This window comes from Pseudomonas antarctica (genome assembly GCF_001647715.1).
GTDB lineage: Bacteria > Pseudomonadota > Gammaproteobacteria > Pseudomonadales > Pseudomonadaceae > Aquipseudomonas > Aquipseudomonas antarctica_A.
This window is the reverse complement of sequence record NZ_CP015600.1, coordinates 3,362,667-3,476,010: the sequence shown is the minus strand read 5'-3', so window position 1 is coordinate 3,476,010 and position 113,344 is coordinate 3,362,667. Positions and strand designations below refer to the sequence as shown.

General features: G+C 60.3%; 105 protein-coding genes, 2 tRNA genes and 3 pseudogenes (2 of these 110 only partly in view). 34 read left to right on the top strand and 76 right to left on the bottom strand.

The features are described 5' to 3' along the window. On the top strand, positions 1 to 707 hold the 3' portion of the coding sequence (locus tag A7J50_RS15705; protein WP_064452641.1) for an AraC family transcriptional regulator. It extends 211 nt beyond the left edge of the window; only the last 707 of its 918 coding nucleotides appear in the window; its start codon lies beyond the left edge, outside the window; it ends in the stop codon at positions 705 to 707. Here A7J50_RS15705 and A7J50_RS15700 read toward each other — a convergent pair. Then, a complete protein-coding gene (locus A7J50_RS15700) occupies positions 682 to 1,188 on the bottom strand; it encodes a GAF domain-containing protein (RefSeq protein WP_064452640.1) in 507 nt (168 codons plus the stop codon). The two genes, A7J50_RS15705 and A7J50_RS15700, sit on opposite strands and share 26 nt — an antisense overlap. A gap of 51 nt (positions 1,189 to 1,239) precedes the next feature. Next, positions 1,240 to 2,742, bottom strand: a complete 1,503-nt coding sequence (proP, locus tag A7J50_RS15695; RefSeq protein WP_064452639.1) for a glycine betaine/L-proline transporter ProP — start codon at positions 2,740 to 2,742, stop codon at positions 1,240 to 1,242. Between the two features lie 153 nt (positions 2,743 to 2,895). Between proP and A7J50_RS15690 the strand changes: the two genes are divergently transcribed. Both A7J50_RS15690 and A7J50_RS15685 read left to right on the top strand, forming a co-directional pair. Continuing rightward, entirely contained in the window at positions 2,896 to 3,426 is a 531-nt protein-coding gene (locus A7J50_RS15690) for a GNAT family N-acetyltransferase (RefSeq protein WP_064452638.1), read from the top strand. A gap of 142 nt (positions 3,427 to 3,568) precedes the next feature. After that, positions 3,569 to 4,972: an MFS transporter gene (locus tag A7J50_RS15685; RefSeq protein WP_064452637.1), complete on the top strand. Its 1,404-nt coding sequence runs from the start codon at positions 3,569 to 3,571 to the stop codon at positions 4,970 to 4,972. Between the two features lie 142 nt (positions 4,973 to 5,114). Here A7J50_RS15685 and A7J50_RS15680 read toward each other — a convergent pair whose 3' ends face one another. The 3 genes from A7J50_RS15680 to A7J50_RS15670 form a co-directional block, all read right to left on the bottom strand. Beyond that, the gene (locus tag A7J50_RS15680; protein ID WP_064452636.1) at positions 5,115 to 6,032 is read right to left on the bottom strand and encodes a bifunctional helix-turn-helix transcriptional regulator/GNAT family N-acetyltransferase; all 918 of its coding nucleotides are present in this window, start codon (positions 6,030 to 6,032) and stop codon (positions 5,115 to 5,117) included. Between the two features lie 68 nt (positions 6,033 to 6,100). Continuing rightward, positions 6,101 to 7,393, bottom strand: a complete 1,293-nt coding sequence (locus tag A7J50_RS15675; protein WP_064452635.1) for a PQQ-dependent sugar dehydrogenase — start codon at positions 7,391 to 7,393, stop codon at positions 6,101 to 6,103. Next, positions 7,390 to 7,812, bottom strand: coding sequence for a DUF2231 domain-containing protein (locus tag A7J50_RS15670; RefSeq protein ID WP_156526325.1), 423 nt, complete (start codon positions 7,810 to 7,812; stop codon positions 7,390 to 7,392). Before A7J50_RS15670 ends, A7J50_RS15675 begins: the two co-directional genes overlap by 4 nt. Positions 7,813 to 8,064: 252 nt before the next feature. On the opposite strand from A7J50_RS15670, the gene A7J50_RS15665 reads away from it, so the two are divergent. Continuing rightward, a complete protein-coding gene (locus A7J50_RS15665) occupies positions 8,065 to 8,544 on the top strand; it encodes an AAA family ATPase (protein WP_064452633.1) in 480 nt (159 codons plus the stop codon). After that, entirely contained in the window at positions 8,541 to 9,311 is a 771-nt protein-coding gene (locus A7J50_RS15660) for a nucleotidyltransferase domain-containing protein (protein WP_064452632.1), read from the top strand. The genes A7J50_RS15665 and A7J50_RS15660 overlap by 4 nt, the downstream gene beginning before the upstream one ends. A 79-nt stretch (positions 9,312 to 9,390) precedes the next feature. Here the strand turns inward: A7J50_RS15660 and A7J50_RS32285 are convergent, their stop codons facing one another. Together A7J50_RS32285 and A7J50_RS32280 are read right to left on the bottom strand one after the other, a co-directional pair. Next, positions 9,391 to 10,158: a methyl-accepting chemotaxis protein gene (locus tag A7J50_RS32285; RefSeq protein WP_420492097.1), complete on the bottom strand. Its 768-nt coding sequence runs from the start codon at positions 10,156 to 10,158 to the stop codon at positions 9,391 to 9,393. Positions 10,159 to 10,245: 87 nt separating this feature from the next. Beyond that, positions 10,246 to 11,331 (bottom strand): annotated as a pseudogene (locus A7J50_RS32280) (cache domain-containing protein); the annotation flags it as partial. Between the two features lie 303 nt (positions 11,332 to 11,634). On the opposite strand from A7J50_RS32280, the pseudogene A7J50_RS15650 reads away from it, so the two are divergent. The 3 genes and pseudogenes from A7J50_RS15650 (at position 11,635) to A7J50_RS15640 (ending at position 12,981) form a co-directional block, all read left to right on the top strand. Further along, positions 11,635 to 12,063: pseudogene (locus A7J50_RS15650) on the top strand (HIT family protein). Positions 12,064 to 12,083: 20 nt separating this feature from the next. Further along, positions 12,084 to 12,539 carry a bleomycin resistance protein gene (locus A7J50_RS15645; protein WP_064452631.1) on the top strand — a complete coding sequence of 152 codons (456 nt, stop codon included), beginning with the start codon at positions 12,084 to 12,086 and terminating at the stop codon, positions 12,537 to 12,539. Then, positions 12,532 to 12,981: an NUDIX hydrolase gene (locus tag A7J50_RS15640; protein ID WP_064452630.1), complete on the top strand. Its 450-nt coding sequence runs from the start codon at positions 12,532 to 12,534 to the stop codon at positions 12,979 to 12,981. The genes A7J50_RS15645 and A7J50_RS15640 overlap by 8 nt, the downstream gene beginning before the upstream one ends. Positions 12,982 to 13,024: 43 nt before the next feature. On the opposite strand, the gene A7J50_RS15635 is transcribed toward A7J50_RS15640, so the two are convergent. The 5 genes from A7J50_RS15635 to A7J50_RS15620 all read right to left on the bottom strand — a co-directional run bounded on the left by A7J50_RS15635 (position 13,025) and on the right by A7J50_RS15620 (position 16,761). Further along, on the bottom strand, positions 13,025 to 13,603 hold the full coding sequence (locus A7J50_RS15635) for a cysteine hydrolase family protein (RefSeq protein ID WP_064452629.1): 579 nt from the start codon (positions 13,601 to 13,603) through the stop codon (positions 13,025 to 13,027). A gap of 69 nt (positions 13,604 to 13,672) precedes the next feature. After that, on the bottom strand, positions 13,673 to 14,986 hold the full coding sequence (locus A7J50_RS15630; RefSeq protein WP_064452628.1) for an NAD(P)/FAD-dependent oxidoreductase: 1,314 nt from the start codon (positions 14,984 to 14,986) through the stop codon (positions 13,673 to 13,675). A 50-nt stretch (positions 14,987 to 15,036) separates the two neighbouring features. Then, positions 15,037 to 15,192, bottom strand: a complete 156-nt coding sequence (locus A7J50_RS31655) for a hypothetical protein (RefSeq protein ID WP_167353703.1) — start codon at positions 15,190 to 15,192, stop codon at positions 15,037 to 15,039. Between the two features lie 101 nt (positions 15,193 to 15,293). Beyond that, entirely contained in the window at positions 15,294 to 16,100 is an 807-nt protein-coding gene (locus tag A7J50_RS15625; RefSeq protein ID WP_064452627.1) for a suppressor of fused domain protein, read from the bottom strand. A 28-nt stretch (positions 16,101 to 16,128) separates the two neighbouring features. Further along, positions 16,129 to 16,761, bottom strand: coding sequence for a TetR family transcriptional regulator (locus tag A7J50_RS15620; RefSeq protein WP_064452626.1), 633 nt, complete (start codon positions 16,759 to 16,761; stop codon positions 16,129 to 16,131). A gap of 111 nt (positions 16,762 to 16,872) precedes the next feature. Between A7J50_RS15620 and A7J50_RS15615 the strand changes: the two genes are divergently transcribed. Further along, the gene (locus A7J50_RS15615) at positions 16,873 to 17,529 is read left to right on the top strand and encodes an O-methyltransferase (protein WP_064452625.1); all 657 of its coding nucleotides are present in this window, start codon (positions 16,873 to 16,875) and stop codon (positions 17,527 to 17,529) included. Positions 17,530 to 17,542: 13 nt separating this feature from the next. On the opposite strand, the gene A7J50_RS15610 is transcribed toward A7J50_RS15615, so the two are convergent. Next, the gene (locus A7J50_RS15610; RefSeq protein WP_064452624.1) at positions 17,543 to 18,163 is read right to left on the bottom strand and encodes a LysE family translocator; all 621 of its coding nucleotides are present in this window, start codon (positions 18,161 to 18,163) and stop codon (positions 17,543 to 17,545) included. Positions 18,164 to 18,299: 136 nt separating this feature from the next. Between A7J50_RS15610 and A7J50_RS15605 the strand changes: the two genes are divergently transcribed. Beyond that, a complete protein-coding gene (locus A7J50_RS15605) occupies positions 18,300 to 20,498 on the top strand; it encodes an OsmC domain/YcaO domain-containing protein (protein WP_064452623.1) in 2,199 nt (732 codons plus the stop codon). Between the two features lie 458 nt (positions 20,499 to 20,956). On the opposite strand, the gene A7J50_RS15600 is transcribed toward A7J50_RS15605, so the two are convergent. The 26 genes and pseudogenes from A7J50_RS15600 to A7J50_RS15480 form a co-directional block, all read right to left on the bottom strand. Then, on the bottom strand, positions 20,957 to 22,123 hold the full coding sequence (locus A7J50_RS15600) for a cystathionine gamma-synthase (RefSeq protein WP_064452622.1): 1,167 nt from the start codon (positions 22,121 to 22,123) through the stop codon (positions 20,957 to 20,959). Beyond that, the gene (locus A7J50_RS15595; RefSeq protein WP_064452621.1) at positions 22,120 to 23,496 is read right to left on the bottom strand and encodes a pyridoxal-phosphate dependent enzyme; all 1,377 of its coding nucleotides are present in this window, start codon (positions 23,494 to 23,496) and stop codon (positions 22,120 to 22,122) included. Before A7J50_RS15595 ends, A7J50_RS15600 begins: the two co-directional genes overlap by 4 nt. Before the next feature lie 144 nt (positions 23,497 to 23,640). Next, positions 23,641 to 24,492 (bottom strand): 4-hydroxy-tetrahydrodipicolinate synthase, encoded by an 852-nt coding sequence (gene dapA / locus A7J50_RS15590; protein ID WP_064452620.1) that lies wholly within the window; start codon positions 24,490 to 24,492, stop codon positions 23,641 to 23,643. Between the two features lie 285 nt (positions 24,493 to 24,777). After that, on the bottom strand, positions 24,778 to 25,755 hold the full coding sequence (locus tag A7J50_RS15585; RefSeq protein ID WP_064452619.1) for an alpha/beta hydrolase: 978 nt from the start codon (positions 25,753 to 25,755) through the stop codon (positions 24,778 to 24,780). Between the two features lie 104 nt (positions 25,756 to 25,859). Next, positions 25,860 to 25,958: pseudogene (locus tag A7J50_RS31945) on the bottom strand (VOC family protein); the annotation flags it as partial. Positions 25,959 to 25,970: 12 nt separating this feature from the next. After that, positions 25,971 to 26,363 carry an ester cyclase gene (locus tag A7J50_RS15580; protein ID WP_064452618.1) on the bottom strand — a complete coding sequence of 131 codons (393 nt, stop codon included), beginning with the start codon at positions 26,361 to 26,363 and terminating at the stop codon, positions 25,971 to 25,973. Positions 26,364 to 26,393: 30 nt separating this feature from the next. After that, positions 26,394 to 27,014, bottom strand: a complete 621-nt coding sequence (locus tag A7J50_RS15575; protein ID WP_064452617.1) for a LysE family translocator — start codon at positions 27,012 to 27,014, stop codon at positions 26,394 to 26,396. A 222-nt stretch (positions 27,015 to 27,236) separates the two neighbouring features. Continuing rightward, the gene (locus A7J50_RS15570; RefSeq protein ID WP_064452616.1) at positions 27,237 to 28,256 is read right to left on the bottom strand and encodes an alpha/beta fold hydrolase; all 1,020 of its coding nucleotides are present in this window, start codon (positions 28,254 to 28,256) and stop codon (positions 27,237 to 27,239) included. A 139-nt stretch (positions 28,257 to 28,395) separates the two neighbouring features. After that, entirely contained in the window at positions 28,396 to 29,157 is a 762-nt protein-coding gene (locus tag A7J50_RS15565; protein ID WP_064452615.1) for a PIG-L deacetylase family protein, read from the bottom strand. A 190-nt stretch (positions 29,158 to 29,347) separates the two neighbouring features. Further along, complete coding sequence (locus A7J50_RS15560) at positions 29,348 to 30,007, bottom strand: glycosyltransferase (protein ID WP_064452614.1); 660 nt, start codon at positions 30,005 to 30,007, stop codon at positions 29,348 to 29,350. Next, complete coding sequence (locus A7J50_RS15555; protein ID WP_064452613.1) at positions 30,004 to 30,603, bottom strand: SAM-dependent methyltransferase; 600 nt, start codon at positions 30,601 to 30,603, stop codon at positions 30,004 to 30,006. The genes A7J50_RS15560 and A7J50_RS15555 overlap by 4 nt, the downstream gene beginning before the upstream one ends. Beyond that, positions 30,600 to 31,358, bottom strand: a complete 759-nt coding sequence (locus A7J50_RS15550) for a PIG-L deacetylase family protein (protein ID WP_064452612.1) — start codon at positions 31,356 to 31,358, stop codon at positions 30,600 to 30,602. Before A7J50_RS15550 ends, A7J50_RS15555 begins: the two co-directional genes overlap by 4 nt. Beyond that, complete coding sequence (locus tag A7J50_RS15545; RefSeq protein ID WP_064452611.1) at positions 31,355 to 32,353, bottom strand: acyl-CoA dehydrogenase family protein; 999 nt, start codon at positions 32,351 to 32,353, stop codon at positions 31,355 to 31,357. The genes A7J50_RS15550 and A7J50_RS15545 overlap by 4 nt, the downstream gene beginning before the upstream one ends. A 1-nt stretch (position 32,354) precedes the next feature. Then, positions 32,355 to 34,511, bottom strand: coding sequence for a glycogen debranching protein GlgX (gene glgX, locus A7J50_RS15540; protein WP_064452610.1), 2,157 nt, complete (start codon positions 34,509 to 34,511; stop codon positions 32,355 to 32,357). 131 nt (positions 34,512 to 34,642) lie between these two features. Next, positions 34,643 to 34,912 (bottom strand): DUF2934 domain-containing protein, encoded by a 270-nt coding sequence (locus tag A7J50_RS15535; RefSeq protein ID WP_064452609.1) that lies wholly within the window; start codon positions 34,910 to 34,912, stop codon positions 34,643 to 34,645. A 24-nt stretch (positions 34,913 to 34,936) separates the two neighbouring features. Next, entirely contained in the window at positions 34,937 to 37,705 is a 2,769-nt protein-coding gene (locus A7J50_RS15530) for a malto-oligosyltrehalose synthase (RefSeq protein WP_064452608.1), read from the bottom strand. After that, positions 37,702 to 39,786, bottom strand: coding sequence for a 4-alpha-glucanotransferase (gene malQ, locus A7J50_RS15525; protein ID WP_064452607.1), 2,085 nt, complete (start codon positions 39,784 to 39,786; stop codon positions 37,702 to 37,704). Before malQ ends, A7J50_RS15530 begins: the two co-directional genes overlap by 4 nt. Then, positions 39,783 to 41,528 (bottom strand): malto-oligosyltrehalose trehalohydrolase, encoded by a 1,746-nt coding sequence (treZ, locus tag A7J50_RS15520; RefSeq protein WP_064452606.1) that lies wholly within the window; start codon positions 41,526 to 41,528, stop codon positions 39,783 to 39,785. Before treZ ends, malQ begins: the two co-directional genes overlap by 4 nt. A 19-nt stretch (positions 41,529 to 41,547) precedes the next feature. Next, a complete protein-coding gene (glgA, locus tag A7J50_RS15515; protein WP_082895900.1) occupies positions 41,548 to 43,104 on the bottom strand; it encodes a glycogen synthase GlgA in 1,557 nt (518 codons plus the stop codon). Positions 43,105 to 43,538: 434 nt separating this feature from the next. Continuing rightward, complete coding sequence (locus A7J50_RS15510) at positions 43,539 to 44,492, bottom strand: D-2-hydroxyacid dehydrogenase family protein (RefSeq protein WP_064452604.1); 954 nt, start codon at positions 44,490 to 44,492, stop codon at positions 43,539 to 43,541. A gap of 26 nt (positions 44,493 to 44,518) precedes the next feature. Then, complete coding sequence (locus tag A7J50_RS15505; protein WP_064452603.1) at positions 44,519 to 45,532, bottom strand: alpha/beta fold hydrolase; 1,014 nt, start codon at positions 45,530 to 45,532, stop codon at positions 44,519 to 44,521. Between the two features lie 124 nt (positions 45,533 to 45,656). Next, complete coding sequence (locus A7J50_RS15500) at positions 45,657 to 46,097, bottom strand: YqaA family protein (RefSeq protein ID WP_064452602.1); 441 nt, start codon at positions 46,095 to 46,097, stop codon at positions 45,657 to 45,659. A gap of 3 nt (positions 46,098 to 46,100) precedes the next feature. Then, positions 46,101 to 46,547, bottom strand: coding sequence for a DUF411 domain-containing protein (locus tag A7J50_RS15495; RefSeq protein WP_064452601.1), 447 nt, complete (start codon positions 46,545 to 46,547; stop codon positions 46,101 to 46,103). Between the two features lie 80 nt (positions 46,548 to 46,627). Continuing rightward, positions 46,628 to 47,086, bottom strand: coding sequence for an SRPBCC family protein (locus tag A7J50_RS15490; RefSeq protein WP_064452600.1), 459 nt, complete (start codon positions 47,084 to 47,086; stop codon positions 46,628 to 46,630). A gap of 94 nt (positions 47,087 to 47,180) precedes the next feature. After that, positions 47,181 to 49,175, bottom strand: a complete 1,995-nt coding sequence (locus tag A7J50_RS15485; RefSeq protein WP_064452599.1) for a methyl-accepting chemotaxis protein — start codon at positions 49,173 to 49,175, stop codon at positions 47,181 to 47,183. 144 nt (positions 49,176 to 49,319) lie between these two features. Then, positions 49,320 to 50,315, bottom strand: coding sequence for an aldo/keto reductase (locus tag A7J50_RS15480; protein ID WP_064452598.1), 996 nt, complete (start codon positions 50,313 to 50,315; stop codon positions 49,320 to 49,322). A 117-nt stretch (positions 50,316 to 50,432) separates the two neighbouring features. Here A7J50_RS15480 and A7J50_RS15475 point away from each other — a divergent pair, with 117 nt between their 5' ends. Next, on the top strand, positions 50,433 to 51,341 hold the full coding sequence (locus A7J50_RS15475; protein WP_064452597.1) for a LysR family transcriptional regulator: 909 nt from the start codon (positions 50,433 to 50,435) through the stop codon (positions 51,339 to 51,341). On the opposite strand, the gene A7J50_RS15470 is transcribed toward A7J50_RS15475, so the two are convergent. After that, complete coding sequence (locus tag A7J50_RS15470) at positions 51,338 to 52,243, bottom strand: AraC family transcriptional regulator (RefSeq protein WP_064452596.1); 906 nt, start codon at positions 52,241 to 52,243, stop codon at positions 51,338 to 51,340. The two genes, A7J50_RS15475 and A7J50_RS15470, sit on opposite strands and share 4 nt — an antisense overlap. 102 nt (positions 52,244 to 52,345) lie before the next feature. Here A7J50_RS15470 and A7J50_RS15465 point away from each other — a divergent pair, with 102 nt between their 5' ends. The 5 genes from A7J50_RS15465 to A7J50_RS15445 are packed head-to-tail and all read left to right on the top strand — an operon-like array spanning position 52,346 to position 56,761. Beyond that, complete coding sequence (locus tag A7J50_RS15465) at positions 52,346 to 52,906, top strand: carboxymuconolactone decarboxylase family protein (RefSeq protein WP_053255879.1); 561 nt, start codon at positions 52,346 to 52,348, stop codon at positions 52,904 to 52,906. A 40-nt stretch (positions 52,907 to 52,946) separates the two neighbouring features. Continuing rightward, entirely contained in the window at positions 52,947 to 54,008 is a 1,062-nt protein-coding gene (locus A7J50_RS15460) for an acyl-CoA dehydrogenase family protein (RefSeq protein WP_064452595.1), read from the top strand. Next, positions 54,005 to 54,808, top strand: a complete 804-nt coding sequence (locus A7J50_RS15455; RefSeq protein ID WP_064452594.1) for an ABC transporter ATP-binding protein — start codon at positions 54,005 to 54,007, stop codon at positions 54,806 to 54,808. Before A7J50_RS15460 ends, A7J50_RS15455 begins: the two co-directional genes overlap by 4 nt. Beyond that, positions 54,795 to 55,994, top strand: coding sequence for an ABC transporter substrate-binding protein (locus A7J50_RS15450; protein ID WP_064452593.1), 1,200 nt, complete (start codon positions 54,795 to 54,797; stop codon positions 55,992 to 55,994). The genes A7J50_RS15455 and A7J50_RS15450 overlap by 14 nt, the downstream gene beginning before the upstream one ends. 17 nt (positions 55,995 to 56,011) lie before the next feature. Next, positions 56,012 to 56,761, top strand: coding sequence for an ABC transporter permease (locus A7J50_RS15445; protein ID WP_167353731.1), 750 nt, complete (start codon positions 56,012 to 56,014; stop codon positions 56,759 to 56,761). Positions 56,762 to 56,809: 48 nt separating this feature from the next. Here A7J50_RS15445 and A7J50_RS31650 read toward each other — a convergent pair whose 3' ends face one another. Then, positions 56,810 to 56,947 carry a hypothetical protein gene (locus tag A7J50_RS31650; RefSeq protein WP_167353702.1) on the bottom strand — a complete coding sequence of 46 codons (138 nt, stop codon included), beginning with the start codon at positions 56,945 to 56,947 and terminating at the stop codon, positions 56,810 to 56,812. A 172-nt stretch (positions 56,948 to 57,119) separates the two neighbouring features. Here A7J50_RS31650 and A7J50_RS15440 point away from each other — a divergent pair, with 172 nt between their 5' ends. Further along, positions 57,120 to 57,314 (top strand): hypothetical protein, encoded by a 195-nt coding sequence (locus A7J50_RS15440; protein ID WP_053255884.1) that lies wholly within the window; start codon positions 57,120 to 57,122, stop codon positions 57,312 to 57,314. Between the two features lie 27 nt (positions 57,315 to 57,341). Here A7J50_RS15440 and A7J50_RS15435 read toward each other — a convergent pair whose 3' ends face one another. Next, positions 57,342 to 57,734, bottom strand: coding sequence for a hypothetical protein (locus A7J50_RS15435; RefSeq protein ID WP_064452591.1), 393 nt, complete (start codon positions 57,732 to 57,734; stop codon positions 57,342 to 57,344). 241 nt (positions 57,735 to 57,975) lie between these two features. Between A7J50_RS15435 and A7J50_RS15430 the strand changes: the two genes are divergently transcribed. The 5 genes from A7J50_RS15430 (at position 57,976) to arr (ending at position 61,965) form a co-directional block, all read left to right on the top strand. Beyond that, the gene (locus A7J50_RS15430; protein ID WP_064452590.1) at positions 57,976 to 60,255 is read left to right on the top strand and encodes an acylase; all 2,280 of its coding nucleotides are present in this window, start codon (positions 57,976 to 57,978) and stop codon (positions 60,253 to 60,255) included. 212 nt (positions 60,256 to 60,467) lie between these two features. Further along, positions 60,468 to 60,541 (top strand) — tRNA-Cys (locus A7J50_RS15425). Between the two features lie 134 nt (positions 60,542 to 60,675). Continuing rightward, entirely contained in the window at positions 60,676 to 60,969 is a 294-nt protein-coding gene (locus A7J50_RS15420) for a hypothetical protein (RefSeq protein ID WP_156526285.1), read from the top strand. Between the two features lie 147 nt (positions 60,970 to 61,116). Beyond that, entirely contained in the window at positions 61,117 to 61,458 is a 342-nt protein-coding gene (locus A7J50_RS15415; protein WP_237140849.1) for a hypothetical protein, read from the top strand. 90 nt (positions 61,459 to 61,548) lie between these two features. After that, positions 61,549 to 61,965, top strand: coding sequence for an NAD(+)--rifampin ADP-ribosyltransferase (gene arr, locus A7J50_RS15410; protein WP_064452587.1), 417 nt, complete (start codon positions 61,549 to 61,551; stop codon positions 61,963 to 61,965). Positions 61,966 to 62,336: 371 nt separating this feature from the next. Here arr and A7J50_RS15405 read toward each other — a convergent pair whose 3' ends face one another. From A7J50_RS15405 to A7J50_RS15385, 5 genes are read right to left on the bottom strand one after another with little or no spacing between them, the layout of a single operon-like run. Continuing rightward, the gene (locus A7J50_RS15405) at positions 62,337 to 62,591 is read right to left on the bottom strand and encodes a hypothetical protein (RefSeq protein WP_064452586.1); all 255 of its coding nucleotides are present in this window, start codon (positions 62,589 to 62,591) and stop codon (positions 62,337 to 62,339) included. A gap of 12 nt (positions 62,592 to 62,603) precedes the next feature. Further along, positions 62,604 to 63,125: a GNAT family N-acetyltransferase gene (locus tag A7J50_RS15400; protein ID WP_064452585.1), complete on the bottom strand. Its 522-nt coding sequence runs from the start codon at positions 63,123 to 63,125 to the stop codon at positions 62,604 to 62,606. Then, positions 63,109 to 64,578 (bottom strand): efflux transporter outer membrane subunit, encoded by a 1,470-nt coding sequence (locus A7J50_RS15395; RefSeq protein ID WP_064452584.1) that lies wholly within the window; start codon positions 64,576 to 64,578, stop codon positions 63,109 to 63,111. Before A7J50_RS15395 ends, A7J50_RS15400 begins: the two co-directional genes overlap by 17 nt. Further along, entirely contained in the window at positions 64,575 to 66,143 is a 1,569-nt protein-coding gene (locus A7J50_RS15390; protein ID WP_082895898.1) for a DHA2 family efflux MFS transporter permease subunit, read from the bottom strand. The genes A7J50_RS15395 and A7J50_RS15390 overlap by 4 nt, the downstream gene beginning before the upstream one ends. Further along, complete coding sequence (locus tag A7J50_RS15385; RefSeq protein ID WP_064452583.1) at positions 66,136 to 67,245, bottom strand: HlyD family secretion protein; 1,110 nt, start codon at positions 67,243 to 67,245, stop codon at positions 66,136 to 66,138. The genes A7J50_RS15390 and A7J50_RS15385 overlap by 8 nt, the downstream gene beginning before the upstream one ends. A 98-nt stretch (positions 67,246 to 67,343) precedes the next feature. On the opposite strand from A7J50_RS15385, the gene A7J50_RS15380 reads away from it, so the two are divergent. The 4 genes from A7J50_RS15380 (at position 67,344) to A7J50_RS15365 (ending at position 71,033) form a co-directional block, all read left to right on the top strand. Continuing rightward, positions 67,344 to 68,063, top strand: coding sequence for a CerR family C-terminal domain-containing protein (locus A7J50_RS15380; protein ID WP_064452582.1), 720 nt, complete (start codon positions 67,344 to 67,346; stop codon positions 68,061 to 68,063). 280 nt (positions 68,064 to 68,343) lie between these two features. Then, positions 68,344 to 68,808, top strand: a complete 465-nt coding sequence (locus A7J50_RS15375; protein WP_064452581.1) for a hypothetical protein — start codon at positions 68,344 to 68,346, stop codon at positions 68,806 to 68,808. Between the two features lie 216 nt (positions 68,809 to 69,024). Continuing rightward, complete coding sequence (locus A7J50_RS15370; protein ID WP_064452580.1) at positions 69,025 to 69,633, top strand: LysE family translocator; 609 nt, start codon at positions 69,025 to 69,027, stop codon at positions 69,631 to 69,633. A 416-nt stretch (positions 69,634 to 70,049) separates the two neighbouring features. After that, on the top strand, positions 70,050 to 71,033 hold the full coding sequence (locus A7J50_RS15365) for a GlxA family transcriptional regulator (RefSeq protein WP_064454949.1): 984 nt from the start codon (positions 70,050 to 70,052) through the stop codon (positions 71,031 to 71,033). On the opposite strand, the gene A7J50_RS15360 is transcribed toward A7J50_RS15365, so the two are convergent. From A7J50_RS15360 to A7J50_RS15330, 7 genes are all read right to left on the bottom strand, one after another. Then, on the bottom strand, positions 71,008 to 72,960 hold the full coding sequence (locus tag A7J50_RS15360; protein ID WP_064452579.1) for an avidin/streptavidin family protein: 1,953 nt from the start codon (positions 72,958 to 72,960) through the stop codon (positions 71,008 to 71,010). The two genes, A7J50_RS15365 and A7J50_RS15360, sit on opposite strands and share 26 nt — an antisense overlap. A 145-nt stretch (positions 72,961 to 73,105) precedes the next feature. Continuing rightward, complete coding sequence (locus tag A7J50_RS15355) at positions 73,106 to 74,452, bottom strand: MFS transporter (protein WP_064452578.1); 1,347 nt, start codon at positions 74,450 to 74,452, stop codon at positions 73,106 to 73,108. Positions 74,453 to 74,472: 20 nt separating this feature from the next. Next, entirely contained in the window at positions 74,473 to 75,294 is an 822-nt protein-coding gene (locus tag A7J50_RS15350; RefSeq protein ID WP_064452577.1) for an aspartate/glutamate racemase family protein, read from the bottom strand. A gap of 31 nt (positions 75,295 to 75,325) precedes the next feature. Next, a complete protein-coding gene (locus A7J50_RS15345; RefSeq protein WP_237140848.1) occupies positions 75,326 to 76,072 on the bottom strand; it encodes a hypothetical protein in 747 nt (248 codons plus the stop codon). Between the two features lie 212 nt (positions 76,073 to 76,284). Continuing rightward, the gene (locus A7J50_RS15340; RefSeq protein WP_064452575.1) at positions 76,285 to 77,943 is read right to left on the bottom strand and encodes a hydantoinase B/oxoprolinase family protein; all 1,659 of its coding nucleotides are present in this window, start codon (positions 77,941 to 77,943) and stop codon (positions 76,285 to 76,287) included. Positions 77,944 to 77,956: 13 nt separating this feature from the next. Further along, positions 77,957 to 80,035, bottom strand: a complete 2,079-nt coding sequence (locus A7J50_RS15335; RefSeq protein ID WP_064452574.1) for a hydantoinase/oxoprolinase family protein — start codon at positions 80,033 to 80,035, stop codon at positions 77,957 to 77,959. Between the two features lie 168 nt (positions 80,036 to 80,203). Then, the gene (locus tag A7J50_RS15330; RefSeq protein ID WP_237140847.1) at positions 80,204 to 82,648 is read right to left on the bottom strand and encodes a LuxR C-terminal-related transcriptional regulator; all 2,445 of its coding nucleotides are present in this window, start codon (positions 82,646 to 82,648) and stop codon (positions 80,204 to 80,206) included. Between the two features lie 500 nt (positions 82,649 to 83,148). Between A7J50_RS15330 and A7J50_RS15325 the strand changes: the two genes are divergently transcribed. After that, positions 83,149 to 84,063, top strand: coding sequence for an ADP-ribosylglycohydrolase family protein (locus A7J50_RS15325; protein WP_064452572.1), 915 nt, complete (start codon positions 83,149 to 83,151; stop codon positions 84,061 to 84,063). Here the strand turns inward: A7J50_RS15325 and A7J50_RS15320 are convergent. From A7J50_RS15320 to A7J50_RS15300, 5 genes are read right to left on the bottom strand one after another with little or no spacing between them, the layout of a single operon-like run. Further along, entirely contained in the window at positions 84,060 to 85,346 is a 1,287-nt protein-coding gene (locus tag A7J50_RS15320) for an NAD(P)/FAD-dependent oxidoreductase (RefSeq protein WP_064452571.1), read from the bottom strand. The genes A7J50_RS15325 and A7J50_RS15320 overlap by 4 nt on opposite strands. A gap of 3 nt (positions 85,347 to 85,349) precedes the next feature. After that, entirely contained in the window at positions 85,350 to 86,921 is a 1,572-nt protein-coding gene (locus A7J50_RS15315; protein ID WP_064452570.1) for an aldehyde dehydrogenase (NADP(+)), read from the bottom strand. Between the two features lie 58 nt (positions 86,922 to 86,979). After that, positions 86,980 to 87,927 carry a dihydrodipicolinate synthase family protein gene (locus tag A7J50_RS15310; RefSeq protein ID WP_064452569.1) on the bottom strand — a complete coding sequence of 316 codons (948 nt, stop codon included), beginning with the start codon at positions 87,925 to 87,927 and terminating at the stop codon, positions 86,980 to 86,982. Positions 87,928 to 87,959: 32 nt separating this feature from the next. After that, the gene (locus A7J50_RS15305) at positions 87,960 to 88,886 is read right to left on the bottom strand and encodes a 4-hydroxyproline epimerase (RefSeq protein ID WP_064452568.1); all 927 of its coding nucleotides are present in this window, start codon (positions 88,884 to 88,886) and stop codon (positions 87,960 to 87,962) included. 12 nt (positions 88,887 to 88,898) lie between these two features. Continuing rightward, positions 88,899 to 90,524, bottom strand: coding sequence for an APC family permease (locus A7J50_RS15300; protein ID WP_064452567.1), 1,626 nt, complete (start codon positions 90,522 to 90,524; stop codon positions 88,899 to 88,901). Positions 90,525 to 90,710: 186 nt separating this feature from the next. Between A7J50_RS15300 and A7J50_RS15295 the strand changes: the two genes are divergently transcribed. Both A7J50_RS15295 and treS read left to right on the top strand, forming a co-directional pair. Beyond that, positions 90,711 to 91,469 carry an AraC family transcriptional regulator gene (locus A7J50_RS15295; RefSeq protein WP_064452566.1) on the top strand — a complete coding sequence of 253 codons (759 nt, stop codon included), beginning with the start codon at positions 90,711 to 90,713 and terminating at the stop codon, positions 91,467 to 91,469. An 86-nt stretch (positions 91,470 to 91,555) separates the two neighbouring features. Continuing rightward, positions 91,556 to 93,622, top strand: a complete 2,067-nt coding sequence (treS, locus tag A7J50_RS15290; RefSeq protein ID WP_064452565.1) for a maltose alpha-D-glucosyltransferase — start codon at positions 91,556 to 91,558, stop codon at positions 93,620 to 93,622. A 90-nt stretch (positions 93,623 to 93,712) separates the two neighbouring features. Here the strand turns inward: treS and A7J50_RS15285 are convergent, their stop codons facing one another. After that, a complete protein-coding gene (locus A7J50_RS15285; RefSeq protein WP_064452564.1) occupies positions 93,713 to 94,324 on the bottom strand; it encodes a cysteine hydrolase family protein in 612 nt (203 codons plus the stop codon). Positions 94,325 to 94,495: 171 nt separating this feature from the next. Here A7J50_RS15285 and A7J50_RS15280 point away from each other — a divergent pair, with 171 nt between their 5' ends. Next, a complete protein-coding gene (locus tag A7J50_RS15280; RefSeq protein ID WP_064452563.1) occupies positions 94,496 to 95,353 on the top strand; it encodes an alpha/beta hydrolase family protein in 858 nt (285 codons plus the stop codon). A gap of 1,024 nt (positions 95,354 to 96,377) precedes the next feature. Here the strand turns inward: A7J50_RS15280 and A7J50_RS15275 are convergent. Beyond that, positions 96,378 to 97,310, bottom strand: coding sequence for a cation diffusion facilitator family transporter (locus tag A7J50_RS15275; RefSeq protein ID WP_064452562.1), 933 nt, complete (start codon positions 97,308 to 97,310; stop codon positions 96,378 to 96,380). 678 nt (positions 97,311 to 97,988) lie between these two features. On the opposite strand from A7J50_RS15275, the gene A7J50_RS15270 reads away from it, so the two are divergent. Further along, the gene (locus A7J50_RS15270; RefSeq protein ID WP_064452561.1) at positions 97,989 to 98,330 is read left to right on the top strand and encodes a hypothetical protein; all 342 of its coding nucleotides are present in this window, start codon (positions 97,989 to 97,991) and stop codon (positions 98,328 to 98,330) included. A gap of 94 nt (positions 98,331 to 98,424) precedes the next feature. Here the strand turns inward: A7J50_RS15270 and A7J50_RS15265 are convergent, their stop codons facing one another. Continuing rightward, positions 98,425 to 98,721: a hypothetical protein gene (locus A7J50_RS15265; RefSeq protein ID WP_064452560.1), complete on the bottom strand. Its 297-nt coding sequence runs from the start codon at positions 98,719 to 98,721 to the stop codon at positions 98,425 to 98,427. A gap of 214 nt (positions 98,722 to 98,935) precedes the next feature. On the opposite strand from A7J50_RS15265, the gene A7J50_RS15260 reads away from it, so the two are divergent. Continuing rightward, positions 98,936 to 100,129: an acyltransferase family protein gene (locus A7J50_RS15260; RefSeq protein WP_064452559.1), complete on the top strand. Its 1,194-nt coding sequence runs from the start codon at positions 98,936 to 98,938 to the stop codon at positions 100,127 to 100,129. A 33-nt stretch (positions 100,130 to 100,162) separates the two neighbouring features. On the opposite strand, the gene A7J50_RS15255 is transcribed toward A7J50_RS15260, so the two are convergent. From A7J50_RS15255 to A7J50_RS15235, 4 genes are all read right to left on the bottom strand, one after another. Then, positions 100,163 to 100,849, bottom strand: coding sequence for an SOS response-associated peptidase family protein (locus A7J50_RS15255; protein ID WP_064452558.1), 687 nt, complete (start codon positions 100,847 to 100,849; stop codon positions 100,163 to 100,165). Positions 100,850 to 100,969: 120 nt separating this feature from the next. Next, positions 100,970 to 101,446, bottom strand: coding sequence for a YkgB family protein (locus A7J50_RS15250; RefSeq protein ID WP_064452557.1), 477 nt, complete (start codon positions 101,444 to 101,446; stop codon positions 100,970 to 100,972). Positions 101,447 to 101,788: 342 nt separating this feature from the next. Next, a tRNA-Leu gene (locus A7J50_RS15245) sits at positions 101,789 to 101,875 on the bottom strand. A 402-nt stretch (positions 101,876 to 102,277) separates the two neighbouring features. Next, the gene (locus A7J50_RS15235) at positions 102,278 to 102,559 is read right to left on the bottom strand and encodes a hypothetical protein (protein ID WP_064452556.1); all 282 of its coding nucleotides are present in this window, start codon (positions 102,557 to 102,559) and stop codon (positions 102,278 to 102,280) included. A 183-nt stretch (positions 102,560 to 102,742) separates the two neighbouring features. Here A7J50_RS15235 and A7J50_RS15230 point away from each other — a divergent pair, with 183 nt between their 5' ends. Then, positions 102,743 to 103,201 (top strand): GFA family protein, encoded by a 459-nt coding sequence (locus tag A7J50_RS15230; protein WP_064452555.1) that lies wholly within the window; start codon positions 102,743 to 102,745, stop codon positions 103,199 to 103,201. 2 nt (positions 103,202 to 103,203) lie between these two features. Here the strand turns inward: A7J50_RS15230 and A7J50_RS15225 are convergent, their stop codons facing one another. Beyond that, the gene (locus tag A7J50_RS15225; RefSeq protein WP_064452554.1) at positions 103,204 to 103,731 is read right to left on the bottom strand and encodes a DinB family protein; all 528 of its coding nucleotides are present in this window, start codon (positions 103,729 to 103,731) and stop codon (positions 103,204 to 103,206) included. Positions 103,732 to 103,853: 122 nt separating this feature from the next. Between A7J50_RS15225 and A7J50_RS15220 the strand changes: the two genes are divergently transcribed. After that, the gene (locus tag A7J50_RS15220; protein ID WP_064452553.1) at positions 103,854 to 104,546 is read left to right on the top strand and encodes a DUF533 domain-containing protein; all 693 of its coding nucleotides are present in this window, start codon (positions 103,854 to 103,856) and stop codon (positions 104,544 to 104,546) included. On the opposite strand, the gene A7J50_RS15215 is transcribed toward A7J50_RS15220, so the two are convergent. From A7J50_RS15215 to A7J50_RS15180, 9 genes are all read right to left on the bottom strand, one after another. Next, entirely contained in the window at positions 104,543 to 105,364 is an 822-nt protein-coding gene (locus A7J50_RS15215) for a hypothetical protein (RefSeq protein WP_064452552.1), read from the bottom strand. The two genes, A7J50_RS15220 and A7J50_RS15215, sit on opposite strands and share 4 nt — an antisense overlap. An 18-nt stretch (positions 105,365 to 105,382) precedes the next feature. Then, a complete protein-coding gene (locus tag A7J50_RS15210) occupies positions 105,383 to 105,730 on the bottom strand; it encodes a DUF2493 domain-containing protein (RefSeq protein WP_064452551.1) in 348 nt (115 codons plus the stop codon). 65 nt (positions 105,731 to 105,795) lie between these two features. Continuing rightward, positions 105,796 to 108,510 (bottom strand): magnesium-translocating P-type ATPase, encoded by a 2,715-nt coding sequence (mgtA, locus tag A7J50_RS15205; RefSeq protein ID WP_064452550.1) that lies wholly within the window; start codon positions 108,508 to 108,510, stop codon positions 105,796 to 105,798. Between the two features lie 235 nt (positions 108,511 to 108,745). Further along, positions 108,746 to 109,054, bottom strand: a complete 309-nt coding sequence (locus A7J50_RS31940; RefSeq protein ID WP_082895896.1) for a hypothetical protein — start codon at positions 109,052 to 109,054, stop codon at positions 108,746 to 108,748. A 317-nt stretch (positions 109,055 to 109,371) separates the two neighbouring features. Beyond that, a complete protein-coding gene (locus A7J50_RS15200) occupies positions 109,372 to 109,983 on the bottom strand; it encodes a LysE family transporter (protein ID WP_064452549.1) in 612 nt (203 codons plus the stop codon). Positions 109,984 to 110,056: 73 nt separating this feature from the next. Continuing rightward, positions 110,057 to 110,848 (bottom strand): AraC family transcriptional regulator, encoded by a 792-nt coding sequence (locus A7J50_RS15195; RefSeq protein ID WP_064452548.1) that lies wholly within the window; start codon positions 110,846 to 110,848, stop codon positions 110,057 to 110,059. A gap of 48 nt (positions 110,849 to 110,896) precedes the next feature. Then, on the bottom strand, positions 110,897 to 111,586 hold the full coding sequence (arsH, locus tag A7J50_RS15190; protein ID WP_420492096.1) for an arsenical resistance protein ArsH: 690 nt from the start codon (positions 111,584 to 111,586) through the stop codon (positions 110,897 to 110,899). A 9-nt stretch (positions 111,587 to 111,595) separates the two neighbouring features. Next, on the bottom strand, positions 111,596 to 112,066 hold the full coding sequence (locus A7J50_RS15185) for an arsenate reductase ArsC (RefSeq protein WP_064452546.1): 471 nt from the start codon (positions 112,064 to 112,066) through the stop codon (positions 111,596 to 111,598). Between the two features lie 13 nt (positions 112,067 to 112,079). After that, a protein-coding gene (locus tag A7J50_RS15180) for an arsenic transporter (RefSeq protein ID WP_064452545.1) crosses the window boundary here: on the bottom strand, positions 112,080 to 113,344 show its 3' portion. The gene runs 19 nt beyond the window's last position; the window shows 1,265 of its 1,284 coding nt (coding positions 20-1,284); the start codon falls outside the window, past its right edge — the gene reads right to left on this strand; its stop codon occupies positions 112,080 to 112,082.

The following is a 113,344-nucleotide window of genomic DNA, read 5'->3' as shown; positions in this document are numbered from 1 at the left end:
ATGACACGTCGCGCTTTCTGCTGACCTCGCTGGACATTCCGGCCAACTCAGAGGTGCTGGCCGCCAGCCCGGCGAAACCTTGTCTGGGGCTGACCTTCAAGCTGGATGTGCGCATCCTGGCCGAATTGATCGCCCAGAGTGATATGCCGCCAACCCGTCAACGGGCGGTGATGAAGGGGGTCGGCATCGGCACTGTCACCGAAGGCATGCTGACGGCGTTTGCACGCCTGGTTGCGTTGCTGGATGAGCCTGAGGCGATACCGGTGCTCGCCCCCTTGATTCAGCGCGAGATCCACTATCGGCTGTTGAAGAGCGATCAAGCCGGTCGACTGCGCCAGATCTGCGCCGTGGACGGGCAGGGCTATCGGATTGCCAAGGCGATCGATTGGCTGAAACTCAATTACGACGCGCCGTTGCGCGTGGATGAATTGGCTGCGCGCGTGCAAATGAGCGCCGCCACCTTTCACCATCACTTTCGGCAGCTGACGGCGATGAGCCCGTTGCAGTATCAGAAGTGGTTACGCCTGAACGAGGCGCGGCGCTTGATGTTGAATGAGCATCAGGATGTCTCCAGCGCCGCGTTCAAGGTCGGTTATGAAAGCCCGTCACAGTTCAGCCGTGAGTACAGCCGACTGTTTGGTATGCCGCCCAAGCGCGATATGGCCGCGCTGCGCGGCAAAGTCACTGATCAGCCGCCGTCAAGTTAGCGAAGAAAATACAGCCAATCAGCCGCGCAAACAGGCTGAGGGTTTCCGGCAGATTGGGGTCGTCAAACAGCATCGCCCGCGAATCCAGTGCGCACAGTGCGCCGAACAGGCGGCCGTCGGGCAGGAAGATTGGCGCGCCGGCATAACTCTCGATGGCGTATTGCTTGACCACCGGGCGCGCCGCAAAGCGGCCGTTCCGGCTGACTTGCGGGATGAACAATGTTTGCGGGTTGATGCAGAACTCACTGCACAGGGTGGTTTCCAGGTCGAGTACGTCATCGACATGAATCCCCATTTGCAGCGGGTCATAGGCTGAACACACCACCCATTCCAGATCGGTGAATTTGGCGATACCGGCGAAGCGCATGCCGGTCAGACGGGTGACCAGCTGCAGAATGCTGGTGGTCGCTTCTATTTCGGCGATGGCCGCGCGTTCAGCGGCGCTGAGTAACGAATGTGCTGCGGTGACGCTTGGAATCATGCTGAGCACTCCAATGGCGTGGTGGCGCGAACCACCACGCACGGTCAGGTGTTAGTTAATCCGAGGATGCTGCTGCACCAGGTTCTGGCGCTTGGCTTCGAGTGCGGCAATTTCGGCGTCGATGTCTTCGATCTTCTGCTCGATATTGTCGTGGTGCTCTTGCAGTATCTCCTTGGCTTCTGCCATGTCCGAGGCGGCTGGTGCCGCGCCGCGCAGGGGCTTGTTGGCGGTTTCCTTCATGGTCAGGCCGGTGATCAGGCCGACCACGGCAAACACCATCAGGTAGTAAGCAGGCATGAACAGGTCGTTGGTGCTTTCCACCAGCCAGGCCACCGCCGTCGGGGTCAGGCCGGCGATCAATACCGAGACATTGAACGCACTGGCCAACGCACTGTAGCGCAAGTGAGTGGGGAACATCGCGGGCAGGGTCGAGGCCATGACGCCGATGTAGAAGTTCAGGATCACGGCCAGGATCAGCAAGCCGGCGAAGATCAGGCCGATCTTGCCGCTGGTGATCAGCATGAACGCCGGGATGGCCAAGAACAGCAGGCCGATACTGCCGGCGATGATGAAAGGCTTGCGGCCGATTTTGTCGCTGACAAAACCAATGAACGGTTGCACGAAGAGCATGCCGACCATGATCGCGATGATGATCAGCACGCCGCTGTTTTCTTTGTAATGCAGGTTATGCGAGAGGTAGCTCGGCATATACGTGAGCAGCATGTAATAAGTCACGTTGGTGGCCGCGACGATACCGATGCAGGTCAGCAGGCTGCGCCAGTGCTGGGTGGCCACTTCCTTGAACGATACTTTGGGGCCGTGTGTCAGGCCTTCGCGGTCGCCTTGTTCAAGTTTGTCCATGTGCTGCTGGAAGGCGGGGGTTTCTTCCAGCGCATGGCGCAAATAAAGGCCGATCATGCCCAGGGGCAGGGCGAGGAAGAACGGCAGGCGCCAGCCCCAGGCCTCGAAATCGGCTTCACCCAGTATCGTGGAGATCAGCACGACCACACCGGCGCCGAGCACGAAGCCTGCGATGGAGCCGAAGTCCAGCCAGCTGCCGAGGAACCCGCGTTTACGGTCCGGCGCGTATTCGGCGACAAAGATCGAGGCGCCGGTGTATTCACCGCCCACCGAGAAACCCTGGGCCATTTTGCACAGCAACAACAGGATCGGCGCCCAGATGCCAATCGATGCGTACCCTGGAATCAGGCCGATGGCGAAAGTGCTCAGGGACATGATCACGATGGTCGCGGCGAGGACTTTCTGCCGTCCGTATTTATCGCCCAGGGCGCCGAAGAACAGGCCGCCCAGGGGGCGAATCAGGAAGGGCACGGAGAAGGTGCCCAAGGCCGCGATCATTTGTACGCTGGGCGATGCGTCCGGGAAGAACACCTTGCCGAGCACATAGGCGACAAAACCGTAGACGCCGAAGTCGAACCACTCCATGGCGTTGCCCAGTGCGGCGGCGGTGATCGCCTTGCGCACCTTGGCATCGTCGACAATCGTGATGTCTTTTAATCCAATGGGTTTGACGCTTTTCTTACGTAATTTCATGCGGGCCACTCTAAAACTGAACAGGGGAGGTGCCATCGTTGCGATGGCACCGCTCTGTCAGTTCAGATACAAGCCGACACGAAATAATTCACCACTAATTGCGTTTTTTTGCAGATGCATTGAACTTCACGGTTTAACCAGGGAGTTATCAGAATGCCCGACACTGCCCCGCGGCTGGTCTACCGCAAACCATCGCCCAGCGACGTGCAGCGATTGTTCGCGATCTTCGGCGATCCACAGACGAACCTGTTCAATCCTGCCGGTCCCATGACCCGCCTTGACGATGCCCATCGCTTGCTCGACCGCTGGCTTGAACAGTGGGCCACTCAGGGTTACGGCTGGTGGGCGATTGCGCGCATCGAAGCACCGCACCACCTGATTGGCTTCGGCGGTGTCGCGCCGCTCAATTACCTGACCGAGCGGCGCATCAACCTGGGTTATCGCTTTGCGGTCGAGGCCTGGGGGCAGGGCTATGCCACCGAATTGGGCCGTGATGCGCTGGAGCTGGCGTTCGATACTCTCAATTTTCCCGAGGTATTCGGGCTGGTACGGCCCGATCACGCGGCCTCGATTCGGGTGCTGGAGAAGCTTGGGCTGAAGCCTTTCGGCGTGCTCGATGATGTGCCGGGCAAAGCGCCGAGCCGGGTATTTCGTGTTTGTCATCCTACAACTGTGCCTGGTTGAATATTTCTATATCCGCCTGATACCTCAATAAACGGCAATCTTCAGATTGACAGCGTGTAGGGAGCCCGCTATAAAAGTTATGGTTGTACGACGACATATGACGCTGCGTATGTCCTATCTAACAAAAATAAAAAGTGATGCCATGAATTTGAATGAGCCCCTCAACGCCCATCGCGTCGGCACGGCCGTCGGCAACTATCGCTGGACCATCTGCGCGATGTTGTTCTTCGCCACGACCGTCAACTACCTCGACCGTCAGGTGCTAAGCCTTTTAGCGCCGCAGCTGTCGACACAATTTGGCTGGAGCAACACCGATTACGCCAACATTGCGGCGGTGTTCCAGTTTGTCTATGCGATTTCCATGCTGTTTGCCGGGCGGTTTGTCGACAAGATCGGCACCAAGGCCGCCTACGTGGTGGCGATTGCCATTTGGTCCACCGGCGCGATCATGCATGCGTTTTCGGTGCCGATGGGCGAGGGGATCGCTGCGCTCAGCGGCGCAATCGGCCTGGCAGTGATTCCGGTGTCGATTGCCGGCTTCATGCTGTCTCGCGCTGTATTGGCGATTGGCGAGGCGGGCAATTTTCCCATCGCGATCAAGGCCACCGCTGAATACTTCCCCAAGAAAGAACGCTCGCTGGCCACTGGTATCTTCAACTCCGGCGCTAACGTCGGTGCGATCCTGGCGCCGATCTGCGTGCCGTTGATTGCCGGCCTGTGGGGCTGGGAAGCCGCGTTTATGGTGATTGGCATGTTGGGGTTTGTCTGGGTGGCCGTATGGTCGGCGCTTTATCAGACGCCGGAGCAGCAAAAACGCTTGTCGGCTGCAGAACTGGCCTATATCCGTAGCGACCAGACGGTGCAGCCTTTCACCCCGGAGCCTGCGGGTGCCACCGCGAAAAAAGTCTCGTGGTTCAAATTGCTGACCTACCGCCAGACCTGGGCGTTCGCCTTTGGCAAGTTCATGACCGATGGCGTGTGGTGGTTCTTCCTGTTCTGGCTGCCCACCTACCTGTCGGCGCAATACGGCATGAAAGGCGCGGATATCGTGATGCCGCTCGCCGTGCTGTACAGCATGACCATGGTCGGCAGTATCGGCGGCGGTTGGTTTCCCAGCTACTTTATGGCACGTGGCGATGCACCGTATGACGGCCGCATGAAAGCCATGCTGGTGATTGCGTTGTTCCCGTTGGTGGTGTTGCTGGCGCAACCGTTCGGTTACCTCAGCTTCTGGGTACCGGTGTTGCTGATCGGCGTTGGCGCTTCGGCGCACCAGGCGTGGTCATGCAACATCTTCACCACCGTGTCGGATATGTTCCCGCAAAAAACCGTGGCCTCGGTGGTCGGTATCGGCGGCATGGCGGGCGGCTTGGGCGGTGTGGTGATGACCAAGATCGGTGGCTGGGTGTTCGACTATTACAAGTCCATCAACGACATTCACACCGGCTACATGATCATGTTTGCGATCTGTGCGCTGGCGTACCTGGTGGCGTGGAGCGTGATGAAAGCGCTGGTGCCACGCCACAAGGAAATCACTGATCTGTAACTCAGTTAAGCGGACGCAATTCTCAGAGCAGCGAAGATCAACTGTGGGAGCGGGCTTGCTCGCGAAGGCGGTGGATCAGTCACACATCAGTCGACTGACACTCCGCTTTCGCGAGCAAGCCCGCTCCCATATGGCAATTGCCTTACAGCTCGCGGGCCCAGGTTTCACTCACCAGCGACTTGCCGAAACTGACCGTGGCCTCTTCTTCAACCAAGCTGAACCCGGCTTTCTGATAGAGCTTGCGTGCATCGGTCAGCGCGTCCACCGTCCACAGCAGCATACGTTTATAACCGGCATGCCGGGCAAAGCGCAGGCATTCGTCCACCAAGCGCTGACCTATGCCCATGCCGCGAGCACTGGCGTCCACGTAGAGCATGCGCAGCTTGGCGGTCGTTTCGTCATGGCGCACCACGAAGACTGAACCCACCACCTCGCCATCCTTTTCCGCGATCCAGCAGCGCTCGCACGTTGGGTCAAATTCGCGCAGATATTTGGCGACGATCTCCGCCACCAAAGCCTCGAACTCCCAATTCCAGCTGTACTCACGCGCATACAGCGCCGATTGCTGTTGCACCACCAAGCCCATATCGCCCGGTTGCGGATCGCGCAGCAGGTAGCTCGGCGTGCGGCCTTGCAGCAGCGTCTGGATCCGCTGCATGGCGCCGGTCAGTTGCTGTTGTTGCGGTTCGGGCAGCGCTTGGAGCAAGGCGATGACTTCTTGCTGGGTCTTGTGTTCCAGCGGTGCCAGCACCGCGCGGCCGAGGTCGCTGAGGTGCAGTTGCACGGCCCGCGCATCAGCGGTGGACCGGACTTTCTGGATCAGGCCCTTCTTTTCGAACCCGCTGATCAGTCGACTCAGGTAGCCTGCGTCCAGGCCAAGCATCTGGCACAAGTCGGCACTGGTCAGGTCGCCGCGCGAGGAGAGTTCGTACATCACACGGATTTCGGTGAGCGAGAAGTCGCTTTGCAGCAGGTGTTCCTGCAGCACGCCGATCTGGTGGGTGTAAAAACGGTTGAAACCGCGAATGATCGCGGCGCGTTCTACAAGGGACGCGGACATGAGGATGCTCGGTTGGTTGCCTGGGGCAATTATATTGTTGCCTCAGGCAACCAAGTCAAACGCTTTGTTTAACGGTTCCGCGTCACCCGCCAAACGGTATTGGCCAAGTCATCCGCGATGATCAATGCGCCTTTAGGGTCTACCGTGACGCCCACGGGGCGGCCGCGCGTCTTGCCGTCATCACCACGGAAACCGGTGGCGAAATCAATCGGCTCGCCGGCGGGTTTGCCATGGCTGAACGGCACGAAAATCACCTTGTAGCCCACCGGGTTCTCGCGGTTCCAGCTGCCGTGCTCGCCAACAAATACACCCTCGGCGAATTTCTCACCCATTTCGGCAATGGAGAAATCCACGCCAAGTGCCGCCACGTGGGAGCCCAGGCTGTAATCCGGCTTGATCGCAGCGGCGACTTTCGCCGGGTTCTGCGGTTGCGCACGCGGGTCGACATTCTGGCCCCAGTAGCTGTAGGGCCAGCCGTAGAAGGCGCCTTCACGCACGGAGGTCAGGTAGTCCGGCACGAGATCCGGGCCAAGTTCATCGCGTTCGTTGACCACCGCCCATAATTGCCCGGAACCGGGCTGAATGGTCAGCGCGGTCGGGTTGCGGATGCCGGTGGCGTAGGGCTTGTGTGCGCCTGTCGCGGCGTCGATCTGCCAGACCATCGCCCGGTCGATTTCCACTTCCATGCCGCGCTCGGTGATATTGCTGTTGGAGCCAATGCCCACATAGAGCTGGCGCCCGTCAGCACTCACGGCCAGGGATTTGGTCCAGTGGTGGTTGATCTGCGCCGGCAGGTCGGTGATTTTGGTGGGTGGGCCACTCGCCTTGGTCTGGCCGTCGGCATAGTCGAAGCGCACCAGCGCGTCCTGGTTGGCCACGTAGAGTTTGCCGTCGGCGAAGGCCAGGCCATAGGGCGCGTTGAGGTTGTCGGCGAACACCGTCTTCAGTTCATAAGTACCGTCACCATCGGCATCGCGCAGCAGGGTCAGGCGGTTGCCACCCTTGACCTTGGTGTTGCCCTGGGCCTTGATCACACTGGCGATCACATCCTTGGGCTTGAGCTTGGCCGCGCTGCCGCCACGGCCTTCGGCCACCAGAATATCGCCGTTGGGCAATACCAGGGTTTGCCGCGGGATGGCCAGGTCGGTGGCAATGGCGGTGACGCTGTAGCCTTCGGGCACCGTGGGTTTTTGCGTGCCCCACGGCGTGGGCTCGGCGATTTTCATGCTCGGCAACAGGCTGCTTTGCTGTTCCGGCAATTTAGGGTCGGGGCCGCGGGCCTGGGACTTGTCGCCTTCGCCGCCACAGGCGGTCAATAACAGGGCAGCGCTGAGTAAGGTCAGTGTGTGGGAGGTTTTCATTGGGTGGCTCCTGTGCGCAGTCCGGTCCAGGTCGCGGCAATCGTCAGCACGGTGACGACCACCGACAACACCAGGCCGGCGGGCATGGCGGCGTAGGCGTCCTTGGCATGCTGGAACGCATTGACCAGGCCCAGCACCCATGTAGCCAACAGCAGCAGGGCATACACAACCGGTTGACCCGACTTGCGCTCGGCACGCACCAGATTGACCAGTGCAAACAACAGTGCGAGCCCACAGAACACCAGCGCACCGGCGATCAGCCAGGAGGCAAAGTTGGCCCATTGAATCTGATAGGTCTGGGTGTAGGTGATGTCGCTGAGCAAGGCGCCTAGAAACAACGGCACGGTGCCGGCCAGCAGGGTCGCGTGCAGCGGGCCCGGGAGGGAGTGTCGGTAGACGGGAAGGGTAGTCATGGTGATGGCGGCTCCTTGTTGTACAACGCCCCTGGGGTTGGGGCTGCGCATAGGAAAGGAGCCTGGGGTTCGTCAGATAGTTCAGCCTATTTCGTGTCGAGATATCATGAACACGCGGGTCAGGCTCATTACCCGTTTGTCATTCCACCCACGCCATTAGAAAAAGAACCTGGCGCCGCTGGCATTTTATAAGCACTGGCAACGTCGATCGGCCTGAAAAAATGCCATGCTTGTGCGCCAGACATAAGGAACCGACCCATGCCCACCCTGCATCTGCTTTGCGGCAAGATCGCCTCCGGAAAATCCACACTGGCTAAAACCCTCGCCGCCGAGCACGCGGCCATCGTGCTCAGCGAGGACCACTGGCTTGCACAGCTTTACCCCGGTGAGGTCCGCTCGATTACCGATTACGTAAGCCGTGCCCAGCGCGTTCGCGGTGTACTGGGCCCGCTGGTGATTAACCTGTTGCAGTCTGGTGTCAGCGTGGTCCTGGATTTTCCCGCCAATACACTGGCCAATCGCGAATGGCTGCTCGGCCTGGCACAGGCGGCGCAGGTGCCCCATCGCCTGCATTACCTTGAATTGGATGACGCCACCTGCCGCGCTCGCCTGCATGCGCGCAATGCTCGGGGCGAGCATGATTTTGCCGCCACCGATGCCGAGTTTGACCTGATCACCCGCCACTTCTGTGCTCCGAGTGAGGAGGAGGGCTTGGTGATTGAGGTGCATCGCCCATGAGCATGGTGAACGGTGTTGATGCGCAGGGCTTTGTGCAAACCGTTGGCGATGCTGCCCTTCAGCCTGAATTCCAGCCCGTGCTGACGGATGTCTGTGCGACCCTTTCGCAGGCCGGGTTGGGGCTGGAGGCTATTTTTGTCTATGGCAGTGTGGCCAGGGGCGACGCCCGCCCGGGTGATTCGGACCTTGACCTCACGCTGGTAACCCGCGACCAGCCTGGTGCGCAGGTGCTTGAGTCGTTGGAAGCGCTGCGCCAGGTGCTGGAGCAGCGACATCCGGTCGTCAGCAAAATCGACTTCGACCTGGGTTATCGCGCCGACGTGCTCGTGCCTGAAAACACCAATAAATGGGGCTTCTGGCTCAAGCATCATTGCCGTTGTGTGTGGGGCGATGACCTCTCTCTGCACTTCGAGCGATTCAGGCCTTCGCGTGAAATCGCCCGGGCCTTGAATGCTGACTTCGAACACGCGTTGAGCGCTTATCTCACACGCATCACGCAGGCCGGTACTGAGCCAGAGCGACTTCGCTTACAGCGAGAAGCGGCACGCAGGTTGATCCGGGCCACTCACACGTTGCGCGCCGATGATGCATTAGGCTGGCCGCACACTCTGGAAGAGCATGTTGCGTTGTTCGTGCAGCATTACCCGACGATGCGCATTCAGATCGCGTACTTTCTGTTTGAGGCACGCAACCCAAGTGCCGAGCGCGAGCCCTTTAACACGCGGCTGCAAGCCTTTGTGAGCTGGATGGTTTCACAGCAGGCGTAGGTCGGTTGGTTGGCGTTCAACGTCCGGTTACAACCGCCACGCCCATGGATCGTCCTTGATCAACGGGAGCATTTGGATGTCAGGACTTGAAACGCCCCACCAAGCCGTTCAACTCTTCCGACAGTTTGGCCAGTTGCCCCGAATCGTCCTGGGCGGAGTTGGCCAGGCTCTCCACCAGCCGCGCCTCGTCATAGATCTGTTGGATATGCCGGTTGATTTCTTCGGCCACGCTGTGTTGCTCCTCGGCGGCGGCGGAAATCTGCAGGTTCTGGTCGCGGATTTCATTCACTGACAATTGGATGCCCTCAAAACTGTCCCGCGCGTTTTCGATGGACGATACGCTGGCCCGCGACAGGTCCAGGCAGCTGCTCATCTTCTGCGTGACTTCCTCGGTCTTGCTGCCAAGCGTGCCGAGCAGTTGCTCGATTTCGCCGGTAGAGTCGGACGTGCGTTTGGCCAGCGCCCGCACTTCATCTGCCACCACGGCGAACCCACGGCCTTGATCGCCGGCCCGGGCGGCTTCGATGGCGGCGTTAAGCGCCAGCAGGTTGGTTTGTTCGGCGATGGCGCGAATGGTCCCGAGGATCTGGTTGATGCTGCGGCTGCCGGCTTCCAGTTCGACCATGGCCTGGGACGACTCGGTCAACCGCCGGCCCAGGCGATTGACGTTGTCGGTGGTCACTTCAATTTGCTGCTTGCCCTCGGCCACGCGGCGATGGCCGTTCTCGGCCGATTCCGCCGCGCCGCTGCACGAACGCGCCACTTCGTTGGCGGTGGCGACCATCTCGTTGAAGGCGGTGGACACCAACTCCACCGCCTCACGCTGACGGCCGGCAGCCTCGTTCATGTTGTGCGCCACCTGGCTGTTGACCCGTGACGCGTCCTGCAAGTTGGTCGAGGCCGCACCGATGTGCTGGATCAACTGACGGATCGCGGCGAGAAACTTGTTGAACCAGCCCGCCAGCTCGGCGGTTTCATCCTTGCCTTGTACGTGCAGCTCATGGCGCAAGTCGCCTTCACCCTGGGCGATGGACTGCAAGCCGGTACTGACCTGGCCGATCGGCTTGACGATCACCTTGGAAAAAGCCGCTGCGATCAACCCGAAAATCAGCACCAGTACCGCCACGATCACCGTGGTCAGGTAGGTCATGCGGGTGGCTGCGGCCATCACTTCGCTGTATTCGATCAACCCCACATAACGCCAGCCAAGGCCGGGCGAGGTCCACACGTTGGCCATGTAGCGCACGCCATCGATCACCACCTCGGTCGAGCCCTGGGGCGTATTGGCCAACTGTGCATACGGCGCGCCGAGGTCTTTGAGCGGCTTGAAGTTGTGCGCGGCGTTACGCGGGTCGACCAGCACCACGCCGTCCTCGATCAACATCACATAGCCGCTTTCACCGAGCTTGATGCTTTTGAGCAGTTCGGTGAGGTTTTTCAATGACACGCTGACCACGAACACGCCTTTGGCTTTGCCGGCAGTGTCCAGAAGCGCCCGCGCGGTGCCGACCAGGGCCACGTCGTCTTTGTCGTAATAGTAAGCGGGCGTGCGCACGGTCTTGCCGGGGGTGGCCATCGCGGCCTTGTACCACGGACGGGCGCGCGGGTCGTACTTGGCCAACTGCGGGTCGTCGGGCCATTTGGCGTAGGTGCCATCTTCCAGGCCAATCGACAGAATCGCCGCCGACGGGTGCGTGGCGCCGAACCGGGCGAACTGGTCGATCACCTGTTGCGCCTGCGCCGGCATCGGTTGGCTGGCAGCATCGGCGGGTTGGTAATTTTTCAGAGTGTTCGCGGAAGTGTATACAGGATCAGCGGACATTTGATCGACGTTCTGCATCGTGCCATCGAAAAACTGGCGGATGTTGCCATCGATCTGGCGAATTTCGCGGGTGCTGCCATCAATGAACTGCTCGACAGCCTGGGTTCGTGTGTTCAGCACGGAGATCACCGCGACCACGCTGACCGGGATAAAAGCGACGGATACAAACGCGAGTACCAGCTTATTTTTTATTTTCATCGAGACGACCATCGGCGGGGAGGGCGGCCAAACCGTCGACTCATGGGGCAGGAGCGGCGATTTGCTATCACTGCTGTTTCGGCTCGTGCTCGGAAAATCTTTAGCGATATTTTGTGTACAACAAAAATTGTTTTTGTTGTGTAAATTCGGCAGGTCGATCAGCGTGTTCTCGACGTGCTTGAGCGCAACAGCGTGTGCCCGGAACACCGGTTATCGATACTTGGGTCATGTAAGCTCAGCGGGCAAACGCCGGATGAATTGCGGAGCAAGAGACTGAATGGACGTCACTATTGGGGACACGGCATGCCGCTGATTTCGCAACGCGTAGAACTGGCCCGCAACGGTGCCAACGATAAGGTGATCTGCCGCATGGCGTCGGGCTGGGCGGTGATGGGTGATGTGCAGTTTCTGCCGGGTTATTGCCTGCTGTTGCCCGATCCTGTGGTTGCCAGTTTGAATGATCTGGACGAGCAGGCCAGGGCAACGTACTTGCTCGACATGGCCCGGATCGGCGACGCCGTACTGCACGTCACCGGTGCAGTGCGCATGAACTAAGAGATCCTGGGAAATTCCGAGCCGGAGTTACACAGCCATATTTTCCCTCGATACGCCTCGGAGCCGGACGACAAGCGCAAGATGCCCGTCTGGTTCTATGACTGGAAAACCGCAACGCCTTACGCTGAAGAACAGCACGGTGAGCTGCGCAGGAAGATTGCCCAGCGACTGAGTTAACCCGCAATGGAAGCAGGTCCATGATGAAGAGAAATAAACTGGTTCCGGAGTTGATGGTGACCGATCTGAACAAGAGCCTGGCGTTCTGGGTGACGTGCCTGGGGTTCAAGGTTGCCTACCAACGCCTGGAAGACGGCTTTGCCTACCTCGACCTGGACGGCGCCCAGGTGATGCTTGAGCAAGTCGACCCCCAGGCCAATCAATGGCTGACCGCTGCGTTGGATCGCCCGTTTGGACGCGGTATCAATCTGCAGATTGACGTCGCGGCGGTACGCCCGGTTATTCAACGGCTTGAGACGGCTGCCTATCCTTTGTTCAAGGCCAGCCAGGACGTGTGGTACCGGGCGGGCGAGGTCGAGGTTGGCCAGCGTGAGTTTCTGGTGCAGGACCCGGACGGCTATTTGGTGAGACTGGTCGAGCGGCTTGGCGAACGCGTATGTAAGGCTTTTGAAGAAGGAATCACGTCCCATGCGTGAGCGAAAAGCCGCTCGGCTGCTGGTTATCAGCCCTTCGCGAAAGGTGCTTCTTTTCAGGTTCGTGCATAAAGAGGGGGCGCTGGCCGGCAGAAATTACTGGGCTACACCCGGCGGCGGCGTTGAAGAGGGAGAGACCTTCCAGGCGGCTGCACTCCGCGAGTTGCGTGAAGAGACCGGCATTGTGGTCAGCGCTGTGCAAGCGCCGGTGGCAGACCGCCGGTTTTCGCTGATGCTACCCAGTGGCGAAACCGTGTTAGCCATTGAGCAGTATTTTGTTGTTCATGCGCAAAACGAAGTCCTATCCCGAGACGAATGGACGGTGCAGGAAGCCCAGGTCATGGCGGATCATCACTGGTGGTCCGCTGACGAGTTGCTATCGACGACGGATACGGTATGGCCGGAGGCACTTGTCGACATGCTGGTGAACGCAGGCGTGTTCTGAGCGTTGGGCACTCAAACGACGCTTCGCTTGCCAGCGCCCTTACTCATTTCCCTCTCCCGGCTTGACAGCGGGCCAACAGGTCGCGTGTCTCGATAACCGTGGCGTAGTCCATCGCCAGGTTACTCAGCGACAGCGCATGCACGTCCTCAGCGGGCCAAAGGCGGCCGGACAAATCGGTTTGATCAAAGGTATAGCAGGCATCTGACGCGACTATCACCTCAAAGCCCAGGTTGCCGCCGGAGCGTGCCGTAGACTCGACAGAGTTATTGGTGATTACCCCAGCGACCACCAATTGCTTGATCGAACGTACATGCAGCCAGCGCTCCAGGCCTGTGGCGGTGAACGCATCCGGAACGTTTTTTTCCAGCACATGCTCATGCCTGAGCGGCGCCAGTGCGGGCTGGAACTCGCAGCCCGGCTGGCCGGGCCAAAAGACCGAGCCCGGAGTGCGAGACATATGCCGGACATGGACGATGGGGCGTTGCGCCTGCCTCCACGCGTGGAGCAAGTGCTGAATCTGCAACTCGGCCTGCGGATTATTGCGTCGCCCCAGCTTGGGATCGTTCATGCCCTGTTGCATGTCGATGATGATCAATGCGGCGTTTATGTCTAGCGGTTCCATGGCACATCCCTTCGCTGGCGAGGAGCGAAACATAGCAGCGAATGCCGGTGCCATGGAATGCGCCGTGTGTCAGCGCAGCTTTTCCAGCATCTGGTAGTACCACATGCCCACCGCCAGCATCGGGTTGCCGAACACATCGCCCAGCGGCACCTTGATGTGCTTGCACCCGGCAAAGGTGTCGAACGCTGACAGCGTGCCGGTCAGCGCTTCAGCCATGATCTCGCCCATGATGTGGCTGGTGGCGATGCCGTGTCCGGAGTAGCCCTGGCAGTACCAGACGTTGTCGGAGAGTTTGCCCAACTGCGGGATGCGATTCATCACAATGCCCATGGCGCAGCTCCACTGGAACTCGATGTCCACGCCTTTGAGTGTCGGGAACGTGTGCTCGATGCACGGGCGCAACTCCGCTGCGATGTCGCGTGAGTCTCGCCCGGAATAATTGGCGCCGCCACCGAATAACAATCGCCCATCACCCGTCAGGCGGTAGTAATCGAGGACAAACCGGCAGTCGTACACCGCCAAATCCTGCGGGTTGATCTGGCGCGCCAGTTCGCCCAGTGGCGCCGTGGTGACAATCCCGCCCATCGCCGGGAATATCTTGCCCTTGAGTTGCCTGGGTTCGAGTTGGTGGTACACATCGCCGGCCAGCAGCACTTGGCGCGCGTCGATCCGGCCTTGCGCCGTTATCACGGCAGGTCGGTCGCCATGCACGATTTGCAGTACCTCGGAGTTTTCGAAAATCAACGCGCCGAGGCTCTGCGCTGCGCGCGCTTCGCCCAGGCACAGATTGAGCGGGTGCAGGTGCAGGTTGCGTGTGTTTTTCAGCGCGCCCAGGTACAGCGTGCTGTCCAGGTGCTGTCGCACCGCAGTCTCATCGAGCAGGCTGACGTGCTGGCCCATGCCGCGCCGTTGTGCTTCATCGTGAAAGGCGCGCAGTTCGGTCAAGTGCGCGGGTTTCATCGCGGCATGCAGGTGGCCGTGCTTGAGGTCGCAGGCAATCGCGTATTTGTTGACCCGTTGCTCGATGATTTCATGGCCGCGCCAGCGCAGGTGCCAGATGAAATCGTCGACCTCATCGCCCAGGCGCTTGCGCATTTGCGCGCGCATGGCTTCGTCACCCGACAGGCTGCCGGTGACTTGCCCGCCATTGCGCCCGCTGGCGCCCCAGCCGATACGGTTAGTCTCGACAATCGCGACTTTGAGCCCGCGTTCGGCGAGCTCCACAGCGCTGGCAACACCGGTGAAGCCGCCGCCGATAATCACCACGTCGACGCTGACCTGGCCTTGCAAGGTCGGGTATTGGGTGGCGTCGTTGAGGCTGGCGGTGTAATACGAGGCACTGCGCTGGGCAGCGCCGATGACGGGGCGCATGGCTGCGGTCATGGGGTGATCCTTCTGATAAATGAATGCCGGCGAGGCGTATTCGACTTGAATCAGAGGCGGGTGTCGGGCGGGCGCGCATGGCGGCAATGCCACAGCGCCCAGAAGGCCAGGATGATATGGACCAGAGGGTTTTCGCAGGGGCGCGCCTGCACCTTCGGGAAGGAAGGCAGCAGGTGGCGACGGATCAAGCTTAAGCGCGCAATCATGGTCGTCGATGCTCCCATCGTGCGCAGGCGCGTTCAATTGTCGTTTGTGAACCTTCAGTTATGGCTTTGTTAAACAATCAACGCGTCGACGCAACGACTGTTCACACCACGCTTGCGCGATACAGGCTGCTGGTATGGCCTACGCCTGCGGCCTTCAACCGCTCCACCAGATCTTCCCGCGCCGCGCGCCCACCGGATCGCACGTACTCCAGCTCCGACGCGGTGATCAATACCACGGGTACCAGCCGTACGGGCGATAGCGGCATGTCTTCCAGGCGGGTCGGGAAGTCGGGTTCCGGCCCACCGAGCAATACGCCGGTGGCATCGTCTTCAGTGACGAACAGCTTAGGCACTTGCTCGCTCATCTGGTGTGACAGGCTGAACCCCGGCAGTTCCAGGGACAGTACGCCATGGTTGTCCAACTGATGCGTGATGCCGCCTGCATTGGCCACGGTTTTGGCCACGTGTTCGAGCAGTTCGAACGCCCAGCTGCGGCGTAGAGGGTCGACATTACCCAGCTCGCCACGGGCATCGTTGGGTATATCTGTGGTTTCCAGGAACAACTCCATCTCGAACCCATTACCCAGCCCTTCGGCATCGTCGAACGGGTCGGACAGGGCCTCGGTGGCGAGAACGATGGAGCCGTCACGGCGCACCACGCGGTAGGCCTGGCGGGTGGACGGCCAATGAGGACCGCCGGTAAAGCTTGGGCTGATCATGTACGTCAGCACGTCGCGCTCCACAGTGCCCACGGCCTGCCAATGCCGGTCCAGGCATTCTTCGCTAGCAATGCGGGCTGCCATATTGGCGGCATCCGCTGGAGTTTCAACCGGGTCAACCGGCGTCGACAGGGTCGCTTCGGCTTCGGGCTTTTTGGCAGCGCCGAACAACTTCTTGAAGAAGTTCATGTGCATTCCTTTGCTGGAGATGAGTGCATTACAGATGATTGAGCGCGTTCACGTAGGCGCGAAACATATCAGCCATTCCATCGGCGTAAATAGCTATTTCTGCTACGGTACGCGGGCTGCTGGAAAAATCCTTACCCACCGAACTGAGCGTGGTCAGGATCAAGTCGCAGGCCAGCGCGCGGGTTGGCTCAGGTAATTGCGGCAGCAACTCCAGCATGAAGGTCTCAAAGGCCTGCTGGCCCGCGGCGCGTACTTCCAGCGCTTCGGGCGCGTCGCGATACAGCGGCGCGGCGTCGTTCAACGCCACGCGCATCTGCGCTTCCTCGCACTCAGAATGGATAAAGGCATGCACCATGGTGCGCAGGCGCGTCAGCGCTGGCACCTCGGTTTCGTCGAGAATGTCGCGCAGCATCTGCGTGGTCTGCTGCCACTCATCGCTCTGCAGCCGAAACAGGATCGCGGCCTTGTTGGGGAAGTATTGATACACCGAACCGACACTCACACCGGCCTTTTCCGCCACCCGTGCGGTGGTGAAACGTGTGGCACCTTCCTTGGCCAAAACCTGAATAGCCGCTTCGAGGATCGCCGCCACCAGCTCGGTGGAACGCGCCTGCTGCGGCTGTTTGCGTGAGGAAATACGGGGCGTCTGGCGGGTTGTCATGCTGGGCTCCGGCCGCGGGGCTAACGCGAATAGCGAAGGCGATGAATCACTCGCATACTTTTAATGCGACGAATTAATCGCATTCTAGTCCCGACCACACGGAAATCCATCATGACCACCCTGACTACTGCGCCCTTGGCGCCCTTGATCGAACGGCTCTACCAACAAGCGGGCGCTGCCACCAGCCCGAGCCTGAACAGTGTCAGCGACGAAGAGCGCGACCGCCTGATGCACAGCAAAACCGACTACGTGGCCCTCTACACGATGCTTAAGGATTTGTGGCTGCCGGTTTCCCGCGACACGGGCAATCTGCTCTATTTGCTGGCGCGCAGCACTCAAGCAAAGGCCATCGTCGAGTTCGGCACTTCGTTCGGCCTGTCCACGTTGTTCCTGGCCGCAGCCCTGCGCGACAACGGCGGTGGGGTATTGATTGGCAGCGAGTTCGAGCCGTCTAAAATTGCCCTGGCACGGCAGCATTTCATCGAAGGCGGCGTGAGTGATCTGATCGAAATCCGAGAAGGGGATGCGCTGGTCACGTTGGCCACACACCTGCCCGAAGTGGTCGACCTGCTGCTGCTGGACGGTGCCAAGGCGCTGTATGGCGAGGTGCTGAACCGCGTGGAAAAACACTTGCGGCCCGGTGCGCTGGTGGTGGCCGACAACACCGACTACTGCCCGGAATACCTGGCCCATGTACGCTCGCCGCAGAACGGCTACTTGTCGGTGCCGTTTGCCGATGACATCGAACTGTCGATCCGCCTGCGCTAACGGCCACTCGCGCTCAGCGCTTGCTGAAAGCCAATCGCGCGGCAAACAACACGAATACCATTCCAGTGGTGCGGTCCATCCACTGGATGACCTTCTCCCGGCGCAGGAAACCCGACAGGGGGCGGGTGGCCCCAATCAATGCCAGCGACCACACCAGGCCCAGCACCACGTGAATGCTCACCAGGCCGAAGGTCCAGGCAATCAACGAATGCCCTTGGGGGATGAATTGCGGCAGGAACGACACGTAGAAAATCCCCACCTTGGGGTTCAACACATTGCCCAGCATGCCCTTCAGAAACCAGTTGCCGCCCGGCTTGCCGTCGGCCTCGGCGGGTGACAGTGAACGGCGCGGACGCAGCAGCATGTTGAGCCCCAACCACGCCAGGTAAGCCGCGCCGCAATACTTGAGCAGGTTGAACGCCAGTTCCGACACTGCGATCAACGCGCCCAGCCCAAAGGCCACGGCCGCGCCCCACAACAAACAGCCGGCGTTGATGCCCAGCGTGGCATGCAGCGCCTGGCGTTTGCCTTCTACCGTGGCGGTGCGTAATACCAATGCGGTATCAAGCCCGGGTGTGAGTGTGAGCAAGGTGGCGGCGAAGGTGAAGGCGAGGAGGTTGTCGGTGATGGACATGGGCGGATGACTTCAACGTGAGTTGGAAGAAACGTTAGCACCGATCGGCAGGCAATTCGGAAAACCCTGAGACTTCCCGGCGAAAATCTTCATAATGGCGGCCAATTTGTTTAGCTCGTTATTCTGGTGTGCCCGCATGGAAATTAAGGTCAACTTTCTCGACAACCTTCGGCTTGAAGCCAAGTTCGATGACTTCACGGTGATTGCCGACCAGCCGATTCGCTACAAAGGCGACGGTTCGGCCCCGGGTCCGTTCGATTACTTCCTGGCTTCGTCGGCGTTGTGTGCGGCGTACTTTGTGAAGCTGTACTGCGAAACGCGCAATATCCCCACGGACAATATTCGTCTGTCGCAAAACAACATTGTTGATCCGGAAAACCGCTACAACCAGATCTTCAAGATTCAGGTCGAGTTGCCGGCGGATATCTCCGACAAGGATCGCCAGGGCATCCTGCGTTCCATCGACCGTTGCACGGTAAAGAAAGTGGTGCAGGCCGGGCCGGAATTTGTCATTGAAGAGGTGGAAAACCTCGACGCTGATGCCCAGGCGCTGTTGATGCCCGGCTCGACGTCAGAGGCGGGCACCTACATCGCGGGCAAGGACCTGCCGCTGGAGCAGACCATCGCCAACATGTCCGGCATCCTGGCTGGCCTGGGCATGAAAATTGAAATCGCCTCGTGGCGTAACATCGTGCCTAACGTGTGGTCGTTGCATATCCGCGATGCGCACTCGCCGATGTGCTTTACCAACGGCAAGGGTGCGACCAAGGAAGGCGCACTGGCGTCGGCGTTGGGCGAGTTTATCGAGCGGCTCAATTGCAACTTCTTCTACAACGATCAGTTCTGGGGTGAAGAGCTGGCCAACGCGCCGTTCGTGCATTACCCGGATGAGCGCTGGTTCCAGCCGGGCCGTAAAGATGAGCTGCCAACGGAGATCCTCGACGCCTACTGCCTGAAGATCTACAACCGCGACGGCGAACTGCGTGGCTCGCACCTGTTCGACACCAACTCCGGCAATGAAGCGCGCGGCATTGTATCGCTGCCGTTTGTACGCCAGTCCGATGGCGAGGTGGTGTACTTCCCGTCCAACCTGATCGAAAACCTCTACCTCAGCAACGGCATGAGCGCGGGCAATACCCTGGCCGAAGCCCAGGTGCAGTGCCTGTCGGAAATTTTCGAACGCGCAGTAAAACGCGAAATCATCGAAGGCGAATTCGCGCTGCCGGACGTGCCTGCCGAGGTGCTGGCCAAGTACCCGGGGATTCTGGCCGGTATTCAAGGCCTGGAAGCCCAGGGCTTCCCGGTATTGGTCAAGGACGCGTCCCTGGGCGGTGAATTCCCGGTGATGTGCGTGACCCTGATGAACCCGCGCACCGGCGGCGTATTCGCCTCGTTTGGCGCGCACCCGAGTCTGGAAGTGGCGCTGGAGCGCAGCCTCACCGAATTGCTCCAGGGGCGCAGCTTCGAAGGCTTGAACGACTTGCCGCAGCCGACCTTTGAAGGCCACGCGGTCACCGAGCCGAACAACTTCGTCGAGCACTTCATCGACTCCAGCGGAGTGGTGTCGTGGCGCTTCTTCAGTGCCCAGTCCGATTATGAGTTCGTCGAGTGGGACTTCTCGGGCCAGGGTGAGAACTCCAATGCCGAAGAAGCTGCGACCCTGTTCGGTATTCTCGAAGGCATGGGCAAAGAGTCCTACATGGCCGTGTACGAACACCTTGGCGCCACCGCCTGCCGCATCCTGGTGCCGGACTACTCGGAAATTTACCCGGTGGATGACCTGATCTGGGACAACACCAACAAGGCCCTGTTTTTCCGCGCCGATATCCTCAACCTGCACAGCCTGGGCGATGACGAACTGAAGGCACTGGTCGAGCGCCTGGTGGAAAGCGAGCTGGACGACTACACCGATATCACCACCCTGATCGGCATCGAGTTCGACGACAACACCGCGTGGGGTCAACTGACGATCCTGGAGCTGAAGCTGCTGATCTATCTCGCCTTGCAGCAATATGAAGAAGCGAAAGAGTGCGTGGAAATGTTCCTGCAGTACAACGACAACACCGCCGATCGCGGCCTGTTCTATCAGGCGGTGAATGCAGTGCTGGAGATGCACCTGGACGAGGACTTGGAACTGGCGGACTACGAGGCCAACTTCCGCCGGATGTTTGGTAACGAGCGGATGGATGCGGTGATCGGCTCGGTGAATGGCACGGTGCGGTTCCATGGCTTGACGCCGACCAGCATGAAGCTGGAAGGGTTGGACCGGCATTTGCGCTTGATCGAGAGCTACAAAAAGCTGCACTCGGCGCGGGCCAATATCACCTCAGCCTGATGCCCTGTGGGACCTTGCTTGCCTGCGATGCAGACGCCTCGGTTTATCAGCTGCACCGAGGTGATGCTATCGCAGGCAAGCCAGCTCCCACATTTGATCGGGTTTTGTCGTTGGATCAGCGGCAACACCAAATCGGCGCGTGCCCACATCACTTCAGCCTGATGCCTATCCCTGTGGGAGCTGGCTTGCCTGCGATGCAGACACCTCGATTTATCAGCTGCACCGAGGTGATGCCATCGCAGGCAAGCCAGCTCCCACATTTGACCGGGTTTTGCCGCTGGATCAGCGGCAACGCCAAATCGGCGCATGCCCACATCACTTCAGCCTGACGCTAAACCAACTGTGGGAGCGGGCTTGCTCGCGAAGGCGTTGGGTCAGTTGATACATCAGTTGACTGACACTGCGCTTTCGCGAGCAAGCCCGCTCCCACAGGGGTAATTCATTGTTGGGCGATTGGGTTAGATAAGTGCCAACGCCTGGGCCAGGTCTGCCCTTAGATCCTCCACGTCCTCAACCCCCACCGACAACCGCACCAACCCATCACCAATGCCCAATTGCGCCCGCGTCGCCGCCGGGATGCTGGCATGGGTCATGATCGCCGGGTGTTCGATCAGGCTTTCCACACCGCCCAGGCTCTCGGCCAGGGCGAAGATCTTGACGTTCTCCAGAAAGCGCGTAGCGCCAGCCAGGTCAGTGTTCAAGTCCACTGAAATCATCCCGCCAAACCCGCGCATTTGCCGACGCGCCAGCGCGTGTTGCGGGTGTGACGCCAGGCCCGGGTAGTAAACCCGTGACACTTGCGGCTGTTGTTCCAGCCAGGTCGCCAGGTCCAGGGCGTTGCTGCAATGGCGCTCCATGCGCAGCGCCAGGGTTTTCACGCCGCGCAGGGTCAAAAAGGCATCGAACGGGCCAGCGATGGCGCCGACCGAGTTTTGCAGGAAACCCAGGCGCTCGGCCAGGTCCGGGTTGTGGCCGACGATGGCGATGCCGCCGATCACGTCGGAGTGGCCGTTGAGGTATTTGGTGGTGGAGTGCACCACGATGTCGACACCCAACTCCAGCGGCCGTTGAATCCACGGGCTGGCGAACGTGTTGTCAGCCACGCAGAGGATGCCACGGTCACGGCAGATGCGCGCGATGGCGCTGAGGTCGGTGAGGCTCAGCAGCGGGTTGCTCGGGGTCTCGACCCAGACCATGCGCGTGTCATCCTGCAACGACGCTTCAAACGCCGCCAGGTCAGTCAGGTCGACAAAGCTGAAACGGTGCCCGGCGCTGCGTTGGCGTACCTTGTCGAACAGGCGGAAGGTGCCACCGTACAGGTCGTTGCCGGAGACCACATGCGCACCGGCATCCAGCAGTTCCAGCACGGTGGAGATCGCGGCCAGCCCGGATGCAAAGGCGAACGCCTGGCTGCCGCCCTCAAGGTCGGCGACGCAACGCTCCAGGGCAAAACGCGTTGGGTTGTGCGAGCGACCGTAATCAAAGCCCTTGTGCACGCCGGGGCTGTCTTGCAGGTAGGTGGAGTTGGCATAGATCGGCGGCATCAGCGCTCCCGTGGTCGGGTCGGGTGATTGCCCGGCGTGGATCACGCGGGTGGCAAAGGCGCTTTTATCGGGCTGACTCATGCAAGGGATCTCCGTAGGTGATTGAGCAAGTCGACGCGGGTTATCAGGCCGTGGAAGCCCGCTGCGTCGGCGATGATGGCGACCAGGCCGCGATCCAGTTCCGCCTGCAATTGGGCCAGGCTGGCGCCGGGGGCGAGGGTTTGCACGGTATCGGTCATGGCACTGGCGACGGTCATGGAGAAGTCCGCGGCGTCATTGTGCAGGCCCAGCAGAATGTCGGATTCATCGATCACCCCCACCAGCGCCTGGCCGTCCACCAGCACCGGCAGTTGTGACACGTCCGCCAGGCGCATGCGCTGGAAGGCGGTGAGCAAGGTGTCGTCGGGGCTGACGCTGATGACTCGGCCGTCTTCGAAACGGCGCGCAATCAGGTCGCGCAAGTCGCCGTAGTGTTTGTATTGCAGCAGGCCCGCGTCCTTCATCCATTGGTCGTTGTAAACCTTCGACAAGTAGCGCGTCCCCGTGTCGCAGACGAAGGTGACCACCCGTTTCGGTTCGGTTTGTTCGCGGCAGTAGCGCAGGGCGGCGGCCAGCAGGGTGCCGGTGGATGAGCCGCCCAGGATACCTTCGGCCTTGAGTAGCTGGCGGGCGTGGTCGAAGCTTTCTTCATCGCTGATGGAGTAGGCGTGACGCACGCTGGAGAGGTCGGCAATCGACGGAATGAAGTCTTCGCCGATGCCTTCCACCGCCCACGACCCCGGCGTCTCCAACTGGCCGCTGCGGCTGTATTCGGCCATCACCGAGCCCACCGGGTCGGCCAGCACCATGGCCAGGTCCGGTTGCACCCGCTTGAAGAAGCGTGTCAGGCCGGTGAGCGTGCCGGCTGAACCGACGCCCACCACAATCGCATCCACATCATGCTGGGTTTGCGCCCAGATCTCCGGGGCGGTGCTGGTTTCGTGGGCGAGGGGGTTGGCCGGGTTGTTGAACTGGTCGGCGAAGAATGAATCGGGAATGTCCTTGGCCAGGCGCGCGGCGACATCCTGGTAATACTCGGGATGGCCCTTGCCGACGTCGGAGCGGGTGATATGCACTTCGGCGCCCATGGCCTTCAAGTGCAGCACTTTTTCAGTGGACATCTTGTCGGGCACCACCAGCACCACGCGGTAGCCTTTGGCTCGGCCGACCAGCGCCAGGCCCAGGCCGGTGTTGCCGGCGGTGGCTTCAATGATGGTGCCGCCCGGGCGCAGGCGACCATCACGCTCGGCGGCGTCGATCATGGCCAGGCCGATACGGTCCTTGATCGAGCCGCCGGGGTTTTGCGATTCGAGTTTGAGAAACAGCGTGCACAGGCCGGTATCAAAACGGCTGACCTTGACCAGCGGCGTATTGCCGATCAGCTCAAGTACGGCGGGGCGGGAAAGCGTGGGCATGTCGTCACCTGGGCACGGGTTAGGTGTAGGGAGGGGGACAGCAAAAATGCAAAGCATGGCTTGGAACATAGGCCGGGATCGCGCCGGTCGCAACCGGGCGGTCCGCTGGATGTCTTTTTTTGGCGCATGAGCCGGGTCGGGCCATTACACCAACAGGCTTAATGCTTGCTGCACCCGTGCACTGGCGGCTTGCATCGGCGCCCGCAACTCACTGCCGATCAACCCCTTCAGGGCCAGCGCAGCCTTTACCGGCGCCGGGTTAGGCTCCATAAACAGGGTGTTGATCAGTGGCAGTAACTTGAAAAAAGTCGCCCGGGCCTCGACGAGCTGGTTATCCCGCACTTGCTGGCACAGCGCCACAAAGTCTTCGGTCTGCACATGCGCCGAGGCCGCAATCGCGCCACTGGCACCCAGGCACAGCGCGTTGAAAATCTGCATGTCTTCGCCACACAACACAGCCACCTCGCCACTGGCGATCAGCGCCAGGGTATTCGCCAGGTTACCGCCACAATCCTTGATGGCGACGACTCGCGGGTGCTTGATGATGTTCAACAACGTGGCCTGTTCGAAGGTCACGCCCGTGCGGTAGGGAATGTCGTAGAGAATGATCGGCACGCCGGACGCATCGGCCACGGTGTGGAAAAACGCTTCAAGGCCCGCCTGAGAAGGGCGGATATAGCTCGGCGCCGGCACCAGCAGGCCGGCCACCGGGCGCTCGAGGATCTCGCTCTGAAACTGCAGCAGTTCAATCTGGTTGTTGCCCGACAGGCCCATCACCACACGGGGCGCCGGCACCTGTTGCAACACTGCATCCAGCACCGCCAGCTGTTCGGGACGACTCAACGAGGCGGCTTCCCCGGTGGTGGTGCACACCATGATCCCGGCCACGTGCTTTTCCAGCAAATGGCTGACCAGCCGGCGCAGGCCGATAAAGTCGATGGCGCCGTCACGAAACGGCGTGACCACGGGAACCCAGATACCTTGAAACGATGACATGCACTTTCTCCTGATAGTTGACCGCTGAAGTCACCGTCAGAAGGGCAGAGGGAATTGTGCAAAGAGGAGGGAAGTCCGTCGCGCTCAATGTCCTGTCAGCTCATCTGACGGGACAGCGCGCCCCGGTCACATGAGCGACTGTTTCTTCGATTTGAGGGTGCGCGCAACGCAAGCTTGCGCCTTGGCAATCAGGCCAATGACGAAAGCGTTAGCGAAAGACGTTGCGGACATGAGCTGACACACCCTGGATAAGACCTCCATCTTCAGGGTGTGTGACTGAATGTGTCAACCCCGCTGCAGCTGCGTCCGCACAAATTCTGAGACCTCGGCGGCCAACTCTGCATCTTCCGGTGCGCCCATGAAACCGCCATGGGGCATAGCCTCGAACACATGCAGCAGCGCAGGCACCCGCGCCTGGCGCAAGGCGCGGTGCAGGCGCACGGTGTTGGACAGGAACAGGTCCCGCGTGCCGCTTTGCAGGAAGGTCGGCGGGAAGCCGGGTGCAAAATCGCCAAACAATGGCGACAGGTACGGATGCGACAGGTCGGCGCCGTTGGCGTACAGCAGGTTGGCGCCAATCAACGGGTTGGGCATTATCACGTCGACGGTTCGGTTGACCTGGAAACTGTCACCGGACTCGGTAAGGTCCACCTCCGGCGACAGCAGCACCAACGCCGCCGGTAGTGGCAAACCTTCATCGCGGGCGCGTAATACCATGGCCGCCGCAAGGTTGCCGCCGGCCGAACGGCCGCCAATCACGATGTGTTCCGCAGCGTGGTGCTGGAGCACATGGCGATAGGTGGCCATGCAGTCATCCAGCGCGGCCGGGTAAGGGTGCTCGGGTGGCATGCGGTAATCGATGCCATAGCAGATCATGCTGTGCAAATCGGCCTGCTTGCCTGCCGCGATGCGGCAGTTTTCCCCGCCACCGAATACCAGCGCGCCGCCGTGCAGGTCGATATAGGCAAAGTGTGTTGCAGCAGCCGGTGTGGCCACGTGCACGGTGGCATTTTCCACGGTGATGGTGTGCAGGCTGGCGCGCAGGGTGGCCGCTTGCCCGGCGTTTGCCGTGGCGTAACGCTCGGCAACGGCGGCTTGCAGATGGCGCCAGCCGTCGTGGTCGTCGGGCGCGGGCATGGCGTGCAGCGCGTTGAGCGGCACGCCGTCCGCGCCGACCAGGCGTTGCAGCGTCGCTTGGGCTTCAGGGCTGATCGACGGCGGGACCGGGATTGTGCGTGCTTCGAGTTTGACGCCGTGGTTCATGGGCCTACCGCTCGCGTTTGACGACTGGGGGCGGTAAGGATGCCAGAACGCTGACGTATGTGGGAGCGCTCAAGCCCGCCCCCACCCGCGATCTTTGGAGGCTTTCAGCGCCCGGCCACGGCGGCCTCAATGGCGCAAATCTCGATTTTGGTCATGTTCATCATCGCGTCAAACGCGCGCTTGGCCGTCGCCGGGGCGGGATGGGCTCCATCGCCTCATCCATCAAGCTGTTGCTGAATCGCCGCTTTATCGATCACTGACCAGACGTGCGCGATTTTCCCGTCGACGCATTCATAGAATACGTTCTCATCGAAGGTCACCGTCTTGCCATTGATTGGCAGCCCGAAGAACTCACCTTTGGGGCTGACGTTGAAATTCAACCGGCTGGCGAGGGTGGGCGGGTCGGCTACCAACAGTTGGATGCGAAACACCAGGTCGGGGATTTCACGGAAGTCCCGTTCGAGCATGGCGCGGTAGCCGGCGAGGCCGATTGGGGCGGTGTTGTAGGTGACGTCCGGGTGGACGAAGTGGCCCAACTGGTCCCAGTCCTCACGGTTCAGGCAATCGATGTAGCCCTGGTAGAAGTCGGCGAGTTCGGTTTTGGTCATAAATGGGCACTCCGTTGGAGGCGAAGCGGCTCAGGCCCTGCGCGCCATCAACAACACCGTTGCTGCCGCTGACAACAGCCCCGCACAGCATCGATTGAACATCCGCTGGCCACGTGGTTCGGCAAACCAACGGCGCATATGCAGGCCCATATAGGCGTAGGCGCTGATGGCGATCCATTCCAGCATCAGGAACATCGCGCCCAGCAGTGCGAATTGCGGCGTAATTGGTTGGCCGGGTACTACGAACTGCGGGAGGAAGGCGGTGAAGATCAGAATGGCTTTTGGGTTACCCGCCGCCACCAGAAACTCCTGACGCGCCAATGCCCACAATCCCGCCTTGGCCGTAGCCGCTTCAGTCTGCGCCGCCGGATTGGCCCGCCACAACTGAAACGCCAGATAAAACAGGTACGCCGCCCCCAGGACCTTGATCGCGTAAAACAACAGCTCCGAGCTTTGCAGCACCACCGCCAGGCCGGCTGAGGCGAGGGCGATCATGCCCGCGAAGGCCAGCAAGCGGCCAATACCGGCGAGGCAAGAGGTGCGATAGCCATAGCGCGTGGCGTTGCTGACGGACAGCAAATTGTTCGGCCCGGGTGCCATGTTCAGGGCAAAGCAAGCCGGGAGGAAGAGGCTGAGGGTGGCAAAATCCATGTGAACTCCGATAGCGACTCGGGTTGAGGTGCTCACAAGAGTAAGAGATGGGCAGGCGTGATGACAATCGAGGCATTCAGTGTCGCGGGGCCCGCGTCGATGATGACGAGCTGCTGGCCCCGCGTGATTCGTGGATTACTGCTTCATGGCATCGCGTGCGGTGCTCAAGTTGCTGTCTCGACGGTTACCGCCGTTTTGGCCGTCGCCGCTTGCATTTCCCCTTCACAGATGATCCGCGTCAATCACCGCCTTGGCGAACGCCGCAGGCGCTTCCTGTGGCAAGTTGTGACCGATGCCGCCACTGATCAGGCGGAATTGGTAGTTGCCGGTGAAGCGCTTCGCATAGTCTTCCGGCAGAGGGTGCGGTGCGCCGTTGGCGTCGCCTTCAAGGGTGATGGTGGGTACGCCAATCGACGGTGACTGGGCGAGTTTCTGTTCCAGTGCGTCGTAGCGGGCCTCGCCTTGCACCAGGCCCAGGCGCCAGCGGTAATTGAAGACCGTGATAGCGACGTGGTCGGGGTTGTCCAGGCCTTTGGCGCTGCGCTCGAAGGTGGCGTCGTCAAACGCCCATTTCGGCGAAGCGGTCTGCCAGATCAGCTTGGCGAAATCATGGGTGTTTTTCTGGTAGCCGGCGGCGCCGCGCTCGGTGGCGAAATAGAACTGGTACCACCACTGCAATTCGGCTTTGGGCGGCAACGGGTTCTTGCCGGCAGCCTGGTTGCCGATCAGGTAGCCGCTCACTGACACCAGCGCCTTGACGCGTTGCGGCCAGAGCGCCGAGACAATATCCGCCGTGCGTGCGCCCCAGTCGTAGCCGCCGAGCACGGCCTGTTTGATGTTCAGCGCGTCCATGAAGTCGATCACGTCCTGGGCCAGCGCCGCAGGCTCAGCGTTGCGCAGGGTGTTATCCGACAGGAAGCGGGTGTCGCCATAGCCACGGGCGTACGGAATCAACACGCGATAGCCCTTGGCGGCAAGCAAGGGCGCGACGTCGGCGTAGCTGTCGATATCGTAGGGCCAGCCGTGCAGCAGGATGACCACCTGGCCGTTGGCCGGACCGGCTTCTGCGTAGGCCACATCGAGCAGGCCGGCCTTGATGTGCTTGAGGGCGCCGACAGCCGATTGGGTGTGCGATACCGGGTCTTGCGCCTGGGGCATGTCGGCGTGGGCCATGCCCATGGCAGCGAACGGCAACAGGGCAAAGGTCAGGAACAGTGGGTGATGTTTCAACGGCGTATGCATGGCGAGCCTCCTACGGCGGGATGTGTGCCTGGCTCACAGTTGAACGCTGCGTTGTATCGGCTGTGTTTCAGAAACTGTCTCGGGTTAAACGCCATGTATCGCAGGCGGTGTCGTACACAGTGCGATACATACGCCTCACTTAGGTGAACACGATTTCGTAAGGCTCGCGCATGCGCTCCAGCAAATCCTGGGCGAGTATCGGCGCCAGCCCGATTTCCGGGTCGCCGACCAATTGGCTGGCATACGCATGGGCGGCGTGCAGTTTGCGTGCGACGCTCCAGGTGTCCAGACGCACTTTACGCGCGCGTTGCCAAGGGATCACCGAGCCTTCGCGAGCAGGCCAGTGCCACGCCCAGACCGGCACCTCGTACAGGCGCGCCCCCGTCAGTGTGCAGGCTTTGGCACTGGCGCGGCCGACGGCGTCATGGTCGTCGTTGCCGTCGTGGCGCCAAGTGGTGAAGACCACATCACTGGGCTGCAGGTAGCGCGCGATAAATTGGCTCAACGGCTGTTCGCGGGCGGCGAGGGCGTTGTCACTAAAGCCGCCACGAATCCACTTCAGGCTGTGTAATGGCATCCCCAGGCGGCGCAATGCCTCGGCGCTTTCCTGGGGCCGAATCACACTCAGGCGGCTCGCCGGCCATAGGTTTGAGCCTGGATGGCTGGCGCTGCCGTCGGTGATCGAGATCAGCAGCAGTGGGTGTTCAAGGGTGCTGAGCAGTTGCAGCAAGCCCCCACAGGCCAATACCTCGTCACCCGGATGGGGGGCGATGACCACCACTCGCGCCCCTCGGGGCACCAGTGAAGAGGGATTGATGGCGGGGGTTTGCGCCAGCTGGGGCGCACTGTTCCAGATTTGCGCAGGGCCGCGACGGCCCTCGCTTACGCAGGCAGGCTTCATGAATAGTACGTCCTTGTCGATTGATGCTGGGTCGTGCCCCCGTCGGGGACGACTTCTTATATTCAGCTGTGTTTTTTCACAGCAGGCTCCGCTGCAGTGAAATGCGGCCATCCAACCCTGGATGGCCAGCAAGGCGTTTTCAGCATAGACAAGGATTCGTCGCTTTTACATCGTGTAATGTCGATTTTTTTCAGGTGGCCTGCATCAGGCTTTTCAAGTAATCGCCAAACCCGCCTTGTGCACGGCAGTCCAGGCGCGCGCTGGTCGTCACCTGCGGGGTGTGGCTCCAGGCGATTGATGCGCCGCACCGCTCCAGGTTGCGCACCAGTTGCACATCTTCGTGGCAGGCCAGCGGCTCGAAGCCACCGGACTGCACATAGGCGCTTGCACTCACACCCAAGTTGGCGCCGTGAATATGGCGATGGCCGTCGCGAGCTTCATAGGCCTGGTGGTAGCGAATTTGGGCGGCGGGGCCGAAGCCCTGGCTCCAGGCGTCTACGGTCACTGTGCCGCATACCGCGTCGGCGCCCAGCGCCAATTGCGCCACCAACCAGTCGGGGGCGACACGACTATCGGCGTCCGTACACGAAATCCAGCGCGCACCTTGATTCAACAAATGCCGCGCACCCACCCCGCGCGCGTGGCCGACATTGCGCGCTTGTACCTGCAGGCACTGCACTGGATACGCTTGGGCAATCGCCGCACTGCCATCGCTGCAGCTGTCGAGCACCGCGAGGATCTGCACGGCCTCACCGAGCAATCCAGGGTGGCTTGCAGCAATCATTGCGGCTTCGAGGCACTCGGCCAGCAGCGTTTCTTCGTTATGCACCGGGATCAGAATGCCGATCATCGCAAGCCCTCATGGGTGGCGACCGAGGTGCCGTCGCGGCTCCACAGGTCGAGTAGGAAATCACTTTCGTGATGGTGCACGACGTGGGGCATGTCCAGTCGCTGTTGCAGTACGGCATGTACGTGTTCGGCGGTATGCGGGCAGCCTTCGATCGTTGGGCGCCAGTGGCAGGCGAGCAACTGCCCGTCGTCCGTCAGTGAACCGAGGACGCAGTCAATCAGGCGGTGCAAGTCATCGGCGTCGAGGTAGTAGCACAGCTCGCTCAACACGATCAGTTCGAACCGGCCTGTCGGCCATTGTTCGGGCAGGCGGCCCTGGTAGACCTGGGCGTGGGGGAACTCCAGCAACCGGGTTTTCGCCAGCGCGACGGCGGCAGCGGCGGTGTCGCAGCACACCAGGCGGTCGCAGCGCAGCGCCAACTCGGCACTCAGCTCGCCATTGGCGCAACCGGGTTCAAAAATCGACGCATAGCGCGGTCGTGTCAGCACCGCCCCGGTCAGCGCGCGTTTGCGTTGTTCGTACCAGCGTTGGCGAAACGCCCAGGGGTCGTCATTACCCGCGAACAATTGATCAAAATAAGGCGTGGCCACACTCATATGAACACCACTTCAAAAGGTTGCAACAAGCGCTCCACCACAAAGGGCGCCAGCACCGGCGCGAGACCGATCTGCGGGTCGCCCTCCAACTGGCTGGCGAAGGCGTGGATCGCGTGCCGTTTGCGCGCCACCGCTTGGGGTGTCAGCAGGATTTTACGTGCCCGGTGCCATGGCACCTGGCTGTCCTCGGGGGTTGCCCAGTGCCAGGTCCAGACCGGCAACTCGTAGAGGGTCGCGCCCACTGCGAGGGCGGCCTTCGCACTGGCCCGGCCGACGGCTTCATGGTCGCAGTGACCGTCTTCGCGCCAAGTGGTGAACACCACGTCGGTGGGCTTGAGGTAGCGTTGGATAAACGCGCTCAGTTCCTCTTCCCGTTCCGCCACCTTGCTGTCGGTGAACCCCGCGCGCAGCCAGATTAAACTGTGCAGCGGCACGCCCAGGCGGTGCAGGGCCTGTGCCGATTCCTGCGGGCGTATCACGCCCAAACGCGCCACCGGCCAACGGGTGGAGCCGGGATGGCTGGCGCTGCCGTCGGTCACGGAAATCAACTGCAGCGGCCGGCCCAGCGACGCCAAGCCCTGCAGCAGCCCCCCACAGCCGAGCACTTCGTCGTCCGGGTGCGGGGCGATGATCACGGCGCGATGGCCGGCAGGCACCAACTCTTCAATGCTGATATGGGGCAGCTCGGCCATGTGAGACGAGGCTTGCCACTGATGCAGCGGCGTACCCTGGCCTACGATCGGGTTGGGTTTCACAACAGCCACCTCCCTGCAGGTTGCTCAAGCACCAGCTCGCCCAAGGCTGCCAAGTCACGTTCGGCGTGACTCTGGCGCACATACACCGGCAAGTCCGCCATCAACTGGGCGAAGTGTGAGTCTTTGCAATAAGGCCCCGCACCGACCGCGCGACCGACATGACGGATCACCTGTTCGACGGTGTCTTCAATGCAGGCGCGTGCCTGTTGGGCCAACTGTCGAGCATCCGCCCGGGGTTCGCGGTCGATCTGTTCAGCCGCATCACGCAGCACACAGGCAGCACTGTTGAGCAGGCTGTCGACCGCACCCAGATGGGCGAGGGCATGGGGTTCGGGCCGTTTGCTGCATTGCGCGCGCAACACTTCGGCCAAACGTTGGGCGCCGCCATACCAGCATGCCGCGATGCCGACGCCGCCCTGCCAGAAGCCCGGGCGCGACAAGTAATCGCCCGGGCCGCCGACCGCGATGCCCCTGGCCGAGTTGAAGACAATCTCGACACTGGCCGTAGCCGCCATGCCGACGGCGCTCCAACCTTCGTCCGTCACCGTCACGCCAGGCTGGTCCATCTCTACCGCGACCAACTGCTGATGATCGTCTTCGTCCCAGGCCGTCAATAGGCCATGGCTGACCACGGCCGCGCCGGAACACCAGGCTTTACGCCCGTCGACAATTAACCGATGGCCGTCACGCCGCACCCGAACCTTGGCGGTGGGCGGCTCGGCGGCCCACATGCCCCAAAGGCTGCCCAAGGGCGGCAAGGGGCTGTCGAGTTCAGCGATGATCGCCAAGGCATCGGTGTGGCCTTCGAACAGCTTGCACAGGCGCAGATCATGCCCCGCCACCTGTGCCAGCCGGCTGAAGCGCTCCAATGTCTGACCGCTGCCGGGCAACGGCAGCTGGTCCAGGCCTTCCTCCTGAAGCGCCCTCAGGGCATCCCCCAGCGCCTGCGTATTCGCATAGCTGCGGTTGCCTTGAAGGAATCCATGCAGGGCCATTTCACACCTCGTCGTGCTGCAGTTCGAACAGCAACAGTGAGCGGCCGGTGACGGCGTACTCATGCTCGAAATCAAAGCGTTCCTGGGCACGCACCGCGGTGTCGTTGGTATCGAGCATGCAGGTCCAGAACTCGCCCTCAGGCACCGGCGGCAGGCGGAAATTCACCATGTCGTGGTGGGCGTTGACCACCAGCAGCAGGGTGGCATCGCCACCCGGGCGACGAATCCCGGTCTCCTGAGCGCGGCCATCCATCAGCATGCCCAGGCAACGGCCATGGCTGTCCTGCCATTGTTCGGTGCTCATCTCGTTGCCGTCCGGCGCCAGCCAGGTGACATCCTTCACGCCGATATCTTCGTTGTAATCACCCACGAGGAACCGGCCGCGACGCAGGATCGGGTAGGCCATGCGCAGCTTGATCAGGCGTTTTACAAACTTGAGCAGCGCCTTGCCGTCGTCGTCCAGGTCCCAGTTGACCCAACCGATCTCGCTGTCCTGGCAATAGGCATTGTTGTTGCCGTGCTGGGTGCGTGCGAATTCGTCCCCGGCCACCAGCATCGGCGTGCCTTGGGCCAACAGCAGGGTGGCGAAGAAGTTACGCATCTGGCGCAGGCGCAGTGCGTTGATCTCCGGGTCGTCGGTGGGGCCTTCGACGCCATGGTTCCAGGACAGGTTGTTGTTGCTGCCGTCCTGGTTGTCTTCGTCGTTGGCTTCGTTGTGTTTGTCGTTGTACGACACCAGGTCGTGCAGGGTGAAACCGTCGTGGGCGGTGATGAAGTTCACCGAGCTGTAAGGCCGGCGCCCGCGATGGTTGAACATTTCCCCGGAGGCGGTCATGCGCCCGGCGAAGTCCGCCAACTGGCCGTCATCGCCTTTCCAGAAGGCGCGCACGGTGTCGCGGAAGCGGTCGTTCCATTCCACCCAGCCCGGCGGGAAGTTACCCACTTGATAGCCACCGGGGCCGCAGTCCCATGGCTCGGCGATCATTTTCAGCTGGCGCAGCACCGGGTCCTGGCGGCAGGCCACGAGGAAGCTGTGGCGCTCGTCGAAGCCGTCCCGATAGCGGCCGAGAATCGTCGCCAGGTCAAAGCGGAAACCGTCGACGTGCATCTCGGTGGCCCAGTAACGCAGGGAGTCGGTGACCATCTGCAATACGCACGGGTGGCTTAAGTCCAGGGTGTTGCCGGTGCCGGAGTCGTTGATGTAGAAGCGCTTGTCTTCAGGCATCAGCCGGTAGTACGAAGCGTTGTCGATGCCGCGCATCGACAGGGTCGGACCACGTTCGTTGCCCTCGGCGGTGTGGTTGTAGACCACGTCGAGGATCACTTCCAGCTTGGCTTCGTGCAGGTGCGCGACCATTTCCTTGAACTCGGCGATTTTGCCGCTGGCCAGGTAGCGCGGGTCCGGTGCGAAGAAGGCGATGCTGTTGTAGCCCCAATAGTTGGTCATGCCTTTTTGCAGCAGGTGCTGGTCATTGACGAACGCATGCACCGGCAGCAGCTCCACCGACGACACGCCCAGCTGGCGGATATGCTTGAGCACGTCCTCTTCCATCAGCCCGGCACACGTGCCACGCACTGCCTCGCCTACCGAAGGGTGGCGCATGCTGATGCCGCGCAAGTGTGTTTCATAGATGATCGTGCGGTCCCACGGCACGCGCACCGGCTGGTCATTGCCCCAGGTGTGCGCCGGGTCGATGACCTTGCACTTGGGCACGAAGGGCGCGCTGTCGCGTTCGTCGAAACTGAGGTCGTCATCCGGGTGGCCGATGGTGTAGCCGAACAGGGCCTCGGACCATTTGAGTTCGCCCACCAGCTGTTTGGCATAGGGGTCGATCAGCAATTTGTTGTGGTTGAAGCGGTGACCATTGGCCGGGTCGTACGCACCGTACACGCGGTAGCCGTAAATCAGCCCGGGGTGGGCGTCGGGCAAGTAACCATGGAAGGTCTCGTCGGTGTATTCGGGCAGTTCTATGCGTTCCAGTTCCACCTCGCCGGTATCGTCGAACAGGCACAGCTCGACTTTTGTGGCGTGGGCCGAGAACAGCGCGAAGTTAACGCCCAAGCCGTCCCAGGTGGCGCCGAGAGGGAAGGGCAAACCTTCACGAATCCGCGACGGCTCGTTTTCCGGCGTCGGTTGGGTTTTATCGGGTTTGCTCATCGAGTTGCTCCTGCAAAGGGTCTTTTTTCGGGCCGAACGCGGCCGTGCCGACGATCGTTCAGCTGACGCAGTAAAAAGTGAAAATGGCCTCCCGCCGACAACGCGCCAGGAGGCTCATTAGACAAAGTGGCTTAAGGCTTGGGCTTTTTCGGTGCTGCCGGCTTTTTAGCCGCCGGGGGCGCCGGTTTGCCGGCAGCCGGTGCCGCAGGCTTGGCTTTTGCCGCAGGCTTGGGTGCGGTTTTGGGCTTGGCGGCGGCCTTGGGCTTGCTCGGCGTCAGCGCTTCGGCTTCGGCCAGCTTGCGCGCCATTTCCCAGTGGCGCGTGTCCTCCCCATGGGGTTTGCCTTCGGACTCCCAGATCTGATGCGCTAACTCGCGAATGCGTTTGTCTTCAGTACTCATCGAAATGCTCCTCACAGAAAATTTTCAGCTTTCTCGACCATCAGGATTGATAAAGACATTGACCGGGATATCCCCCAGGGCAGCGCTGATCAACAGCTCCTTGTCTGGTGTGACTGCGCCTGTATGAAAAAGTCCCTTCCAGTTTTGTGTTGTGGCGGCAAATGGTAATTTCACCCGCGTATCGCCCCAAACCTGCGCATTGAAGTGGGGCTGCACAGGCTTTTCAGGCGCATTTTCCAGCAGGCGATGGGGCCAACGTGGCACCACCACCAGCAGGCGTTTGCCTTGATGTTCACGAGCGAACGCGACGACGTGGTCCGCGTGTTTGCCGGTGACCTCCAGTGGCGTGTAACTGCCGTACTGAAAGATCTCGGGATCAGCCTTGCGCAGGGCCAATACCTGGGCAATCAGCGCTTGTTTGATACGCCCGTCACGCCAGTTGAACAACAGCTCGCCGGTATCCGGTGGTGTGTTCAGCGCGTGTTGCCGTGCGTTGAAGTCCACCGGGCGCCGGTTGTCCGGGTCCACCAGGCTGAAGTCCCAGAACTCATCGCCCTGGTACAGGTCCGGCACACCCGGCACGGTGAGGCGAAGCAAGGACTGCGCCAGACTGTTCACGGCACCGGCCGGGGCGATGGCGTGGGCGGCGGCGGCGAGGGCGGTCCGCAGCGCGTGGCCTTCCTCGCTGAGCAACAGGCGTGACAGGAACGCTTCGACGGCCTGTTCATAAGCCTCGTTGGGCGCACTCCAGCTGCTCTGCAACTTGGCTTCGCGCAAGGCTTTTTGCTGCCATTGCCAGAGGCGTTGCTGGTAGTCCTCAACGTCAAGCTTCAGGTCCAGCGGCCAACTGCCCAGCAGCACTTGATAAAGGATGAGTTCATCGCCTGCCGATGGACTTTGGGCATCGTCGCGCAATTTGGCAGCGAGGGTACGGCAGTGCTCGACCTGCTCGGCATACCACGGCGCACATTCGCTGAGCACCGCCAGACGCGCGCGGGAGTCTTCGCCGCGCTTGTGGTCGTGGGTGGCGGTGGCCAGCAAGTTGTCCGGGAACGTCTGCAAGCGTTGTTGGTTGACGGCGTGGAACGCGTCCACCGGCGCGCTGAACTGCTCGGTGCTGAAGCCCACGTCATTGCGCGACAGCAGCACCGCCGAGCGATAGAACGCGGTGTCTTCCACGGCCTTGGCGGCGGCAGGTGAGGTCAGTTGCTGGAAACGCACGCAGGCATGTTTGAGTATCTTGCGCTCACGGCCCACCGGGCGATTGCGCCATGGCTGGCCGCCGAGCCATTTTTCCAGATGATCGAGCACCGGCCAGTCACCTTCGCTCAAAGTGCTTCGGGCACCGGCCAGGGCTTGCAGGAAAAACACATCGTCACGTTCGCTGCGGCCCCGGGCACTGATGTAGGTGCGGTACACCGGGAAGTGCACAATCAGCGCCTGCAAGGCGCGGCGGATGGCGCCCAAGGTCAGGTCGCGGGTCATCACGTCATCGCGAGCCACTTGCAGCAGGGCCTGGGCCACGCTTTCAAAGTCACCGGCCAGCGAACCGTTGAGGATTTGCCGGCGCGCCAGCCAAGCCTCTTCGATAAAGGCCGAGGGCCGCTCGCTGTGACGCGTCCACAGGTCGGCGAGGGGGCCCAAGCCCTCAGGGTCATGTTGCAGCAACGACAGTTGATTCATGAATTCGTAGCCGGTGGTGCCGTCCACTTGCCAGTCTTCGCGCAGCGTCTCGCCTTCGCCGAGGATTTTTTCGACGAAGATCGGCAAGTGCCGCTCGGGTGACAGCGAATCCACTCGACGGCGCAGCTTGCGGCAATAACCGCGTGGGTCGGCCAGCCCGTCGATATGGTCGATGCGCAGGCCATCCACCAGGCCCTCGCTGATCAGCTGGAAAATCTTGCCGTGGGTGGCCTCGAACACGGCGCTGCGTTCTACCCGCAACCCGCCCAGCTCATTGACGTCGAAGAAGCGCCGCCAGTTGATGTCGTCTGCCGCCGTGCGCCAACTGGCCAGGCGGTAGGCCTGTTGCTCGAGCAGTGAGTGCAGGCGGTCAAAGCCTTCAGGCTGGCGCCCGTCGAATTCGCTGAGCCTGTGCTCGATGGCATGCAGCACGTCGCCCTCGGAGGCCCGTTCGGCCAGCGCCTGTTTGAGCCACGCCGCTTCGGCATAGGCGTCGTCTTGATAGGCAAGGGCACTGAAGCGGTCGGACAGTGGCTTGAGCAATGCATCGTTGCCCAGAATCGCCGCGTAATCGCGAGGGCAGATCGGGAACCGGTGTTCGTAATGCTCAACGTAGAATGCACCGTGCGCGGCGTCGAAATGCAGGGCCAGGGTGCCGGTTTGCAATGCTTCGCCGTAGTCGCTGCCAAGAAATGGCATCAGCAGTTGGCCCTTGAGCAGCGGGTCGGGCGAGTGCCACTGGATATCGAAGAATTCGCTGTAGCGGCTTAAGCGACCCCATTCCAGCAGGTCCAGCCACCACGGGTTATCGGCGCCGCCGACGGCCATATGGTTGGAGACGATATCGAGGATCAGCCCCATGTCGTGCTCACGCAGCGCGGCGATAAGACGGCGCAAGGCCGGTTCACCGCCCAGCTCGGGGTTGACGGTGGTCGGGTCGACCACGTCGTAACCGTGCATGGAACCGGCGCGTGCGGCGAGCAGCGGGGATGCATATAGATGGCTGATGCCCAACTGGGCGAAGTAGGGCACCAAAGGCACCGCATCATCCAGGGTGAAACCTTTATGAAATTGCAGGCGCTGGGTGGCGCGCAAGGGTAAGGCTTTCATCGGTCACGCTCACGGGCTTGGTTGCGAGCGACGGCCAGCAGTTCGAGGCGGCGGGCAGCGCCTGCATTGTCGAGCAGGCTTGCCGCTTCACCCGCCAGGCGGCGGCGCCAATTGGGATGGGTATCGAGCGTGCCGGGCAGGTTGGCTTGTTCCTCGACGCCCAGGGCGTCCTCCAACGGCAGCAGCACCAGCGGCGCGCGGGTGTGGCCCAGGTAACGCACACTGGCGTCGATCATGTGGTCCGTGTCATTGCGAATTTCATCGACAAAGTTCTGCGGGTCCTGGCTCAAGGCCTGGCGCAGTGCCTGCCGTTCGCGCAGGCGGTGTTCGCTCCATTGCTCCACAGTCGGCGCATCGATCAGGCCCAACTGGATGTTCCACTCGATATCACGGCTGTGCCACCAGCCATTGAGGGTCGGCAAATCGTGGGTGCTGGTGGTTGCCAGGGCGTTGTCCGGCCAGTCGAGGATGGGCTTGAATTGGCCGTCGTGGCCCTGTTCGAAGAGCAACACGCGCATGCCCAGAATCGAACGGCCGATGAGTTTTTCGCGCAGGCCATCGGGTACGGTGCCCAGGTCCTCACCCAGCACAATCGCCTTGTGACGCTGGGATTCCAATGCCAGCAGCCGCAACAGGTCGTCGACCGGGTAATACAGGTACGCACCTTCACGCGGCGAAGCATCCATCGGGATGACCCACAGGCGTTTCAGGCCCATGACATGGTCGATACGCAAGCCGCCGGCGTGAGCGAAGTTAGCCCGCAGCATTTCGATAAAGGCGCGAAAGCCGTTGCGCTTGAGGCCTTCCGGGGAAAACGCCGAGATGCCCCAACCTTGACCGGCACGGTTGAGGATGTCTGGTGGCGCGCCGACAGTCAGGCCGGCCAGCAGCTCGTCCTGACGGCTCCAGGCCTGGCTGCCGCCGCCGTCCGCGCCAACGGCCAGGTCGGCGATCAAACCGACGCCCATGCCGCTGCCTCGGGCGGCTTGCTGGGCGCGCTCCAGGCAGCGGGCGATCAGCCATTGGCTGAAGGCGAAATAGCCGATTTCATCGCGGTTCTCCTCGGCGAACTGCGCCAGTGCCGGGCTCTGCGGGGTCCGCCATGCTTCGGGCCAGTGCCGCCAGTCGAGGTCTTCCCCGGCGGCGGCGCGAACGGCCTGCACGGCCTCGAAGCGGCAGTGGTTTTCCAGGGCTTCGCCGCCCGCCTGTCGAAAGCTCAGGAAGTCGGCATGCTGTGGATGCTCGCCGTGACGGAAGTCTTCATACAAGGCGCGCAACAGTTGTTGCTTGGCCTTGGCGGCGGCGGGCCAGTCGATCAGGGTGTGTTGCTCGAGTGTGTGCAACTCATCGGCCAAACCGCAGGCCTCTATGGCGTTGCGCACTTCGCGCTCGCCAAGAATGCAGCCGGGCGACGCATACAGGCTGTTAAGGAACAAACGGCTGGAGGGTGAATACGGGCTGTAGCGCGTCGTATCGGCACTGAACATCGCGTGCATCGGGCTGATGGCCAGGGCATCGGCGCCACGTTCGGCAGCGCAGCGCGCCAGGTGTTCCAGGGCCAGCGTGTCACCGAAGCCGCCATCGCCCAGGCGGCGCAGCGAATACAGCTGGGCACTCAGCCCCCAGGCGCGGGCAGGTTGGCTGTCAACCGCTTGCGCCACGCTGTAACAATGGGTGGGCGCCACGGCCAGGGTGAAAGTCTGGTCGTCGATATGCACCTGGTGGTAGCCGAGCGCGATGACGCCCGGCAGCACCGCGTTGCTGTCGAGGCGCAGTTCCAGCGTCTCGCCCTGTTCCAGGCTGACGCGGCACGGCGTGTCCGGGGCGAAGTAACGCGCCAGGTCCAGGCCATCGCCGGTGTCGACGGTCATCAGCGGCGGCAAGTGTTTGTCTTGTTGCACCCGCTCCAGTTCCAGCAGGCTGGCATCGATCTCGGCGTCAGTATCGGCCGGGTGGCCCAGGCCTTTGAGAACGGCACGCAGGGCAGCGGGTTTCACATGTTGCGGGCGGCCGTTTGCGTCGATCCAATCGACGGCCAGGCCCGCGCGGCTGGCGAGTATTTCCAGGTTCGCTTGGCTCAAAGGTGCTCTCCAACAGGGGATAAGGCGACGCGTGCGCTGAACGGCGGCAGGTGCGCCTCATCAGTGGCATGCGTTTCGAATAACAGGTGGCGCGGCGCGGGGTGATCCAGCGGTGTGGCACTCAGGTTCAAGTCAATCTGCAACACGCTACCGTTACCCAGGCGCCAACGCGCAGTCACGGCGCCTTCAGCCAGCACCTGTGCGCCGAGGGGAATGCTCCCCGGCAAATGCGGCACGATATGCAGGTGGCGCAGGCTCAGCAGCTGGCGGTAGAGCTGGGCGTGCGAGTTCTCGGTAAAGCTGGGCGCCGATTGCAGGAAGGTCGGCAGGGCATTCGGGTCGGGGATGCGTTCGCGTCGTTCGGGGTCAGCAAAGGCGGCGAAGTCGGCAAACTCGTTGCGCCGACCTTCGCGCACCGCTTGCGCCAGTTCGCCATGGTGGTCAGTGAAAAACAGAAACGGTTCGCTGGCGTTGGTCTCATCGCCCATGAACATCAGTGGGATCATCGGCGACATGAGCAGCAAGGTGGTCGCCGCCTTAAGTGCCTGGGGCGAGCAGAGCTGGTGCAGGCGTTCGCCCAAGGCGCGGTTGCCGATCTGGTCGTGGTTCTGCAAAAACGCCACGAAGGCGCTCGGTGGCAGCTCACCACTGGGTTCGCCGCGCTCATGACCATGGCGTGTGGTCTGGCCTTGATAGATAAAACCTTCGCCCAGGCAGCGCGCCAGTTTCTCGGTAGGGTTTTCTGCGAAGTCGCTGTAGTAGGCGTCGGTTTCGCCGGTCAGCAATACGTGCAGGACGTTATGGAAGTCATCGTTCCATTGCGCATCGAAATCGTGCTTTAACAGGCTGGCCTGGTTGAGTTCGTTTTCCAATACCAACCAGACATGACGGCCGGTGTCCACCTGCTGGCGAACCCGATGTGCCAATTGCTTGAGGAACCCCGGGTTGTCGATGGCGTGTACCGCATCCAGGCGCAGGCCATCGAAGCGGTATTCCAGCAGCCACATCAACGCGTTGTCGAGGAAGAAGTCGCGGACTTCCCGGCGATCAAAATCAATGCCTGCGCCCCAGGGCGTGTGCACTTCTTCCTGGAAGAAGCCTTTGGCGTATTGGCCCAGGTAATTGCCATCGGGGCCGAAGTGGTTGTAGACCACATCGAGGATCACGGCCAGGCCATGCTCGTGTGCGCTGTCGATCAGCGCCTTGAGCTGTTCGGGGGAGCCATAGGAAGATTGGGGCGCGTAGGGCAGAACCCCGTCGTAGCCCCAATTGCGCTCGCCGGGAAATTGCGCCAAGGGCATCAGTTCAATCGCGGTAACGCCGAGTTCGGCGAGGCGCGGCAGTTGCTTTTCAACAGCAGCGTAGCCCCCCAATACGCCAACATGCAGCTCGTAAATCACGGCCTCATGCCAGGGGCGGCCTTGCCAGTTGCTGTGTCGCCATTGATAGGCGAGCGGGTCGACGACGACGCTCCAGCCATGCACATCCGCAGCTTGAGCCCTGGACGCCGGATCGGGAACATCCGTTTCGCCGTCGATGTTGTAGCGGTAGTGAGTGCCCGCCGGGCACTTCACCTCTACCTCAAACCAGCCATCGGCCTGGGGCAGCATGGCAATGGACTTGCCGTCTTCCAATTCAACGCTGACATAAAACGCGTCTGGCGCCCACAAGGCAAAACGCGTGTGTTGCGCGTCCAACATGATTGCGCCGTGGGGCCAGGTTTCCAGATTCCGTGACGGCATCTATGAAGCCCTCCCTTGATTATTTAGCCGATTTCCCCAGCGCCTTGGCGACAAGCTGTTCGTACAGTTCGGCGTAGGGTTCTACCGCCTGGCACCAGTTGAAAGGTTGAGTCATGGCGCGGCTGCGCATGGCATTGAGCAGGCCTTTGTTGGCAAATACCCTGAACGCGCGGCTCAACGCTTCTTCGTAGCTCTGTGCGGTGGATTCATTGAACAGGAACCCGGTGACGCCATTTTCAATGGTGTCCGCCAGGCCGCCGGTATTGCGCGCCACCGGCAACGAGCCGAAGCGTTGCGCGTACATCTGGCTCAGGCCGCACGGTTCATAGCGCGAAGGCATCAGCAGGAAGTCGCTGCCAGCGAACATGCGCCGCGCATCTGTTTCGTTGAAGCCGATGCGTACGCCGATTTGGCCGGGGAAGCGCAAGGCCAGTTCACGCATGGCTTGCTCTTCTTCCGGCTCGCCGCGGCCGATAATCGCGATTTGGCCACCGTTTTCGACGATATAACTGCTGACCGCTTCGGTGAGGTCCAGGCCTTTTTGATACACCAGGCGCGAGACCACAGCGAACAGTGGACCGGTGGAGTCGGCCAGGCCGAACAACTCACGCACGTGGGCGGCGTTAATGCCTTTGCCTTCCCAGTCACCGATATTGAAGTTATGGGTCAGGTGCGTGTCGGTAGAGGTTTCCCAGCTTTCATCGATACCATTGGGAATGCCGCTGAGCAGACCTTGCTGGGTCTTGCTGGCCAGGAAACCATCAAGGCCACAGCCGAATTCCGGGGTGGTGATTTCCTGGGCGTAGGTCGCGCTCACGGTGGTGATATGGCTGGAGTACGCCATGCCCGCCTTGAGGAATGACATTTTGCCGTAGAACTCCATGCCTTCCTGTTGCAGGGCATGCGGCGGGATACCCAGCTCAGGCGTGGAGGCCAGGCTGACCACACCTTGATAGGCGAGGTTATGAATGGTGAACAGGGTAGGCGTACGCGACCCGCGCCAGTGCATATAGGCAGGCGCCAGCCCGGCAGGCCAGTCGTGGGCATGCACCAGGTCAGGGCACCAGTGGATCTGTGCCAGGTTGGCGGCGATGTCGGCGGCGGCCAGGCCCAGGCGGGCGAAGCGAATATGGTTGTCCGGCCAGTCACGGCCGTTATTGGCGCCGTACGGCGTACCTTCACGCTCATAGAGCTCAGGGCAGATCAATACGTAGATGACCAGACCGTCCTTGAGGTCCATGCGCCCGATCTTGCAGGGCGGCAATGCAGCGTGACCGCCCAGCTCGCCGATGATATGGATCGGGTTGTCGCTTTCCATCACCTGCGGATAGCCCGGAATCAACACCCGCACATCATGCAGGTGGGCCATGGCGCGGGGCAGGGCGGCGGACACGTCGCCCAGGCCGCCGGTTTTGACCAGGTCGGCGAATTCCGAGGTCACAAACAGGACTTTCTTGCGATTAGGGTTCTGACTCACGATCGGCCGCACAGTGTTGGGCAGGTCGGCCAACGTAGTCGGTCCCCCTGCCGGCTGACTAAAACGCTCTCCCTGAGTATCTACAGCGGCACTGATCATAGTTCTCTCCCACATATTTGGTTGGCTAATGGCCCGCTGCCATCGGCTCCGATTGGCCACATCCTGCGGCCAGGCGCACAAGCACTGTACAAACTGGCAAGGCGTATGCCAGTTGCACTCATTGCTGAAAAAGATTGGATGGACGGGCATTTGGTGTGAGCCGCGTGCACTCGCCTCCCTTAAAAACTGGACCTATGGCAGAGTTGGAAAGTTTCGATTTTTTGCGGGGTTTTTGTTTTGGAACGGACCCATCGGTCATGAGTCTAGGCGAGATCCCAGAGCCTGTACGGTTTATGTGGGAATTTTGTAGGACAAAAAAGTTGTAACGATATGCAAGGTTTGAAACGCGCGCTGATTGAGGGGATCAGCGCGGTGGTTGTAGCGAGGGAGCAAGTCCGCTCTCCACAGGAGTGCGTATGCCCTCGATTGGTGCGTCAGCCAAGCACGCGAATGGGCGCGGCTTTTGCCCACGCCTGAATATCCTCGATCATCTGCTGATAGAACTGCCGATAATTCTGCTCGCTCACATAACCGACATGAGGGGTCGCCAAGACATTCGGCAAACGGCGGAACGGATGATCAGCCGGTAGCGGCTCTTCGCCATATACGTCCAGGGCAGCCCCCGCCAATCGACCCGCTTGCAGCGCCTGCACCAGGGCCTGCTCATCCACAATCGGCCCGCGCGCCGTATTGACCAGGCGCGCGCTCGGTTTCATCCAGCTCAATGCCTGGGCATCCACCAGGCCGCGACTGCGATCGCTGAGTACGAGGTGTACGGTCAGGATATCCGCCTGCTCAAACAGTTCACGCTTGCTGACCCAGGTGACGCCTGACTCGGCAGCACGTTCAGGGGTGAGGTTTTCACTCCAGGCAATCACCCGCATGCCGAACACCTGGGCAAACTGCGCGACCTTCTGGCCAATGCTGCCCAGCCCGAGCACGCCCAGGGTTTTGCCATACAGATCACCACCCAGGCCAACCTGCCATCCACCCTCTCGCAGCGAGTTGGCTTCGGCCAGCAGGTTGCGGGTAGAGGCCATGATCAATGCCCAGGTCAGTTCCGGCGCCGCCTGCTTATAGCTGTCGGTGCCACAGACCTGGATGCCCAGCGCCTTGGCGGCAGGGATGTCGATGGCGGCATTGCGCATGCCGCCGGTCACCAGCAGTTTCAGATTGGGCAAACCTTGCAGCAGGGCTTTATCGAAGGTGGAGCGCTCGCGCATAATGCAAATAACCTCGAACCCCTTCAAACGCTCGACCATCGTGGCGGTATCCGCCGGGTAGTCGTGAAGAAAATGCACTTCGCCGACTGATGCAAGAACCGACCAATCCACTACGCCACTGGCCACATTTTGCCAATCATCAATGACTGCGATCTGTACCGACATTCACGAGTGCCTCGAAAAAGGTTGGATTAAAGGGCGTTCAAGCCCTGCAACAGCGCTTTGTGAAACCGAGCCGGTTCTTCCATCTGTGGTGCATGCCCCAGGCCCGGGAATTCAACCAGGGTGGCGTGGGGGATCAGCTTGGCCACTTGTTTGCCGAGCACGTCGTAGTGACCGAGCTTGGCCTTGACCGCAGGCGGTGCGATATCGCTGCCGATGGCGGTGGTGTCGGCCGTGCCGATCAGCAGCAGGGTGGGCATCTGCAAGTCCTTGAACTCGTAGTACACCGGCTGGGTGAAGATCATGTCGTAAATCAACGCCGAGTTCCAGGCGACCTGGGTATGCCCCGGCCCCTTATTCAAGCCGGCGAGCATGTCGACCCAGCGCTCGTATTCAGGCTTCCAGCGCCCGACGTAATAGGTGTTGAGTTCATAGTGGCGGATGCCGTCGGCGCTGAGTTTCAGCTCACGCTCATACCATTGGTCGACGCTGCGGTAGGGCACGCCCAGGGCTTTCCAATCTTCCAGGCCGATGGGGTTCACAAGCCCCAGTTGCTCGGTTTGCGCCGGATAGAGCAGCGCGTAACGGGTGGCGAGCATGCCGCCCGTGGAGTGGCCGACGAGGGTGGCCTTTTGAATGCCGAGGTGTTCAAGCAGTTGGTGGGTGTTGATCGCCAATTGCTGGAAACTGTATTGGTAGTGATCCGGCTTGCTGGAGGTGCAAAAGCCGATCTGGTCCGGCGCAATCACGCGATACCCGTCGGCGCTGAGGGCCTTTATCGACTCATCCCACGTGGCGCCACAGAAGTTCTTGCCGTGCATCAACACCACAGTGCGCCCGTTGGCCTTGCCCTTGGCGGGCACGTCCATATACCCCATCTGCAAGGTTTTACCTTGTGACTGGAAGTTGAAATGTTCGACCGGGTAGGGGTATTGGAAGCCTTGCAGCTCAGGCCCGTAGGCAGGGCTTTCGGTGGCTGCGAGAGCGGGAAGGGCGCTGCCCAGCAGCAGGCCGGCAGCGCACAGTGAACGGATCAACGTCATGGGGTCAGGCTCCGAAGGCAACAATGTCCGGATGCTGTGGCGAGGGGATTAAGCGAGGATTAACGGAGTGCGGCGAGATAGGCCGGCGCTGCGGTAGCGATCAGTCGAAGGCTTTCAACCCTGGTTATGCGGTTGCCAGGTGGTTCACCGTCAGCAGGGCCAGTACGCAGTATCGGGCGCCTTTTGCAACGGTGACCAGCAGCAGGAATCGCCAGAACGGCTCGCGCATGACCCCGGCCACCAAGGTCAGCGGGTCGCCGAAAATGGGCACCCAACTGAGCAACAACGACCAGTGCCCCCAGCGCTGATAGTGCGCGCGGGCCTTTTCCAGGTGCCGTGGGCTGACCGGAAACCAGCGCCGTGTCTGGAAGCGCTCAACCGAGCGCCCCAGCCACCAATTGACCACCGAGCCGAGTACATTGCCGACGGTGGCGATGCAGAGCAGCCCCCACAGGCTGTAATGCCCGCTGATCAACAGGCCCACCAGCACCGCCTCCGATTGCATCGGCAACAGCGTGGCAGCCCCGAAGGCGGCGAAAAACAGCCCCAGGTAACCGACGAGCATCAATCAACGGGCCGGGTAGTCGGCCACCACCACGTCTTTACCTTCCCGGGTCAGGCCGATGACCTGGTAGGCATCGCTCATTCCGTCCATTTCCATACCCGGTGAACCCATGGGCATGCCTGGCGCTGCAATCCCCAGCAAGTCGTCGCGGTTGCGCAGGGCCAGCACCTGCTCGGCGGGCACGTGGCCTTCGACGAACTTGCCGTCGATCACCGCGGTATGGCACGAACCCAGGCGCGGCGCTACGCCCAGGCGCTGCTTGACGGCGCTCATGTCGGCTTCCACATGGTCATTGACCTTGAACCCGTTGCTTTCGAGGTGGCTGATCCACTTTTTGCAGCAGCCGCAGTTGGCATCGCGATGTACGTCAATGGGAATCAGGTCGGCAGCCTGCGTCAGGGTGGTGGTGAACAGGGCTGAAAGCAGGGCCAGTCGCAAGGTGGTTTTCATGGGATCTCACTGAATGCAGGGCAATAAGCCGGGCATTCTCCCTGCTTTTTCCAGCAGGACGCGGTGGTAATGTTTCAAAATTATACGGAGGTGGTGTTTTCCAACCGATGTTTGAGCTGGTCCAGCGCAATGGTTGATAGAGCGACCATACGCTCATGCAAGGTGGCAAGCTGCAGTTCGGTCTCGTAGGTCAATACGCGCTTGAACAGGGTGCCGTCGCGATAGGCCTGCAAGAAATAGTGAATGGTGCCGTCGACGGCCAGGGAGGTGAAGACGGTTTTGAATTCACTGGGGCGGCAGGCTACCTGCACGCGATAACTCAAGGGCACGCGCACGCCCAGCAAGTCGATGATTTCGGTAAAGCGCGCGCCGAGCGCAAGTGAACCGGTGGTCCCGGTGTCGGCGCTGAGAGAAGTGGGGTGCCACTCGTGCCAGCGATCAGGCTGGGTCACATAGTCGTAAACGATCTCGGGAGGCGCCTGAATAAAGCGTTCCTGACTGATTTGCTCCAAGCGGACCGAAGGCTCAGCAGCGTGCATGACACACCTCCTGTGTGGCGAGTTTTTGCACCGTATCGGAGTTGTCAGAATAGTCCGACTCCCGCGCTTTGCACGGGAGTACTGAGGCAAATGATCAGCGGACTTTGAAGCGACTCATCAGCGCGATCACCCGGCCATTGGCATTCAACAGGCTTTGCGTATTGGTTTCAGTGGCATGGCCACTTTCCACCAGCTCGTCGACCATATGTCGGATCTGCACCATGCTGCGGTTGATCTCCTCGGTCACCGCGCTTTGCTGCTCGGCGGCCGTGGCGATCTGGGTGCTGAGGTTGTTGATATGGCTGACCGAACCCGCCATCTCGTCAAGCCCGGTGTTCACCCGTGCCGTGGCATCTGCCGCCGATTGGCAGCTGGCCTGGGTGTTTTCCATGGCGGCCACCGACGAACTCACCCCGGTAGTCAGGCGTGCCAGCATCTCATTGATCTGCGAGGTGCTGGACTGGGTACGTGCGGCCAGTGCCCGGACTTCGTCGGCCACCACCGCAAAACCACGGCCTTGCTCGCCGGCGCGGGCGGCTTCAATCGCGGCGTTGAGTGCCAACAGGTTGGTCTGGCCGGCAATCGCGCCGATAACGCCAAGGGTTTCGGTGATGCGCGCAGCATCCTGGCGCATATTTTCCACGGTGTGGGTAGCGCTGGCGACTTCGCCGATCAAGGCGCTGACGCTGCTGGACGCTTCGCCCACGACCACGCGGGAGCGGTCGGCATGCTCGTTGGCGCGCTGGGTAAACGAGGCGGTTTCGGCCGCGTTTTGCGCGACGGTGTCGGCGGTGGAGCTCATTTCGGTGATGGCGGTGACGGTCTGATCGGTCTCCGAGGCGTGGCGGACCAGGATCTGATTGGTGTGGGCCGAGGTTTTTTGCAACTGCTCAAGGCCGGAAGACATGGCCCCCGTGGCCTGGGTCACCTCACCGATCATGTTCTGCAAGTAGACGATAAAGTGGTTCACCGAGTGGCCGATGGCGCCCAGTTCATCTTCGGCACGAATGGTAATGCGTCGCGTCAGGTCGGCATCGCCGGCAGACAGTGCTTCGATATTGGTTCTCAGCGACTTCATGCGCTGCACCAGTTGGCGGATTGCAAAGAACGCCAGCAGCACCAGCAGGAGCACCATGGGAATTTGCAGCAGGGCCAGGCTACCGAGCACGTCATCACGCTGGGCGGTGATCAGCGCCGTCGGTAGGGCTGTGGCGAGGAACCATGGAGTGCCTTCGATCGCACGCAGATAGAAGGTGCTGGCCACGCCCTGGTTGTCGAACTCAGCGCGTTGCAGCCCCTGGTCGCGATGGGCGAGGGCCTTGCTGACCTGAGCGGCAAACGCCGAGTTGCCGGCCAGTTCGCTGATGTTCTTCAACACCACGGGGCTGCTGATGCGCGAACTGTTGCTGATGATCTTGCCGTCGCCCTCGACGATCAGCATCTGCCCACCGATGTCTTTTTCCTTGTTGGCCACCAGGTCATTGAAGAACCCCAGGGTCACGTCGATGGTGGCGACGCCATAGGCTGCGCCGTCACGCTGGATGGCCATGGCGCAATTGGTGCGCGGCTCCTGGCTGGCATCGTCTTTATAGGCGGCTGCCCAGGCGCATTGCCCGCGCGGCGAGGCGAGGCCGCCTTTGTACCAGCTCTGGTCGTAGTAATTGGGCGCAGCGTCGCTGTTCCAGAAGGTATTGACGGCCAGCTTGCCCGAGGCATCGCGGTGCCAGAAGGTGCTGTGCTTGTTGCGCCCGGGCGTACGCTGGTTAGGCAGCGGCCAGATGCCACCTCCGAATACTTTCAGCTCGCCGTACTGGTCCACCAGGCCGGGCAGGACTTTGTCGATGGCATCGCTGTCGAGCAGGGGAATGGTTTGGGTGATGCTGCGTTGCTGGGCCTGGACCTTGTTCAGTTCGCCCTTGATCTGTTCGGCCACCTCCGCGACGCGGTTGAGCACCACCTGCTCTTCCGTTTGCTGCAGCTTGGGTGCCACCAACTGGCCTATACCCACGACAGTCAGTACAAATAGCACCAGGACGAACAGCACCAGGAACAGGGTATAGCGGGTTTGGATAGAGCGAATTGGGGGCATGGGGTCGTCCTTACGAAGCGTTTATTATCGACGCGGCTTTGTTAGAGCTTCATCAGGCTATCGGCTTGGTAAGGCGGAGCTTTAGGTAACATCGTGCAACAAAAATCGGGCGCACCCTGAATCGGTGCGCCCGGGCCACACCGGCTATTGATTCACCAAGCCCATCGAGGCCTCGGTGTAGCGCAAACCGGCCGTGGCGCCGGCGGGGAAGATCGATGCCAGCGCTGCCGCTTCGGCTGGGCTCAGGACGATATCGACGGCCGCTACGTTCTCTTCCAGGTACTTGCGCTGTTTGGTGCCCGGGATCGGGATCAGGTAATCCCCTTGGGCGAGTACCCAGGCCAAAGCCAATTGCCCGGCAGTCACGCCTTTTTCGGCGGCCAGCGCCTGCACTTTATCTACCAGCAGCAGGTTTTTTGCGAAGTTCTCGCCCTGGAACCGTGGGCTGGAGCGGCGGTAGTCGTCGGCAGCGAAGTCCTCCGGGCTTTTCAGGGTGCCGGTGAGAAAGCCGCGCCCCAGCGGGCTGTAAGGCATAAAGGCGATGCCCAGGCGCCGGCACGTCTCCAGGCAACCGTTGTCTTCCTGGTCGCGGCTCCACAACGAGTATTCACTTTGCAAGGCGCTGATCGGGTGCACCTTGTGGGCACGCTCCAGGCTGGCGGCGGAGGCTTCACTCAGGCCCAGGTAACGCACCTTGCCCTGTTTGACCAACTCGGCCATGGCGCCGACGCTTTCTTCGATGGCCACATCGGGGTCCACGCGGTGCTGGTAGTAAAGGTCCAGGGTGTCCACGCCCAGGCGCTTCAACGTGCCGTCAATCGCTTTGCGGATGTACTCAGGGCGACCATTCACACCGCGTGCCGCCGGGTTTGCCGGGTCCCGCACAAAACCGAATTTGCTCGCCAGGAACACCTGGTCGCGTTTGCCCGCGATGGCTTTGCCGATCAGTTCTTCGTTGGTGTAGGGGCCATACATGTCGGCGGTGTCCAGCAAGGTGACGCCCAGTTCGAGGGCGCGGTGCACGGTCGCAATCGCTTCCCGGGTATCAATGCCGGTGGTGTAGAAATCGGTCATGCCCATGCAGCCGAGGCCGATGGCGGAGACGTGAGGGCCGTTCTTGCCGAGTTGACGTGTGTGCATCGGAGCAGCTCCTAGGAGGGAAAGGCCCATTGTTCTCCTCGACAACTCAGGGATAAAGCCGCTAAAACCGCTATCACTATTATAATTTTCTAAACAATCCCCGGAGTTCACCCCGCTTTGGACCGATTTAACGCCATGCGCGTGTTTACTCGAATCGTCGAGTTGGGCGGTTTCGCCAAAGCCGCCGACAGCCTGCAATTGCCGCGTGCCTCGGTGACGATCGTGATCAAACAACTGGAGGCGCACCTGGGTGTGCAGTTGTTGCAGCGCACCACACGGCAAGTCAGCCCCACACTGGATGGTGCTGCTTACTACCAGCGCTGCGTCAGCCTCCTGGCGGATCTTGAAGAAACCGAAGCAGTGTTCTCCACCCGTGGCAGCCCGCGCGGTACGTTGCGTATCGACATGCCGTCGGGGATCGGGCGATTTCTGGTGATCCCCGCGCTGCCCGAATTCAGCACGCGTTACCCGCAGATCGAGTTGGAGATCGGCCTGAACGATCGTCCGGTCGACCTGATCCGCGAAGGCGTGGACTGTGTGTTGCGCGGCGGCCTGGCCCTTGACGATTCCCTGGTGGCACGGCCTCTGGCAATGATGGACCAGGTGACTTGTGCCAGCGCCGGCTATCTGCAGCGGTTCGGCGTGCCCGAGTGCCTGGAAGAACTGGCCGGCCATCAAGTCGTCGAATACTTTTCCAGCAGCAGTGGGAAACGCTATGGCCTGGAGTTTCAGGTGGGCGAGGAAATTCGTTTGGTGGACTTGCCCAAACAGGTCGCCGTCAACAGTGCAGATGGTTATCTGGCGGCGTGCGAAGCGGGTTATGGCCTGGTGCAGACGCCGTTCTATCACGCCAAACTGCAGCTGGAAGCAGGTCGCCTGGTGGAGGTGTTAAGCGCCATCAAACCACCCCGATTGCCACTGACCGCGCTGTACCCGCCGCACCGCCAGCTATCGCCGCGGGTGCGGGTATTGGTCGATTGGCTGGTGGAACTCTGCGCCCGGCCGGGCAATGGTTTGCGCCGCTAGGCTTGGGCCTTGCGATAGGCCCCGGGTTGTTGCCCGGTGACTTTGTGGAACGCCCGGGTGAACGCCGCAACCGACTGGTAACCGACCGCCAGCGCTACCTCCGCCACGGTCTGGTCCTGCTTGAAGAGCTGGCACGCATGGCGCATGCGCATCATCAACAGCACCTGCCCGGGCGACTGGCCACACAGCTCGTTAAACCGTTTGAAAAACGCCGAACGCGACAGCCCGGTACAGGCGGCCATGCTTTCCAGGGTCCAGGCCTCAGCGGGGCGGGCGATAAGCTGTTCCAGCAAGTGGGCAAATGCCGGCTGCCGTCCCAATGCCGCCAGGCCGCCGAGCTCGTTGTTGTCGATCACTTGCTGGCGCAGCACATAGAGAAACAACAAGTGGCAAAGACGCTCGAGCAAGGCCGAGGAGGGCGCGGGCATGCGCTGGCATTCTTGCAGGATCAGTTCGAACAGGTTGCGTGCGGCGGTCAACGATGGGTCGCCGGCCCGCAAGATGATCCAGGCGGGCAGGGTGTCGACGATCATCGCCGACAGGCCGGAATGGAAGTGGAAGAAACCGCAGACCAGGCCCACACCATCGCTGGCCTCATTATCCAGCGGCAGCATGGCACGGCGCGGACATTCCTGTGCGCCCTGCGCCGTCGCTTCGCCGGACAGCCGATACTCAAGGTCGCGCAGCAGAAACACCGCGTCGCCATTGTTCAAGTGTTGGGGGGTGGATTCTGCGTCGATATGCAGCCAGCACTGGCCTTGCACAATCAAGTGGAAACTCGCGCTGGCCAGGCCATGAGTGCTCGCATGCCAGTCGCCGCAATAGCGCCCGACATGGAACAGACTGGTGTTGAGTTCGAGGCTGTCTAATAACCAATCGACGAGAGCACTGGACGAATTCATCTAACGTAAAGACTCAAGAGCAAGTAATCGCTACTTTAGCCTATTGAGGGGATTTTTTATAACCAACAGACTGGAGACATCAACCCACCAGGAGACCACTCCATGTCCCGTGTACCGTTGCTGACCCCTGAAACCGCACCTGAAGCGGCCAAGCCGTTCCTCGAAAATGCCCTCAAGGGCTCGGGTTTCATTCCCAATCTGCTCGCCGTGCTGGCCAATGCGCCGGCCGCTCTGGAAACCTACATCACTGTCTCCGGCCTCAACGCCAAATCTGAACTGAGCCTGGCCGACCGCGAAGTCGTGCAGCTGATTGCCGCCACCACCCACGGCTGCGATTTCTGCGTCGCCGGTCACACGGCCGTTGCACGCAACAAGGCCAAGCTGCCGGAAGACGTTATTGATGCCTTGCGCCAGCGGGGTGAATTGCCCAATGCCCGTTATGAGACACTCGCCGCGTTCACCCGTGAAGTGATCGCCACCCGGGGCGACGTCAGCGACGCCGGTTTCGAGGCATTCCGCGCCGCCGGCTATTCCGATGGCCAGGCGCTGGAAGTTATTTTGGGCGTAAGCCTGGCAACGTTGTGCAACTTCGCTAACGTGTTTGCCCGTACCCCGCTGAACCCGGAGTTGGCGCAATACCGTTGGGAAAAACCGGCAAGCTGAATGGGCGATCGCCCACCTGCAGTAACAAGGAGAAACACGAATGCTTGACCCAATCTTGAGCCGTTGGCTCGATGTTCAAGCGCAGGCCCTGGATGTGGGCAGTTGCGATCCACAGGAAGTGCTGCCACGGCTGGCAGAAGCCAATGTATTACGTATCGGCGTGCCGAAAGCACTCGGCGGGCTGGGCGGCGATGTGACCGGTGCGGTGGACGCCATCGCCAATGTCGCCAGCCATTCCCTGGCGGCCGCATTTGTCTGTTGGGGCCAGCGATCCTTTATCGAGTATTTGTTGCAGAGCCCCAATGAGCGGCTGCGCGAGCAGCTGTTGCCGGACTTGCTCAGTGGCAAACTTGCCGGTGCCACGGGGCTGTCGAACGCAATGAAGTTTCTGTCGGGGATCGAGGCGCTGCAAATCAGCGCCGAGCCGACTGACGACGGCTGGACCCTCAACGGTCGGCTGCACTGGGTGACTAACCTGCGCAAGAACGGGTTTGTCGCGGCCGCGGCGATCGAGCATGCCGGTGGCGGCGTGCCGTTTATCCTGGCGATTCCCGACTCAGTGGCGGGCTTGCAGCGTTCCCGCGACCTGGAGCTGATGGGGCTGCAATCGAGCAATACGGCAGCGCTGGGTCTGGAAGGTGTCGAGCTGAGCCGCGACTGGTTGCTGCACGAGGACGCGCGCAAGTTTTTGCCGGCAGTACGCCCGGCGTTTCTGGGCTTGCAATGCGGCATGTCCATCGGCCTGGCCCGCCGCTCGCTGGCGGAGGTGGCCAACCACCTGGGTGCGAGCCGCACGGTGCTGCGTGATGAGTTGGAAGCGTTGCGGGTGACGCTCGACCATCTGGTCACCGAGCTGAAAAAGGGTTTGCTGGCCGGACGGTTTGCGGCAGAGCCGGTGCCGTTGTTCAAACTGCGTATTGCCCTTGCGGAAACGGCCGCCAGTGCCGTGCAACTTGAACTGCAGGCCAGCGGCGGCAAGGCGTACCTCACCGCACACGGCAGCGGCTTTGCCCGGCGCTGGCGCGAGTCGGCCTTTGTGCCGATCGTCACGCCAAGCCTGGTGCAACTGCGCACAGAGTTGCACCGACAGGCCAATCTATGACCGCAACAGTATTGAGCGCCCAGGGGGTTTGCCTGGGCTATGCCAGCGGGCCGGTGCTGCAAGGGTTCGACTTGCACCTGCGGCCTGGCGAAGTGCTGTCGATCCTTGGGCCCAGTGGCGTCGGCAAATCCAGCCTGTTGCGCGTACTGGCCGGTTTACAGACGCCCCAGGGCGGAACAGTGCAGGTGCTGGGCGAGCCGTTGAACGGGCCGCACCCGAGGGTGGCGGTGGCCTTTCAGGACCCCAGCCTGTTGCCCTGGTTGAATCTGGAAAAGAACGTCGCCTTTGGCCTGGATTTCGCCCGCCAACCGCACGTGAGTCATGAAGAACGTCGCCGCCGCGTCGATCACGCTATCGCGGCGGTCGGGCTGGAACATGCCCGTCAGCAGTTCCCCGCGCAGTTGTCTGGCGGTATGGCCCAGCGCACGGCGTTGGCCCGCTGCCTGGCACGGCAACCGCAAGTGTTGCTGCTGGATGAGCCCTTCGGCGCGCTGGATGAAGTCACCCGCGCCGACATGCAGCACCTGTTGCTCAAGGTCAACCGCGAGCAAGGTTCGGCGGCGGTGCTGATTACCCACGATATTGATGAGGCGCTGCTGCTCTCCGACCGCATCCTGCTACTGGGCAACCGCCCGGCGCGGACCCTGGGCGAATGGCACATCGACCTGCCGCAACCGCGCGAAGAACAGGTTGAGGCCATCGGCGCACTGCGTATCGAGATTCTGAAAACCTTACGGCAGGCGAGCCGCCCTCAACCCAACCCTCTTGAACAATCGGAGTTCTCACATGTGTCTGGATGACCTCACTCACTCTCGCCGTGACTTTCTCAAACTTTCCGCCGTGCTCAGTGCCGCCGGTGCCTTGCCACTGCTGAGCAGCCTGCAAGCCCGCGCCGCCAGCGAGCCGGATGCACCGGTGCGTATCGGCTACTTGCCGATCACCGATGCCACACCGTTGCTGGTCGCGCACAACAACGGCCTGTTCGAAGCCGAGGGCATCAAGGCCGAGCGCCCCGTGCTGTTGCGCAGTTGGGCCCAGGTGATCGAAGCGTTTATTTCCGGGCAGGTCAACGTGATTCACCTGTTGTCGCCAATGACGGTGTGGGCCCGCTACGGCAGCAAAGTCCCGGCAAAAGTGGTGGCCTGGAACCACGTCGGCGGTTCCGGCTTGACCGTTTCGCCAGGCATTACCGAGGTGAAGCAACTGGGCGGCAAGTCAGTGGCGATTCCATTCTGGTACTCGATTCACAACGTGGTGGTACAGCAGCTGTTCCGCGACAACGGCCTAACGCCCGTGGCGCGTGCTGCCGGTACCGAGATTGCAGCCAATGAAGTCAACCTGATCGTGCTGCCGCCCTCCGACATGCCCCCGGCCCTGGCGAGCAAGCGCATCGACGGCTATATCGTCGCCGAGCCGTTCAACGCCCTGGCGGAAAACCTCAAGGTCGGGCGCGTGCAACGGTTTACCGGCGACGTCTGGCGCAACCATGCGTGCTGCGTCGTGTTCATGCACGAGCATGACCTGACCAACCGCCCGGAATGGTCGCAGAAGGTGGTGAATGCCATCGTCAAGGCACAGGTGTGGACGCGTGATAACCGCGAGGAGGCGGTGAAGCTGCTGTCCAAGGACGGCCCGAACCGCTACACGCCGCATGCTGAACCGGTATTGAGCAAAGTCCTGGCCCCGACCGCTGCCGACCGCGCGGCTTACCTGGCCGACGGTGCGATCCAGCACGCCAACTGGGACGAGCACCGCATCGACTTCCAACCTTATCCGTTCCCCAGCTACACCGAGGAATTGGTGCGGCGCTTGAAGGACACGTTGATCGAAGGCGACAAGAAGTTTCTTGCCGACCTGGACCCGGCCTTTGTGGCCAAAGACCTGGTCGACGACCGTTTCGTCCGCAACGCGATCGAGTCGGTGGGCGGCATGAAAACCTTCGGCTTGCCGGACGGTTATGAGCGGCACGAGGAGATTGGCGTTTGAACAACGGCAAAACCGTCATATGGCCTGGCTGGTTGCTCGGTATAAGCGGCCTGGCAGGTTTGCTGGTGTTGTGGTGGCTGGGGGTGAAGGTGTTTGGCGCGGCCGATGGCTTGTCGGCACGTTTCTCGCTGGCCGCTACCTTAAGCAGCCTGTGGGAATTGCTCGGGCGCGGTGAGCTCTATCTGCACATCGCCGTTAGCCTCAAGCGTATTTTTGTCGGGCTGTTTCTCGCGTTGTTGGTAGGGGTGCCACTGGGCTTGCTGGTGGGCAGCTCGCGCAACCTGGAGGCAGCAACCACGCCGGCCTTTCAGTTTTTGCGAATGATCTCGCCGCTGTCCTGGATGCCGATCGTGGTGATGTTGATGGGCGTGGGTGACCAACCCATTTACTTCCTGCTGGCGTTTGCCGCGGTGTGGCCGATCATGCTCAATACGGCTGCCGGCGTGCGGCAGTTGGACCCGCGGTGGCTGCAGTTGAGTCAAAGCTTGAGTGCGACACGCTGGGAAACCTTGCGTCGGGTGATTATTCCCGGCGTGGTGGGGCATGTGCTGACCGGCGTGCGCCTGGCCATCGGCATTCTGTGGATTGTGCTGGTGCCGTGCGAAATGCTCGGGGTCAGTGCGGGGCTGGGGTATTACATCCTCGACACCCGTGATCGCCTCGCCTATTCGGAGTTGATGGCGATGGTGCTGTTGATCGGGCTATTGGGCTTTGCCCTGGATGCGTTTGCGCGGTGGCTGCACCAGCGGTGGGTGCATGCCGGCTGAACGGCAAGGGTCTCGCTTTGCGCAATGCAAAGCGAGACGCGCAGTGTATCAGCGGCGTTCGTAGCCTTGGCCGCCGTCATAGCGGTGGTCGTGCCAGCCGCCACCGCCGCCGTGGGGGAAAAAGAAGCAGCCGCTCATGCTCAGCATGATCAGCAATGGAATCAGCAGTGTGATTCGACGGAGCATTTTGAAATCCTCTAAAGTACCGACAGGTTCAATCAGGCGTGGAACAAGCCAAAAATTTTCAGCGCCTGTAACATAGGACCCTGCCGACCCCGCGCCATCCCCGTTACTGGGTATGAGCTTGGCATGCTCGGCGATACAAAGTGGATACATTTACCAGCTTCAGGACCCCGTCATGACCCAAAAGCAACGTTTGAAATATTCGATTCTGATTTCTCTGGTGGTACTGGGGACGATGTTTGGCCTGTCCTACCTGCAGAACACCGGCGTCATCAGCGAGAAAACGTTCCAGTACATTGCCATCGCCGTAGCGGTCACTGTGGTAGTGATCAACGGCATCATGCGTCGCAAGGTCAAGCCTAACTTCTGATTCAGGCACACGATTCAGCTTGGAGCGTCATGCGTGCCCGTTGAGTAGTTTGGCGGCCTCTGCATGGAGGCTGTAGCTTTTATCGGCATTGAGGGTGATCACGCCCTCGGTGCACAGGCGCTTGAGTACCTCACGCACGCTCAGAAACGACAGCGGGATGCCCAGCTCCAGCAAATGGCTGTGCACGCCACGCACTCCGAGGGTGCGCTGGTTATCGGCAGCGGTGAGGAGGGCGTCGATGACCTTCAGCCGAATCAGGCTGGTGCGCAAACCGAAACACTTGAGCAAGTGGCGAATGCGCTGGTTGCCTTGTTGTTCGGGCAGTTTGCCCGGGGCTTTGCCGAATGCGTGTGCGCCGCCGCCGAAATTGGCGTCGGCAGCCGGTGAATGTCCGTCCGTGGGCAGGTGCGAGTTGTACATGCAAAAAACTCCTTATCAGAGCCTGATCAGGAAAATGATGGCGCTCTTGATTAATTAGACGAACCAGCCACGGAAATCATGAAGTCCTTCATGTAGAAATTTTGTCGGTATCCTGTTTGTCACAGGTCAAACCCCGTCAATAAACATCCCCTCGTCTAAATTATTCCCGGTTGTCTGCGTTCTTACGTGGGGGGAACAGCCCCGTGTGTGTGAGGGTGTTTAATTTGACTGTGGGGTTTGCGTGATTATTTCCAACGGGTTGTCCAGGGCGTGTGTGGCGGGACTGTTGCTGGGGCTGAGCCTTGCCGCATCGGCGCGGGAGCAAGTGACACCGACTTCGGCGGATATTCGCCGTACCACGTTCGGCGTACCGCACATTCGCGCCGCGGATGAGCGCGGCCTGGGGTACGGCATCGGTTACGCGTATGCCCAGGACAACCTGTGCCTGTTGGCCAATGAAGTGGTCACCGTGAACGGTGAGCGCGCGCGGTTTTTCGGCCCCGACCAGTCGACCCTGGAAGCGCGTAACAACCTCGCCAGTGATGTGTTTTTCACCTGGCTGAATACGCCACAAGCCGTTGCCGCTTTCTGGAAAGCGCAACCCCCGCAGATGCAGCAGCGTATTGAAGGTTATGTCGCCGGCTACAACCGCTACCTCAAAGAGCAGGGCGCGCCGGCGCAGTGCCAGGCAGGGTGGGTACGGCCCTTGAACGTTGAAGACCTGGTCAAGCTGACGCGCAGGTTGTTGGTTGAAGGCGGTGTCGGCCAATTCGCCGAAGCCTTGGTCGGCGCGACACCGCCTCAAGCCACCGCCAGCGTGCCTCCCAACACCAGGGCCTTTGAACTGGCCGCCGCGCACCAGCAACGCTTCACCCTGGACCGCGGCAGCAACGCGGTGGCCGTGGGCCGTGATCGTTCATTCAATGGTCGCGGTATGTTGCTTGCAAACCCACATTTCCCTTGGGTCGGTGGCATGCGCTTTTATGAAATGCACCTGACCATTCCCGGCCAATTGGACGTGATGGGTGCCGCGTTGCCGGGTTTGCCGGTGATCAACATCGGTTTTAACCAGCATGTGGCCTGGACGCACACGGTTGATACGTCCAAGCACTTCACGCTGTATCGCCTCACCCTGGATCCCAAGGATTCGACGCGCTATATGCTGGACGGCAAGTCCATTCCCCTGGATCAGACCTCCGTCAATGTGCAGGTCAAACAAGCCGACGGCAGCGTCAAAGGTGTAACCCATACGGTCTACAGTTCGCAATTCGGCCCGGTGGTGCAGTGGCCCGGCAAACTCGACTGGGACAGCCACTACGCCTTCAGCCTGCGCGACGCCAACCTGGGCAATGACCGCGTGCTGCAACAGTGGGACGCGATGAACCGCGCCGGCAGCCTCAAGGCGCTGCAAACCTCGGTGCACAGCCTGCAAGGCATCCCGTGGGTCAACACCCTGGCCGCCGATGACCAGGGCCAGAGCCTGTACATGAACCTGTCGGTGGTGCCCAACGTCAGCGCCGCCAAACTTGCGCAATGCAGCGATCCACGGGCCGGCCTGCAAATGATCATGCTCGATGGCGCCCGCAGCGCCTGTGCCTGGGACATCGACCCGCGCGCGGCGCAACCCGGCATCTTCGCGGCCGACCAACTGCCGCAATTGCAGCGTACCGACTACGTGCAACACTCCAATGACTCGGCGTGGATGGCCAACCCCAAGGCGCCATTGAGCGGTTTCTCCCCGGTGATCAGCCAGGACCACATCGGCCTCGGCCCCCGCGCGCGGTTTGCCGTGCAGCGCCTGCAATCCCTGGAAAAACAACCGATCAGCGTGGCCGACCTGCGAGACATGGTCATGGACAACGAGGTGTACCTCGCGGGCCTGGTGATGCCCGACCTGCTTGAGTTTTGCGCCAAGCACCTCGGTGCTGAAGCGGCTGTGCTGCAACCCCTGTGCGCCAGCCTGAACACCTGGGACCGGCACGCCAACCTCGACAGCGGCATCGGCCTGGTGCACTTCATCAACCTGGTCGAACACCTGCAGCAGATCCCTGACGCCTGGCGAGTCGCCTTCGACCCTGCACACCCCCTGACCACGCCACGCGGCCTGGCCATCGAGCGCGAACCCGTCGCCAAGGCCCTGCGCGACGCCATGCTGGCCTCCACCGCAGACGCCAGCACACTCGGCCCGACCCGCTGGGGCGACATCCAAATCTCCGGCCAAACCCCCATGCACGGCGGCCCGCAACAACTGGGTATCTACAATGCCATGCAAACCGTGCCACGTGCCGACGGCAAACGTGAAGTGGTCAGCGGCACCAGCTACCTGCAAATCGTCACCTTCGATGACCAAGGCCCCCAAGCCCTGGGCGTGTTGGCATTCTCCGAATCCAGCAATCCCGATTCGAACCACTCAAAGGACCAGACTCAAGCCTTCTCCGAGAAAAAACTGCGCCCGCTGCCCTTCACCGAAGCCCAGATAAAGGCCGACCCGCAGTACCGCGAGCACGTCATCAAGGAGTAGTGCAGGTGCGCAACCCCTTGATGCCAATACGAAATATTTTTGAAATCAAGGGGTTGCAGCCAAAAGCAAATAAGTACATAATGGCGCCCATCGAACGCAACGAAGCATTAAAAACTTCAATGTATTCAATGAGTTAGAGTAGAGGCAGGGCTATATAGCCCACTCAAGTTTTTATGCGGTGAATGTCGGCGGTATTGACATTGATCGTTTGAGGCCGAGTAGCAAAATGGTTATGCAGCGGATTGCAAATCCGCCTACGCCGGTTCGATTCCGACCTCGGCCTCCACTCTTAGAAACCCCGTAGATTAACGTCTACGGGGTTTTTTATTGGGCGCAGGAAAGTTAGAGCGCAGTGGGCTGCCACCATTTTTCACTGTTCACCGTTACCGGTAGCAGCGAGCAGGGTAGGTATACAACGGTGTGAAAAACCTCGGCTATGGTTGTTGCTCATTAGGCGAGGGTATAGATATGCGCAGCAGATCCGAGCAGCACACAGACATTTCAGACTATAAGGAATTTGACATCGCTGTACGCATTACCGGTCCATCCGACAAGAACACTGACGAAGGTTTCACCGTCACTATCAGTATCAGCAAAAACGGGCACGAGGTCATTCCGACGTTTAGAGAATCCGACATCTTGCACAAAGCCTATGAGGATGCGCTGAGTATTGGAATCACGATGGCGAGACAAGAGATCGATAAGTTGGATTGAGCCTCAACTGAAAAGCGAGGTCAGGCTACTTTTTCAAAGAGAATAGTGGTGTGACCCCGTTTGCTGCTGTGTGTAGTTCAAAAAATAAAATTATGGGGCGAGGTGGTGAGGTGCCATGTACATTCGTTGCTTTCCTGAGGGATGAAAATGAAAACTTGGCCAATGCTTTTAGTGATAGCGATGCTTGCCGGGTGTACAGACAGCGGACCTATAAAGGTTGGGCCTGATACTTACACCATCTCGACGAGAGTTCCTTTCGGTGGTCCCGCCTCTGCGAAAGGCCAGGCGCTGAAAGAGGCGAACGTATTCTGTGAGTCTCAGGGACGAGAAATCATGCTTGACCATATGCAGGCGAGCGAGTGTGCATTGCACGGTGGCTGTGGAGAGGCGGAGATATTTTTCTTTTGCCTGGCCAAAGGTGACCCCCAGTTGAAACGCCAAAAATACAGCCCCGATCCAACGCAGAAGATTGAGATTGATCAGCGCTGATGCGAAGCCACGAACAGGTCCTGGCTTTGGCGTAAAAACGGGCCAGACCCTATGCTTGACCTCGCCATTCATCCTCGGAGCACCGAGCCCATGTCAAACACGGCCAGCATGTTCACCCGCCAGTTTTTTCATGGCACCCGGGCAGACCTGGAGCCAGGCGACTTGATTCGCGTCGGCTACCCGTCCAACTTCACGGAAGGTGAGCCGCTGTCCTGGGTATATTTCGCGGGCACGCTGGATGCTGCAATCTGGGGCGCTGAACTGGCGCTTGGCAACGGGGCAGAGCGGATTTATGTCGTAGAGCCAACGGGGTCAATGATGGATGATCCCAATTTGACGGATAAGAAATTTCCCGGAAATCCCACGCTGTCCTATCGTTCCGCCGAACCACTGCGGGTTGTTGCCGAGGTGACGAAGTGGCAAGGGCATTCGCCCGACCGTTTGCAGCAGATGAAGGACAACCTCGCCCGTTTGAAGGCGGAAGGCGGCGACGTCATCATCGACTGAAAAAACGGGGTCAGACTAAATTTTCAAAGAGAATAGCCGTCGTTAAAGTGAGTGGCAGGGTGTTCTGCTGATCAACAAGGAGTGTGGGAGTGGTCAGTAAAAAACTTGACGCGTTCCGGGCGTGGTTCACCCCCAAGCGTCGACGGCATGCAGGAGGCGCTTTGCTTATTGCCTCGTTGGTCGGTCCCTTTTTATACCCAAGCGGTTATTGGGTCAGCGTGATGACGCCTGGGATCATATTTTTCTTCAGCGCGTGGCCGTCCGTCGCTCACGATAAGTCTTGAAACGGCGCTCAAACCTCTTCTGTTCGAGCCCTCGCAAGCGCTATCTCGCCGGTAATCGCCGCGCGGGCCTAAGCAACCGGGCATTGTTCACGGGGCTTCTGCCCGGACGATACGGTGCACTTTGACCTCTTCTGCGTACACACCAAGCTTTTCCTGTTGAGCCACCAACAGCGCGCACACTTTCATCAGCGCCACGGCTTCATCCGGCGTTCTGCCACTTTGCGCCATGGCCGTCAGCTCAACCACCGACCAGCCGATAACAGCGGTCGCGTCTTCAAGGTCGTAAAACAGTTCCTGCTGAGCCGTTCTGGGCCCATCGAGCCCATGGATCAATTCTTCCATTTGTTCCCCCGTTTACGGCTTCAATTCAAGCGCCATCACCACCATTCCGATTTCAGCCAGGTCCGTACTGAACGGGATTTCGCCGACGCGTTCAAACCCGACCGTCTCATAAAAGCGCTGCGCATTTGCATTGGTTTTGAGCACGTCCAGCCACAGCAAGCGTTCCCCGCGCTGGGCGGCTTTTTCACGAATGAACTGCAACATTCGTTTTCCGTAACCCATCCCCGCGGCGGATTTCAGGAAGTAGATTTTCTGCAGCTCTGCGCCCACTTCACCGGTTAAAGGCGCAGGCGTTGACCAGTTGACCTTGGCAAATCCAACGGCCTTGCCACGTTCGTCTGAAGCAATCAGCCAGACCTGCCTTTCGGGCAATTCGAGTGACCGGCCCAGTGCACTGGCTGAGAAGTCTTGATCGAGGAAACCCTGCATGCCGGCAGGAGACCATAACGTCGAAAAATGTTCGCGGTAGGTCTCGCAACCGACTTCGCGCAGCGTATCAATATCGGCGTTAGTCGCTTCACGAATGTGGATCATGTGCTTCCCTGGTTGATGAGTTTGCAGCCCTTGACAGCGTCCAGCCTAACCCAAGCGCTTTATGCAGGGAGGCGAAATCCTTGAGCAACTCCGCATCCCCTGAAATCCGACTCTCTTGCGCCTGATAGCGTGTACGTTCCGCATCCAGCCAGTCGAGCGTGCTCGCCGTGCCGGCACGATAACGCTGGCGTGTCAGGTCGGCTGCACGCACTGCCGACGATTCTACATTGCGCAACAGCACGACATTCTGGCGTTGATGACCATAGCGCGCCAACGCCACATCCGCATCGCGCAGCGCACTCAGCACCACGCGCTTGTACTGCGCAAGCGCCTCATCACGTCCGGCCTCTGCGCCGTTGACACTGGCAGCAACGCGGCCGAAGTCCAGGGCGTTCCAGGTAATCCGCGGCAGGATCAACCAAGTGCCGTTGTCCTTGCGCGCAAGGTGCCCAGGGTCGCTGGCCGAAAAGGACAGGTCGCCCATCAGGCTGAGTTTGGGAAACCAATCGGCGGTTTTTTCGCCGATCTGCGCCGTGCTCGACGCCAGTTTGCGCTCGGCCATGCGGATGTCCGGGCGGGCCTTTAAGAGGGCCGCCGGGTCGGCAACGGGTACGGCGCTGGGGATGGCGGGCAGGGCGTGGGCGGTGGCGAGCTGGCTGTCCACGTCGCCGGGTTCCAGGCCACAGAGCAGGCTGAGTTGGTCGAGGGACTCGACGATGGCGGCTTGCAGTGGCAAACGCTGAGCCTGGGTGTTTTCGGCTTGGGTCAGTACTTGCTCCAGTTGCAGTTGCGAGGCTACGCCCCGGTCGCGGCGTTGCTGGGTGAGGTCCAGGGCCTGGTTTTCGATGTCGATGCTGGCTTCGACCAGCGCAAGTCGGGCTTGCTGGTCGCGCAGGTCGGTGTAGGCCTGGACGATTTCGGCGGCGAGTTGCACTTGAGCATCGGCCAGTTGCGCCTCGCTCGCGTCGGCTTCTGCCTGGGCTGCTTCGACGGCACGCCGGGTGCCGCCGAACAGGTCGGCTTCCCAACTGGCGTCGAAACCGGCGAGGTACAGGCTCAATGGGCCTCGGCCGCCGCCACTGCTGCCACCCAGTGCCGAGGTGTCGGGCGAGCGAAGTTTGAGCATTGCCGCGTCGCCCGTGACCTTGGGCATCGCGTTGGCGTGCGCGCCGCTGAGGCTGGCGCGGGACTGTTTTAAACGTGCCTGGGCGGTAGCTATGTCCGGGCTGTTTTGCAGGGCCTTGGCGACCAGTTCATTGAGTTGCGTATCGCCGAGTGTCCGCCACCATTGCGCTACTGCGGGCGTGGCCGAGGCAGTGTTATCGGCATGCGGCAAATGCCCGGCCGCCAGGGTTTTCGGCGCAACACTGGGCGCGCCATGGTAGTCCGGGCCTACGGTGCAGGCGGACAGCAGCGCGACGCTCAGGAGGACGGTAAGGGTGCGAGGAATCATCGTGGTACCGTGCGCTTTTTCAGGATGAAGATCAGGGGCAGGCACGCCAGCATCGCGAGTCCCAGTAGATAAAACGAGTCGTTGTAGGCCATCACCGAGGCCTGTCGCGCAATGTCATTGGCCAGTTGCGCAAAGGCTTGTAACTGTGAGGTGGACGCATCGCCGGTTTGTGCCAGGTAGCTGGCGGCGCTGCTCGTCATATGGTCCTGGGCCAATTGGCTGTTGGCCTGGATGCCTTCGCGCAACATGTCGTCGTGAAAATGGCTGCGCCGGTCCATCAGCACGCCCAGCAATGCCAGCCCGATGGTGCCGCCGAGGTTGCGCGACATGTTGTAGAGCCCGGCGGCATCACCGGCATCGCGGGTCTCCACCGAGCGCATCGATAACTGGCTGAGGGGCATCATCACCAGAATCTGCCCGAAGCCACGCAGCAGTTGGGACCAGACGAAGTCATGGCCGACGCTGTCCGTCGTGAGTGTGGTGTCGACGAAGCAACTGGCCCAATACAGCAACAGGCCGGCACCGACCATCCAGCGCAGGTCGTAGCGGCCGAGCATCCTGGGCAAGACCGGCATCAGCAGAAACGCCGGAATCCCCGACAACAACATGATGGCGCCCGCCTGTTGAGCGTTGTAGCCGGACACAATGCCGAGGAACTGCGGCACCAGGTACGCCGTGCCATAGATCCCGGCACCCACGGCGGTACCGATCAGCAGCACGCTGCCAAAGCTTTTGTTGAGCACCAGTTGCAGGCGCAGGATCGGTGTACTTGACCTGAACTGGCCGACGGCAATCAGGAAGAACCCGGTCACGGTGGCGATGCTCAGCCAGATAATCAGCAGCGAATCAAACCAGTGTTCACGCTGGCCTTCTTCCAGCACCACAGTAAGCGAACTCAGGCCCATGGCCAGGCCGAGAATGCCCAGCCAGTCGGCGCTGATAAAGCGTTGCAGGTTCATCCGTTCGGTTGGCAGGCCGGTGATCAGCAGGGTGATCAGGGCGACGCTGATGGGCAGGTTGAGAAAGAAACACCAGCGCCAGTTGATGTTTTCCGTGAGCCAGCCGCCAATCACCGGGCCCAGCAAGGGGCCGAGAATCACGGTCATGCCGAACATCGTCGTGCCGATCGCCAGTTGGTGCGGGGGCAGGCGGGTGCGCACGATGGTCTGGGCGGTCGGGATCATTGCGCCGCCGGCAAACCCCTGGCCGATGCGCCCGGCGATCATCGCGCCAAGGCTTGAGGACAGGCCGCAGAACATCGAAAACGCCGTGAACATCAAGGCGGTGCCAATCAGGAATCGGCGCAAGCCGAATACGCGGGTCAGCCAGGCGGCGAGGGGAATCATGACGATTTCCGACATCAGGTAGCCGGTGGCGATCCACGTGCCTTCGGTGCCGGTCGCGCCGATCTGGCCCTGGATCTGCGGCAGTGCCGAGTTGGTGATCGATACGTCCAGCGTCGCCAGCAAGGCGCCCAGCGCTCCGGCGGCGACGGCGATCCAGTCGGTCAGCGAGGCGTTGCGCGGCTTTTCTGCGACCGCATCGGCCATCAGCGCCTCAGCCATGATTGGCATCTGCAGCGTGGGTGCGGGTGTCGACTTCAACGGTCGCCGACAGGCCTGGCATCAATGCCGCACGCAGGTCATCCGGCACATCCAGGGCAATGCGCACCGGTACACGCTGCACGATTTTGGTGAAGTTACCGGTGGCATTCGACGGCGGCAGCAAAGCAAACTGCGCGCCGGTGCCGGGAGACAGGCTGTCGATATGCCCCTGCAGATTGCGCCCCGGCAATGCATCCACATGCACCGTGACGGACTGCCCGGGATGCATTTCGCCGATCTGGGTTTCCTTGTAATTGGCCGTGAGGTAAATCGCGCTGATCGGCACCACCGTCAACAGGCGGGTGCCCGGTTGCACGTACTGGCCGACACGCACGCCACGATCGGCCACACGCCCATCCAGCGGGCTGCGAATCACCGCATCATCGACATCCAGTTGGCTCTGCGCCTCACTGGCCTTGGCCACGCCGAGTTGCGCCTGTGCCTGTTTGAGTTGGGCCTCAAGCGTGCCGTTGCGGGTTTGGCTGGAACGCAAAGCCGCTTGTTTGGCCGCCACGGTGCTGCGCGCTTGAGCTAATTGGTTGTTGAGTTGCGCCAGGCGCTCTTGCGGCTCGGCGCCCGAGCGGGCCAACGGCGCGTAGCGCGCAACTTCGGTTTGAGCATGTTGCGCATCGGCTTGTGCGCCTTGCAATTGGGCGCGGGCCTCGGCGATGGTCGAGTCCTGTTGCACCAGGTCGGCCTGGGCTTTGGCGTAGTCGGCATTGCGTGCGGCAATCGTGGCCGACGCTTCATCGCTGACCGCCTGGTACTTGCGCGCATCCAGGCGCACCAGCACGTCGCCGCGCTTCACGTTCTGGTTGTCGCTGACCAGCACGTCGGCCACATAGCCGTTGATCTTGGGTGCCACGCTGATGCTGTCGGCTTGCAGGTAGGCGTCATCGGTGGTCTCGATGAAGCGCCCGGTGAGCCACCACCAGGCGGCCCAGCCCAGGCCGATCAACAGCGCGACGGTGGCAATGCCCAGGAGTATGCGTCGCGCCTTGCTGCGCTGGCCATTGACGGTGTCTTCAGGAATGACCTGAGGGGAGGGAGGTGCAGCGGACATCGGGTCACTCCAGTTTTATAACGGATGGAATAAATTCTATTTTTCGCGAATTTTTGTCAACTGGTATATTTTGGTCCGGTATTCGAAAGGAGCTGCACATGGCACGACATAAACCAGCCGCCGAAGGTGGCTACCAGCGTGGCGAAGAAACCCGCGCGCGCATTGTCGAAGCGGCGGTTGCGGTGTTTGGTGAACGCGGTTACGACCGCGCGTCCACCCGCGACATCGCCACGGCGGCCGGGGTCAATGCACCGGCGATCCAGTATTACTTTGACGGCAAGGAAGGCGTTTACCTGGAGTGCGTCGAGCACTTGATCACGCTGTTGTGGCGCAAGATGGCGCCAAGCGTGGAAGCCGCCGAAGGCGCGCTGGCCGATGCAAAGGCGGACGATAAAACCTTGATCGACGTGTCGTTAGGCATTTTGGGCACTGTGGTTTCGACCATTCAGGACAGCCCACAGACCACCGCCTGGCGCGCGTTTCTGGATCGCCATCAGGCAGGCTTGTGCCCACAAAGTGCGACCACCGCTTTTGAAGACCGTTTCAAGGCGCGAATTGGTCGCGTTATCCGCCAACTGATCGCGCGCCTGGCCGGCTTTGCAGTGGAGGACGAACGCACAGTGATTCATTCCATGGCGCTGTTCACCCAAGGGCTGGCGTTTCGGGTGCAGAAACCCAAGTTGCTGGAAGCGCTGAACTGGGCCGAGGTCAATCAGAAGGAAATGGAACTGGTGCGCGACGTGGTGCTGACACAGGCGCGGTTTACCCTCGAAGGGCTGGTCAGGCAGCGCGATGTGCGAGGCGAAGCCGCTGATTGATCAAGCACTGCAAGCCCTCGGCGGTATCGTCAGACGACCGCCAACGCTTACGCACTCTGCCGAGCAAGGCGGACCCTGTGCCGCCCAGGTTTGCGTCCTTGCGCAAGGCCTGGATGACGCAAGAATTGTCGTGGTTAAACCGCCGAATACGCGGCGAAAACCGGCCAGCCGTTGTGAAATGTTGTGAAGCGTGAAGAATGGCCCTTTGCCCATGCTAACGTCCGCGTCGGGGTATCGTCAGCACGACGATTTCATTCGTTCCATTGAGGGAGCAGCGCCGATGTCTACTACCGTAACGCCCACGGCCGGCGGGCCGAACACTCCAAAGTCCTCACCGTCTACGTTCGATGACAAGTTGAACATTGCCAAGTCCAGCAAGGTCATTGCCGACTATATGCGCCAGACGGGCAAGTCAGCGATTACCAAGCAAGAGCTGACGCAGTTGGCCAACAATACCTCCGGTAAGGTGCCCACGGAGGTATCCGACGCTGCCAAGTACATGGAGCGCCATCCGGATGTGTTCACCGCCATCGAAACCCACGACGTGGCCGGTGCCGATAACCTTTCGGGGGTGTGGAACTTCGATTGGGCCGCCAATGGCGGGTTGAACGGCACGTCGACCGACGCCATTGCCAAAATGCAGGACACGTTCGATTTCGCCATCGCCAAGTCCGCGCAAATTACCGAGATTTCCACGGGTAAAAAAGCCGAACTGGACTCGACCAAGCAACGGCCACAAAACTGAGCCAGGTGTGTTGTCAGCCAAGATAAACGGCTCCCGGTGCAGTCGTCGGGAACCGTTTCCAGTCGAGGTGAAGCCTCGTTATCCGTGGTAAACCTGATGGACTATTTTTGACTAGGGCCAAAGTGTATTCCTCGATCCACCCCTAGCTGTACGGGGCGGTTGTGACCGCAACCGACTACTGTCGCAGGCATACCATCACCGCTTGGATGCCGCGCCATGTTCATGTCTACCAGCCTGCTGTCAGCCTTTGTGCTGTTTGCCTTCGTGTCTTCAATTACCCCAGGGCCCAACAACACGATGTTGCTCGCGTCAGGGGTGAATTTCGGGTTCCGCCGGTCGATTCCCCATGCGTTGGGGATCAGTATTGGTTTCATGCTGTTGGTGATATCGGTAGGCCTGGGCCTGGGTGAAGTGTTCAAGCTCTTCCCTTGGGCCTACACCGTGTTGCGCTATGTGGGCGCGACGTACTTGCTGTACCTGGCGTGGAAGATTGCGACGTCCGGGGGCATGTCCGACAGCAGTGGTGAGCACGGCAAGCCCATGACCTTTTTAGGCGCAGCCGCATTTCAATGGGTCAACCCCAAGGCATGGATCATGGCGCTGGGCGCGATCACCACCTATACGCCGGCTGAGGGTTACGTGACCAACGTGCTGGTGATTGCCTTGGTGTTTGCAGTGGTCAACTTGCCCAGCGTGTGCGTATGGGCAGGCTTCGGCACCGGCCTGCGTAATGTCTTGCGCGAGCCACGCTGGATAAGAGTGTTCAATTGGTCGATGGCCGGGTTGTTGGTGTTGTCGTTGTACCCGATGCTCTTTGTCAGTTGATCGGGTGCGTCGATGACCCCGCAAGCGGCCCGGCCGGTTTCGGGGTCACACCGGTGAGATGGTCGCCAGCAAGCCAATGCCGATGGTCAACACCAAAAAGCCGAACAGAAAAATTGCCATCTTGGTCATAAGGCCTCCGAAGGGAAGGGGAGCGACGGGAATGTCGGGATGGCGCCCATTGTCCGCTTCGGCGTCATTTCGATACAGGCGCAGATAGCAAAGAAAAAACCGTATCAGATGGTCCGACAACTGCGAGGTTGCGGGGCCGAAAGGCCGGCGGTTTTCTAAAGATCAGGCATTACCCTTCGCGGCAATGCACTGGGACAGCTCCCGCATTTGCCCCTAAGATAGCGCCCACTGCATCAACAATAAGAGTGGGCCAACCCTCGATGGAAAGACGCCAGTTCAGCGGTGGCATGCAAGGCAAGAACCTGCGCTACCTGAATGAAAACGCCCAGCCGCCGTCGCAGGTCACGCGCGTCGGGTTTTTGCTGCTCGAACACTTCTCCCTGCCCGCATTCACCCAGACCCTCGATACGCTCATCACCGCCAACCTGCTTCGCCCCGAGCTGTTTGCCACCCGTACGTTTGGTTGCGGCGATGGCGAAGTCATCAGCGACCTGGGCCTGGTGATCCGCCCCGATGCACGCCTGGCGCTGTCGGTGCTGCCGGACCTGGACTTATTGGTCGTCTGCGGCGGCTTTCGCACCGAACTCAAAGCGGGCGACGATTTTATCCATCTATTGCGCAGCGCCGCCGAACAGGGGGTCAGCCTCGCCGGTTTGTGGAACGGCTCCTGGTTCCTGGGCCGCGCCGGGCTGCTGCAGGGCTATCGTTGTGCTATCCACCCGGAGCATCGCCCCGCGCTGGCGGAAGTATCCAAGGCCGCCCAGGTCACCAGCGAACCCTACGTGATCGACCGCGACCGACTGACCGCGTCCAGCCCCTCGGGCGCTTTCCACATGGCCCTGGATTGGATCAAAGGTTTGCACGGCAAGGCGTTGGTCGAAGGCATCGAAGACATCCTCGCCTTCGAAGAATCGCGCTACCGACGCATCAAACCGACGGAAAATGTCTGCGTCAGCGCGCCGCTGCGTGAAGTGGTCAAACTGATGGACGCCAACCTCGAAGAACCCCTGGAGCTGGACCAACTGGGCGTTTACGCCGGCCGCTCGCGCCGCCAGCTTGAGCGACTGTTCAAAGAGCAACTGGGTACCACACCGCAACGCTATTACATGGAACTGCGTGTAACCGAGGCGCGGCGCTTGTTGCAGCACACAGAGCTATCGCAAGTGGACGTGCTGGTGGCGTGCGGGTTTGTCTCACCGAGTCATTTCAGCAAGTGCTATAGCGCGTATTTCGGGTACAGGCCGTCTAAGGAAAAGAGACTGGTGAAATAGTGCGGATGAAACTCAACGAAGAAATCTTCGTTGCGAGGTAGGCCTGTGCAGGGGTAACTGGCGAACTTGCCAATACCAGTAAATTTAACGTTTGCCCCATAAAGTCCAAGGTGCCGCACAGTGTTGAAACGGTTTCGTCCTGTGTATTTGTTACGGTCAAGCTAACGGATTGAAACGCGAGCTTGCTGGTGACTGCATTGATGTCGGTAAAACCGGTGAGTTCGACAGCGGTGCCAGTGTCGCTTGTCGTTAAATAGCCTCGAACAACCCCGAATCGATGTCGGCTGTCAGCCTCAACAATCAATGACAGGGTCGTTTTATCGAGTGCGACCCAGTGGCCGGCTAACGCGTTTTTGATCGGTATCGATTCGATCGGGTCAAAGGATGTGGTCAGGGGTTGCTTTGCCACTCGATGATAAACCAGCTTGTCGAGGTAGTTCCCGCGGTTCGCGAAGTCAGGAAAGTCACTGGATGCGACCAACAGGTGCGACAGTGTCAGCACATCACCTCTATCGTCAGTACTCAACTGCCCGCTCAATCCCGAGACCCAGTTCCAACTTGGATCGCTCGTTTCCTCGCCAAGGTCGTGCCACTCAATGGCCAATGCCAACGGCTGATTTTTAATGCGCGAGGCACCTGCCCCCGATGCAAATCCGCGGATTGCGTAGTGGCCGGTTGAGCCTGTTGAAGATTGATAAGTGCCGCAGACTTGCCGGTCCAAGACGTTCAGGGTCATCAATGAGCCATAGTCGTTCTGCCAGGTGCCCGCGACCGAGACAGCTTGACTGGCAACACCGGGCAGGGTGGTCCTCCCGTTGAGCACCGTTCGTTCGCCGGGGGCGAAGCGCCGCGAAGAAGATTGCGTAATGATTTGCGGGCCATCAGGGCGATTGAATAGCCAGACGCCCACCGGTGACAGGGAGTAAACCGTGTTCGAGCATTTCACCACTTGGTATTCATACACCGTGTAGCAATGCTCCATTACCACTGACCCCACCAGCACCAGGTCGGTGAGACCCAGTGCATTGAACTGTGGCAGCACCTGACCTTTTTGCGGACCTTCTTCGGTCAGGCAGTTGTAGAGATTGGCTCCCAATGTGATTTCGCCGTCGGCGAATTTCAGCACAACGTCAGGTTCGCCTCCCTGGGCAATACGGGCCAGTGTCTGGCGCATCAATGTATCGTCGCCCTTGAACCGCGAAGAACCGGAATCGATAGCGAACTTGATATTGGAGGCCAGTTGTTCTGTGCCGACTGAATAAGACTTGAGTTCGGTCGACCAGATGTATTCAATCCCGGGTAATGCGGTGTAGACGGACCAGGGTAAAAACAGACGTGGGCCCTGGGTTTTTAGAGGGTCGACGGCGCCCATTTCGCAGGTGCCATTGCGCTCATGACTGTTCCAGTCAAACGCCACAAAGGGGTAGGCCGGGGACAGTTGCCCCTCACGCATCAATGCCTGGAGCACAAACGAGTTGCGACTTTCTACATGCGCACTGCTGCAAGGCAGGCCCAGTGCGCCGTCCCAGTCGAGCTGTTTGAATTGCTCACCCTCATAACGTGCGGCTAAAAACAGCTGGGTGTCCAACCGAGCGCCTGCAGGCGTAGTCAATACATCTGAAGCCGTCTCGACCTGCATCGTGCCCCATGGGCCAAAGCTGTAAGGCCGACGCAGGCAATCGGTAAAACTGAAGGTGCTGGACGCTTCAACGTCAAAACGGCCATCAGCGAAATGCACACATTGATCGTCCGGGCAGAGCGTTGATGTGACCCAATTGATATTGGTGCCTGAGTCGATGGCGAACTTCAGCATTTGCCCTGGCGTGCCGAGATTGAGCGTGCAGTACCAGGGCGAGGCGCCGTTGTTCTGAAAAGGCCCGCGCTGCATGGGGAAAACCAAGCGGCCGGGCGGTGGGGTGTTGTCCATGGGAACTCCGTTTCCAAGGGGCATGTGGGGCTCCCGACTGATGTCGGGAACCGGATAAGGAGCCTATTCAATCTGATAGGGCAGCCCGCGAATGCCAGCAACTCGACCTTGGATCAGTCGGATTTGACGGTGAAGCAAGAGGGCTTCAACGCAGTGCTTCGCCTTCCGTTTCGGGAATAAACGCGGCGAGCACCATCGTGACCAGCAGGAATGCGTTGATGATGGTGGTGGTCAGGTTGAACGAGGAGCCATAGGCGATCAGCGCACCGATCAGCGATGGCGCCAGCACGTTCGCCACGCGCTGGGCGGAGATGGCCCAACCGTACCCTGCTGTGCGCAGGGCGGTCGGATACAGTTCGCCAATCCAGGTACCCCATACACCCCAGGCGCCGAGGCTGAAAAAGGCCAGGGCGAAGTTGCTCAGGTAGAGCATCTCCAGGCTCTGGGCGTTGGCGAAGCCGTAGCCGTAGCCGGCAAGGACCGCTGCGCCAATAAAACTCATGATGACTTTTTTACGGCCCAGTCGTGCAGTCAAATAAGACGCTGCCATGTAGCCCGGAATCATGCACAGCGCCGACAACGCAATAAAACCGTAACTTTGCGGCAGGCTCAGGCCGCGTTGCTGGAGCAACGTCGGCAGCCACGTTTGCAGGCCCCAATAACCCCACGAAAACGTAAAATTAACGGCTATTTGCAGCAGACTGACTTTGAGCAGGCCGGCACCGAACATATCGCGCTGGCGACCTGACGTCGTACGATCAACCTGCAGCTCGCAACCCTCAGGTATGAGCACCGTGCCTTGGCTCAATGTATAAATTGTTGCCTTGGCATCTTCCTGACGCCCCACTGACGCCAGCCAGTAAGGCGACTCCGGTACCCAGCGCGCCACAGCAATCGCCCATAACCCGCCGAGCGAACTCAAGACGATAACGGCGCGCCAACCGTACGGCAGGAGCCACACGGTGGCGCCCAAAGCCAACAACATTCCGATCGGCCAACCCGAGGCGAGATACACCGTCAACGCGCCGCGATGGCGCACCGGCAGCAGCTCCTGGAAATGCGTAAACGTCACCACGATCATGCCCACGGCCGCTACTCCGGACAGCAATCGCAGGGCATACAAGGTGGAATAATCCGGTGCAAACGCGCTGGCCAGCGAGATCACCCCATAGCTGCCAAGGCTCCAGATAATCGCGCGCTTGCGGCCGATGTGCTCGGCCAGCTTGCCCCAGGCCAACGCACCCAGCAGCATGCCGATGAACATCGCGCCGATCAGATGGCCTACGGCGAGTGCATCCAGGGAAAAGTCCGCAGCAATCAGCGGCGCGGTGTAGACGATGATCATCATCTCCCACGCCTCAATCGCAAACACCAAGAACAACACCAGACAGCACCGCAGGTGGTTACGCGTTAGCGGAACGTCTCTGAACACATCACCCACATTGCGATTGAGCGCCGCCGTGTTTTGTAGCGTCGAGGGAATATCACTCATGGTGGCTATCCTTTTTATGGTCAGGCTTTGATGCGATTACCTATGGGCGCGGGGCCCTGGAACAAGCCGAATCGTTCGATTTCGGCCTCGGGTGGCGGCTCACAACTGCCCACTCGGCTTGGGCGCCAGCCAAACCTGCGTTTCATGCCGGCCATGGCTTCGGCCACTTTGAATGCCGCCACCACCGGGTCTATCACCGGTACGCCGACTTCCCGCTGCACCTCCTCGAAAAAGCCGAATTCGATGGTGCAGCCCAGGATGATGGCCTCGGCGCCGTCATCTTCGACGGCGCGCCTGGCTTGTTCGATGATCTTGCGGCGAGTCACCGCGTGGTCTAGCTGGAACTCATCCACGCCCATGCCCAGCGGTCGCATTGACGCCAACCTGTCGCCGGCACCGTAGCTTTGGACGAGGCTGCGCATCTGCTCGATCCATTTGGTACGGCCGACAATGATCGAGTACCGATTCGCCAGGTGCGCGGCCACTTGCAGGCTGGCCTGGCAGGGGCCCACTACCAGTGTTTTACCGGAGAGTTCGCGGGCATCCGCCAACGCCGGGTCGTAAAAGCAGCCCAGCACCAATGCATCCACGCCCGACTGTGCACAATCGCGGGCGATGCGTACGGTGCGTTCATAGGTGAGGGCCTCATAGGCGCGGTATTCCAGGTGACTGGGGCTTGAGGTCATGTCAAACGACACGACCTCAACCTCGGTGGAAGGTTGTTTGATGCTGTGCAGCAGCTCGGCGATAGGGGCGTCGAAGGTCGGGCACCCGATCGGGTTGAGCCAGCGCACGATGACCGGCATGTCATGTGGCGCAAGCGTGCTGGTAGTGCTGTCCATACGGTATTCCTCATAGATGAGTGGAGTGGCGCTAGAAAAATTTCACCAGTGCCATGGTCAAGCTATTGGAACGGGGCAGGTTGTCGCTGTGGTAGTAATCGAAGTTGAAGTTGGTCGACAGGTAGAACCCCTGTTTGCTGAAACCTGTGTAGGTCATCGCCGGGCCGATTTTGCCTTGGCGCGATTCCTTGAAATCCGAGGCCGTACGATTGTTGATGTGATAGGCGTGATGCACGCCGAGCCATAAGTCATCGGTCACCAGGTACCCGGCCGCAATGTTTGCAAACCACAAGCTGACACCGCCTTGAAGCCGAGTGGGGTCGCCGTCGCCAAGGTCGGTAGCGTGACGATTGCGCGCGGCGTAATGGATGCCGACCGGCGTGAATGTGGCGGCGAAACGCCCTACACGTAGATAGTTGGCGACGCTGAAACTGGCACCATAGCGGTTGGCAAAAGCGCCATACCCCGTGCCTTCATCGTTGCCGTTGGGAAACTCCAGCGAAAGGGTTGGGTTGACCCAGAACGTGGTGAAGTCGTCGGAACCGTATTCGCTGGTGGGTTCTACCGCGTTGTAGTAATAGGCCAGGCCCAGGTTGGGGGAGGCGACCCCCCACGAACCATTGCTGCGCGTGCCATTGGTGCCGGTGTAACCCGCATCGGCACCGACCCAGAACTGCAACTGATCGCGCTGCGTTCCGGTAAAACCGGTTTCGGAGAAGTACGCCAGGACCGTATTACTGCCCGCACGCACGTCGCCATCTTGGGTGCGACTGAACACGGGGAAAGACTCCAGTGCCCACTTTCCGGGTACTCCCGGCTGGGCGAATCCAATGAACTGATCGCCCTGTGCCGAGGGTGTGAATCCCAAAATCAAGGCAAGCGCGGGCGCTACCCATAAACGCGATGAGTGTTGCAGTTTCATGGTGGTGCTCTCTTTTTTGTTGTTGTTCTGGTAAGCCGAGCGTCAGGGGGCGCGATGCCCCCCCGGGGCTAAAGTGTCAGGCCGTAGACCGAGCGGGCGGTTGCGGCGTCGATATAGCCATTTTTAAGATCCTCGCGAACGGCGTGCGGGTCGCGCCGGCTGGCCGGGCCATACCCGCCACCCGCGCCGGTGCGCACTCTGACCAGGTCTCCGGCATTCAAGGCGATGCCGCTGGCCATGCAGTAGCGCTCGTGTTGACCGTCTTTGCGGATGACCTCGACATAATTGGGCGTGCCTTCGCCACCTTGGTCCAGGCCCCAGGGCGGGATGACCGAACGGGTGTAGCCGCAGGTCATGAAGCTGCCATCGGCGCGAATCCGGTAGTCGATGCACACGCCGCGGCCACCGCGGAACTGGCCATGGCCGCCGGGTTCGTCATTCAGCTCCATGCGCTCTACATACAGCCCATAACGAGCCTCACATACCTCGACGGGGCAGTTGTAGGTCTCACCATGCAACCCGGAGTAAACAGCATTGTTTCCGTCGCGCCCGGGTTCGGCGCCCCAGCCGCCGATTTCCGGCTCTACCAGGGTGAACAAGCGGCCGGTGTCCGGGTGTACGCCGCCAATAATTGTGGCGCACACCGAAGCGAAATTGCCGGCGGGCAAACGGTCGGGAAACTGCTGGGCCAGGCAGCACAGGATCAGGTCGTGCACCCGAATCAGATTCTCGAAGTAAAAGCCCTCGGCGGCGGGCGGCAGGGCGTCGAATAACGAGCCTGGGCGAGTCAGCACCCGCAGGGGGCGAAAAGTACCGCCATTGGTGATGCCTTGCGGCGTAGTCAAGGCCTTGAACGCCATTTGCGCCGCGACCACCGCACCGTCGCGACTGAGATTGGTCGGCCCCAGGCACTGGTCCGGGTTGTCCCGCAGGTCGATCACCAATTCGTTGCTGCGGATATCAATCCGCACTTTGAACAGGCTGCCATCGTCTTGCAGCTCTTCAAGGTTCAACTGCCCGGCAGGCAATGCGGCCAGGGCTTTGAGCGACATTTTTTCGCCCAGGTCCATGAAGTCTTTCATCGCCAGCAAAAACAGCGCCGTACCGTATTTTTCCGTGAGTTCGCGCAACCGCGCTGCGCCTCCGCGTACGGCGGCGACCCCGGCCCAAAGGTCACCTTCCATGAAGTCCGGCATACGGGTGTTTGCACGCAATATCTGCAACACCGAACGGATCGGTTGGCCCTTGCTGATGAGCTTTACCGATGCCACGCGCAGGCCCTCCTGAAAGATATCCGTGGCATCCGTAGATAACGACCCAGGCACTCGACCGCCCACATCGTTCCAGTGCGCAATATTCGCGGTCCAGGCAACCAGTTGGCCGTCGGCGAACACCGGCATGGCCAATACGACGTCGTTCAGGTGAGTCACCGCACCATCGTGAGGGTCGTTGCTGATAAAAATATCGCCCTCTTCAATGTCCTGCGGCAACGGATGATGCTGGCGAATTTTTTTCACGGCTTTGTCCAGCACACCGACAAAGGCTGGTATGCCTGCACCGGAACTGGCGATCTCGCCGTGGGCGTCGGTGATGCCTGTGCCCATGTCCAGCACTTCGTAGATCACCGGGCTCATGGCGGCTTTGCGCATGGCGGTGAACATCTCGTCGGCAATCGCCTGAAGCGAGTTCTGGATGATGTCGCGCGTAAAGATATCGAGGGTGCTCATGGTGAATACTCCGTCAGCCATTGATCATGATGTGCAGGTTGCCAAGACGATCCACCTGCACGCGGTTGCCGGGGTGTACAACCACGGTAGTGCCTGCGTCCTCAACAATGGCCGGACCGGAAAATGTCATCAGGGGTTCAAGCAGGCCGTAGTCATAGAGGCTTGCCTCATGAATGCCTTCCTGGGCGTAGTCGACGCGTCGTCGACCCTTGCAGGCATCACCGATCAGTCGTCCGGTGATGGGCAGAGCCTGGGGTGCCAACTTGCCGATTTGAGCGATGGCCACCAGGTGAAAGCCGATGATTTCCACGGGTGCTTGCAGGGAATAGGTGTAGTGCTGCTCATAGAACGTGTGAAAGCGTTGTTCGATCACGGCCCAGTCCGTGTCGATGCGTTCGTTCGGGTCGAGCAGCACTTCTACCGAATGCTCTTGGTTTTGGTAGCGCAACTTGCAATGCATCTGGATTTCGACGTGCTGAGGGGGGATGGCTTGCGCGACGAACTGTTCGCGGGCGGCCCCCGACAACTCTTCGAGAAACAGTTGAGCCTGCTTGAGTTCGCCGTCGTGGGCAGTCTGCACAAAACGGTTGATAAAGAGGTCGCGTCGCAAGTCCGAGAGGGTCATGCCCCAAGCCGAGAACACCGAAGCATTGCGGGGCACGATGACTTTTTGCACACCCAACTCTTGCGCAAGTGCAACGGCATGCATGGCGCCACCGCCGCCGAACGCCATCAACGTGAGCTCGCGCGGGTCATGCCCACGGCTCAAAGACACCAGCTTCAACGCGTTAACCATGTTGTCGTTGGCCAAGCGCACGACGCCGCGTGCGATCTCATCAGGCGGCAAATGCAGGCGCTGGCCAAGGGCGTCCAGTCCACGCACAACGGCAGGCAGGTCGGCCACCACGTTGCCGCCGCAAAAGTAATCCGGGTTGATGCGCCCGAGCATCAGGTTGGCGTCGGTGGTGGTGATCTGCGTGCCGCCGTTGCCATAGGCGGCAGGCCCCGGCACGGCGCCGGCGGAATGGGGGCCAACATGCAGTTTGTCGAAGTCGTCAACCCAGGCAACCGAACCGCCGCCGTTGCCGATTTCCACCAGATCCACCACGGGAACCATGATCGGGTAACCTGCATTGATCCGGTTACGTTCGATCCAGTAGTCCGTCTTGATCGACACTTGGCCGTTGCGAATCAGTGCGCATTTGGCTGTGGTGCCGCCAATGTCGAGGCCCAGCACGTTCGGCTCGTCAATCAGCCGTCCCAATTCGGCAGCTGCCCAAAAACCACTGGCCGGCCCCGATTCGACCATGGTGATCGGTGTTTCCCGTGCGTGCTCGACACTGTCGATGCCACAGTTCGACTGCATGATGTACAACGGAGCCTTGTAGCCACTGTCCCGTAAACCGCTGGCTAACTCATCGAGATAACGTGCGGCGATGGGCTGGACATAGGCGGATAGCACGGTCGTGCTGGAGCGCTCGTACTCACGCCATTCTCGGGTGATCTGATGGGACGCCACCACAGATACTTCTGGCCAGAGCCTGCGCACTTCATTCAGTACGGCCTGTTCATGGGCCGGGTTGGCATAGGCGTGCAGCAGGCAAATCGCAATGGCCTGTACGTTGTCGGCGCGAAACGCTTCAATGATTGCGGCGACTTGCGCCAGTTCAAGCGGTTGCCTCTCCTGACCATTGGTATGCAAGCGCCCGGTTATTTCGCGGCGCAAATAGCGCGGTACGAAGGGGGTTGGCTTTACCCATTTCAGGTTGAAGTAATCCGGGCGATTGGCACGGGCGATCTCGAGCACATCACGAAAGCCCTGGGTCGTTATTAACCCTGTCTTGACGCCCCGGCGTTCGGTCAGGGCATTAATCACGACGGTGGTGCCGTGCGCCAGGAAGTCTACGGTACTCAGGTCCACGTCCGCCTTACGGATGACATTGAGCACTCCCAAGGCAAAGTTCGGTGGGGTTGTGTCGACTTTGGCCGTACGAATCGTCTGTTCGCCGGTGGCCGGATCGTTTTCGAAATACACGAGGTCGGTAAAAGTACCGCCGACGTCGGTGGCCACGCGCACTGTTTTGCCGTCCATACCCACAGGGCATCTCCTGCTGTACTTACGTTGTGAGGGGAGCCAGGCGAGAGCCTCTCGCTGGTGTTGAGGGATGCTATGGCGCGCTGCTCGACGCAGGCTATGGGCAGGGCGGGTAGGTGACGACGTTTGGGCCGCATCGACTACCCGCATGGGTAGGTTGGTGGATCAATGCGGCGCGTCAAGCAGCCCAAGACGCAAAGCTGCAGCCATGGCGGCTGTGCGACTGTCGACACAGAGCTTGGTAAACACATGCTTGAGATGAAATTTCACGGTGTTTTCAGAAATATCCATCGCCAGGGCTATGGCTTTGTTCGATTGGCCTTGGGCGAGTAAGGTGAGAATTTGCGTCTCCTTGGCGCTGAAGGACAGGCGCGAGCGCACCGGGTGGGCGCGCCATCCGCGCAGGCGTGTGATGATCGCGTGCTGGCTGTGGGCGGTATGGGCGCAGGCTTCCAGCGCAGTCAGTATGCAAGGCCCGGCTTCCAGTAGCAGGCCGGGCAGTGCCGGGGCTGGTATCGAGGCCAGTATCGCGTTTTGCTCGGGTGGGTGGCCTTTGCCTTGGGCGGCCAATGCCAGCAGTTGCAGGCGCCAAGCGGGCAACTGCAAGCCGCGTTCTTGCAAGAGTTTCGCGCCGCGCTGCAGGTGATTGAGTGCGTCAGCCGATGCTCCGGTCGCGAACTGTAACCTGGCCAGTGCCAACGTTGCGGCCTCATGGTTGCGCCAGTCATCAGGGGCCTTTGCAGCGCATTCCAGGTTATTGGCCAGCGCCTCCTGACGCGCTTGCGTCAAGGCGCCCCCTTGCACCAGTAGGTCGACTCGCCAAGCGATGACCAACCGTGCCAACCGGTGCCAGTTGCGCGCAGTGGCGAGTTCGGCCACCTGCGCAAGTTCGAGTAACGCTGGTTGTAGTCCTAGATTGCGCAGCGAAGTGCGCCATGCAACCTCAGCGGTAACGGCTGTGATATCCAGCCAAGCGTCGGTGTATTTGAGTGAGGCCCAACCGTCGCGTACCCAGGGTGTTGCTTCGGCCCAGGCACCTTGCCAATACAGGTGCTGCGCCTTGAGGCAGCCCGCCAACGCTCTGACGGAGCTCTCGCTGCCGAATTGGCTGTCGGCGATAGTCACCGCAATGTCGACTATCTGTGCGGAAGCGGCGATATCGCCTGTTAAGGCCAGGACTTGTGCCTCATGGATGCGACAGTAACTCTCACCTCGTGAGCTGCCGACCACACGCATCTTGACGTGCGCCGAGCGAATCACTTGCAGGGACAGGGACAGTTGACCCTGTTTCAGTGCCTGCAAGGCACGAGCGCATTCCAGCGTTCCGGCGGTGAGCATATTGTCGCCTGGCGCACTTTCGCCATTCGGCAGATCGAATTGATCGATATAGCCATCGGCAAGCGTGCGTACCACATGAAAGTCTCGCGCAAGCCGTCGATCTGCCTGGACCCGGTCGCGGATTAAATCGAGCAGTTGGTTGGCGAGGGCATGTTCGCCGAGCTTGGCGTGCAAGTACGCCTGGAGCAGCAACAGGTCCGGTTCGGTACTGAGCGCTTTTTCATCGAATTGCTGGCGCAGGCTTTCTGCGTAACGGATACCGTTATGCAGCACCACCTCCCATCCGCCGGCCTGTACGAGCAGGTCGACCGCGAGTCGGGTGTCACGGGCGCGCAATGCATACCGTATGGCCTGTACCCAGTCCTTTTCTTCCGCCAGCCATTGGGCTGCGGCGTTATAGATGTTACGTGCTGCGCCAGCATCGATACTCTGATTGAGGAAGTCCTGGAGTAATCGGTGGTGACGAAACCACTGGCGACCGGCATCCAAGGGGACGAGCAGAGCGTCCAGATGTGCCAACTGCGCCAGCAACTGCGCACTGTCGCTACGGCCACGTACCGCGTCGGCCAGCTCGGCGTTGAAGCGTTCGAGCAACGCCATATCACGCAGAAAGGCCTGGCACTCATATGACAGGCGCTGTACCACCTGCCCCGTCAAATACTCGGCCATATCGGTGACACGCCCCGAAAAGGCATTCAGGCCATACAACGATGCATCGCCACTGCTGCGCCACAACCTGGCCAGTTGCACAGCCATCGCCCAACCCTCGGTTCTCTCGTGCAAGTCATGCAGTTCGGCAGCCGGTATATCTGCGCCCAGGATGGCAGCGGTTTCTAAGGGCGTGAGCGTCAACGCTTGGGCAGATACTTCGTGTACCCAGCCATTGGCTTTCCACTTCGCCAGCGGCCAGCCAGGCCGCCGGCGTGCGGATACAACCCATTCGAGCCACGGCGAAGCCTGTTCCAGCAAGACCTGAACGATGGCGTCGAGTTGAGGGTTTGCCGCAGTGTGATAGTCGTCCAGGAACAGCGTGACCTTTCGGTCTGAACGCGCCAGTGCGTGGAGCAGCGCAGTAATCGTGCGTTGCGGTTGGACTTCCAGCGCTTGTGCATGTGCCAGCCGTGTAAGGTGCCCCAAATCGAGGCCTGCGTGGTCCAGCGCCAGGATTAGATAGGCGAGGAAACGATTAGGGTCGCAGTCCGCCTCATCCAATGACAGCCAAGCGACGGTCGAAGGTGTCGTGGCCGACAGCAGGTCTTGTCGCCACTGCATCAATAGCGTCGTCTTGCCAAAACCTGCGGGAGCGATCACCAAGACCAGAGGGCCGATTATTCGCTCGCGAAAACAGACGATCAAGGCCTGGCGAGGTAAGGACGTCAGCAATGTAAAAGGCGGCGTCAGCTTGCCAACCCAGCACCAGTAGGATGAAGCGGGTGAAGACTTATTTTTCAAGACAGCGGTCTCGTACGCAAAGGTTGCGTAGGTTTTATCAGCTACTTTTTTGGTTGGGACTGTCTGAATCGTCACCTGATGTTTAATTAGAGGCCTGGGTGGGGGTACATGCCACCTCAGCCGAGCGCGTTTGGCACAGCGCTTTCGCGCGGAGCCTTTGTGCTGGCGGTATGTCTGCAACAGGCATGCATCTTTGGATAACGTTCCTACACGCCGCGCAGGACTTATCTGATTTTGGGGTGTCCAGTGCTCAACACCCTGAGGAAACGCTTGGTCGAGTGGCATAACCTTCCGCCTGGATCAGCTCTAAAGGAAGACGGATGTCACTCACACTGATTGATCGCTACCGCGGTAGTTTGCTCGGTTTGGCCTGCGGTGACGCCGTCGGTACTACGGTTGAGTTCATGCCGCGCGGCACCTTCGCGCCCGTCACCGATATGGTGGGCGGCGGGCCGTTTAACCTCAAGCCCGGACAGTGGACGGACGACACCTCTATGGCGCTGTGCCTCGCCGAAAGCTTGCTGCGCAAGGGCGGCTTTGATGCGAAGGATCAGATGGGCCGGTACCTGAATTGGTGGAAGTGGGGGTATTTGAGTGCGACAGGAGACTGTTTTGATATCGGCATGACGGTGCGCGAGGCGTTGGCGGCTTATCAGTCACACGGCGACCCCTTTGCGGGTTCTACCCACCCGCATTCCGCCGGCAACGGTTCAATGATGCGCCTGGCTCCCGTGGTGTTGTTCTTCTTCCCCGACCCACAAAGCGTACGCACCTTTACGGTCGAAAGTTCACGTACGACTCATGCGGCGCAAGAGGCAATCGAGTGCTGCCTGGTACTGGCGCACGCGCTGTGCAATGCCTTGAGCGGTCGCGCAAAAGATGACGTATTGAGTGTCCCGGACAGCGGGTTGAGCGCGCCTAAAGTCATGGCCATCGCAGACGGCAAGTACCGCAACAAATCGCGTGACGAAATCGTGGGCTCCGGCTATTCGGTCGCCTCACTGGAAGCCGCATTCTGGTGTTTTCAGCACACCGAGAGCTTTGCTGATGCCGTGCTCGCCGCCGCGAATCTGGGGGATGATGCGGATACCACGGCGGCCATCGTCGGCCAGTTGGCGGGCGCTTACTATGGCGTTCAATGTATCCCGGCAGGCTGGCTGGAAACGCTGTGGATGCGCGATGAAATTCAAGCGACGGCCGATGCTTTATTGGCCGCATCCCCAGCCGGTCACTAAAAAACTTCACGCAGCAGGTTTGCCTGAAAGCGATCCAACCGAAAGGACTCAAGCGCCGGCAGGCCCGATAGCGACGGCGTTGAGGCTGCCAGCTGCACCACGATTTCCGCGGTCACCGCGGCCTGTGTCAAGCCCAAATGCTGGTGCCCGAACGCAAGCAACACCTTGCCATTGCACACCCGATCAATGATCGGCAGCGAGTCAGGCAGCGACGGTCGAAACCCCATCCACGGTGTGGCGCCTTGTACGTTCAGGTCGTGGCGAAACAAGCCCTTGCTCAGCCGGTGCAACTGCCACGCGCGTTGCATATTTGCCGGGCGATCGAGCCCGGCGAATTCGACGGTGCCTGCCAGGCGTAAGCCTGTGGCCATGGGCGTCATGATGAACTTGCGTTCGAACGAGGTGACGGCAAAGGGCAGGCGGTGTTGTTCAAACGGCAGCATCAGGTGATAGCCGCGCTCGGTGTCCAGCGGGACTTTTTTGCCGGTCAGTGCAGCGGTGAGTTTGGCCGAGTGTGCGCCGCAGGCGATCAGTACCTGGCGCGCAGTCAGCGTGCCTTGTTCGGTCAGCAGCGACACACCCTCTGACTCCATCCGCCCATCCAGGACGTGCTGCTTTATAAATTGCACACCGTTGGCCCGGGCGGCATTCACCAGTTCGCACACCACCGTGTACGGGTCAACAAAGTGCCCTGTACCGGGGAAGAACAATCCGCCTTGTATCTCATCGCTCAACTGTGGCGCCGCGTTGCGCACCGCTGTACCCGACCAGTCATCCACCGGCACATTTTGTTGCTGCATGCGCTGGCGCAGCGCATCGATCGCGGCACGCGACGCTGCGCGCTCAAACACCAATAACGAGCCGTCTTCGCGCAACAGGTGTGCCCGGTCGATGCTGTGCAGCAAGCGTTGCCACGCGCCCAGGCTGGCCTCATTCAGCGCGCGAATGCCTGCCACCGTGCGCCGATAGTTCGCCGGACGCAGGTTCAGCAACAGGCGCACAAACCAGGGCAGGGCGCGGGGCAGGTATTTCCAGTCCAGGCGCAATGGGCCCATAGGGTCCATCAGCATGGCGGGCAGGCGTTTGAGGATTGACACGTCGGCAATCGGAAAAACCTGCTCGGTCGCCAGGTGCCCGGCGTTGCCGTAGGAGGCGCCCATGCCGGGGTCCTGTGGGTCGATGACCACCACCCGCCGACCTTGACGCGCCAATTGCAGGGCGCAAGCGACGCCAATGATGCCGGCGCCGATGACCGCGATATCTGCTGAGTTGGAGTCAGGCATGGCCTAAGCCTCTCTCTGGCCATTGAGCAACCGCCGCAACAGCAGCGGGTTGCCGTGTTGCAGGGCGCTCGGCAGCAAACTGTCCGGGACATCCTGGTAGCACACCGGGCGCAGGAATCGCAGGATCGCCGCCGTGCCAACCGAAGTGCTGCGTGAATCGGACGTCGCGGGGAAGGGTCCGCCATGAACCATGGCGTCGCAGACTTCCACGCCCGTCGGCCAGCCGTTGACCAGCAGGCGACCGGCCTTGCGCTCCAGCACGGGGAGCAAAGCTTTGGCCCGTGCAAGGTCATCTTCATCCAGATGCAACGTGGCGGTCAGTTGGCCTTCCAGGTGCTCGGAAACCTGGTGTACTTCCTCATCGTTGGCGCACACCACCACCAGGGAGGTCGCGCCGAACACTTCCGCTTGCAGCTGTTCCTGGGTTAAAAACGCGTCGGCCCGGGTGATGAACACCTGTGCCTGGCCTTGGTTGGGACCTTCGGCCGCCGAGCCTTTTGCGGCGATCTGTGCGTGTTCTGCCAGTGCGCTCACACCGGTGGAGTAGGCACTGAAAATGCCGGGCGTCAGCATGGTCTGCGCCGCACAGCCTGGGAGCCGTTCGCTCACGGTGGTCACGAAGCGGTCCAGTGCCGCGCCGGCGATCGCTATCACCAGACCAGGATTCGTACAGAACTGCCCGGCGCCTTGGGTCAACGACGCCACAAAGCCCTCAGCCAGGCTTTGTGCGCGCGCCTCCAGGGCGGCAGGAAACAGGTACACCGGGTTGATCGAGCTCATTTCCGCATACACCGGAATCGGCTCCGGCCGGGCCTGTGCGGCCTGGGTCAGCGCGATACCGCCGCTGCGCGAACCGGTAAAGCCGACGGCCTTGATACGCGGGTCGGTGACCAACGCAATGCCCACTTCGCGGTCTGAACCGTACAGAAGCGAAAACACACCTTCCGGCAAACCACAGTCTTTGACCGCCTTGGCCACTGCGCGCCCGACCAGCTCACTGGTGCCGGGATGAGCCCCGTGGGCCTTGACGATCACCGGGCAACCGGCCGCGAATGCGGAGGCGGTATCACCGCCGGCTACCGAGAACGCCAGCGGGAAATTACTCGCGCCAAACACGGCCACTGGCCCCAGCGGGATATGCCGTTGACGAAGGTCCGCACGCGGCAGTGGCTGCCGTTCAGGCTGCGCCGTGTCCACGCGCACATCCAGCCATTCGCCGGCGCGCACCGTACGGGCAAAGGTTCGCAACTGCCCGCACGTACGGCCGCGTTCGCCCTGAATGCGTGGGCGTGGCAGGCCGGTTTCGGCCACGGCGCGTTCGATCAACGTATCGCCGAGGGCTTCAATATTGTCCGCAATGGCTTCAAGAAACGCGGCGCGATCCGCCAGTGAGGTTTCCCGGTAAGTGTCGAAAGCTGCCCACGCCAGCGCGCACGCCTGCTCAACGTGCTCGCCATGGCCGCCGGCGTAGGCAGGTTCCAATGGCGTGCCGGTCGCAGGGTTGATGGCCCGGATCGCTTCGCGATTGCCGGAAGTTGCGCGCTGACCGATCAGCATCTTGCCCGTCAAAGTCATGGGGTCGTCCTGGTAAAAAGGGGTTGGCCGCTGTGAGCGCCACAGCGGCGCGAAGCGATCAGTCGATGTTCTGTTCAGCCGACCAGTTGCTGTACCACTGGCGGAACAGCGCGTACTGGTTCTCGGCGTAGTGCCGCTGGGCATCGCTGAGCGTGTCGGTTTGGTTGAAGTGCAGGGCGTAGCCCTGGTCACCGTTGAGCACCATCAAGTGCTTGTAATACAGCACCAGATCGCAGCCTTCATCGAAGGACGACAGCACGGCCAGCGCGGCTTCCAGTTCACGGGCCAGGCGTCGGGCCTTGGCGTCGCCTTTGGCAGCCTGCTTGCTCAGGGCAACCAGTTGCAGCACTTCCCGTGGCAAGGCGTTGCCGATGCCGGTGATAGCGCCGGTGGCGTTGCAGTTGACGAAACCGTGCACCACTTGGGTGTCGACGCCGACCATCAGGGTCACGTCATCGTCCTGGGAGGTGATGTTTTCCGCCGCGTAGCGCAGGTCGGCAGCGCCGCCGAATTCCTTGAAGCCGATCAGGTTCGGGTGTTCGCGGCGCAGTTCGAAGAACAGTTCGGCGCGGGTGGCGAAGCCGTAGTACGGGCTGTTGTAGATCACCGCCGGCAGGTTGGGCGCGGCCTTAAGGATGGCCGAGAAGTGCGCTTTTTGCGCCGTTGCAGACGCACCACGGGACAGCACACGCGGGATCACCATCAAGCCATGGGCACCGACGTTGGCCGCATGGGCTGCGTGTGCCACTGCCTCACGGCTGTTCACCGCGCCGGTGCCGACGATGGTCGGCACACCGGCGGCAACCAGGCGGGCCACACCTTCCTGGCGCTCGGCCTCGGTCAGTAGCGGCCAATCACCCATGGAACCGCAATACACCACGGCGCTCATGCCGATATCAACCAGCTCGCGGCCCTTGGCAACCAGAGCGTCGAAGTCCGGCTTGCGCTCGGTGGTGCACGGGGTCATCAGCGCGGGGATGCAACCGGTGAAGATGTTGTCGCTCATTGTTCTAACTCCTTGGACTATAGATCGGGGGCTCAGATGCCCCAGGCGAAAGGGTCTTGCTCGTCGATCAGCAGGGTGCTGTCGGCGGTCATGTACGCGCGGCCGGTGATGAAAGGACGAATGCGCTCGCCATCCCATTCATAACGGGCTTCGAATTGGCTGCCGGTGATGCTGGCTTGTACCCACGGCGCGCCGGGGGCGAGTTTTCCATCGGCGGCCAGGCACGCGAGTTTGGCGCTGGTGCCGGTGCCGCATGGCGAGCGGTCGTAGGCCTTGCCGGGGCACATTACAAAGTTGCGGCTGTCGGCATGGGCGTCGTCGGCGAACAGCTCGATATGGTCGATCAGCGCGCCCTCTGCCCCGTGAATGCCTTGAGTCTCCAGGGCCTTGAGCATCGCCCAGGTGTAGTCGGTGAGGGCGTCGACATTGTCCATTTGCAGCGTTTGGCCATGCTCCGACACCAGGAAAAACCAGTTGCCGCCCCAGGCGATATCGCCACAGATCGTCCCATGGCCAGGCACGTCTACCGGCACCTGCTGGCGATAGCGGTAGGCGGGCACATTGCGCAGGGTCACGGCGCCGTCTTCGTGCAAGGTGGCTGCAACGGGGCCGACCGGCGTGTCGATGGTGTGCACGCCAGGCTCGATGCGCCCCAGGTGGTGCAAGGAGGCGACCAGGCCGAGGGTGCCGTGGCCGCACATGCCGAGGTAGCCGGCGTTATTGAAAAAGATCACCCCGCACGTAGCCCCCGGCGTGACCGGCTCGCAGTACAGCGCGCCGACCAGTACGTCATTGCCGCGCGGTTCCAGCAGGCAGGCGCGCCGCCATTGATCGTGCTCGGTGCGCAGGTTGTCGAGCTTGGCGGCGATGGTGCTGCCCGTGAGCTCAGGAAAACCGGTCATGACCAAGCGCGTGGGTTCGCCGCCGGTGTGGGAGTCGATAACGTGCAGCCGTTTCATAAGACGCTCCATTCAGTGAGTGGCCGGGGACAAGGAGGCGTTGTGGTGAGGCTCGCTGACGGTTTCGCTTTCGTCGTCTTCGTGTTCCAGGCGCACGAGGTGCGCAGGCACGCCGGTGGCGGCGCCCCAGTAATAGATACCCAAGGCGCAGGCCGCGACGACCAGCGTGTCAAACGGGTGGCTGATCACCCCGATACCGCCGAAACTGCCGAGCTTGGACAGCAGGATGGTCACCGTGTAGAAGCCAATCAGCCAAGCCGACGAGCGCACTTGTTGCTTGAGGTTCAGGTGCGCAGTCGGCACCCAGCGCGCGAACAGCAGGTACACCCCAAACATGAGGATTTGCAGGCCAAGCAGCCATGACACAGTGCTCCAGCCCGACCAGTAGACGATCAGTGCCGCGATGATGAACGACAGCGGACCCAGCACCGCCATGCCCTTGACCCGGAACGGCCGCGCCATGCCCGGTGCATTGCGGCGCAACGCAGCCACGGTGACGGGGGCGACGGCGTAACTGAGTATCAGCGCTGCGGACACCACATTAATCAGTGCTTCCCAGGACGGGAACGGCAGGGTCCAGAACACCGATAGGCCAAAGGTCAGCCACAACGCCGGGCGCGGGATGCCGGATTTTTCATCGATACGCGTGAAGAGCTTGAAGAACGTACCGGTCTGCGCCCAGCCGTACACCACACGCGGGGTGGCGTTCATGTAGATGTTGCCGCAGCCGCTGGGGGAGATCACCGCATCGGCCACCACCAGATAGGCCAGCCAACCCACGCCCAAGGCCAGGGCGATATCGCGATACGGCAGCGCGAGTTCCTTGCTGATGCCAGCCCAGCCGTCGGCGAGCATCTCGGTGGGCACGCCCCCAAGGAACGCGGTTTGCAGCAGCACATAAATGGCCGTCGACAGCAGCACCGACAGAATGAGCGCGATCGGAATGGTGCGTTGCGGGTTCTTCACTTCACTGGCCACCGAGATGATCGGCGTCAGGCCCAGGTAAGCAAAAATCACCCCACCGGCCGACACCGCCATTTCAATGCCCGACAAGCCGAACGGCGCAAAACCCTGTACCTGAAAGTTCGCCGGTTTGAAGAAGGTGAACAGCACGCCGATCACCAGCAGCGGCACGATGAACTTGAACACGCTCACCAGGTTATTGGCGATGGCGAAGGTCTTCACGCTGCGGTAGTTGAGGATAAAGAACAGGCACAGCAGGGCGAACTGCACCAGCCAGCCGAGGGTGGTCGGGTCGCTGGAGCCGACCTTGGTCAGCTCGGGAAACCAGGCCGCGGCGTATTGGCGCGAGGCGACCACTTCAATCGCCACCAGGCTTGAGAACGCGATCAGCGTGATAAAACCCATCAGGTAGCCCAGCAGCGGGCCATGGGAGTACACCGGGTAACGCACTACGCCACCGGCACGGGGCAGGGCGGCGCCGAGTTCGCAATACACGATGCCCAGCAGCAGCACGGCGAAACCGCCGATCAACCAGGAAATAATCCCGGCAGGCCCGGCGATCGCGGACACGTGGCTGGCCGCGAACAACCAGCCCGAACCAAAGATGGCGCCCAGCCCGATAAAGGTGAGGTCCATCAGTGAAAGTTGTTTCTTGAACTTGCCTTGAGCAGACATGGCGGCGCCTTCTTGTGAGTTATTGGATAGGCATGCAGTGGCGCTATCGTGAACCCATGAATGTGGCGGCGATTGATGTTTTGCGCGGTGATGGATGACGAATTCAGCACAATTTACCGTGCTCGACAGTGCCTCGCAGATGGCGCAATCTGCCTGGCGTCGACGAATAAATGAGCAATCAAAGCCATGGTGCAGAGCGCGTTTGCGGCCCTTTTCCAGGGGGCTCGCCCCCACAGCATCGAACAGCTATTGGCCGGAGCGGTGCAGCTATTGCCCCTGCTGGACGTGATCCCCAATGCTGCGATTTTCATCAAGGACATCGACGCCCGCTACCTGCTCGCCAACCGTACCCTGGTGCAACGCTGTGGCCTCAAACAGCTGCAACCGTTGCTCGGCAAGACCAGCGCCGAGGTGTTCCCCGCACAGCTGGGGCCGGGTTACACCGAGCAGGACCGGCGCGTGCTGGAGCAGGGGTTTGTGCTTGAAGATCAGCTTGAACTGCATCTATACGGCAGCCGTGAACCGGGCTGGTGCCTGACCCATAAATGGCCGCTGTATAACCATGTCGGGCAGATCATCGGCTTGGCCGGTATCTCGGTTGACCTCCAGTCCGCCAGTGAAACGCACCCGGCGTACCAGCGTCTGGCCGCTGTGGATGAGCACATCCGCCAGCATTTCAACCGGCGCGTCACCCTTGGCGAACTGACGCGAATCGCCGGGATTTCCGTGGCGCAGCTGGAACGCTATTGCAAACGCGTGTTCCACCTGACGCCACGGCAGATGATCCAAAAAGTGCGCCTGGAGCATGCGCATCGGTTACTGCACACCGACATGCCCATCACCGACGTGGCGTTGCACTGCGGGTACACCGACCACAGTGCATTCACCCGCCAGTTCAAGGCGTTGACCGGTTTTACGCCACGGCAATATCGCCAGCTGGAGTAGTTGCGCGCATTGCGATGCAACGAATCGCCCCCGTCGCCCCTCCTATGCTTACGAGTAACCTTTTCACGAACACAGGTATTGGGCTTATGACGGCGGCTGACAACGATCATGTGAACTGGCTGGTGCAACAATCGATGCTCAACGCGGCGCGCCAACGGGCCAAGCTCTATTCGGGCCAGGGGCGGTTGTGGCAGCAGCCGTATGCGCATACCCGGCCCCGTGATGCCACCGCCTTGTCGTCGGTGTGGTTTACCGCGTACCCGGCGTCGATTGTGACCCGTGAGCATGGCACGGTGCTTGAGGCGCTCGGGGATGAAAGCCTGTGGCATGCGTTGTCGAAGATCGGCATCCAGGGCATTCACAATGGCCCGCTGAAAAAGTCCGGCGGGCTTTCCGGCACACGGCATACCCCGACCATCGACGGTAATTTCGACCGCATCAGTTTTGACATCGACCCGCAACTGGGCACCGAGGCACAGTTGCAGGCGCTGACGCGCATGGCCGCCGCGCACAATGCGGTGATCATTGACGACGTGATTCCGTCCCATACCGGCAAGGGCGCCGATTTTCGCCTGGCCGAGATGGCGTATGAGGACTATCCCGGCCTGTACCACATGGTGGAAATTCGCGAAGAGGACTGGCCGCTGCTACCCGAAGTAGCCGAGGGCCGTGATGCGCAGAACCTCAGCCCGCTGCAGGTGGATGCGCTGCGCGACAAGCATTACATCGTCGGCCAGTTGCAGCGGGTGATCTTCTTCGAGCCCGGCGTAAAGGAAACCGACTGGAGCGCAACACCAGTGGTTATGGGCGTGGATGGCAAGCCGCGCCGCTGGGTTTACCTGCATTACTTCAAGGAAGGCCAACCGTCGCTTAACTGGCTGGACCCGTCGTTTGCGGCGCAGCAGATGATCATCGGCGACGCCCTGCATGCGATTGATGTGATGGGCGCCAAGATCCTGCGCCTCGACGCCAACGGATTTCTCGGCGTGGAGCGCAAGTTGGATGGCACCGCCTGGTCGGAGAGCCATCCGCTGTCTATCACCGGCAACCAGTTATTGGGCGGGGCGATCCGTAAGGCGGGCGGGTTCAGTTTTCAAGAGCTGAACCTCACCGTGGACGATATCGCGGCCATGTCCCACGGCGGCGCCGATCTTTCCTATGACTTCATCACCCGGCCGGCTTATCAGCATGCGTTGCTGATGGGCGACACCGAGTTCCTGCGCCTGATGTTGCGTGAGATGCACAGCCAGGGGATCGACCCCGGTTCGCTCATCCATGCCTTGCAGAATCATGATGAGTTGACCCTGGAACTGGTGCACTTCTGGACCTTGCACGCCCACGACAGCTACCTCTATCAAGGCCAGACCTTCCCCGGCAACATCCTGCGCGAGCATATTCGCGAGCAGATGTATGAGCGCCTCGCCGGCGACCATGCGCCGTATAACCTCAAGTTCGTGACCAACGGTGTGTCTTGCACCACCGCGAGCATTATCACCGCCGCCCTTGGCATTCGTGACCTGGAGGCGATTACACCGGCCGATGTCCAGCAGATCCGGCAGATCCATTTGCTGTTGGTGCTGTACAACGCCATGCAGCCCGGGGTGTTTGCCTTGTCCGGCTGGGATTTGGTGGGGGCGTTGCCGTTGGCGGCCGATGAGGTTGCGCACTTGATGGGCGATGGGGACACCCGCTGGATCCATCGAGGTGCCTATGACCTGGTGGACTTGAACCCGGATGCCGAGCTGTCCGCAGGGCAAATGCCGCGCTCTAAAACCTTGTATGGCAGCCTCAACAGCCAATTGCAGGACCCGGAGTCATTTGCCTCACAGCTGCAGAAGATCCTCGCGGTGCGCAATGCCTACGGTATCGCCGCCAGCCGCCAGATTCTGGTGCCGGATGTCGAGCATCCGGGGTTGCTGATCATGGTTCACGAGCTGCCGGCAGGGAAGGGCACGCAAATCACTGCGCTTAACTTCGGCGCCACACCGATCACTGAAACCCTGCATTTGCCCGACATCGCGCCGGGGCCAGTTGTGGACATCATCAATGAGCGGGTTGAAGGCGATCTCACCGCCGAGGGTGATTTCACCATCACGCTGGATGCCTACGAAGGCCTGGCGCTGCGGGTGGTCAGCCATTCACCGATGCTTTAGGGGCCGAAGGCGCTTATTGACTCGTCGATGAACGCCCCAACGCCCGATGCGCTGCATCGGGCGTTGGGGCGCAACAGGTGTAAACCTATTTCAGGACTGCACAGCGTTCAACGCTTGCAGAAACTGGGTGTGTTTTAGCGTCTGCGAAAACATCGGTAGGGTGAAGTTCTCGGCGGCGTGTTGTTGCTCCTGACTGAAGGTCGCGGTGCAGTCGGTCAAGGTGACGACGTCGTAACCCTTTTCATAACCTGATCGAACCGTGCCTTCGACACAGCAGTTAGTCAGAAAGCCCGCGACAACCAGGTTCTGGATGCCATTGTTACGCAATACCAGGTCCAGGCCGGTGGTGGCAAAAGCGTCCAGCCCGCGTTTGCCCTCTACCACGATATCGGCAGGTTCACGCTTCAGCGCGTCGCTGATCTCGGCGCCCCAGCTGCCCGCGCGAAAGGCGCTGCCGTCTGCCACGCCTTTGAGAATCCCGTAGGAGCGGTTCGTCAGCTCGGGGTAGCCCTCGGAAAATTGGATCGGCATGTGAATGATCTTCACGCCCAGCTTGCGTGCCTGTTGGAGGGTGGTCGCGGTGTTCGCCAGCATGTCGGTTTGGTGCATGACGTCTTTGACGGCGTCGTGAAAGACTCCGCCTGGGGTGGTGAAATCGTTCTGGAACTCAATTAAAACCAGCGCGGTCTTGGTCGGGTTCATCGTGATTCTCCGATAGGTGGGTGTTTGCACGGCTGTGCGATGGCACAACAGTTATAGGCTTTTAATCCTGGAGAAGGGGCGTTTACGAACAGCTTCCGTCACGAGATCGCAATTGGGTGATGGCAAAGTGGCGCCAACGCTACTCGGCTGTACCCTTTCCAGGATTGAATAATGCTTCGATACATAGGTGTTTTGTTGGGACTGTGTGTGCTGTTGCCCCGTTTGACGCTGGCTGAGCCTGCAGGTTTTGCAACACAGGACATTACCTTCACCAGTGCGGGTATTTCACTGGCCGGCACAGCCTTCTTGCCCGAGCATCCTAAGGCTGGCGTCGTGCTGGTGCACGGTTCTGGCCAGGAAAAGCGCATGACAAACTTCGCGACGCTGTTGGCCGGGCGGGGGATCGCGGTGTTGACCTATGACAAGCGCGGTGTCGGGCAATCCGGTGGCATTTATGCAGGCCCGGAGGTCGGCACCAATAACCTTGATGCGTCCAACCTGAAGGTGTTGGCGGGTGATGCGAACGCCGCCGTTGCGGCCTTATCCAACACGCTGGCGGCCAGTCGGTTACCGATTGGGCTGGTCGGCTTCAGCCAGGCTGGCTGGATCATTCCCATCGCAGCAGAACACAACCCAGGCGTGCGTTTCATGGTGTTGTTCAGCGGGCCCCTGCTCACGACACGTGAGCAACTGCGGTTTCAGTTCCTGACGCAGGGCAAGGCGGACTTCTGGAATAACCACAGCGAAACCGACGTACGCAAACATATCGCTGAAGACCCTGACCGCTACCCATTTGCCGACACCGACCCCCGCGACTCGCTTGCCAGGGTTTCGATTCCGGGGCTCTGGTTATTGGGGGGCAGGGACCTGCAAACCCCGGCGTTCCTGGCGATGGAACGGCTGGACGCAATGAGCGCCAAGGGCCAGGCATTCGAATATCGGCTCTATCCCGAGTTGGGGCACAACGTCACGCCCGGTGGCGTCGGCCAATCGGTTGAAGACGCGCTTCAATGGATCATCTTGCGCTAGTGCATCTGGACCTGACGTTGAACCTCGGCCAAGCAAGCCAACTCGTTCAACGTCACCCGGCGTCGGTATTCATCAGACCACTGCAGCGCGCCTTGTCTGACAGGCGTGACCCGGTAGCGGTTTGCCGAGCCAACTCAAGCAGAATTCATCAACTTCCACCCATGATTTACCAGGCGATTGTTGGCATCGAATGAGCCCTGAGCAGGCGCCGTTTTGATCAACTCTGACAAAGGAGCGGAATTTCGGACTAGTGAAGAAAAGTAACCCAAGGCACAGCATGATGTTCACCTGGTTGAGTGCAATTTAGGTATAGCTTGATTTCAGGCTGAGGCCAGCAAACTCCTGGTTTGTTGGTGGGTATTTCGCTTCGGTTGTCCCAGGTTGGCGGGTCCTGTTGGACGCGGCCTGGATTGCGTTAACCAGCTCGCATGCGGGGTTGAAGACGGTTATTCACGTTCCTGAAAATGACAGGCTTTCAGAACGTGAGCAGGCGAGAGGTAGGTCAGTGCAACGGCTGCGGCGCTTCGTGGCGATACGCTCCCGGGCCCTGACGCAAACCCTTCAAAGGCGCTGGGGAGATGTGTCCCCGCGCCCATTTCTGCTGACAGTCAGGCCGTCGTGTTGACGCGCGTACCTATTGATCCCGAGGTTGCTTTGGGTTGTTCGACTTCACCTGGGGTGCTGCCGTCATGATCGCCGTCGCTGTCTGCTTGCACGGCGGGGCGAACTTGGGGCTTGATGGCTGCCGGTTGAGGTTGTGTGATGTGGGTCGAACCCGTGATGGCCGATGTCATGTTGATCCCCTTAAGAAGTTGCAGTGTGAGTGAATACTATCGGCGGGTTTTTTTAATGTTTAGGTCTTTTGGTCGACGAGCGTATGAATAAAAATAATTGAGATCGTTTCCCAGACTTAAGTTTGATTTGGCAACTTAGCGCTTATTAATGATGTGTGAAAACGTTGTGATAAATGTGTGAAGGCTTACGCGCCGCTACTGTCGATTTATGCGGCAATCGCGATGCCCGGTTAATGATCAAGATCTGGACGGTGCCAGGGGTCCACGTGCGTCATCAGGTTCAAAACACGCGGTATGCGCATCACATTTTCCCTGGCGCGCACTGCAATCGCATGGCCTTCTTCAACGCTAATCGAGGCGTCCACTTCGATATGGGCGTCGACAATGATCATGTCACCCATTTTTCGAGTGCGTAGATCATGGACACCTTTAATGCCTGGTGTGTTGTGGAGCGTCTCGCGAATAGTTGCAACTTCCTGCTCATCGGCAGACCGGTCCATCAGGTCGTGCAATGAGTCCCAGGTAAAGTGCCCACCCATCTTGGCGATCATGCCTCCGACAACAAGCGCAGCAATGGGATCAAGAATCGGGTAACCCGCCAGGTTACCCACGATGCCTACGCCGACAACCAAGGAGGACGCTGCGTCGGACCTGGCATGCCAGGCATTGGCAACCAGCAAACTGGATTTCACTTTTTTGGCGACCCTCAGCATGAAGCGAAACAACAGCTCCTTGGCCATCAGCGCAGCGATAGCCACCCATAGGGCCGCAATGTGCACCGTAGGAATCGACTCAGGGGTTTGAAGCTTGAGCACTGCGGATACGATCATGCCGATGCCCACGATCAACAATAATAGGCCCAACACCATGGACGCGGCGTTCTCGAAACGCAGATGCCCATAGGGATGGCCTTCGTCGGCATCGTCTTTGCTTTTATGGCTGGCAAACAGCACTACGAAATCCGCGATCAAGTCTGAGAGCGAATGAATACCATCGGCGATAAGCCCCTGGGATTTTGACAGCACACCGACTGCAATCTGTGTGAGCGAGAGCACGATATTGACGATGACGCTCACCCATGTGCACCGGGAGGCGGCCGCTGCACGGTCGATCTGACTATAACCCTCGTCTTCAGGGTCATCAGAGAACTGTTCATGGTTCATGTGTGTTTCTCTAGTTGAAGTTGATACTCGTCTCGCGGTGCGAAAAGGCCGGGTACGCAGTAATAGTTGCGCTTTTTATTGAGGGTGGAAGGGTAAGGTTTGTAGCACGCTTAAAGCAAGGCGATGCGCGGTTTAAATAACGAGGTATAAGTTATATTTCGCAGGGTTGCGTATAAGGATGTTAATGCTAATGTTTCGCGTAATTAAGGTTTTAGTCGGGCTACGGGGTGTATCAGTCAAAACCGGATGCGACTTAACCGTATCAGGGGGGCGGTGAGCGAGTGCTAATTTATGCTAGTTGATTAATGCGCGCTGGCGGCCCCGGAAAGTGACTTTGTTGCACCGGCGGTCCTTCATTTTTTTGATTGATGAGTGTGCGCAAGGTCTGCATTTTTTTGCGAGTGAGCACCGTTTAGTCGCGCTGGGTGTGCGATGCAGGGGGATGACGAGACGCGCTCTTGCGGCTGGAGCGGCTTGTCTTTGAAGGGCGAATTTACAGTTCAATAACAGTTGAATAAGTGCAGTGCTGAATCGTTTCGCTCAGAATCCGTTACCCGTCCGCGCATGGCGCACGAAAGATCACCCAGTGTCAGGCCGCCGGGCGGGAGCTTTTTCTAATTTGAGTACGGCGAGTGCTGAGCTCGGGTTACTCAGTCATTCCGTTCAAAGGGGCAGGTGTTGAAAGTGTTTAAGAGATACAGCGTGGCGTTGTTGACCTCGGTCATAGCAACCCTGGTTGTCGCTGATGAATTGCCGGAGAGCCCGTTACTCCAGCGCTTTGGTGCGGCCATTAATGAGCTGCCTAAACCAGCGGCGCCCCCAGAGGCGAAGCCGGTGCCCCGCGAATTACACATCGAGGGGCAAGAGGCGCTAAACCACCCTGGTACTCCTGTCAGGCGTGAGTCCGAAAAAACCGGAAATCCAAGTATCGACAATATGCAGGCACGTGATAGAGATGCCTGCAGGAGGGTGCAAGCGGCGGCATTATGGCAGGGCAAAGGTCTGTTTAATTGCGAGTAAAAGGGCGCTACTGAGATCATGGCCTCACCTGCTGGATGTGGGGTTCAGCCTATTTGCGCATTCTCATCCAGCGCTCTTCTGGCGTTTCGCGTTGCTATCCAATCGTTCCATCTGGGCGGCTGACACCCGGTTCCTTGAAGGCCTCAATGCCTTCCGCGAATTTCGCGTCTCGCACTTCCAGCTTCTTTTGTCGCTGCATCCCGTTGTATCCGCCGTGATTCAAACGCTTGAAAGTAAAGCAACACGGCGCAGCCAGAGAGTTGAGCGTTTTGCTCGTTTTACCCGGCGCCAAGGAAACTTCGCTTTGCGTGTGTGTCGGCGCCATAGCCTTCAGCCGTTCACCCTGCTTCATCCGCATATCGGCGCGTTCATCCATCGGCGCAATGGGCATGCTTGAAAACGGACAGGGTTCTTGCGTCAGCCACTTGGTTTATTAGTCCGGCAGCCACCTGTTCAAAAGATGACGTCGGATATACGTAGCTTCAATGATTGTCAATGGAATAATTTGACAAAAGTAAGCCCGTGGCGCGAGCGTTCTTATAAAGAAGTACTATCTGCTTGGATGGGGGCATGTTAATGTGCCGCCAAAATCAAGGATGATTGCAATGGACGCATTATTAGTAATGCATGCTCCAGAAGTCTGGATGCTCATGCTGTTTATTTTTCCTTTCGTTTTCCTACCGATGTTTTTCCTGTCGAGGCGAGTGACATCGCTCGTTCCAGAAGGCCACGCCAACACAAAGTGGATTGACGGATTGCGCGGTGTGGCCGCCGCTTGTGTGGCTTTGAACCATGCCCCGTTTATCTTGGGCAGCCTGGTGATCATGCCAAAGGTCTTCTACATTTCGGCTGATGGCGCGTCGGCCCCCGTTCTTTTTGGCGCTTTGGGTGTACAGATTTTCTTCTGTATAACAGGATTGCTGTTCACTGGAAAAATCCTTTCCAATAAACCGATTGACTGGACTGACTTCTTTACAAAGCGCGTTCGTAGGATTGTTCCGGCTTATCTTGTTGCAGTCACTGTTGCGTTAATGGTTGCTGCCTGGTTTTCATGGCCGATTACTCAGGACATGGGTGCTATTGTCAGATCCCTTCCCGGTATCTATGCTTTCGGGTTGTTGCCGATACCTACTATAAACGGGTTTGATCTTGTAAAGTTGATAGGGGTAGCCTGGACGCTGGCGGTAGAGTGGCGTTTCTATCTTGTGCTTCCTCTTCTCTATATTGCCGCCAGGAAAAATAGAAACCTTACATTTGCACTGATTACAGCGTTTGCTGTTTCAGATCTATGCTTTAGCAATGCAAGCACGTGGTCATTTTTTATTCTTGGCGCTTTTTGCTCGTTAATAGCAACTAAGAAATTTAGTATTAATTTGCGTGTGGCTGCTGGACTGATAGCACTGGCTGCCGTCGCTTTTATCTTCTATCGCGCAGGAGAAAAGGCGGTTTACGGCCTGGAGCAGTGGATCTGCGTGTCAGTGCTTTTTGTGGGGCTAACCATTTCGCGCCCCGCGATACTGACGGTACGTACGCTGGTTGCCATGGGGAGTGTGAGCTACAGCTTTTACCTGCTCCACTGCATGATCCTGTTCCTTGTCTTCGGTATCACCCAGCATTATTTTATCGATGTTGGTTCCCTATCGATCGTAAGCTTTGCGCTCCTGGCGGGCGCAACACTGAGCCTGTCATCAATCATTGCTACCGCGTCTTACGTGTTTATCGAGCACCGGTATATGCACAAGCCGGCTTCAACACATAACGTGTCTCAACCAGCAGTCGTTCAGCCTGTAATGCCCTGATCATCACTGAAAGCGTCGGATTTTTAGTGCTCGCTATTGCCCGCGTATCGGCCGGATCAGTTCGGGCCCTTGTTTGCGCACGTTGCCCACGGCTGGGTCAACCTTGAACCACTCGAAAGCCTCGGCGGGTTCGCCCTGATACAGCACCATCTGCTCGGCGCGCGCCGTTGGCGTGGCCGGGTCGAGCCATTCGCGTGCGAGTTCCGGCGTCAGCACCACCGGCCGGCGGTCGTGAATGTCGACCATACCGCCAGCACTGTCGGCGGTGATAATCACGAAGCCGTCATGTTCGCTCGGACCTTCATCGGCATCCGGCAGTTGGCCAATGGACGCACACAGGACCGGGCAGCCATCCCGTCTACGGATCAGGTAAGGCTGTTTCTTCGGCCCACCTTCATCTACCCACTCAAACCAATTGTCGATAGGCGTAATTGCCCGGTGTGGCCAGATCGCCCGGAAGAACGGGCTGAGTGCGACCTTCTCGACGCGCACATTGATTGGCGTGGCGCGGTCCTTGGCCCAATGCGGCCTCCATCCCCATCGCACCGGATCGGCCAGCAGCAACTCGCCCTGGACGTGCAGCAGGGCTACCTGGGTTGTCGGGGCCACGTTGTAGTGCTCGATCGGCTGGTCACCCACGCTGCTCGCCAAAGCATTGGGCATGCCAAGCGCGGCAACGAATTCGTGAATGCCCCGGTACTGTGAAAGTCTTCCGCACATGGCCCAACCCTCAGTCGCTTTGAGCTTAGACAATCGTGGTCGGACGGGGCCTCATTTCATTTACGACTGCCGCTATTTCTTAGCGTGGTACTTACTCACGATGGCCAGTGTGGCATCAGGCTATTTGGCGCATGTGGTCAGTTGTTGCGCCGCGTTCTTGAGCAGCACCAACGAACCGGCCATCAACACCAGATCCTTGATCAGAAAAGAGCTGGCGCCGCCCATGGCCGGGAAGCCACCCGCCGAAGCCTCCCAGCCGCCCGGAGTAGTCAGGAGCAGACTGGCGGTTGTCAGATAGGTCACAGAGGAGGCGGCGGCGGCAATCAGCGCGATCCTTGGCGACCATGCACCGATGGCCAGGCCAAGGCCGATAGTCCATTCAGCGGTGCCTAGCGCATAACTTGCGCCCTGAGTGCCAAATACACCGTACATCCAGGAAAGAAGGGGGCTGTGACTGATCAGCGGAATCAATGCCTGGGCTTCGTAATCGAACCATTTTGTGTAGCCAAACATAAGGAATATCAAGACCAGCACCCAGCGCATGAACTCGACTTCAAACGGCTGGCGGAGAAAACGGGAATACATTGATGAAGGCATGGGATTTCCTATAGGTCAGTGAGCGTTGTAGACCTAGAGTTCGCTAACAGCGCTGCGTTACAGATTTTGTAAGCGTTTTGAAAAGAAATTATGAAAAGGGGGATTTTCGGCCGGCCAGCATGCCCACCAAACCTTAATGGGCATGCGCCGCGAAATGATTGGCCAGAGCTGGACCAGTAAGCTGGACCGTGGCCCGTCATGTGAGATATTCCAGCACCATGAAGATTTGGTGTTCGTTCGGCAGGACGCCGTGGAGGGACCGCTGCGAAGCGGGCTCTGGAATTTCGGAGCGGAAAAGATAAGGGCCTGCATGAAGTTCATCATGCAAGCCCTTGATATCTATGGTGCCCGAACCCGGAATCGAACCGGGACGCCCTTACGAGCGGGGGATTTTAAGTCCCATGCGTCTACCAGTTTCGCCATTCGGGCGGCAGCGCGGTGCAGCAGGGTTGGGAATATATAGACCCAAGCGTTTGGATGCAAGGTTGAAAGCTCGTTTCTTGCACTGATGCAAAGCTGAAAAAGCTTGTCAGATCAGTGATCTACACGGGTAGCCCGGCTTTATGGCGAGGTGTTTCGCACCTCACGTCTTGGCGATAAGTGACGCGCGCTTGATTCGCCGGCATCACAACGGGCTGGCCGTCGCAGCCAGCAACCGTTCAGCGATCCTGGCGTTTCAAGTGGATGATGTGGAGGCGCTTCTGCTTCAGGTCAGCAACGCGGGAGTGATGATGCCTGTGACGAAAATGCCTGGGGCAATACTTCCGCGCTGCTTCAGGATCCTGATGGGAACCTGGTGATTATCTTTTCAGCACCTGATGAGTCGAGCAATCAAACAAATGGCTGCCCGCTGAACCCGCGTGGCAAACGCTGCAATCCGGGCAGGTCGGTCAGGCGTTGTGTCCATGCACTGCGCCAGTCACTGGCGGTATGGGGCTTGGCTTTGCGCGCGGTGCGGCGGGCGGCATTGCGTTGGGTACGACGCGCTTCTTTGTAGGCGTCGGTATTACGGCAGGTACGGCATTTGACTCGGTTCAGCTCGGTGCTGGAAGGGAGGTCGGTGCCGTGGTGGCCGCAGGCCAAATGCCCGGCGACCTTGAAGTGAGTGACCATGTAAGCGTCTCCTTCTTATGGGGGAGCGCGCATCCCAAAAGCAGCGGTTGCGCGCAAGCGGGGCGGGGCAGTAACCCCGGCGCCTTATAGTTACGACCCCATGTGCGGCGCAGCGTTCGGTTTTGCCCTTACGCGGGTTTACGTTAGCCTGTCAGGCCAAAAAACATAAAAAAGGAATGAATGATGAGCGTCGAAAACCTGCCACTGGAAGGCAGTTGCCGCTGTAACCGGGTGCGTTTCAGCATCAGCCTGCCACCCGTTATCACCATGGCGTGCCACTGCAGCGGTTGCCAGAAAATGACCTCCAGCGCGTTCTCCCTCAGCGCACTGATTCCCGCGGCCGGCTTCACCGTCACCCAGGGCTGCCCGGTTATCGGCGGCTTGCACGGTGTGGACCGTCACTATTGCTGCCCGCATTGCATGAGTTGGCTGTTTACACGCCCCCATGGCATCGACGAGTTCGTCAACGTGCGTGCGACCTTGCTGGATAACGCCCGCGACTACGTGCCGTTCATGGAAACCTGGGCCTGTGAAAAACTGCCTTGGGCCGCCACGCCTGCCGTCGAAAGCTTTGCGCAATTGCCCGAGCCGCAAGACTTTCCGCGCTTGATGCAGGCCTACGCCGCGTTCAGCGCCGGCTGAAATCAGTCAATCAGTGCCAGCAGGTCCGTATCGCCGACATCCACACCCGCCTGGGTCAGCAGCGTCGTTGCCTGGCCCCGGTGGTGGGTCTGGTGATTGAAAAAATGCACGAGCAAGCTGAAGAACGGTTTGTCCGCCGCCATACCGCGCATGTTGTGGTAGTGCAGGCGATGATCCAGGTCGGGCTCGCGAAGGCTGTGTGCCCAATCAATGATCAGTTGATCCAGCCAGGCGCGACGGTCCGACAGTTCGCCAAGCGTGCCGAAGGCCACCTGCTTCAAATCCACAGGCATGGCCAGGCTACTTAGCGGCGCCAGGGCCGCAAAGCCTGCCGGGTGCTGTGCAAACCGCTTGAGCCAGACCGTATCGCCTAATGTCAGGTGGTTCAGCGTGCCAAGGATCGAGCCGAAAAATGCGTGTCGGTCCGCCGCCAGCTGCGTTTCTGTCAGCGTGCTCGCGGCGTCATACACCTTACGGTTCATCCACTGGTTGTAGTTGGCCATCAACGCAATGTGCTCGATGCGGTTCACAGGTGTGCTCTCTTGGCGGGATGACCCCATCATAAAGCGTGCCCGCCCGGCGGTCATGGTGTTCCCGCCGGAGCGGTCTATGGTTGATGAACGCCACTACTACGCTCCGGGAGAGCAACACGATGAACACCAGCGATCTACTCGAACAACTGCTACGCGCCGGGCAGTCAGGCGGCACCTCCTCAGGCGGCGGCCTGGGTGGGCTGTTGGGTGGCTTATTGAAAGGTAACAACACCGGCAATGCCCCGGCGGGCGGTGGTCTAGGTGGGTTGCTCGGCGGGCTTGGCGGTTTGTTGGGCGGTGCGCCCGCCAGCGGTACGACGCAAGCACGTGCCGGTGGGATGAACTACGCAGCGCTGGCATCCCTGGGGATGGCGGCTTTTCAGGCATACCAGGCTTGGCAGCGCCAACAGGCAACCGCCCCGCAGCAAGCCTTCCAGACGGTCGACCAACTTCAAGGCCCGGAAGCCGAGGCCCACAGCCATGCGCTATTACGAGCCCTGATCGCCGCAGCCAAGGCGGATGGCAAGATCGACGATCAGGAACAACAGATGATTTCTGCCGAGATCGGCCGCCATACCGACGACCCGCAGTTGCAACAGTGGCTCGACGCCGAAGTCGCCAAGCCACTGAGTGCAGCCGATTTTGCCGAGTATGCCCATGACCCCGCGCTGGCGTCGGAGATCTACCTGGCCAGCGTAATGCTGGTCAATGATCAGCAGGCCGCGGAGCGCACCTACCTGGACGAACTGGCGGGGCAGTTGCAACTTGACCCACAGTTGCAACTGCACCTGGAGCAGCAGGCCAAACCTTAGAAGCGCACGGTCGCGCCGGTGGTCAACCACTGGTTGCGGTCCCCGGTCAGGCTTTGCCCGACGACCACGTCCACGTCGACCAGCTTGCCAACATGGAACCGCGGCCCGGCCTGCCAGGCCTGGTCGCCGCCTTCCTGGCCATAGCGCTCACCGATCAGCGTCAGTGCATCCGCCACCTGATACTCGAAGCCGGTGCCCCAGGTCAGGCGATGGTTTTGCTCGCCGCCGTTATAGGCATGTGTCCAGCCACCGTTGAGGTTCAGGCGCAGTGCTTGAATGGGTTGCCAGGTCAACGGCACATTCAAGTCCGCACCGTCGAACGCATGTTGGCGGTCCAGCGCAAAATGGCTGGTGGCAGACACTGCTATCTGCAGCCCCAAGTCTTCTTGTGACCACACCTGCGCCTTCACTTGCGGGCTGACCTGGGTCTCGGCATCGCCTGCATTGCTGGCGCGCGACAGTGCAGCGCTCCATTGCACATAGGGCAGTGCGCTGAACGTGCAGGCCGGGTTCAGGGTTTGGCTATGGATGTTGCCCTGGTGGCGATCGGCTGTGTACCAGGCGTCAACATTGCATTCGCCCGGCTCGTTAACCGCACCGTCGTCGACTACATAGGCGCCGCCGGCCGCCTGGGCTTTCGAGAACAGGGCGGTCAGCAAAATAAGGCCCAGGGTTGTGCCAATAAAGATCAGGTTACGTTGCAGCGCGCGGCGCTTGGCCGGTGGCAACAGCAACAGGGTCTGGCGGGCTCCGCGGTAATGACGCGCGCGATATTTGGCAAACCCGTCCGCGTGTTGAGGGGTGTGTTTTTTGTGCATGGTGCACCTCGCTTGAATTCAGCTTTCTACGGTCAGCACCGAAATGCCGCTGGTTTTGGCTTGGCAGACCAACTCCGATGTGTCGTCACCACCTGGCAGGGCGATGATCACGTCGGGCCGGCTGTCGGTCAGCATGAAATGGTTGCGCTGGCGTTCCGCCTGCTTGCCATGGCGTTGCCAATTGGGCGGGTAGCGCACCACATCGATGCCGATTTCCCGCGCCCATTCCTCGATGTCACTGCCCAGGAATTGGTTGCCGCCGTGAATCAATACCTGCACGGGGCGCAGGCGGTGGTAAGCGTCCAGCACTTGGCGGGACTTTTTGGTGTCGGCGTAATGACGACCTGCACAGATCAAGACGCGCATAGGGAGTGTCCTTGTGTTGCACGGTGGCGGCCGGGCGACCGCCACCGTTTAAACGGCGGGGGTGATCAGTACCACTGCTTGAAGCGGCGGATGTAGATCGTCTTCATCAGTTGGGCGACGCAGCAGTAGGCGAGCAGGGTGCCGACCAACCATGGGAAGTACGCCAGCGGCAACGGCTCCAGGCCCACCAGGGTGCCCAGCGGCGAGAACGGCACGTAGATCCCCAGCCCGATGACGATGGCGGTCATCATCAACACCGGCCAGGCGGCCGTGCTCTGGAAGAACGGGATCTTGCGTGTACGCAACATGTGCACGACCAGGGTTTGCGAGAGCAGCCCCTCGATAAACCAGCCGGACTGGAACAGGGTCTGCATTTCCACGCTGTTGGCGGAGAACACGTACCACATCAATGCAAAGGTGGTGATGTCGAAGATCGACGAGGTCGGCCCGATCCAGATCATGAAGCGGCCGATGTTTTTCGCATCCCACTTGCGCGGTTTGGCCAGGTATTCCTTGTCCATCTTGTCCCATGGCAAGGCCAGCTGGGAGATGTCGTACATCAGGTTTTGCAGCAGCAGATGGATCGCCAGCATCGGCATGAACGGGATAAACGCACTGGCGACCAACACCGAGAACACATTGCCGAAGTTCGAGCTGGCCGTCATGTTCAGGTACTTCATGATGTTGCCGAAGGTTTCGCGGCCCTTGAGCACGCCTTCTTCCAGCACCATCAGGCTCTTTTCCAACAGGATGATGTCGGCGGATTCCTTGGCGATATCAGTGCCGCTGTCCACCGAAATGCCCACATCGGCATCACGCAGCGCCGGTGCATCGTTGATGCCGTCGCCGAGGAAGCCCACGGTGTGGCCGTTGGCTTGCAACGCTTTGAGTACCCGGGATTTCTGCAGCGGCGTGAGCTTGGCAAACACTGTGCGCTCTTCCACGCGGCGCAGCAGGGTTGCGTCATCCATCGCTTCGATTTCCACACCCAGCAGCGGCTGGCCAGGCTCGAGGCCGACCTGACGGCAGATCTTGCTGGTGACCACCGCGTTGTCGCCGGTCAGCACTTTTACCGCTACGCCGATTTGTTGCAGTGCGGCAATCGCCGGGCCTGCGGTTTCCTTCGGTGGATCAAGGAATGTCAGGAAGCCCTGGATCACCAGATTGCGTTCATCGGCCGTGGTGTACTGCTGGCGCGCCAGTGCTTTCGGGATGTTGCGGGTGGCGACGACCAGTACACGGAAACGATCTTCGTTGTAATCGTTCGCCAGCGTCAGCAACTCTTCACGGCGGCGCTCATCCAGCGGGACGGCATCGCCACCTTCCATGACGTGCGTGGAAATGCTCAGCATCTCTTCCACCGCGCCCTTGCACACCAGCAACTGGTCGCCGGCGGCATCCTTGACCACGATCGACAGGCGACGGCGTACAAAGTCGAACGGCAGTTCATCGACTTTGCTGTAGGCAAACGGCACCTGGAACTTCGGGTTCTGTTCCGAGAACTGCACCACGGCCTGGTCCATCAGGTTTTTCATGCCGCTCTGGTGAAAGCTGTTGAGCCAGGCCAGGGACAGCACTGCATCATCACGTTGGCCAAAGGCGTTGACGTGATGCTCGAGGATGATCTTGTCCTGGGTCAGGGTGCCGGTCTTGTCGGTGCACAGCACGTCCATTGAGCCGAAGTTCTGAATCGCGTTGAGGCGCTTGACCACGACTTTGCGCTTGGCCATGGCGTTGGCGCCTTTGGCCAGGTTGGCGCTGACGATCATCGGCAGCATCTCAGGGGTCAGGCCAACGGCGACCGCCAGTGCAAACAGGAACGCATCGCCCCAGTCACCTTTGGAGAAGCCATTGAGGAAGAACACGATCGGCACCATCACCAGCATGAAACGGATCAGCAGCCAGCTGACGCTGTTCACACCACGATCGAAAGCGGTTTGCACCCGCGAGCCGACAATCGCTTTGGCCAGGGAGCCAAAGTAGGTGCGTGGGCCGGTGGCGACTACTACGGCTTTGGCGCGACCACTGACGACGTTGGTGCCCATGAAGCAGATGTTCGGCAGGTCCAGCAGGTTGCCTTGGTCGGCCGCTGCCGGTATCGCGGACTTTTGCGTGACGTCGCCGAGGGTGTCGTACTTCTCGACCGGCAACGCTTCGCCGGTCAGCACGGCCTGGCTGATAAACAGGTCGCGGGACTCTATCAAGCGGATGTCGGCCGGGATCATGTCGCCGGCGGAAAGCTGCACGATGTCGCCCGCCACCAGGTCGCGCATCGGTACTTCACGCAGGGTCGGCTGGGCGCCGACTTGCTCACGACGCAGCACCGTGGCCGTGGTGCGCACCATGGCTTTCAGGGCTTCGGCGGATTTGGCCGAGCGGTGCTCCTGCCAGAAACGCAGCAGGCTGCTGAGCAAGACCATGAGCATGATGATGATGACTTTGGTCAGGTCGACTTCTTCACCGGCCTGCAGCGGCAACCAGTAGTCAGTGACAAAGCTGATGCCGGCCAATGTCAGCAGTACGTAGATGAACGGGTTGTTCAGTGCCTGCAGGAACTGGACGATGGCGTGAGGCGGCTTGTCATGGGCCACTTCGTTGTAGCCTTCGCGTTGCAGACGCGCCGAGGCGTCCAGTTCGGTTAAACCATCCTGGGTGGCTCGCACATTGGCAAGGGTGGCCGATAGGCCGTTCTGGGCTTCACGGGCGGCACGCATCGACAGTTTGGTGTCGGTAGCGGTGCCATTTTTCTTGTGCAGAGGCGTGTTTTTTACGGCGCTCATTGTCTGTACTACTGTCGCCAATTCTCGACAAAACATACCCGGTACTTACCTGAATACAGGCGAGCGAAAGCATGCCGAGCCGCGGACTTCGCGATCGGTTTAAATAAGGTGTCTACATAACTTCTAGTGTGCCCGCCAAGCGCGCGTTAATTAACTAACGCGCAGCGGGCTACTACTGGACGTGTTCATAAAGAACTCCAGAACATCAATTAGAAAGTTGCTGTTTCCAGCCGGGTTAAGCGGCGCGAGTGCTCACGTAAAGTCCGAGCATCAGGCCAGCGTGTGCCAGTCTGGAAACCTTCGGTCTCTGCGGGTCTTGAGGGTCGGCGTGATCCCATTGCTGCAGCAATTGGCCGCTGGCAGGGCAGACACGCCAATGCGCCAGCGGGGGAGCCGGGCGCGCTTGGTCTTTACTTGCTTGGGGGAAGGGTGCAGCAAAGGCTGCGCGAGTAGGCGAAAAGCCTACGGGCTCGCGGCACAGCTTGGCGCGCAAGGCTGCGGCCAGCGTACGAACATCAGGTAAAGCAATGAGTTGGAAGGTCATAACACACCTCGGGACCGGACGAGCGACCGGTGAGGCAGTTACGGTGGAGCATCAAGCTCTAGCGCAGCTTACCGGACCTGGAAGGCGAGTCCTGTCATATTCTGGGTTTGGCGCCCGATGCCCGCAATAGCGGTGCTCGGACAGCGACTAGATACTGTGTCCATTGGCTTCTTTTGTGAGGTTTAAAAAAGGCCCCAGTTGTGGGCAGGGGCAATCTACTCAGACGGTTACAAAATGTCAACGCATGATTAATTAAAATACCCTGTGTTCAGAGTTCATTCAGATTAGCCGCGGCGGAAGTTACGCACTATATAACTTCATATGCCATGTGCCGCCAGTACGGCCAGATAGATCAATACCCCACCACACGTGCCATAACTGATGCGCTGCCACAACGCTGATGCGTTCTTGCGCAGCAGGTTGACCAGCGCGGCAATCAGAAAGCATGACAGCACCGACGCGAGCATGAACCCTGCAAAAAACATCAGGGTTTGCCCGTGGCTGGGCGTGGCGCCGACGATGCCGGACAAAGCGCTGCCCAGCGCACCCCAGTAAATAATGTTCTTCGGGTTAGCCAGGGAAATGGCCGCCCCCACCGCCAGCGCATTGCGCCCGGAACTGGCCGGTGCGTGACTGGGTTCGGGCAAATGCCAGGCATCGATCAGGCTGCGCACGCCCAGCCAGGCCAGGTACAGCGCGCACACGATGGTCAGCGGCACGCGCACTGCATCATGTTGAATCAGCAGGGCGATGCCGGTGAGGCCGATCACCGCCCACACCGCATCGCCCACCAGTGAGCCGATCTGCACCAGCAGGGCCGGCGTAAAGCCGTGGAGCAAGCCACGGCGCAATGTCTCTGCCAGCACCGCACCGGGAGAAAGGCAAAACACAAACCCGAATACCAGCGCGTAAAAAAAGATCGTCAACATGCCCGCTTTCCTTCAAAAGAGGCGGGCAGTGTGGTGTCTGTCGAGGCAGGCGTCTTGAACCAGATTGCGCTGTTCAGCGTTTCAACACGCTTTGATAGCGGCCAGGGGTGATGCCATAGGCGGCGCGGAAGTGTCGATTGAGGTGGCTTTGGTCGGCAAAGCCCAGGCCATGGGCGACGTCACTGGCCGAGATGCCGTTGCGCAACAGTCCTTTGGCGCGGCAGGTACGCAGTTGCATGGCCCACTGCCTGGGGCTCATACCGGTTTCTTTTTGAAAGACACGCAACAGATGGAATTTGGACAGTCCCAATTCATTGCCCAGCTCGTCCAGGGGCAGTGACTGATGCAGGTGCGAGGCAAGCAATTCCTGGGCGCGACCGATCATGCGGTTGCCGGTGTTGGTGCTGCCAGGCAAGCGTACACCGCTGACGCCGACCACTTCTCCCAACCGTAACACCAGGGCTTCCTCATTGAATTCACGGACCCACGTATCGTTGCTCAAGGCGCCTTTCACGGCCGCGGCCACCCGTTGCGCGAGGTCAGGTTGAAAGCAGAGCGAGCGATCAAATTCGAGGTGCGACAGCCCCAGGTCAGCTGCCAGTTGATCCGCGGTGACGTACAGGCTGACAAAGTGCCAAGGTGCTCCCTCAGCCGCGCCGCCGCCCTGGATCTGACCCGGGTTGTACAAGGTGATGGTGCCCGGCCCGGCCTCGAACTCCCGGCGATCGAGCCAGACTTTTTCCTCACCGACAAGGTTGACGCCGATCACGCACTCATCATGGCTGTGACGGGCAAAGGTCAGGCCGGTGCAGGTGGTGCTGCTGACTTCGTAGTTGCCCAGCCAGGCGTGTTGAATGGCGCTCATCATTCAGCTCGGGAAGCGGTTTGCTTGAGCATACGCTGGCAGGGTCGATCAAATCGACCGTTGGTTGACCCGCTGCGACAGCTCATCAGCGCTTTCCTTGCGCTCCGAGTAACGGTCTACCAGGTCCGGGCGGTCGCGCAGTAACAAGGTGAACTTCACCAGTTCTTCCATCACATCGACGACGCGGTCGTAAAGCGCCGACGGTTTCATGCGGTCCTGGTCGTCGAACTCCATGAATGCTTTGGGCACCGAGGATTGATTGGGGATGGTGAACATGCGCATCCAACGTCCGAGCACGCGCAGTTGATTGACGGTGTTGAAAGATTGCGAGCCGCCCGACACTTGCATCACCGCCAAGGTCTTGCCCTGGGTGGGCCGCACGGCACCCAACGCCAGCGGCACCCAGTCAAGTTGCGCCTTGAACACTGCCGACATCGAGCCGTGACGTTCGGGGGAGCACCAGACCTGGCCTTCGGACCATTGCATCAGGTCCAACAGCTCCTGGACTTTGGGGTGATCGTTAGGTGCATCATCAGGCAGAGGCAGCCCGGACGGGTTGAAAATCCGAGTGTCGGCACCGAAGTGGCATAACAGGCGCGCGGCTTCCTCCACCAGCAAACGGCTGAACGACCGCGGCCGGGTGGAGCCGTAAAGCAACAGGATGCGCGGCGGGTGAGTCGGCCCGGTATGCAAGGGTGTTGACAGGGTTGTGTCGAGGTTAGGCAGCATAGTCATCAGGTTCTCCGGCTACAACCGTGCGATGCGGTCGAGCTCAGCCTTCAGTTCAACAGGGCCCAGGCGGGCAAAGGGCAGGGCGAAAAACGCCTGGCAGCGGGTGGCGATGATGTCCATCGTTGCGTTGAACGCGGCGTTGAGATGTTCATCGTCGCCCTGAACATCGGACGGATCTTCCAACCCCCAGTGCGCCTTCAGCGCCGGCCCGAAATACACCGGGCATGCCTCTCCGGCAGCCTTGTCGCACACGGTAATGACCAGGTCCGGCGGGCTGCCTTCAAAGGCATCATTGCCCTTGCTGTACAAACCTTCGGTGCTGATGCCCGCCGCCTGCAACGCGCTCAGGCTGCGCGGCAGGACCTGGCCCTTGGGGAAACTGCCGGAGCTGATCGCCTCGAAGCCTTGCGGCGCCAAGTGATTGAATACCGCTTCGGACAGGATGCTGCGACAACTGTTCGCAGTGCACATGAACAGGACTTTCATTTCGGCATCTCCTTCAGATACTCAGGCGCAAAGCGAGGGCGGCGAGGGTGATCAACAGCACCGGCAAGGTCAGCACGATCCCGACCTTGAAGTAGTAACCCCAGGTGATGGTGATGCCTTTGCGCGCCAGGATATGCAGCCACAGCAACGTCGCCAGGCTGCCGATGGGCGTGATTTTCGGGCCCAGGTCACTGCCTATTACGTTGGCGTAGATCATCGCGTCCTTGACCACACCGACCGCATGGCTGGACTCGATGGACAGCGCACCAATCAATACCGTCGGCAGGTTGTTCATCGCCGATGACAACAGGGCCGTCAGCACACCGGTGCCCATGGCCGCGCCCCACACGCCGTAAGTGGCGAAGGTATCGAGCCAGGTCGCCAGGTAGGTGGTCAAGCCGGCGTTGCGCAGGCCGTAGACCACCAGGTACATGCCCAGAGAAAAGATCACGATCTGCCACGGCGCGCCTTTCAACACTTTGCGCGTGGAAATCTTGTGGCCTTTGGCGGCGATGACCAGCAGCAATACGGCGCACACGGCGGAAATCGCACTGATGGGAATGCCCAGCGGCTCCAGGGCGAAACAGCCGACCAGCAAAATGCCCAGTACCCACCAACCGGCGCGAAAGGTCGCGCGGTCATGGATGGCACTGGCCGGTTCTTCCAGGTCGGCCGGGTCGTAGACCTGGGGAATGTCGCGGCGGAAAAACCACAGCAGCACCGCCAGGGTGGCGGCAACACTGACGAGGTTCACTGGCACCATGACTGCGGCGTATTCGTTGAAACCGATCTTGAAGTAATCCGCCGAAACGATGTTCACCAGGTTCGATACCACCAACGGCAAGCTCGCCGTGTCCGCAATAAACCCGGCGCCCATGACGAATGCCAGGGTCGCCGCCGGGGAAAAGCGCAGCGCCAGCAGCATCGACATCACGATAGGTGTCAGGATCAGCGCCGCGCCGTCGTTGGCAAAGAGTGCCGAGACCAGTGCGCCGAGCAGCACCATGTAGGCGAACAGCCGTCGACCACGCCCCCGGCCCCAACGCGCCACATGCAGCGCGGTCCAGGCAAAGAACCCGGCTTCATCGAGTAACAGGCTGATGATGATCAGCGCGACAAAAGTGCCGGTAGCGTTCCAGATGATGTGCCACACCACCGGAATGTCAGACAGGCTGATGACCCCGCACGCCAGGGCCAGGATCGCCCCCATTGTTGCACTCCAACCCACCCCAAGGCCCTTGGGCTGCCAGATGACCAGGACAATGGTGAAGATAAAAA

Excerpts from the sequence above, each read along its gene's own strand:
- A7J50_RS15700 (WP_064452640.1), bottom strand. The coding sequence starts at position 1,188 with ATGATTCCAAGCGTCACCGCAGCACATTCGTTACTCAGCGCCGCTGAA.
- proP (WP_064452639.1), bottom strand. The coding sequence starts at position 2,742 with ATGAAATTACGTAAGAAAAGCGTCAAACCCATTGGATTAAAAGACATC.
- A7J50_RS15690 (WP_064452638.1), top strand. The coding sequence starts at position 2,896 with ATGCCCGACACTGCCCCGCGGCTGGTCTACCGCAAACCATCGCCCAGC.
- A7J50_RS15685 (WP_064452637.1), top strand. The coding sequence starts at position 3,569 with ATGAATTTGAATGAGCCCCTCAACGCCCATCGCGTCGGCACGGCCGTC.
- A7J50_RS15680 (WP_064452636.1), bottom strand. The coding sequence starts at position 6,032 with ATGTCCGCGTCCCTTGTAGAACGCGCCGCGATCATTCGCGGTTTCAAC.
- A7J50_RS15675 (WP_064452635.1), bottom strand. The coding sequence starts at position 7,393 with ATGAAAACCTCCCACACACTGACCTTACTCAGCGCTGCCCTGTTATTG.
- A7J50_RS15665 (WP_064452633.1), top strand. The coding sequence starts at position 8,065 with ATGCCCACCCTGCATCTGCTTTGCGGCAAGATCGCCTCCGGAAAATCC.
- A7J50_RS15660 (WP_064452632.1), top strand. The coding sequence starts at position 8,541 with ATGAGCATGGTGAACGGTGTTGATGCGCAGGGCTTTGTGCAAACCGTT.
- A7J50_RS32285 (WP_420492097.1), bottom strand. The coding sequence starts at position 10,158 with ATGAACGAGGCTGCCGGCCGTCAGCGTGAGGCGGTGGAGTTGGTGTCC.
- A7J50_RS15645 (WP_064452631.1), top strand. The coding sequence starts at position 12,084 with ATGATGAAGAGAAATAAACTGGTTCCGGAGTTGATGGTGACCGATCTG.
- A7J50_RS15640 (WP_064452630.1), top strand. The coding sequence starts at position 12,532 with ATGCGTGAGCGAAAAGCCGCTCGGCTGCTGGTTATCAGCCCTTCGCGA.
- A7J50_RS15635 (WP_064452629.1), bottom strand. The coding sequence starts at position 13,603 with ATGGAACCGCTAGACATAAACGCCGCATTGATCATCATCGACATGCAA.
- A7J50_RS15630 (WP_064452628.1), bottom strand. The coding sequence starts at position 14,986 with ATGACCGCAGCCATGCGCCCCGTCATCGGCGCTGCCCAGCGCAGTGCC.
- A7J50_RS31655 (WP_167353703.1), bottom strand. The coding sequence starts at position 15,192 with ATGATTGCGCGCTTAAGCTTGATCCGTCGCCACCTGCTGCCTTCCTTC.
- A7J50_RS15625 (WP_064452627.1), bottom strand. The coding sequence starts at position 16,100 with ATGAACTTCTTCAAGAAGTTGTTCGGCGCTGCCAAAAAGCCCGAAGCC.
- A7J50_RS15620 (WP_064452626.1), bottom strand. The coding sequence starts at position 16,761 with ATGACAACCCGCCAGACGCCCCGTATTTCCTCACGCAAACAGCCGCAG.
- A7J50_RS15615 (WP_064452625.1), top strand. The coding sequence starts at position 16,873 with ATGACCACCCTGACTACTGCGCCCTTGGCGCCCTTGATCGAACGGCTC.
- A7J50_RS15610 (WP_064452624.1), bottom strand. The coding sequence starts at position 18,163 with ATGTCCATCACCGACAACCTCCTCGCCTTCACCTTCGCCGCCACCTTG.
- A7J50_RS15605 (WP_064452623.1), top strand. The coding sequence starts at position 18,300 with ATGGAAATTAAGGTCAACTTTCTCGACAACCTTCGGCTTGAAGCCAAG.
- A7J50_RS15600 (WP_064452622.1), bottom strand. The coding sequence starts at position 22,123 with ATGAGTCAGCCCGATAAAAGCGCCTTTGCCACCCGCGTGATCCACGCC.
- A7J50_RS15595 (WP_064452621.1), bottom strand. The coding sequence starts at position 23,496 with ATGCCCACGCTTTCCCGCCCCGCCGTACTTGAGCTGATCGGCAATACG.
- dapA (WP_064452620.1), bottom strand. The coding sequence starts at position 24,492 with ATGTCATCGTTTCAAGGTATCTGGGTTCCCGTGGTCACGCCGTTTCGT.
- A7J50_RS15585 (WP_064452619.1), bottom strand. The coding sequence starts at position 25,755 with ATGAACCACGGCGTCAAACTCGAAGCACGCACAATCCCGGTCCCGCCG.
- A7J50_RS15580 (WP_064452618.1), bottom strand. The coding sequence starts at position 26,363 with ATGACCAAAACCGAACTCGCCGACTTCTACCAGGGCTACATCGATTGC.
- A7J50_RS15575 (WP_064452617.1), bottom strand. The coding sequence starts at position 27,014 with ATGGATTTTGCCACCCTCAGCCTCTTCCTCCCGGCTTGCTTTGCCCTG.
- A7J50_RS15570 (WP_064452616.1), bottom strand. The coding sequence starts at position 28,256 with ATGCATACGCCGTTGAAACATCACCCACTGTTCCTGACCTTTGCCCTG.
- A7J50_RS15565 (WP_064452615.1), bottom strand. The coding sequence starts at position 29,157 with ATGAAGCCTGCCTGCGTAAGCGAGGGCCGTCGCGGCCCTGCGCAAATC.
- A7J50_RS15560 (WP_064452614.1), bottom strand. The coding sequence starts at position 30,007 with ATGATCGGCATTCTGATCCCGGTGCATAACGAAGAAACGCTGCTGGCC.
- A7J50_RS15555 (WP_064452613.1), bottom strand. The coding sequence starts at position 30,603 with ATGAGTGTGGCCACGCCTTATTTTGATCAATTGTTCGCGGGTAATGAC.
- A7J50_RS15545 (WP_064452611.1), bottom strand. The coding sequence starts at position 32,353 with ATGGCCCTGCATGGATTCCTTCAAGGCAACCGCAGCTATGCGAATACG.
- glgX (WP_064452610.1), bottom strand. The coding sequence starts at position 34,511 with ATGAGCAAACCCGATAAAACCCAACCGACGCCGGAAAACGAGCCGTCG.
- A7J50_RS15535 (WP_064452609.1), bottom strand. The coding sequence starts at position 34,912 with ATGAGTACTGAAGACAAACGCATTCGCGAGTTAGCGCATCAGATCTGG.
- A7J50_RS15530 (WP_064452608.1), bottom strand. The coding sequence starts at position 37,705 with ATGAAAGCCTTACCCTTGCGCGCCACCCAGCGCCTGCAATTTCATAAA.
- treZ (WP_064452606.1), bottom strand. The coding sequence starts at position 41,528 with ATGCCGTCACGGAATCTGGAAACCTGGCCCCACGGCGCAATCATGTTG.
- glgA (WP_082895900.1), bottom strand. The coding sequence starts at position 43,104 with ATGATCAGTGCCGCTGTAGATACTCAGGGAGAGCGTTTTAGTCAGCCG.
- A7J50_RS15510 (WP_064452604.1), bottom strand. The coding sequence starts at position 44,492 with ATGTCGGTACAGATCGCAGTCATTGATGATTGGCAAAATGTGGCCAGT.
- A7J50_RS15505 (WP_064452603.1), bottom strand. The coding sequence starts at position 45,532 with ATGACGTTGATCCGTTCACTGTGCGCTGCCGGCCTGCTGCTGGGCAGC.
- A7J50_RS15500 (WP_064452602.1), bottom strand. The coding sequence starts at position 46,097 with ATGCTCGTCGGTTACCTGGGGCTGTTTTTCGCCGCCTTCGGGGCTGCC.
- A7J50_RS15495 (WP_064452601.1), bottom strand. The coding sequence starts at position 46,547 with ATGAAAACCACCTTGCGACTGGCCCTGCTTTCAGCCCTGTTCACCACC.
- A7J50_RS15490 (WP_064452600.1), bottom strand. The coding sequence starts at position 47,086 with ATGCACGCTGCTGAGCCTTCGGTCCGCTTGGAGCAAATCAGTCAGGAA.
- A7J50_RS15485 (WP_064452599.1), bottom strand. The coding sequence starts at position 49,175 with ATGCCCCCAATTCGCTCTATCCAAACCCGCTATACCCTGTTCCTGGTG.
- A7J50_RS15480 (WP_064452598.1), bottom strand. The coding sequence starts at position 50,315 with ATGCACACACGTCAACTCGGCAAGAACGGCCCTCACGTCTCCGCCATC.
- A7J50_RS15470 (WP_064452596.1), bottom strand. The coding sequence starts at position 52,243 with ATGAATTCGTCCAGTGCTCTCGTCGATTGGTTATTAGACAGCCTCGAA.
- A7J50_RS15465 (WP_053255879.1), top strand. The coding sequence starts at position 52,346 with ATGTCCCGTGTACCGTTGCTGACCCCTGAAACCGCACCTGAAGCGGCC.
- A7J50_RS15460 (WP_064452595.1), top strand. The coding sequence starts at position 52,947 with ATGCTTGACCCAATCTTGAGCCGTTGGCTCGATGTTCAAGCGCAGGCC.
- A7J50_RS15455 (WP_064452594.1), top strand. The coding sequence starts at position 54,005 with ATGACCGCAACAGTATTGAGCGCCCAGGGGGTTTGCCTGGGCTATGCC.
- A7J50_RS15450 (WP_064452593.1), top strand. The coding sequence starts at position 54,795 with ATGTGTCTGGATGACCTCACTCACTCTCGCCGTGACTTTCTCAAACTT.
- A7J50_RS31650 (WP_167353702.1), bottom strand. The coding sequence starts at position 56,947 with ATGCTCCGTCGAATCACACTGCTGATTCCATTGCTGATCATGCTGAGC.
- A7J50_RS15440 (WP_053255884.1), top strand. The coding sequence starts at position 57,120 with ATGACCCAAAAGCAACGTTTGAAATATTCGATTCTGATTTCTCTGGTG.
- A7J50_RS15435 (WP_064452591.1), bottom strand. The coding sequence starts at position 57,734 with ATGTACAACTCGCACCTGCCCACGGACGGACATTCACCGGCTGCCGAC.
- A7J50_RS15415 (WP_237140849.1), top strand. The coding sequence starts at position 61,117 with ATGAAAACTTGGCCAATGCTTTTAGTGATAGCGATGCTTGCCGGGTGT.
- arr (WP_064452587.1), top strand. The coding sequence starts at position 61,549 with ATGTCAAACACGGCCAGCATGTTCACCCGCCAGTTTTTTCATGGCACC.
- A7J50_RS15405 (WP_064452586.1), bottom strand. The coding sequence starts at position 62,591 with ATGGAAGAATTGATCCATGGGCTCGATGGGCCCAGAACGGCTCAGCAG.
- A7J50_RS15400 (WP_064452585.1), bottom strand. The coding sequence starts at position 63,125 with ATGATCCACATTCGTGAAGCGACTAACGCCGATATTGATACGCTGCGC.
- A7J50_RS15395 (WP_064452584.1), bottom strand. The coding sequence starts at position 64,578 with ATGATTCCTCGCACCCTTACCGTCCTCCTGAGCGTCGCGCTGCTGTCC.
- A7J50_RS15390 (WP_082895898.1), bottom strand. The coding sequence starts at position 66,143 with ATGGCTGAGGCGCTGATGGCCGATGCGGTCGCAGAAAAGCCGCGCAAC.
- A7J50_RS15385 (WP_064452583.1), bottom strand. The coding sequence starts at position 67,245 with ATGTCCGCTGCACCTCCCTCCCCTCAGGTCATTCCTGAAGACACCGTC.
- A7J50_RS15380 (WP_064452582.1), top strand. The coding sequence starts at position 67,344 with ATGGCACGACATAAACCAGCCGCCGAAGGTGGCTACCAGCGTGGCGAA.
- A7J50_RS15375 (WP_064452581.1), top strand. The coding sequence starts at position 68,344 with ATGTCTACTACCGTAACGCCCACGGCCGGCGGGCCGAACACTCCAAAG.
- A7J50_RS15370 (WP_064452580.1), top strand. The coding sequence starts at position 69,025 with ATGTTCATGTCTACCAGCCTGCTGTCAGCCTTTGTGCTGTTTGCCTTC.
- A7J50_RS15365 (WP_064454949.1), top strand. The coding sequence starts at position 70,050 with ATGCAAGGCAAGAACCTGCGCTACCTGAATGAAAACGCCCAGCCGCCG.
- A7J50_RS15360 (WP_064452579.1), bottom strand. The coding sequence starts at position 72,960 with ATGGACAACACCCCACCGCCCGGCCGCTTGGTTTTCCCCATGCAGCGC.
- A7J50_RS15355 (WP_064452578.1), bottom strand. The coding sequence starts at position 74,452 with ATGAGTGATATTCCCTCGACGCTACAAAACACGGCGGCGCTCAATCGC.
- A7J50_RS15350 (WP_064452577.1), bottom strand. The coding sequence starts at position 75,294 with ATGGACAGCACTACCAGCACGCTTGCGCCACATGACATGCCGGTCATC.
- A7J50_RS15340 (WP_064452575.1), bottom strand. The coding sequence starts at position 77,943 with ATGAGCACCCTCGATATCTTTACGCGCGACATCATCCAGAACTCGCTT.
- A7J50_RS15335 (WP_064452574.1), bottom strand. The coding sequence starts at position 80,035 with ATGGACGGCAAAACAGTGCGCGTGGCCACCGACGTCGGCGGTACTTTT.
- A7J50_RS15330 (WP_237140847.1), bottom strand. The coding sequence starts at position 82,648 with ATGCAGTGGCGACAAGACCTGCTGTCGGCCACGACACCTTCGACCGTC.
- A7J50_RS15325 (WP_064452572.1), top strand. The coding sequence starts at position 83,149 with ATGTCACTCACACTGATTGATCGCTACCGCGGTAGTTTGCTCGGTTTG.
- A7J50_RS15320 (WP_064452571.1), bottom strand. The coding sequence starts at position 85,346 with ATGCCTGACTCCAACTCAGCAGATATCGCGGTCATCGGCGCCGGCATC.
- A7J50_RS15315 (WP_064452570.1), bottom strand. The coding sequence starts at position 86,921 with ATGACTTTGACGGGCAAGATGCTGATCGGTCAGCGCGCAACTTCCGGC.
- A7J50_RS15310 (WP_064452569.1), bottom strand. The coding sequence starts at position 87,927 with ATGAGCGACAACATCTTCACCGGTTGCATCCCCGCGCTGATGACCCCG.
- A7J50_RS15305 (WP_064452568.1), bottom strand. The coding sequence starts at position 88,886 with ATGAAACGGCTGCACGTTATCGACTCCCACACCGGCGGCGAACCCACG.
- A7J50_RS15300 (WP_064452567.1), bottom strand. The coding sequence starts at position 90,524 with ATGTCTGCTCAAGGCAAGTTCAAGAAACAACTTTCACTGATGGACCTC.
- A7J50_RS15295 (WP_064452566.1), top strand. The coding sequence starts at position 90,711 with ATGGTGCAGAGCGCGTTTGCGGCCCTTTTCCAGGGGGCTCGCCCCCAC.
- treS (WP_064452565.1), top strand. The coding sequence starts at position 91,556 with ATGACGGCGGCTGACAACGATCATGTGAACTGGCTGGTGCAACAATCG.
- A7J50_RS15285 (WP_064452564.1), bottom strand. The coding sequence starts at position 94,324 with ATGAACCCGACCAAGACCGCGCTGGTTTTAATTGAGTTCCAGAACGAT.
- A7J50_RS15280 (WP_064452563.1), top strand. The coding sequence starts at position 94,496 with ATGCTTCGATACATAGGTGTTTTGTTGGGACTGTGTGTGCTGTTGCCC.
- A7J50_RS15275 (WP_064452562.1), bottom strand. The coding sequence starts at position 97,310 with ATGAACCATGAACAGTTCTCTGATGACCCTGAAGACGAGGGTTATAGT.
- A7J50_RS15265 (WP_064452560.1), bottom strand. The coding sequence starts at position 98,721 with ATGCCCATTGCGCCGATGGATGAACGCGCCGATATGCGGATGAAGCAG.
- A7J50_RS15260 (WP_064452559.1), top strand. The coding sequence starts at position 98,936 with ATGGACGCATTATTAGTAATGCATGCTCCAGAAGTCTGGATGCTCATG.
- A7J50_RS15255 (WP_064452558.1), bottom strand. The coding sequence starts at position 100,849 with ATGTGCGGAAGACTTTCACAGTACCGGGGCATTCACGAATTCGTTGCC.
- A7J50_RS15250 (WP_064452557.1), bottom strand. The coding sequence starts at position 101,446 with ATGCCTTCATCAATGTATTCCCGTTTTCTCCGCCAGCCGTTTGAAGTC.
- A7J50_RS15235 (WP_064452556.1), bottom strand. The coding sequence starts at position 102,559 with ATGGTCACTCACTTCAAGGTCGCCGGGCATTTGGCCTGCGGCCACCAC.
- A7J50_RS15230 (WP_064452555.1), top strand. The coding sequence starts at position 102,743 with ATGAGCGTCGAAAACCTGCCACTGGAAGGCAGTTGCCGCTGTAACCGG.
- A7J50_RS15220 (WP_064452553.1), top strand. The coding sequence starts at position 103,854 with ATGAACACCAGCGATCTACTCGAACAACTGCTACGCGCCGGGCAGTCA.
- A7J50_RS15215 (WP_064452552.1), bottom strand. The coding sequence starts at position 105,364 with ATGCACAAAAAACACACCCCTCAACACGCGGACGGGTTTGCCAAATAT.
- A7J50_RS15210 (WP_064452551.1), bottom strand. The coding sequence starts at position 105,730 with ATGCGCGTCTTGATCTGTGCAGGTCGTCATTACGCCGACACCAAAAAG.
- mgtA (WP_064452550.1), bottom strand. The coding sequence starts at position 108,510 with ATGAGCGCCGTAAAAAACACGCCTCTGCACAAGAAAAATGGCACCGCT.
- A7J50_RS31940 (WP_082895896.1), bottom strand. The coding sequence starts at position 109,054 with ATGACCTTCCAACTCATTGCTTTACCTGATGTTCGTACGCTGGCCGCA.
- A7J50_RS15200 (WP_064452549.1), bottom strand. The coding sequence starts at position 109,983 with ATGTTGACGATCTTTTTTTACGCGCTGGTATTCGGGTTTGTGTTTTGC.
- A7J50_RS15195 (WP_064452548.1), bottom strand. The coding sequence starts at position 110,848 with ATGAGCGCCATTCAACACGCCTGGCTGGGCAACTACGAAGTCAGCAGC.
- A7J50_RS15185 (WP_064452546.1), bottom strand. The coding sequence starts at position 112,066 with ATGAAAGTCCTGTTCATGTGCACTGCGAACAGTTGTCGCAGCATCCTG.